Annotated in this window: 96 protein-coding genes, 1 tRNA gene, 1 other RNA gene, 1 CRISPR repeat array and 2 other annotated features (2 of these 101 only partly in view); of the genes, 18 read left to right on the forward strand and 80 right to left on the reverse strand. The window is 36.8% G+C overall.

Annotated features, from left to right (window positions below; genetic code table 11):
- From rlmN to IGL17_RS08565, 7 genes are all read right to left on the reverse strand, one after another.
- Positions 1–737: the 5' portion of a 23S rRNA (adenine(2503)-C(2))-methyltransferase RlmN gene (rlmN, locus tag IGL17_RS08535; RefSeq protein WP_438760150.1), read on the reverse strand. Its footprint begins 337 nt before the window's first position; 737 of the gene's 1,074 nt are visible here — the first part of the coding sequence; it begins with the start codon at positions 735–737; its stop codon lies off the left edge, out of view.
- A gap of 125 nt (positions 738–862) precedes the next feature.
- Complete coding sequence (locus tag IGL17_RS08540) at positions 863–2,692, reverse strand: ABC transporter permease (protein WP_016618443.1); 1,830 nt, start codon at positions 2,690–2,692, stop codon at positions 863–865.
- Positions 2,682–3,431 (reverse strand): ABC transporter ATP-binding protein, encoded by a 750-nt coding sequence (locus tag IGL17_RS08545; RefSeq protein ID WP_002381711.1) that lies wholly within the window; start codon positions 3,429–3,431, stop codon positions 2,682–2,684. The genes IGL17_RS08540 and IGL17_RS08545 overlap by 11 nt, the downstream gene beginning before the upstream one ends.
- Positions 3,432–3,548: 117 nt before the next feature.
- Positions 3,549–4,250 (reverse strand): GntR family transcriptional regulator, encoded by a 702-nt coding sequence (locus IGL17_RS08550; protein WP_002356983.1) that lies wholly within the window; start codon positions 4,248–4,250, stop codon positions 3,549–3,551.
- A gap of 130 nt (positions 4,251–4,380) precedes the next feature.
- Positions 4,381–6,804, reverse strand: a complete 2,424-nt coding sequence (locus IGL17_RS08555; RefSeq protein ID WP_016618442.1) for a DNA translocase FtsK — start codon at positions 6,802–6,804, stop codon at positions 4,381–4,383.
- Positions 6,805–6,975: 171 nt separating this feature from the next.
- Complete coding sequence (locus tag IGL17_RS08560; RefSeq protein WP_002360017.1) at positions 6,976–8,187, reverse strand: NAD(P)/FAD-dependent oxidoreductase; 1,212 nt, start codon at positions 8,185–8,187, stop codon at positions 6,976–6,978.
- A 28-nt stretch (positions 8,188–8,215) separates the two neighbouring features.
- Positions 8,216–9,121 carry a prenyltransferase gene (locus IGL17_RS08565; RefSeq protein WP_002360016.1) on the reverse strand — a complete coding sequence of 302 codons (906 nt, stop codon included), beginning with the start codon at positions 9,119–9,121 and terminating at the stop codon, positions 8,216–8,218.
- A 121-nt stretch (positions 9,122–9,242) separates the two neighbouring features.
- Here IGL17_RS08565 and IGL17_RS08570 point away from each other — a divergent pair, with 121 nt between their 5' ends.
- The gene (locus tag IGL17_RS08570; protein ID WP_002360015.1) at positions 9,243–10,223 is read left to right on the forward strand and encodes a polyprenyl synthetase family protein; all 981 of its coding nucleotides are present in this window, start codon (positions 9,243–9,245) and stop codon (positions 10,221–10,223) included.
- A gap of 79 nt (positions 10,224–10,302) precedes the next feature.
- Here the strand turns inward: IGL17_RS08570 and cydC are convergent, their stop codons facing one another.
- From cydC to IGL17_RS08610, 8 genes are all read right to left on the reverse strand, one after another.
- The gene (cydC, locus tag IGL17_RS08575) at positions 10,303–12,069 is read right to left on the reverse strand and encodes a thiol reductant ABC exporter subunit CydC (RefSeq protein ID WP_002411395.1); all 1,767 of its coding nucleotides are present in this window, start codon (positions 12,067–12,069) and stop codon (positions 10,303–10,305) included.
- The gene (gene cydD / locus IGL17_RS08580) at positions 12,066–13,799 is read right to left on the reverse strand and encodes a thiol reductant ABC exporter subunit CydD (RefSeq protein WP_016618441.1); all 1,734 of its coding nucleotides are present in this window, start codon (positions 13,797–13,799) and stop codon (positions 12,066–12,068) included. Before cydD ends, cydC begins: the two co-directional genes overlap by 4 nt.
- A gap of 4 nt (positions 13,800–13,803) precedes the next feature.
- Positions 13,804–14,817: a cytochrome d ubiquinol oxidase subunit II gene (gene cydB, locus IGL17_RS08585; RefSeq protein WP_002356976.1), complete on the reverse strand. Its 1,014-nt coding sequence runs from the start codon at positions 14,815–14,817 to the stop codon at positions 13,804–13,806.
- On the reverse strand, positions 14,814–16,232 hold the full coding sequence (locus IGL17_RS08590; protein ID WP_002356974.1) for a cytochrome ubiquinol oxidase subunit I: 1,419 nt from the start codon (positions 16,230–16,232) through the stop codon (positions 14,814–14,816). The genes cydB and IGL17_RS08590 overlap by 4 nt, the downstream gene beginning before the upstream one ends.
- Before the next feature lie 472 nt (positions 16,233–16,704).
- A CRISPR array of direct repeats spans positions 16,705–17,334; the repeat unit is 36 nt; unit sequence GTTTTGGTACCATTCTAAACAACATGACTCTAAAAC.
- Positions 17,335–17,491: 157 nt separating this feature from the next.
- On the reverse strand, positions 17,492–18,355 hold the full coding sequence (locus IGL17_RS08595; protein WP_016618438.1) for an AraC family transcriptional regulator: 864 nt from the start codon (positions 18,353–18,355) through the stop codon (positions 17,492–17,494).
- Between the two features lie 84 nt (positions 18,356–18,439).
- Positions 18,440–20,521: a DNA topoisomerase III gene (locus IGL17_RS08600; protein ID WP_002388224.1), complete on the reverse strand. Its 2,082-nt coding sequence runs from the start codon at positions 20,519–20,521 to the stop codon at positions 18,440–18,442.
- A 130-nt stretch (positions 20,522–20,651) separates the two neighbouring features.
- Complete coding sequence (locus IGL17_RS08605; protein ID WP_002356966.1) at positions 20,652–21,017, reverse strand: DUF1033 family protein; 366 nt, start codon at positions 21,015–21,017, stop codon at positions 20,652–20,654.
- A gap of 97 nt (positions 21,018–21,114) precedes the next feature.
- Positions 21,115–21,684 (reverse strand): TetR/AcrR family transcriptional regulator, encoded by a 570-nt coding sequence (locus tag IGL17_RS08610; protein WP_002411399.1) that lies wholly within the window; start codon positions 21,682–21,684, stop codon positions 21,115–21,117.
- 132 nt (positions 21,685–21,816) lie between these two features.
- Between IGL17_RS08610 and IGL17_RS08615 the strand changes: the two genes are divergently transcribed.
- Together IGL17_RS08615 and IGL17_RS08620 are read left to right on the forward strand one after the other, a co-directional pair.
- Positions 21,817–22,332: a YbhB/YbcL family Raf kinase inhibitor-like protein gene (locus IGL17_RS08615; RefSeq protein ID WP_002362073.1), complete on the forward strand. Its 516-nt coding sequence runs from the start codon at positions 21,817–21,819 to the stop codon at positions 22,330–22,332.
- Between the two features lie 16 nt (positions 22,333–22,348).
- Positions 22,349–23,587, forward strand: coding sequence for a multidrug efflux MFS transporter (locus IGL17_RS08620; RefSeq protein WP_016618437.1), 1,239 nt, complete (start codon positions 22,349–22,351; stop codon positions 23,585–23,587).
- Between the two features lie 180 nt (positions 23,588–23,767).
- Here the strand turns inward: IGL17_RS08620 and mnmA are convergent, their stop codons facing one another.
- The 4 genes from mnmA to IGL17_RS08640 form a co-directional block, all read right to left on the reverse strand.
- Complete coding sequence (mnmA, locus tag IGL17_RS08625) at positions 23,768–24,892, reverse strand: tRNA 2-thiouridine(34) synthase MnmA (RefSeq protein ID WP_002362075.1); 1,125 nt, start codon at positions 24,890–24,892, stop codon at positions 23,768–23,770.
- Between the two features lie 225 nt (positions 24,893–25,117).
- Entirely contained in the window at positions 25,118–25,462 is a 345-nt protein-coding gene (locus IGL17_RS08630) for a DUF1831 domain-containing protein (RefSeq protein WP_002356959.1), read from the reverse strand.
- Positions 25,463–25,529: 67 nt separating this feature from the next.
- Positions 25,530–26,675: a cysteine desulfurase family protein gene (locus IGL17_RS08635; protein ID WP_002360007.1), complete on the reverse strand. Its 1,146-nt coding sequence runs from the start codon at positions 26,673–26,675 to the stop codon at positions 25,530–25,532.
- 156 nt (positions 26,676–26,831) lie between these two features.
- Entirely contained in the window at positions 26,832–27,806 is a 975-nt protein-coding gene (locus IGL17_RS08640; RefSeq protein WP_002362076.1) for a ribose-phosphate diphosphokinase, read from the reverse strand.
- 212 nt (positions 27,807–28,018) lie between these two features.
- On the opposite strand from IGL17_RS08640, the gene IGL17_RS08645 reads away from it, so the two are divergent.
- The 3 genes from IGL17_RS08645 to IGL17_RS08655 are packed head-to-tail and all read left to right on the forward strand — an operon-like array spanning position 28,019 to position 30,547.
- A complete protein-coding gene (locus tag IGL17_RS08645) occupies positions 28,019–28,768 on the forward strand; it encodes a metal ABC transporter ATP-binding protein (RefSeq protein WP_002360005.1) in 750 nt (249 codons plus the stop codon).
- The gene (locus tag IGL17_RS08650; protein ID WP_016618436.1) at positions 28,765–29,634 is read left to right on the forward strand and encodes a metal ABC transporter permease; all 870 of its coding nucleotides are present in this window, start codon (positions 28,765–28,767) and stop codon (positions 29,632–29,634) included. The genes IGL17_RS08645 and IGL17_RS08650 overlap by 4 nt, the downstream gene beginning before the upstream one ends.
- A complete protein-coding gene (locus tag IGL17_RS08655) occupies positions 29,621–30,547 on the forward strand; it encodes a metal ABC transporter substrate-binding protein (RefSeq protein ID WP_002356954.1) in 927 nt (308 codons plus the stop codon). Before IGL17_RS08650 ends, IGL17_RS08655 begins: the two co-directional genes overlap by 14 nt.
- A 54-nt stretch (positions 30,548–30,601) precedes the next feature.
- Here IGL17_RS08655 and IGL17_RS08660 read toward each other — a convergent pair whose 3' ends face one another.
- The 5 genes from IGL17_RS08660 to IGL17_RS08680 form a co-directional block, all read right to left on the reverse strand.
- Complete coding sequence (locus tag IGL17_RS08660) at positions 30,602–32,140, reverse strand: ABC-F family ATP-binding cassette domain-containing protein (RefSeq protein ID WP_438839743.1); 1,539 nt, start codon at positions 32,138–32,140, stop codon at positions 30,602–30,604.
- 369 nt (positions 32,141–32,509) lie between these two features.
- The gene (locus tag IGL17_RS08665) at positions 32,510–33,703 is read right to left on the reverse strand and encodes an amidohydrolase (protein WP_002410522.1); all 1,194 of its coding nucleotides are present in this window, start codon (positions 33,701–33,703) and stop codon (positions 32,510–32,512) included.
- Positions 33,704–33,717: 14 nt separating this feature from the next.
- Positions 33,718–34,551: a MetQ/NlpA family ABC transporter substrate-binding protein gene (locus IGL17_RS08670; RefSeq protein WP_002401303.1), complete on the reverse strand. Its 834-nt coding sequence runs from the start codon at positions 34,549–34,551 to the stop codon at positions 33,718–33,720.
- Between the two features lie 18 nt (positions 34,552–34,569).
- Complete coding sequence (locus IGL17_RS08675) at positions 34,570–35,250, reverse strand: methionine ABC transporter permease (RefSeq protein WP_002366918.1); 681 nt, start codon at positions 35,248–35,250, stop codon at positions 34,570–34,572.
- Positions 35,251–35,268: 18 nt separating this feature from the next.
- Positions 35,269–36,339 carry a methionine ABC transporter ATP-binding protein gene (locus tag IGL17_RS08680; protein WP_010713268.1) on the reverse strand — a complete coding sequence of 357 codons (1,071 nt, stop codon included), beginning with the start codon at positions 36,337–36,339 and terminating at the stop codon, positions 35,269–35,271.
- A gap of 85 nt (positions 36,340–36,424) precedes the next feature.
- Positions 36,425–36,675, reverse strand: a binding site (T-box leader).
- A gap of 322 nt (positions 36,676–36,997) precedes the next feature.
- Positions 36,998–37,243 (reverse strand) — a binding site (T-box leader).
- Between the two features lie 263 nt (positions 37,244–37,506).
- On the opposite strand from IGL17_RS08680, the gene IGL17_RS08685 reads away from it, so the two are divergent.
- The 3 genes from IGL17_RS08685 to IGL17_RS08695 all read left to right on the forward strand — a co-directional run bounded on the left by IGL17_RS08685 (position 37,507) and on the right by IGL17_RS08695 (position 39,620).
- Positions 37,507–37,579, forward strand: a tRNA-Thr gene (locus IGL17_RS08685).
- Positions 37,580–37,739: 160 nt separating this feature from the next.
- Complete coding sequence (locus tag IGL17_RS08690) at positions 37,740–39,227, forward strand: glucosyltransferase domain-containing protein (RefSeq protein ID WP_002381701.1); 1,488 nt, start codon at positions 37,740–37,742, stop codon at positions 39,225–39,227.
- A gap of 213 nt (positions 39,228–39,440) precedes the next feature.
- Positions 39,441–39,620, forward strand: a complete 180-nt coding sequence (locus IGL17_RS08695; RefSeq protein ID WP_002383739.1) for a hypothetical protein — start codon at positions 39,441–39,443, stop codon at positions 39,618–39,620.
- Positions 39,621–39,707: 87 nt separating this feature from the next.
- Here the strand turns inward: IGL17_RS08695 and IGL17_RS08700 are convergent, their stop codons facing one another.
- The 34 genes from IGL17_RS08700 to IGL17_RS08865 all read right to left on the reverse strand — a co-directional run bounded on the left by IGL17_RS08700 (position 39,708) and on the right by IGL17_RS08865 (position 88,672).
- Positions 39,708–40,673 carry a hypothetical protein gene (locus IGL17_RS08700; RefSeq protein ID WP_016618434.1) on the reverse strand — a complete coding sequence of 322 codons (966 nt, stop codon included), beginning with the start codon at positions 40,671–40,673 and terminating at the stop codon, positions 39,708–39,710.
- 175 nt (positions 40,674–40,848) lie between these two features.
- Entirely contained in the window at positions 40,849–41,139 is a 291-nt protein-coding gene (locus IGL17_RS08705; protein WP_002359936.1) for a hypothetical protein, read from the reverse strand.
- 47 nt (positions 41,140–41,186) lie between these two features.
- On the reverse strand, positions 41,187–42,425 hold the full coding sequence (locus IGL17_RS08710; RefSeq protein WP_002362084.1) for an aminoacyltransferase: 1,239 nt from the start codon (positions 42,423–42,425) through the stop codon (positions 41,187–41,189).
- 395 nt (positions 42,426–42,820) lie between these two features.
- Positions 42,821–44,629: a glutamine--fructose-6-phosphate transaminase (isomerizing) gene (glmS, locus tag IGL17_RS08715; RefSeq protein ID WP_438760156.1), complete on the reverse strand. Its 1,809-nt coding sequence runs from the start codon at positions 44,627–44,629 to the stop codon at positions 42,821–42,823.
- 442 nt (positions 44,630–45,071) lie between these two features.
- Positions 45,072–45,905: an energy-coupling factor transporter transmembrane component T family protein gene (locus IGL17_RS08720; RefSeq protein ID WP_002356939.1), complete on the reverse strand. Its 834-nt coding sequence runs from the start codon at positions 45,903–45,905 to the stop codon at positions 45,072–45,074.
- Positions 45,902–47,608 carry an ABC transporter ATP-binding protein gene (locus IGL17_RS08725; RefSeq protein ID WP_002372067.1) on the reverse strand — a complete coding sequence of 569 codons (1,707 nt, stop codon included), beginning with the start codon at positions 47,606–47,608 and terminating at the stop codon, positions 45,902–45,904. Before IGL17_RS08725 ends, IGL17_RS08720 begins: the two co-directional genes overlap by 4 nt.
- Before the next feature lie 100 nt (positions 47,609–47,708).
- Positions 47,709–48,260: an ECF-type riboflavin transporter substrate-binding protein gene (locus IGL17_RS08730; protein ID WP_002356937.1), complete on the reverse strand. Its 552-nt coding sequence runs from the start codon at positions 48,258–48,260 to the stop codon at positions 47,709–47,711.
- 229 nt (positions 48,261–48,489) lie between these two features.
- A complete protein-coding gene (glmM, locus tag IGL17_RS08735; RefSeq protein WP_002356936.1) occupies positions 48,490–49,845 on the reverse strand; it encodes a phosphoglucosamine mutase in 1,356 nt (451 codons plus the stop codon).
- On the reverse strand, positions 49,838–51,001 hold the full coding sequence (locus IGL17_RS08740; RefSeq protein ID WP_002366928.1) for a CdaR family protein: 1,164 nt from the start codon (positions 50,999–51,001) through the stop codon (positions 49,838–49,840). Before IGL17_RS08740 ends, glmM begins: the two co-directional genes overlap by 8 nt.
- Complete coding sequence (cdaA, locus tag IGL17_RS08745; RefSeq protein ID WP_002389035.1) at positions 50,998–51,882, reverse strand: diadenylate cyclase CdaA; 885 nt, start codon at positions 51,880–51,882, stop codon at positions 50,998–51,000. Before cdaA ends, IGL17_RS08740 begins: the two co-directional genes overlap by 4 nt.
- Positions 51,883–52,078: 196 nt before the next feature.
- Positions 52,079–55,810, reverse strand: a complete 3,732-nt coding sequence (gene nifJ / locus IGL17_RS08750; RefSeq protein WP_016618432.1) for a pyruvate:ferredoxin (flavodoxin) oxidoreductase — start codon at positions 55,808–55,810, stop codon at positions 52,079–52,081.
- A gap of 257 nt (positions 55,811–56,067) precedes the next feature.
- Entirely contained in the window at positions 56,068–57,408 is a 1,341-nt protein-coding gene (gene glnA / locus IGL17_RS08755) for a type I glutamate--ammonia ligase (protein ID WP_025193374.1), read from the reverse strand.
- Between the two features lie 42 nt (positions 57,409–57,450).
- The gene (locus IGL17_RS08760; protein ID WP_002388239.1) at positions 57,451–57,834 is read right to left on the reverse strand and encodes a MerR family transcriptional regulator; all 384 of its coding nucleotides are present in this window, start codon (positions 57,832–57,834) and stop codon (positions 57,451–57,453) included.
- Positions 57,835–58,036: 202 nt separating this feature from the next.
- Positions 58,037–59,278: a GTPase HflX gene (gene hflX / locus IGL17_RS08765; protein WP_002356926.1), complete on the reverse strand. Its 1,242-nt coding sequence runs from the start codon at positions 59,276–59,278 to the stop codon at positions 58,037–58,039.
- A 3-nt stretch (positions 59,279–59,281) separates the two neighbouring features.
- Positions 59,282–60,211 carry a tRNA (adenosine(37)-N6)-dimethylallyltransferase MiaA gene (gene miaA / locus IGL17_RS08770; RefSeq protein WP_002362093.1) on the reverse strand — a complete coding sequence of 310 codons (930 nt, stop codon included), beginning with the start codon at positions 60,209–60,211 and terminating at the stop codon, positions 59,282–59,284.
- Positions 60,212–60,958, reverse strand: coding sequence for a glycerophosphodiester phosphodiesterase (locus IGL17_RS08775; protein ID WP_010713262.1), 747 nt, complete (start codon positions 60,956–60,958; stop codon positions 60,212–60,214). It lies immediately after the preceding gene.
- 157 nt (positions 60,959–61,115) lie between these two features.
- Positions 61,116–62,075, reverse strand: coding sequence for a GDP-mannose 4,6-dehydratase (locus tag IGL17_RS08780; protein WP_016618430.1), 960 nt, complete (start codon positions 62,073–62,075; stop codon positions 61,116–61,118).
- Positions 62,076–62,167: 92 nt separating this feature from the next.
- Positions 62,168–63,589 (reverse strand): lipopolysaccharide biosynthesis protein, encoded by a 1,422-nt coding sequence (locus tag IGL17_RS08785; protein ID WP_002401292.1) that lies wholly within the window; start codon positions 63,587–63,589, stop codon positions 62,168–62,170.
- A gap of 72 nt (positions 63,590–63,661) precedes the next feature.
- A complete protein-coding gene (locus tag IGL17_RS08790) occupies positions 63,662–64,579 on the reverse strand; it encodes a hypothetical protein (protein WP_010707341.1) in 918 nt (305 codons plus the stop codon).
- A gap of 22 nt (positions 64,580–64,601) precedes the next feature.
- Positions 64,602–65,426: a LicD family protein gene (locus tag IGL17_RS08795; protein ID WP_010707340.1), complete on the reverse strand. Its 825-nt coding sequence runs from the start codon at positions 65,424–65,426 to the stop codon at positions 64,602–64,604.
- Between the two features lie 2 nt (positions 65,427–65,428).
- Positions 65,429–66,823, reverse strand: coding sequence for an O-antigen ligase family protein (locus IGL17_RS08800; RefSeq protein ID WP_002401289.1), 1,395 nt, complete (start codon positions 66,821–66,823; stop codon positions 65,429–65,431).
- Between the two features lie 15 nt (positions 66,824–66,838).
- Positions 66,839–67,819 (reverse strand): glycosyltransferase family 2 protein, encoded by a 981-nt coding sequence (locus IGL17_RS08805; protein WP_002401288.1) that lies wholly within the window; start codon positions 67,817–67,819, stop codon positions 66,839–66,841.
- A gap of 1 nt (position 67,820) precedes the next feature.
- Entirely contained in the window at positions 67,821–68,879 is a 1,059-nt protein-coding gene (locus tag IGL17_RS08810; protein WP_002401287.1) for an NAD-dependent epimerase/dehydratase family protein, read from the reverse strand.
- A 12-nt stretch (positions 68,880–68,891) separates the two neighbouring features.
- A complete protein-coding gene (locus IGL17_RS08815) occupies positions 68,892–69,596 on the reverse strand; it encodes an IspD/TarI family cytidylyltransferase (RefSeq protein ID WP_002378508.1) in 705 nt (234 codons plus the stop codon).
- A 1,137-nt stretch (positions 69,597–70,733) separates the two neighbouring features.
- Positions 70,734–74,393 carry a GW dipeptide domain-containing protein gene (locus tag IGL17_RS08820; protein ID WP_202255359.1) on the reverse strand — a complete coding sequence of 1,220 codons (3,660 nt, stop codon included), beginning with the start codon at positions 74,391–74,393 and terminating at the stop codon, positions 70,734–70,736.
- 319 nt (positions 74,394–74,712) lie between these two features.
- Entirely contained in the window at positions 74,713–75,555 is an 843-nt protein-coding gene (locus tag IGL17_RS08825; protein WP_002400614.1) for a LicD family protein, read from the reverse strand.
- Between the two features lie 15 nt (positions 75,556–75,570).
- Complete coding sequence (locus tag IGL17_RS08830; RefSeq protein WP_438839744.1) at positions 75,571–76,404, reverse strand: glycosyltransferase; 834 nt, start codon at positions 76,402–76,404, stop codon at positions 75,571–75,573.
- Between the two features lie 120 nt (positions 76,405–76,524).
- Entirely contained in the window at positions 76,525–77,922 is a 1,398-nt protein-coding gene (locus tag IGL17_RS08835) for a sugar transferase (protein WP_002356909.1), read from the reverse strand.
- 105 nt (positions 77,923–78,027) lie between these two features.
- A complete protein-coding gene (locus IGL17_RS08840; protein ID WP_010775969.1) occupies positions 78,028–79,329 on the reverse strand; it encodes an EpaQ family protein in 1,302 nt (433 codons plus the stop codon).
- 28 nt (positions 79,330–79,357) lie between these two features.
- A complete protein-coding gene (locus tag IGL17_RS08845) occupies positions 79,358–81,361 on the reverse strand; it encodes a DUF7657 domain-containing protein (RefSeq protein WP_002383759.1) in 2,004 nt (667 codons plus the stop codon).
- Entirely contained in the window at positions 81,362–83,503 is a 2,142-nt protein-coding gene (locus IGL17_RS08850; protein ID WP_014862218.1) for a glycosyltransferase family 2 protein, read from the reverse strand.
- 11 nt (positions 83,504–83,514) lie between these two features.
- Positions 83,515–86,658 (reverse strand): glycosyltransferase, encoded by a 3,144-nt coding sequence (locus IGL17_RS08855; RefSeq protein ID WP_016618073.1) that lies wholly within the window; start codon positions 86,656–86,658, stop codon positions 83,515–83,517.
- The gene (locus tag IGL17_RS08860) at positions 86,648–87,865 is read right to left on the reverse strand and encodes an ABC transporter ATP-binding protein (RefSeq protein WP_002356901.1); all 1,218 of its coding nucleotides are present in this window, start codon (positions 87,863–87,865) and stop codon (positions 86,648–86,650) included. Before IGL17_RS08860 ends, IGL17_RS08855 begins: the two co-directional genes overlap by 11 nt.
- A gap of 12 nt (positions 87,866–87,877) precedes the next feature.
- Entirely contained in the window at positions 87,878–88,672 is a 795-nt protein-coding gene (locus tag IGL17_RS08865; RefSeq protein WP_002356900.1) for an ABC transporter permease, read from the reverse strand.
- A 169-nt stretch (positions 88,673–88,841) separates the two neighbouring features.
- Between IGL17_RS08865 and IGL17_RS08870 the strand changes: the two genes are divergently transcribed.
- A complete protein-coding gene (locus IGL17_RS08870; RefSeq protein ID WP_434102445.1) occupies positions 88,842–89,261 on the forward strand; it encodes an EamA family transporter in 420 nt (139 codons plus the stop codon).
- A gap of 73 nt (positions 89,262–89,334) precedes the next feature.
- Here the strand turns inward: IGL17_RS08870 and IGL17_RS08875 are convergent, their stop codons facing one another.
- From IGL17_RS08875 to map, 12 genes are all read right to left on the reverse strand, one after another.
- On the reverse strand, positions 89,335–89,685 hold the full coding sequence (locus tag IGL17_RS08875; RefSeq protein ID WP_002356898.1) for a DUF2304 domain-containing protein: 351 nt from the start codon (positions 89,683–89,685) through the stop codon (positions 89,335–89,337).
- A complete protein-coding gene (locus tag IGL17_RS08880; protein ID WP_014862219.1) occupies positions 89,685–90,410 on the reverse strand; it encodes a glycosyltransferase family 2 protein in 726 nt (241 codons plus the stop codon). Before IGL17_RS08880 ends, IGL17_RS08875 begins: the two co-directional genes overlap by 1 nt.
- Before the next feature lie 58 nt (positions 90,411–90,468).
- Positions 90,469–91,311, reverse strand: a complete 843-nt coding sequence (gene rfbD, locus IGL17_RS08885; RefSeq protein ID WP_002356895.1) for a dTDP-4-dehydrorhamnose reductase — start codon at positions 91,309–91,311, stop codon at positions 90,469–90,471.
- 92 nt (positions 91,312–91,403) lie between these two features.
- A complete protein-coding gene (gene rfbB / locus IGL17_RS08890; RefSeq protein WP_002359895.1) occupies positions 91,404–92,432 on the reverse strand; it encodes a dTDP-glucose 4,6-dehydratase in 1,029 nt (342 codons plus the stop codon).
- A gap of 24 nt (positions 92,433–92,456) precedes the next feature.
- A complete protein-coding gene (rfbC, locus tag IGL17_RS08895; protein ID WP_002356893.1) occupies positions 92,457–93,029 on the reverse strand; it encodes a dTDP-4-dehydrorhamnose 3,5-epimerase in 573 nt (190 codons plus the stop codon).
- 12 nt (positions 93,030–93,041) lie between these two features.
- Entirely contained in the window at positions 93,042–93,908 is an 867-nt protein-coding gene (rfbA, locus tag IGL17_RS08900; RefSeq protein WP_002364387.1) for a glucose-1-phosphate thymidylyltransferase RfbA, read from the reverse strand.
- Positions 93,909–94,029: 121 nt separating this feature from the next.
- Positions 94,030–94,743, reverse strand: a complete 714-nt coding sequence (locus IGL17_RS08905; RefSeq protein WP_002384299.1) for a glycosyltransferase family 2 protein — start codon at positions 94,741–94,743, stop codon at positions 94,030–94,032.
- Between the two features lie 3 nt (positions 94,744–94,746).
- On the reverse strand, positions 94,747–95,574 hold the full coding sequence (locus IGL17_RS08910) for a glycosyltransferase (RefSeq protein ID WP_002370382.1): 828 nt from the start codon (positions 95,572–95,574) through the stop codon (positions 94,747–94,749).
- Positions 95,574–96,362 (reverse strand): glycosyltransferase family 2 protein, encoded by a 789-nt coding sequence (locus IGL17_RS08915; RefSeq protein WP_002359892.1) that lies wholly within the window; start codon positions 96,360–96,362, stop codon positions 95,574–95,576. The genes IGL17_RS08910 and IGL17_RS08915 overlap by 1 nt, the downstream gene beginning before the upstream one ends.
- A gap of 121 nt (positions 96,363–96,483) precedes the next feature.
- Positions 96,484–97,620, reverse strand: a complete 1,137-nt coding sequence (locus IGL17_RS08920) for an MraY family glycosyltransferase (RefSeq protein WP_002366956.1) — start codon at positions 97,618–97,620, stop codon at positions 96,484–96,486.
- A gap of 110 nt (positions 97,621–97,730) precedes the next feature.
- A complete protein-coding gene (locus IGL17_RS08925; RefSeq protein WP_002383768.1) occupies positions 97,731–98,639 on the reverse strand; it encodes a YihY/virulence factor BrkB family protein in 909 nt (302 codons plus the stop codon).
- Positions 98,640–98,654: 15 nt separating this feature from the next.
- Positions 98,655–99,419 (reverse strand): type I methionyl aminopeptidase, encoded by a 765-nt coding sequence (map, locus tag IGL17_RS08930; RefSeq protein WP_002389095.1) that lies wholly within the window; start codon positions 99,417–99,419, stop codon positions 98,655–98,657.
- 174 nt (positions 99,420–99,593) lie between these two features.
- Here map and IGL17_RS08935 point away from each other — a divergent pair, with 174 nt between their 5' ends.
- On the forward strand, positions 99,594–100,037 hold the full coding sequence (locus IGL17_RS08935) for a flavodoxin (RefSeq protein ID WP_016618074.1): 444 nt from the start codon (positions 99,594–99,596) through the stop codon (positions 100,035–100,037).
- Between the two features lie 78 nt (positions 100,038–100,115).
- Here the strand turns inward: IGL17_RS08935 and IGL17_RS08940 are convergent, their stop codons facing one another.
- Positions 100,116–100,589 carry a TspO/MBR family protein gene (locus IGL17_RS08940; protein WP_002419752.1) on the reverse strand — a complete coding sequence of 158 codons (474 nt, stop codon included), beginning with the start codon at positions 100,587–100,589 and terminating at the stop codon, positions 100,116–100,118.
- Positions 100,590–100,747: 158 nt separating this feature from the next.
- Entirely contained in the window at positions 100,748–101,320 is a 573-nt protein-coding gene (locus tag IGL17_RS08945; RefSeq protein ID WP_002356883.1) for a TetR/AcrR family transcriptional regulator, read from the reverse strand.
- A 250-nt stretch (positions 101,321–101,570) separates the two neighbouring features.
- On the opposite strand from IGL17_RS08945, the gene IGL17_RS08950 reads away from it, so the two are divergent.
- Positions 101,571–102,809 carry an aminopeptidase gene (locus tag IGL17_RS08950; RefSeq protein ID WP_002362125.1) on the forward strand — a complete coding sequence of 413 codons (1,239 nt, stop codon included), beginning with the start codon at positions 101,571–101,573 and terminating at the stop codon, positions 102,807–102,809.
- 87 nt (positions 102,810–102,896) lie between these two features.
- Here the strand turns inward: IGL17_RS08950 and ffs are convergent.
- An RNA gene (gene ffs / locus IGL17_RS08955) (signal recognition particle sRNA small type) lies at positions 102,897–102,983 on the reverse strand.
- A gap of 39 nt (positions 102,984–103,022) precedes the next feature.
- Entirely contained in the window at positions 103,023–103,544 is a 522-nt protein-coding gene (gene tadA / locus IGL17_RS08960; RefSeq protein WP_002384292.1) for a tRNA adenosine(34) deaminase TadA, read from the reverse strand.
- 77 nt (positions 103,545–103,621) lie between these two features.
- On the opposite strand from tadA, the gene IGL17_RS08965 reads away from it, so the two are divergent.
- Together IGL17_RS08965 and IGL17_RS08970 are read left to right on the forward strand one after the other, a co-directional pair.
- Entirely contained in the window at positions 103,622–104,473 is an 852-nt protein-coding gene (locus tag IGL17_RS08965; RefSeq protein ID WP_002383772.1) for a PucR family transcriptional regulator, read from the forward strand.
- Positions 104,474–104,529: 56 nt separating this feature from the next.
- A complete protein-coding gene (locus tag IGL17_RS08970; RefSeq protein ID WP_016618076.1) occupies positions 104,530–105,375 on the forward strand; it encodes a PhzF family phenazine biosynthesis protein in 846 nt (281 codons plus the stop codon).
- A 27-nt stretch (positions 105,376–105,402) separates the two neighbouring features.
- On the opposite strand, the gene IGL17_RS08975 is transcribed toward IGL17_RS08970, so the two are convergent.
- Positions 105,403–105,741: a hypothetical protein gene (locus tag IGL17_RS08975; protein WP_002356871.1), complete on the reverse strand. Its 339-nt coding sequence runs from the start codon at positions 105,739–105,741 to the stop codon at positions 105,403–105,405.
- 83 nt (positions 105,742–105,824) lie between these two features.
- On the reverse strand, positions 105,825–106,529 hold the full coding sequence (locus tag IGL17_RS08980; protein WP_002384290.1) for a zinc metallopeptidase: 705 nt from the start codon (positions 106,527–106,529) through the stop codon (positions 105,825–105,827).
- A gap of 198 nt (positions 106,530–106,727) precedes the next feature.
- Between IGL17_RS08980 and IGL17_RS08985 the strand changes: the two genes are divergently transcribed.
- The gene (locus IGL17_RS08985; protein ID WP_002398569.1) at positions 106,728–107,081 is read left to right on the forward strand and encodes a YxeA family protein; all 354 of its coding nucleotides are present in this window, start codon (positions 106,728–106,730) and stop codon (positions 107,079–107,081) included.
- A 37-nt stretch (positions 107,082–107,118) separates the two neighbouring features.
- Here IGL17_RS08985 and IGL17_RS08990 read toward each other — a convergent pair whose 3' ends face one another.
- The gene (locus IGL17_RS08990; RefSeq protein WP_002356866.1) at positions 107,119–108,123 is read right to left on the reverse strand and encodes a nucleoid-associated protein; all 1,005 of its coding nucleotides are present in this window, start codon (positions 108,121–108,123) and stop codon (positions 107,119–107,121) included.
- Between the two features lie 127 nt (positions 108,124–108,250).
- Positions 108,251–109,717 carry a PTS system trehalose-specific EIIBC component gene (gene treP / locus IGL17_RS08995; RefSeq protein WP_002383776.1) on the reverse strand — a complete coding sequence of 489 codons (1,467 nt, stop codon included), beginning with the start codon at positions 109,715–109,717 and terminating at the stop codon, positions 108,251–108,253.
- Positions 109,718–109,928: 211 nt separating this feature from the next.
- Here treP and gloA2 point away from each other — a divergent pair, with 211 nt between their 5' ends.
- The gene (gloA2, locus tag IGL17_RS09000; protein ID WP_016618077.1) at positions 109,929–110,309 is read left to right on the forward strand and encodes an SMU1112c/YaeR family gloxylase I-like metalloprotein; all 381 of its coding nucleotides are present in this window, start codon (positions 109,929–109,931) and stop codon (positions 110,307–110,309) included.
- A gap of 21 nt (positions 110,310–110,330) precedes the next feature.
- The gene (locus IGL17_RS09005; protein WP_010713246.1) at positions 110,331–110,813 is read left to right on the forward strand and encodes an SRPBCC family protein; all 483 of its coding nucleotides are present in this window, start codon (positions 110,331–110,333) and stop codon (positions 110,811–110,813) included.
- A gap of 41 nt (positions 110,814–110,854) precedes the next feature.
- Here IGL17_RS09005 and IGL17_RS09010 read toward each other — a convergent pair whose 3' ends face one another.
- Positions 110,855–111,955 carry an FUSC family protein gene (locus tag IGL17_RS09010; protein WP_010775975.1) on the reverse strand — a complete coding sequence of 367 codons (1,101 nt, stop codon included), beginning with the start codon at positions 111,953–111,955 and terminating at the stop codon, positions 110,855–110,857.
- Positions 111,956–112,127: 172 nt separating this feature from the next.
- Between IGL17_RS09010 and IGL17_RS09015 the strand changes: the two genes are divergently transcribed.
- On the forward strand, positions 112,128–114,269 hold the full coding sequence (locus IGL17_RS09015) for a GH92 family glycosyl hydrolase (RefSeq protein ID WP_016618078.1): 2,142 nt from the start codon (positions 112,128–112,130) through the stop codon (positions 114,267–114,269).
- A gap of 40 nt (positions 114,270–114,309) precedes the next feature.
- Here the strand turns inward: IGL17_RS09015 and IGL17_RS09020 are convergent, their stop codons facing one another.
- Positions 114,310–115,343: the 3' portion of a response regulator transcription factor gene (locus IGL17_RS09020; protein ID WP_025193388.1), read on the reverse strand. 448 nt of this gene lie beyond the right edge of the window; the window shows 1,034 of its 1,482 coding nt (coding positions 449–1,482); its start codon lies off the right edge, out of view; its stop codon occupies positions 114,310–114,312.

Below are 115,343 nucleotides of genomic sequence, written 5' to 3' on the forward strand. Positions count from 1 at the left end.
GCTACCATTAATTTTTCAATTGGAAAACTACGATTAATCCGCATAATTGATGTACGGACTTCGTTGTTAGGAGCATGTAATGAGATTGCTAAGTTTACTTGTAGTCCACTGTCTGCAAATTCACGAATTTTTGGCACTAAACCACTTGTTGAAACTGTAATATGACGGGCACCAATAGCCAAGCCTTTATCATCATTAATCGTTCGTAAAAAGTTCATGACATTGGCATAATTATCAAATGGTTCACCAATTCCCATCACAACGACATGGCTAACACGTTCATCCAACCCACGTTCATCGAAATAATGTTGCACCCACATAATTTGGGCTACAATCTCGCCAGCAGTTAAATCTCTTTGTTTTTTTAATAGCCCACTAGCACAAAATGTACACCCAATATTGCAACCAACTTGAGTGGTCACACAAACAGATAATCCATATTCTTGACGCATCAAGACTGTTTCAATCATATTTTTATCTGGTAATTCAAATAAATATTTTACGGTACCATCTTGTGCTTCTTGCACAATGACTTGTTTTAATGGATTTAATGAAAAATTTTCTTCTAATAAAGTCATCAACGATTTAGAAATGTTCGACATTTCACTAAATGAAGCAACACGTTTTGTATACAACCATTCCCACACTTGTGTTGCGCGAAATTTCTTCTCGCCATGGGCTAAAAACCAGTCCACAAGCTGTTCTCTCGTCAGTCCATAAATGGATTCTTTCTGCATTTCTTTTCCTCATTTCTGCTATTACATTCGCTTCATAACTATAACGTATTCTCACTTTGAATGCAATATCACGAAGAGCCTCAAAAAAAAATCGTTAAGCGTGCATGCTTAACGATTTTTTATAATTAATCTTTCACTAAGTGATAAACTTTTTTGAAGTAGAACGTTCTAGCAATTAAATAGTAAACGACCTGAATCAATAAGAAAACACCTAAAACTTCCCAGCCAGCTAATTGCATTGGCTGATCTAAGACAGCATACATTGCTTTCAAAGCAACAGCTCCATGAATAAATGAAACAACAATTGGGGTAAAGAATAAAATACCTACTTGTTGGTAAATCATTTTCTTCAATTCTTTTTTCGTCAAGCCAAGTTTGTAAATCATCTTGAATTTTTCAACATCCGTATTCATATCACTGTATAAACGGAAGTATAAGAAACTACCCGCCGAAACAAAGAACACGATACCGATAAATAGTCCGACAAAAAGAACTGGCGTATAAAATTGCGTAATGGCTGCCGACATTGCAGCTGTTCCTAGTAACATCGGGTACTTGTCACCAATGATATTTTCTGCTTTTATCAATTCTTCACGATCAGTTCCTGCTTTGGGCTGCCAAATGGTATTTATTTCACTTTTAACTCCGTCTAACGGTGTTGTATCAGGAACAACTAAAATCCCTCCAGCTGTTGGCAAAACATTGGTTTTAGAGATTTTATCGACTTTTAAAGTTTGATTGTTAGCTAAACTAACTGTTTTTACGTCCACAAACATATCTGAAGGAACATTTTCTTGTTTTAAATTAACAACGCTATTCCCATCAATCGTTGGTTCGTCAATCATTTTTGCTAACTTATTATATTCTGATGCTTGAATTAAGCGGATACCTTCATTTGTTGTAAATTGTGGATACTCCACTTCATCAAACTGAATATTTTTTTCTTGGAATGTTTTTGTCGCAAATTGTTTCATTTCTTGATTTTCTGGGTTGGTCGAATCAGACAATGTCAGTTCGTACGGTACAGAACTTATTCCTTTAAAAATCATCTCGTTCACGCCGTATAACGTTCCAATGGCAGCAAAAGCAACCGTTGATATCACCGAAACCAAGAAGAACGAACGTGCATTATCTTTCATGCGGAATGCTAAATCTGATAAAACGACCATATTGGTTTTTTTCCAAAAGATTTTTGGTTTCCGTTTTAAACGTTCAATGACAGAAACACTCAATTGGTCAAATAAAAATTTTGTCCCTAAAATAACTAAGAAAATTACTGGGAACATCACCATTAAAACTAACTGTCCCTTAGCAACTAAAGCAATTCCATAACCGACAACTAAAAGCAACACGGCTAAGAAAGATTTAACTTTAGAGCTTTTGATTTTACCTTTACCCATTTCCCCTGCTTTTAATAGCTCTTGAAGTGTCGCTTTTGGCAAGCGGAATTGAATAAAGAAAGAAATTACTAAGAACAAGACCGCAAATGAAATGACAGTAATGATAAACGGCATCACTGGCAAATAAAAACCTAAACCTAGATGCATCAATAAATTGCTAATCCATAAAATAAACTGTGAAAATCCAACACCTAAAATGCTACCAAAAATTGTAGCAAAGAAACCAATCACTAAGTTTTCAATAAAAATCATTTTCTTTAACTGTTTTGGACTCATCCCTTGAATCATCAAGGTTCCAAACTCTTTTTTCCGAGATTGGATAAAGACATCCATCGAGTATAAAACGAATAAGAAAGAGAAACCATAGATTATAATTGCCGCAGCCGTCATTCCCATTTGTGCTTTAGGATTTAAACCATTAGCTAAGGCTGGGTGAAAGACAAAACCAGTGAACGTAAAAAAGATCATCACAGAAAACATTGTACTTAGGAAATAAGCCAAGTATAAATGCTTATTTCGAATCGTGTTTCTTATAACAAACTGATTAAAATTCATTATCGACACCTTCAATCTCAGCCAGTTTCACCATGATTAAATCGTAGAACTCTTTTTGATTGCCATTTTGGACAATTTCATCAATTAATTCACCATCTTTAATAAAGACAATGCGCTTGCAATAACTTGCGGCTAGCGGATCATGGGTCACCATTAAAATAGTCGCCGCTTCTTCTTCGTTTAATTGTTGTAACAAGCCCATCACATCCTTAGATGATTTCGTATCTAAGTTTCCTGTTGGTTCATCAGCCAATAATAATTGTGGATGATGAATCATTGCGCGAGCAACGGCGACCCGTTGTGCTTGTCCACCAGAAATTTCTGCAATTCGTTTTTTCAACAGATGATTGATACCTAAACGCTCACTTAATTCTGCTAATTGTCGTTTCATTACAGAGACTTTTTCTCCATCAAGCGTCAATGGCAAAATAATATTTTCTTCAACAGTTAATGTTGGCATTAAATTAAAGCTTTGAAAAACAAATCCTAATTCTGTACGACGGAATTTAGCAATTTGTTCTTGATTCAAATTGTTTGGATTTTTTCCATTTAAAAGTATTTCACCGTCTGTTGGACTATCGATTGTTGCCAACAAATTTAAAAGTGTACTTTTTCCACTTCCAGAAGGTCCCATAATACCAATAAATTCACCATCTTGGACAGTTAAATTAATCCCTTTTAAGGCTTCATATTTAATTTCGTTTCCGTAAACTTTTTTCAAATTTTGTACTTCTAACATATTTTCCACTCCTATTCTTCTCACTCATTTAGTGTATCGAAAACGAAAAAAAACAACAATAGAAAAGAATAACAATGAACTTACATTACTGTAAGTGCACTGTTATTCTTTTAAAAGTTATGCTTCATATTCAATCACATAAGGATGAATCTTCGTATTATAAATAGCTTCTGAATATTCTACGCAACGACCTGTTGGGCTTAACGAACGCCGAATTCTTTTTAAGCCCGTTGTTTCAGTTGTTTGCAACATCTTTTGCTCTGCTTCTGTCAAAGTTGCAACTTCAAAACGGTCTTCAAATTTATAAATTTCAATGGCATGGCGATCCATCAAACGATACAAGGATTCTTCTTTGTATTCAGTCAATGATACGTCTTTCATGGCAGCTGGCAAATAGTAATTAAAATAAATATAGGGTTGTTCATCGATTAGATATAACCGTGAAAGGTGAACCACTTCTTCTCCTAAAAATTGATAAGCCGGCATCTCTTTTGACAACGTCAAGTTTTCAACTTGTAAAACTTTTTTAGTTACTTTCTGACCTGATTCATTCAAAAATTCAGTGAATGTCCCTGCTTTTGATAGTTTATTATAGGGACGATTGCTTAACACAGTTGTGCCTCGGCCACTTTTTTTCTCAACAAATTCTTCTGTTGCTAACATTTCGATTGCCCGCCGAATCGTAATTTTACTAACATTAAACATCTCTTCCAATTCTGTTTCTGTTGGTAAAAACGTTCCTACTGGATACTTGCCACTCAAAATATCTTCTTTAATCTGATCTGCTACTTCTAAATAAAGCACGCTCTTTCTTCTCATGATACGCTCCCTCCCAACCGCACTATTCCTTTCTATTTTACCAGAAAATGATGATTATAACATGATGCTTTGCTGAAATTATAAAAAAAGAACAAAAATAGATAAATTTATCTATTTTTGTTCTTTTTGTTTATTGTTCTGGCGTTTCAGGTACTGCCTCTTCTGATTCCGCTTGTAGAAAGACTTTTCTTGGTTTGCTACCTTCTGATGGTCCAATAACTCCGTGTGCTTCCAATTCATCCACTAAGCGAGCCGCACGATTATAGCCAATTCTAAAACGTCTTTGTAGCAATGAAATACTAGCTGTTTGCATTTCAACTACCAAGTTTTTCGCTTCTTCAAACAACTCATCTTGAGGAGCTTCGCCACCGCCTGAAGTGGTCGGTTCATCCGTTGGCATCATGCTTTCTTGATATTCAGCTTCTTGTTGGTCCGTTACAAACGCAACCACTCGTTCGACTTCTTGATCAGAGATAAAGGCCCCTTGGATACGAATTGGTTTATTTTCTCCCATTGGTAAGAAGAGCATATCGCCTCGACCTAATAGTTTCTCGGCCCCGTTAGTATCAATAATGGTACGCGAGTCTGTCCCACTTGAGACTGCAAAAGCCATTCGAGAAGGGACATTTGCTTTGATGATTCCTGTAATGACATCCACACTTGGCCGTTGTGTCGCTAAAATCATATGAATGCCTGCTGCCCGTGCCATTTGGGCTAAGCGGATAATCGCATCTTCTACTTCGTTACTTGCCACCATCATTAAATCAGCTAACTCATCAACAATGACAACAATAAATGGCAGAATCGGACGATTTTCGCCATCTTCCGCATTTTTCTGTTGAATTAGTTGATTGTAACCAGTGATATTTCGGACGCCTGTTGCTGCAAATTTTTCATAACGAAATTCCATTTCTTGAACTACTTTTTGTAGGGCTTGTGCTGCTTTTCTCGGATTAGTAACCACTGGCGTTAATAAATGAGGAATCCCGTTATACACATTCAATTCCACCATTTTCGGGTCAATCATCATTAATTTTACTTCATGGGGTTTCGCTTGCATCAAAATACCTGTGATGATGCCATTGATAGCAACCGATTTCCCACTCCCTGTCGATCCTGCAATTAATAAATGCGGCATTTTTGATAGATCCGCAGTTTGAACCATCCCTGAAATATCTCGACCTAAAGGTACTTCTAATAGTTTATCTGGATGACTTGGTTGTGCCTCAACAATATCTCTAAAGGATACTGTACTAATTGCACTATTAGGAACTTCAATCCCGATTAGTGATTTCCCAGGAATCGGGGCCTCCATACGAACATCTTTGGCCGCAAGCGCTAAAGCAATGTCATCCGTCAAGTTAACAATTTTGCTAACTTTTACCCCAACAGCGGGTTGAACTTCAAATTTTGTGACAGATGGTCCTAAACTAGCTTTGACTACTTTAGCATCAACACCAAAGCTCTTGAAGGTTTGTTCTAAGACGCCAATATTTTTTTCGATTTTTTCATATTCACCACTTTGATCCGTTGCTTGAATTGTATCTAACAAATCAGTTGGTGGTAGTTGATAATCACGATCTTCCGCTTCTTCAGAAATTTCAAATTCGAGAACACCAGCTTCATCTGCCGCCTCTTCTTCCTGCTCTCGTTGCGGTTTTGTTGCTGCGATTGGTGGTACAGGCATCGCCTGATTTTGCTGTTGAAACGAATCAATTTGAACAGGCGTTGGTGCGACCGGTTCTTCCACCATTGGTTGGTGGGTTTCACCTGATGTTTTTGTTAAGCGCTCGGCTGCCGCTTGTTCCATACGTTCCCGCTCTTGTAATTTTTGTTGGGCAGCGGCTTCAATTTTTGCTTGGCGTTCTGCAGCTTTGGCTTCTTTCTTCGCTGCTCGCTTCGCCTCTTTTTCTTCTTGTCGCGCCTGTGATTTTGCCGAAACATGACTTAGGCGATCTTGAATACTTTGGAAATGATCAACAATTTGCTGAAAATCCCACATACTCATCAAGAAAATACCCGCTAACAGTAGCAATGTGGCAATTAAATAGCTCCCAAATTGTGCCACCAAAAAGTACGTTCCTTGATAAAGCAGCGCGCCAATCATACCGCCCCCTACGTTTTGCGTCACTTGGTTGGCTTTTAAATCGCTTTGCAAAAATTCCCAAGTGTTACCTAAAATATCAGGTTGACTGCCACTAACATTTCGAAACATAAAGGCATGCAAAAATAACAAAACACTAATATAAATCAGAACAGCCCCAAAAATAGGGCGCCCTCTTTTTAACGGAAAATCTTTCCCATAAATCATGACTAATAAGCCATACAGGATTAGTAAAATCGCTGCAAATGGAAAGGTATTACCTACAACTAAGCGTAAACAATTCGCTAATAACGTGCCTAAAAACCCTAAGCGAAAGAGTCCAAAGACACCGAATAAAATAAAAATCAGGCCAAGAAACATATAATTTAAACGTTCTTGTTGTTGCTGTTGTTTTTTGGTCTTTTTCTTTGTCGTACTTTTTTTCTTATTTGTTGCTCTTTTTTGTGCCATTTAACTTCCCTCTTTCCATCACTTCTCATTATACATAAAAATGGAATCGAACAAAAGTGCCCACCTCATTTTACTTGAAAAATCATGGAAATTTTTTTAAAACTTTCATTTAAGAAAAATGGAACAATGGTCTCTTGACCACTGTTCCATTATTTCTTATTTTGCTGATTCTTAATGGTATAAGTCGAAACGACCTTTAGCCATCATTTCTTTGGTACCACCTGTTTCAAAGAGCGCTTTGTTCATGATAATTTTTTTCATGAATGAAGCTGGGTATCCTTTAATGTCTGTTTTACCAACAATTCCTAAAGCACGTGTATTTCCGACAGAACAAACAGAACCTTGTGATTTAAAGCTGAAAGGTTTAGTTGCTTCCCCTTTCAATTGTGCTTGAATATTTTTAGCAGCATGAGCGCCCATCTTCAAGGCGATTTGTGCTGTTGTTGGGTAAGGTCGATTGGTTTCTGTATCCATAACTGCTGAGCAGTCACCAATAATATAGACGTTGCTATGGTTCGCATCTGTTAAATCTGGTTGAACCATGACACGACCACGACGAGCTTCAAAGCCAGAATCGCCTACAACGTGGCTCCCACTAACACCCGTTGTCCAAATAATTGTTTTAGCAGAAAGTTCTGCCAAGTCGCCTGCTTCGTTATCTTGATAAACAACTGCGCCTGGTTTGATTTCTTTAATCGGTTTACCTAATAATAAATGAATAGCTGAATCTTTTAATAATTGCACACCATAGTTCGCAAGTTTTTCGTTAAACATCGGCAATAGGCGAGTAACTGCTTCGACACAATAAATTTGGATTTGATCTGCTGAGACACCTGCGATTTCAGCAAATTTTGGTTTGTTTTCAACAAGAGAACCTAATAATTCAATCCCTGTAAAGCCTGCTCCGCAGACAACAATTTTTAAGAATTCTTCGTTTTGAGTTGCTTTGTATTGACGCATTTGTTCTTGGATATGTTCATACACGTTTAAAGCCGTTTTCACATCTACCATTTGTAGAGCATGTTCTTGCACACCAGGGATACCAAATGATTCTGATTCAAACCCAAGAGAAACAACTAAGTAATCATAATTGATTGTTTGACCATCTTCTAAAGCAACTGTTTGTGTTGCAGCATCAATTGTTTTAACTGTTCCTTGGATAAAGGTGGTCATTTTTTCATCGACAACATCCATAATATTGTATGTGATTTTTTCAGCTGGTTGTGTTCCAGCAGCAACTTCATGCAAGTCCGTTGCTTCGTAGTGATAGTTATTACGATCCACTAAAGTAATTTCGACGTCTTTGGCGCCTTTTTGTAATTCGCGTAATGTTTTTAAGCCTGCGTAACCAGCACCTAAAATAACAACATGTTTCTTATTCATTTTGATTCCCTTCCACTCTATAAAAAATTTACAGCCACCACAAACCTATGGCAAAAAATAGCACTTGTGCAGTTGCTCCCACAGCTAAGATCTTCACAGCACAAACAAATGTTTTACTCTTCACTTGTTCCTTCAATAAGGCTTGGGTTTGTTTCCGTACAAAAGGTAAAGTTAAAAGCATGAGTAACATTGTTGGCGGGGTTAATCCTAAACCGACAGCTAACAAAATGGCTAACATTGCTATTGTATTTAATCCGACGAATAATTTCAAAGAACTTGCTTTGCCAAGATAATGAACTAATGTATATCTCTTGTTATTTTCATCTTCCTCTAAGTCACAGATATTATTTGCTAACATTAAGTTAGCAATGTAACAAGTATTAGGTAAAGCGACTAAGAAAATCCCCCATAAATTAGCTGCTGACCAATTGAAAACTTCAAACGTATTAATGTAGACACAAATAAGGGTAATCATGAACCCCATTGTAAATCCTGAGAAAACTTCCCCTAATGGTAGACTGGACAAAGGTTTCGGTCCTGATGAATAAAAAATACCAATTAAGTAACAATAAAGACCCATAATTAATAACGGCCAGCCAACAATAAATGACAACCCAATCCCCATTAAAGCAGAAACGAGAATCATCCAAAAAATCATTTTGCGTATTAATGGCAAAGATAAATTTTCTCGACCGATAATATTCGTTTTTTCCTTATAATCATGAACTTCTGTAGCATGATGGTAATCATTATAATTATCTAAAATATCGACCGCCATATTAAAAATAAACATCGCAATGAAAAAAATTAAAACATAACCAACATGGAGCCGCCCATATTGGTACCAACTAAAACAAATTCCTAACAAAAATGGCAAAACACTCGCTGTTTTTGCTTTTAATTCTACTAATTCAAAAAATATTTCTCGATTCAAACTATCCCTCCGCTACTTTTTTACAAACTTTGTTACTTTTAAAACTTAATTACTGTATTTCTGTCGCCAATTCGTATACAATCAAATAGTATTGAACCACTGAAAGGATCGTAGTATATTTATGAACACATTTTGGAAGTCGTTTCCTGACGTTGAACGTTCTTTAACGGAAACATGTGAATTAATTGAACAAACGTTGCATACACGCAACGAAGACATTGAAGAAGCCTTAGTAACTTTGGCTCGTTCTGGCGGCAAATTATTACGCCCCGCTTTTTTCTTTCTTTTTGCTCAACTGGGTGATGAAGAAAAACAAGAGAAACAACAACTATTAAAAATAGCTGCATCTTTGGAAATCCTACATATGGCTACGTTGATTCACGATGACATTATTGACGATTCTCCATTGCGCCGAGGCGCTGTGACTATTCAATCACAATATGGTAAAGACGTGGCTGTTTACACAGGTGATTTACTATTCACTGAATTCTTTACTTTGATTGCAGATGCCATGAATGGCTCTGAATTTATGAAAATCAATGCACAAGGAATGAAACGGTTATTACTTGGTGAACTCGATCAAATGAGTCATCGATTTGACCGCCGCATGTCGATTCCTGCTTATTTAAGAAGTGTCAACGGCAAAACAGCCGAACTTTTTTCACTAAGCTGTCTTGAAGGGGCCTATTTCGGTCATAGTTCAAAAGAAGTCCAACGTTTAGCTAAACGAATTGGCCGTCATATTGGCATTGCTTTTCAAGTCTATGACGATATTTTAGATTATACTGCTGACACGGAAACCTTGAAAAAGCCCGCTTTAGAAGACTTGTCACAAGGTGTTTATACGTTACCCCTTCTCTTCGCTTACCAAGCAGCACCTGACGTATTCAGCCCTTATTTGGATAAAGGACGCGCGATTACCTTAGAAGAAGCAGCTGAAGTTGCGGCGCTAGTCAACGACTATCATGGCGTTACAGAAGCACAAGCTTTTGCTAAAAAAGTAACCAACAAAGCAATCACTGATATTCAACAATTGCCTGATGGCACAGCAAAAGAAACCTTACTTTCCTTAACTGAGCTCTTATTACATCGTTCATTTTAAACGTTTTATGGAAGAATTGCCATTAATTGAAATAGAAAAACGACTGATTGTTTGCTTTAATCAACAACCAGTCGTTTTTTTATTCCTCGAAAGAACTAATGCCACGATCAATTCGGTAAAGTTTTTGATAATGCGCATTGGTTGCAAGTAATTCTTCTGGTGTACCACTCATCTCTAATTGGCCATCTTCAATAAAGATCACTTGATCCATCAAAGTTACGCCTTGCAAATGGTGGGTAATCCAGATGACGGTTTTATCTTTTAATGCCTCAAAAAAGGTTTCCAGCAATTGCTGTTCTGTAATTGGATCTAAACCAGTAGTTGGTTCGTCTAATAACACAATTGGTGTATCTTGCAAAAGAATCCGTGCTAGCGCCAAGCGATGTCGTTCGCCACCAGAGAAACGCAAACCTGCTTCATCCACCATTGTTTGTAAACCTTCTGGTAATTGGGCAACCATTTCTTTTAAGCCAACTTTTTCTAAAACCGCCCAAACTTCTGCTTCGCTCGCTTCTTCTCTACCAATCCGAATATTATTTAAAATGGTTGTTCGAAATAGGTACGGCGCTTGGTGCATAACCCCAATATATTCAGTCATCGTCTCACCAAATGCCTCAGTTGGGATGTTTCCTAAAAGGATTTCTCCCGAAGTAGGTCGTAAATCACCACGAATGAGCGAAGCCAACGTACTCTTTCCGGAACCACTGCGCCCTAAAATCGCTAATTTTTGTTTTTCAGGAATTGTTAACGATAAGTCATTTAATACCTTTTTCTCTTGATTTTCATATGCAAAAGACAAATGTTCTATCGATAAACTGGTGCCATTTGGCTGAACAGGCGCTTCTGTTGAGTCATCTTCCCCTTCAGGAAGCTCATTAAAACGACGAATGGAATCCTTATAAATCGTTGTTTCCTGTGCTGCAGCAGGAAGCGGAGCAAAAGCATCAATTAACGGAAACACGGTTAAAACAAAGGCACCAATCCAATTGGCTGCGCCCCCATGATTACCTGGAAACCGCACACTAGTCCAAGCTAAGACAGCAATCGCAATCACACCGAACAGAAGTTGTAAAACAAAGTCTCGGCCACGGTTAAATTGCTTCATTTTTTCATCTAATGCACGAACGTTTGCTTCATCTGTTTCATAACGAGCAACGAATTCAGCACCTCGTTGGCTAAACACCCAATCAGACACACCTAGAATATTGTCGGTTAGTGTTTGATATAACTCATTTTTGGCATATTTATGTTTTTCTTGACGCGCACCATTCACTAGAACTGAAACAAGTGGTAATAGAAAAACAACCACTCCTAACATCAGTAACATGCATAAAGCAAACCACCAAGAAAAGAAACCTAACGCAATCACTAAAAAGATATACAAAATCCAAGCAATAACAGTTGGGAAAATCGTTCGTAAATACAAGTTTTGGATATGATTAATATCCTCCGAAAGCAAACCTAAGATATCCCCAGTGCGATATTTTGTCTTAAAGAAAATCGCATCTTTTTCTAGCACATTATAAAGTTTCAAGCGCAGATCAGAGGTCATTTTTAACACCCAGTTATGACTCGTTAGACGCTCCACATAACGAAAAACAGGACGGCCAATCCCAAATGCTCTTGTTAAAACAATGGGAATATAAATTAATAAAATATTCTCTGGTAAGGAAGCCGCACGACTGATTAAGTAACCAGACGTAAACATTAATGCCCCTGCGCTAAAGAACGTCAAGAAGCCTAAAAGTAAGGCAAAATACAAGGTTTTTTTATAGCGTTTTAAAAAAGGACGAACCCATTGATCGTTTTTCCAAACGTCTTTCGTTGTCGGCTGTTTTTCCATCATTGGCGTCCTCCTCTCATTTGCTTCATTAATTGAACATAGTAGCCATCTTTTTCAATCAACTCTGCTAGCGTTCCTTGTTCCACTAATTGACCTTTTTCCATCACTAAAATGTAATCCATTTCTTCCATCCAATGCAGACGATGTGTCGCAAAGAAGACAAGATGATTGTTCATTAATGGCAACATGCGCTCTTTCATTTCAACTTCTGTTTCAATATCCAAATGCGCTGTCGGCTCATCAAACAGCAAGACGTGGCGTTTTTGATCGACAAAGGCGCGGGCCAATGCTACTCGTTGCGCTTGTCCCCCACTTAACATTCGACCACTTTCCCCAATCAAGGTATGAATTCCTTCGGGAAGGTCTTTAACCAGCTCGTCTAAGCCAACTAACTGAATCGCTTGCTGAATCGCCTCATCTGTCGCTTCAGGTGTATAAAAGCGAATATTGTTTGCCAAAGTATCTTGGAAAATATATGGTGCTTGCGGAATATAAAGGATTTGTTTTTGCCAGTCTTTTTGTAAAAAATGTGGAATCGTTTGACCATTTATCGCCAATTGACTCGTTTCTTCTGTTGGTAATAAAAAGCCACTTAATAAATTAATTAACGTTGACTTACCAGAACCACTCGCCCCGATAATTCCAATCTTTTTGCGACCATCAACAGAGAATTGCAACGATTGAATCGCTTCTTGCGTTGTATCTTCATAGGAAAAATTTAACGCTGTGACTGACAACTGACTTTCTTGATGCCAATCATCTAACGTGAGCACATCGGTCTGTTCTGCTTCTGGCAATGCTAATACCGCTTGGATCGCTTGAAAAGAGTTTTTTCCATCTAAGGTTGCGTGATAATCACTTGAAAAATCACGAATCGGTAAAAAGAACTCGGGTGCTAAAATTAAAGTAACCAAGGCAGGAAATAATAAAATCGTGCCGTTTAATAAACTTAATCCAAGGAAAACTGCCACAACAGCTACCGATAATGTCGTAAAAAAGTCTAACGCAAAGGTTGATAAAATAGCAATTTTCAACGTACTCATGGTCGCTTTTCTGAATCGTTCACTTGTATGGTAAATACTCCCAGCATATTTTTTACTCAACCCAAACAGTTTCAGCGTGTCAATTCCTCGCAAGGAATCAATAAAATGATTGGAAAGCATTTGAAACGCCGCATATTGCTTGTCCGCTTTACTTTGTGCTGCATAACCTAACACAATCATAAAAATAATAATAATCGGAAAAACAATCAGCAATGTTACGCCTGAACGAATATCTTGTGTAAAAACAAAGGCCAAAATAATCCAAGGAATAATCATCATATTCATCATTTTTGTCAAAATCAATTGTAAATAATTTTCGGTTTGACTGATGCCTTCTAAAGCCATGGTAACCATATTTCCAGTTCCATTTTTTTGAACAACATTTGGCCCCAAACGGAAAATTTTGGTTAATAATTGTTCGCGTAATTCTTTCGAGCGTTCATAACTAAATGTATCGAGCATTCTCTCACGAAAATACGTAATAACATGTCGACCAAGATAAAAAATAAAAAAGAGTAAAATACTCTGTAGTTGTTGGTTAAGATGCCCGCCACTCCAAAGGCCGACAATGGCTTTTGAAAGAAAAAAAGCTTGCCCAATTATAAAGACTGCTTGCAGGAAAGAAAAACCTGCAAGCAAGACAAGAATTTTTTTGATTTTAGGCATCTGTAAGATGTCTTTATCAATCATAGATTTAATACCCCTCTGGTACGGCTGTCTGTGAAATACGTTTTCTGAAAATATAATAGGACCAAGCAGTATAAGCTAACACGAATGGTAAAATGCTTAAAGAAATCCACGTCATAATTTTTAGTGTATATGGTGTGCTTGTTGCATCTTTAATCAACAAATCAAAACCTTCACTACCAATCATAACACGTGGGAACAAGCCACTGAACAAGAGAGCAACTAGTACAACTAATGTTAAACCACTCGCTAGAAAAGCTAACATCTCTTTGCGTTTAAACACCCCAACATTAGCAATGACCGTTAAGACCACAATTGCTAACGTTAAAATTAAAGTGACCGCAAAGTTCTTTTCATAAAAGTCCGTTTTGAAGTACATCAACACTGCAAAAACAACTAAACCGACATATAAAACGCCGTATAAGATTTCTGCATAATTTCGAGCACGTTCGCGAATTGGGCCTTCTGTTTTTAAAGCAATATAGTTCATGCCGTGTAAGTAGCAAAGTAATGTTAAGGCTACTCCACCAACAATTGAAAACAGATTAAAATAATCCGTAAATTGCGCGTGCATATTGCCGTTTGCATCTAAAGGCATCCCTTGGACTAAGCTGATAAACAAAATACCAAAGAAGAACGGTACAAGGAAACTACCAATTGATAGTGTCCAGTTCCACATCCGACGACGTTTACCTTCCGGCATGTTATGGCGGAATTCAAAGGAAACTCCGCGAATAATTAAGCCAAATAAAATCGTAAATAGAATTAAATAGTAGCCACTAAATAATGAAGCATACCAATATGGGAAAGAGGCAAACATTGCGCCGCCCGCTGTTAATAGCCAAACTTCGTTTCCGTCCCAAACAGGTCCAATTGTTGCAACGACTTGATCTTTTTCGTCGTCATTGTGTGCCAACGTTTGAACGGCCATTCCAACACCAAAGTCAAATCCTTCTAAGAAGAAGAAACCTGAGAACAAGACGCCGATAAGGACAAACCATAATAATTGTAGTGTACTCATTCGCCAAATACCCCCTTATCAAATGGATCCAACGCTGGTTCATTTTCTTTCGCTAATTTTTTCGCTTCATAGTCTGGTCCTTTACGTAATTCTAAAATGACCAAGTAAACCATGACACTACCTAAACCAGCAAATAATAAGAAATAAATGACATTTGACGTAATTAATGAAGCAACCGATACATTTGGTGAAACACTTTGTTCAATCGTAAATAATCCATAGACAGTCCACGGATAACGACCTAATTCAGTGACTAACCAACCTGTTGTATTGGCAAGGAATGGTGCGAACGTACATAAAGCAACAATCCACAGCATCCATTTCTTCTCGTACAGCGATGGTTTTTTCTTCCTTGTAAAGAATAGTCCTAAGGCAGCAACCAATAACATTAAGGCACCAAAACCAGCCATGATACGGAAGCTCCAGAATAAAGTGTTAACTGGTGGATAATAATTTTTATCATCCCCATATTTTTCTACCAAACGCTTGTTGACTGTATCCATTCCATCAACCGAACCTGATAATTTGTTATACGATAAAATACTTAGCATATATGGAATATCGATACCAAAAACTTGTTTATGTTCTCGTTCATCTGCCCAAGCAATCAATGTCCAAGCAGCAGGATCATCAGAGTCTTCATAGGCCCCCTCCATCGCCGCAAATTTCATTGGTTGTCCTTCAATTAGAGCTTTCATTTGCAAGTCGCCAGCTAATAAAACGCCGATTGAACCGAACAAAGTAACCCATAAGCCAATGCGCATAGATGCTTTGTGGAATGAAATATCCCGTTTTTTCAACAATTGGAAAGCAGCCATACCAGCTACTGCCATGCCGCCCAATGTAAAGGCGCCCATGATAACGTGTGAAAATTCATACCAAACTTTTGGATTGCTGATGACAGCTACAAAGTCCACCATTTCAGCACGGCCATTATTGATGACATAACCTACTGGATGTTGCATAAAACTATTGGCAACTAAAATCCAGAAAGCAGACATCATTGAACCGAATACGACTAACCAGATAAACGTTACGTGAACTTTTGGATTCATTTTATCCCAAGTAAAGATCCACAAACCTAAGAATGTTGACTCTAAGAAGAAAGCTAAGAGCGCTTCTACCGCCAACGGTGCCCCAAAAATATCTCCGACGAATCGAGAATAATCAGACCAGTTCATCCCAAACTGAAATTCTTGAATAATCCCGGTTACAACCCCAACAGCGAAGCTTAATAGGAATATATTTCCCCAAAACTTGGCCATTTTACGATAACGTTCCTCTTTTTTCACAACGTACATTGTTTCCATAATTGCTACAACAAGTGCTAATCCTATTGAAAACGGTACGAAGAAAAAGTGGAAAACTGTTGTCATCGCAAATTGGATTCTCGCCAATGTTACAATATCAAACATATTATTTCCTCCCTGATTTGCTTCCACACAAAGAAACAAGCTTACCTGAATTGTTCATTTCCATTAGCGATGACTCTTTTTATCTACGAAACTAAAAGAAAATTCAAGTGAACTTTTCCAAAAAGTGTGAAAATGCATGTAATATAGAATAATTCCAATCTAAGTATACAACTTTCTGAGGCAGAAACCAAACAATACAGAAGCATTTCTCACAATTTTTTTAGGTGCTCCCAAGATTTCTTCCCTTTCTTCTATCAATAAAAAAAGCCCTTCCTAAAAAAAGGAAGAACTAATCTCAATCTATCAACATTTTGACTTATCACTTGATTAGTTTCCGAAAATTGAAGCAGCTCGTCTTTGATGATAAAAATTCTAATCTTGTGATGAAAATTACGGATTGCTTGTAGTGATAGTTTGCTTTTTAACAACATGACTCTAAAACATCCACCGGTTCCCGCAGTCCCCACTTTAGGTTTTGGTACCATTCTAAACAACATGACTCTAAAACACTACACGCAACAGGTTATTTATGATAGCAGTTTTGGTACCATTCTAAACAACATGACTCTAAAACAAACTTTTTCATCTTCCCAATCGTAACCCTGTTTTGGTACCATTCTAAACAACATGACTCTAAAACTTATGTCCGGTGGTGTTTACTCCTAAAAATGTTTTGGTACCATTCTAAACAACATGACTCTAAAACCGATGCGACCGCGAATATCAAACGAACCAAGTTTTGGTACCATTCTAAACAACATGACTCTAAAACTAGTCAGGCGTTGTTTCTGTTGTAACATCTGTTTTGGTACCATTCTAAACAACATGACTCTAAAACCCACTATGGTGCATATTGGGAGATAGTTGCGTTTTGGTACCATTCTAAACAACATGACTCTAAAACCGAATGTCGATATAATAATCAGTTTGACATGTTTTGGTACCATTCTAAACAACATGACTCTAAAACGATTTACCTGAACTAAACGATATTGGCATTGTTTTGGTACCATTCTAAACAACATGACTCTAAAACTTACTTTTACGGTATTAACTTATATAGATGGTTTTGGTACCATTCTAAACAACATGACTCTAAAACCTCGGAGAATTATTTTTTCTCCATGATTCCGTATTCGCATCACTTATCCATAGCTAGATTTCAGTTTAGAAGGTCTGATTTTTTTCTTCACGTTTATTATACCAAACTTTCTCCTTCTTGGCGGAAAAACCCACCATTTTTCAATGGTGGGTTTTCTTTATTTAGTAGCTGTAACAGCGAGCCAGATTTCACTGTACTTAGCTTCTGCTGGTCCTTGATATTGCGTAAACGAAATTTCTGGTGCTGCAACGACTTGGTAACCAGATGAAGGCAACCATTCAGAGAATATCCTTGCCCAGGTTTCTTGTAATGTTTGTGGGAAAGGACCTTCATTTGGAAAAACCGCCCATGTATGAGCAGGTACGCTTAGTTGCTCCAAATCTTCATAGATATTTTCTTGCAAAGTGGCAAAGCCAATCATGTGTGTCATTTCTCCACCTTCTGTTGTTCGTCCCTCTTGAAAGTCAAAAGAAGCATTTACTACTTGATGAGGATATATGTCATCAAATGTATGCATTTCCGCTCGTTGTTGTGGTGTAATGCGCTGTGCTAATTCCATGATTGCTTGATTTTCCCCTTGATACTGCAAGGGAACCTTCTGACTAACTCCGACTATTTGAAACGCTGGTTTTTCAATCAATTTAACATCCATTGATTGTCCTCCTTTAATATCAATATAGAAAGAGAATTTAGGGAACGTTTTTTGGATTTGTGTTTTCATTACTTCAGAAGGGGCTTGTCCTGACCAATCGCGAAAGGCTCTTGAGAATCCTTCAATACTTTGATAACCATATTTAAAAGCTACATCTGTCACTTTTTCACCAGCAAGTAATGCTAAATTTGCTTCCGCCAAACGTCTCTTTTTAATATATTCAGCCAGACTCATCCCCGCAATAAACGAAAAAGTTCGTTTAAAATGGTAAACAGAAATCCCTGTCTTTTTTGCCAATTCATCGAAGGATACTTCTTCCGTTAAATGTTCTTCAATATAATCCATTGCTTGATTTAAATTTGCGAGCATCCGTGTCCCTCTCTTTCTATTTGAAAGTTTACTAAAGACCAACAAGGATGACTTGATTATTTAGAGTCAACATTCGTCAAATTGCTACTCTTGGTTCATAGCGGCTTTTAAAGCCTGTGCTAAAGCACTTTCTTCTGGTTCGTCTGGTTGTGAATATTTTTTCATCAAACGACGTTCTTCATGTTTAGTCATTTTTTGTTTTCGTTCTTTTTTATCGGGAATTTTTTCAGTAATCGAACAGAATTTACATTTGAAAGAACGACCATTTTTTCCTTCTATGATAACCATTTTTTTATGGCATTGTGGGCAACGGTGATTGGATACTTTAGGATCTTTTCGCCGACGATAAGAACATTCTTGGTTTGTACAAACGTAAATCTTCCCATCTTTCGTATTTTTTTCCCGTAAGTTTGAGCCACAATCTGGACATTTTTTTTGCGTAATGGAAAAATCTTGATATTTTTTCTCGCTTTGTTTAATTTCACGGACTAATTTTTTCGTATCCTCTTCAATATCCTTTAAGAAAAGTTGACTCTTTTGTTGACCCGAAGCGATTGCTTCGAGCGACTTTTCCCATTTTTCCGTTAGTTCAGGTGTCACAAGTGATGGATTCACCAAGTCTAATAGTTGCTTTCCTTTGGCAGAGACACTTAAACCGCTATTGGTTCGTTCCATCAATTCTGATTTAATCAGTTTTTCAATGATTTCAGCTCGCGTTGCCGGTGTGCCTAAACTGTGTTTCTCCATTTTTCCTAACAACGTTCCTTCGGTTAATGGTTTTGGCGGCGACGTTAATTCTTTGTTAATGGTAAAGTTTGGCGCAACGGTCATGCCTTTTTGCCATTGGACAGTGGATAGCGGCTGTTCGGCTGTTGTTTTCCAACCAGCAACAACTACTTTATTTTGATGAAAGACAAATGTTTCTTTTCCAAAAGCGACTGTAACTTTTGTTTGTTTGGTTTGATTTGGCTCAGCAAACAAACCTAAGAATCGTTGAACAATCATTTGATAGATTTTTTGTTCATCATTGCTTAGTTTTTCATAACGAGGACGTTGTTCAGTTGGAATCAACCCATGGTGATCCGTGACTTTTGCATTTTGGAAAACTTTTTGTTGTTTAACAACGGCCCCATTTTTAAGGTAGCCTTTCACTTCTGGTGAAAAATCAGCAATAGCTTGAAGGCGCTCTTTCATCGTTCCTTTCATATCCGTCGTTAGATATTTGCTGTCAGTTCGAGGATAGGAAACAATTTTATGGGTTTCGTATAAACTTTGTACAAGAGACAACGTTTTCTTTGCAGAAAATTGGAATCGCTGGTTGGCTTCACGCTGGATTTCGGTTAAATCATACGGTAACGGCGCATTTTCTGTTTTAACTTTTTCTTGGATATCGGTAACTAAGCCCTTTTGTTTTGAGAGTTCTTTGACTAATTGTTCTGCTTCCTGCCGTTCTTTTAAAGCGTATGGATTTTTTTGGGTCATCTTTGCTTTTTCTGATTCAACAGTTAACGAGATAGTAAAATAAGTTTGAGGCTTAAATTGTTCAATCGTTTTTTCTTGTTGGCGTACCATTGCTAAAGTTGGTGTTTGAACACGACCTGCGGATAAGTTATCTTGATATTTCACTGTCAAGGCCCGTGTGACGTTTAGCCCAACTAACCAGTCAGCTTTTGCGCGCGCCAAGGCAGAGTAATACAAATTATCGTAGTCTTTCGCTGGGCGAATTTTCTTAAACCCGTCTTTAATGGCTTTGTCTGTTTGAGATGAAATCCATAAGCGTTTGACTGGTTTGTTAAAACGGACATATTCTAAAATCCAGCGGGCCACTAATTCACCTTCACGACCAGCATCAGTGGCAATCACGGCTTCAGAAACATCTTTACGATTAGCTAATTGTTTAATCGCTTTTAATTGATGTCCCGTTTTCGGTAACGGTTTAATCCCTAAATTCTTAGGAATCATCGGTAAAGTTTCCATTTGCCACGTTTGCCATTCTTTGTTTAAATCTTCTGGCATTTTTAGTCCTAAGAGATGGCCTAAAGCCCAGGTGACAATCACGTTGGGTCCTTCATAATAATTCTTATTTTTTTGATTTGCTCCTAAAACGCGGCTTAAATCTTTTGCTACGCTAGGTTTTTCAGCAATAATTAATTGTTTTGCAACCACTAGTTTCGCTCCTTTTTAAGTGCTATCTTTTCGTATTATACCAAATATTAGCTCGATTTTCTCTAAATTCCGAGAATAGAAAAAGAGTTTAAAGAAAATTCCCTGAGGTTTTTCTTTAAACTCATGCGTTTCAAATAACTTTCCGTTTGCAGAATTTTGTTTTGCCAAAATGATTCGATATTGTGGTAAACTCAGCTTTATTTTCAAAAGTAACCGCATGATGATTTTCTAGTAATGCTAAACCGAAGTATTGTTGTAAATCTTCATCGCATTCTTCACACCAGCGTTCTTCCCCATCATTCCAGAAAGCCGTTAAATAATTAGGCTTTGTGTTGACGTATGTATAATTCTGAGAAAGTTTTTGCCAAACTTCCACATAATATGTCTCTGCATCGGTCAAGTTATCGAAGGTTTTTTCTTGAACAATGTCCTCTTGCCAATCATCAAAAAACCACCAAGGTTCATTGTCGCCATACATTGTAATTACTTGATACATTGAACCGCTCCTTTTTTTGCTACTGTAGGTATCATAGTCACTTTCTGAAAAAGTTGCAAGGATTTGGTTTCGGACTGAGAAATTTTTGAAATTTATTTTATCCTGCTACTTCTAAAGAAGCAATAAAATCTTCAATCATGCGACGATAACTTTCTTCCGGCGTGGCTTCTTCGCGTTGAAAATAACCTAAAAAACGTAAGGTAATATAGCCATGGATTAAACTACGTAATTCTCGACTTTTGTGCAGTCGTTCTTCATTATTAAATGGATAAAAAGCTAAAAGTTGTAAGATAATTTGATTGGTTTCATGGATGCCTTCAATTAATTGTTGGTTTTGCGTTTTCGGCACACTGATAAGTAATTCATAGACTGCAGAATTTTCAAAAGCAAATTGTTGGTACGTTTCAGCATATATCCGAATTGCTTCTGCGCCACTCTTACCCACTAAGGCTCTTCGCAATGCATCATTTAATTCTTGAATTAACAAGTCCACTAGAGCATTTTTTACTTCAGCAATATTTTTAAAGTGATTATAGAGTGAAGGATACTTGATGCCTAAATCAACGGCTAAATTTTGAAAGGTTAATTGGTGAACGCCCAATTCTTCCGCTAGGTTGCGGGCACTTTCAAGGATTTTGGCTTTCGTTAAATTCCGTTTTTTTGCCATCTTTCTGACGCCTCCAATTCTTAAATTTTGGACAAGTATTAGTTTATCATATCTATTGACTCTTTTTAAACTATAAATTATAGTTTATAATAATAATTTGTAAACATCATTTTTGAAAGAAGGCTGTTTGGCATGCATATTACCAACCGTTCTCATTTGGCCGATCGTTATGGCAAACGAACCAGTGCAGAATTTTTATTACACGAACGTCCTATTTTATCTTTTCCTATTTCTTTAGCGGCCATTCCTAAAGAAGCCCGCTATTTATCCTGGGAATTAATTGATTATGACACGATTCCTCTAATCGGTTTCCCTTTTATTCATTGGTTAGCTGCCAATGTTCCTGTAACCAATGAGATTCCTGAAGACTTTAGTCGAACAGCACTCAAGCCTACCATTCAAGGAAAAAATAGTCTTGCTTCTCCTTTGGGGAAACAGATGATTCCAGCGCTTGCCACTGAAACGTTACCTGAGTTAACCGAACGTTATCTGGGGTTAAGTCCTCGCTCTGGTGTGCACACCTATACGTTATATGTATACGCTACAAAAAATCCACTAAATTTAAAAGAAGGCTTTTTTGCGAATGAATTGCATCAAGCATTGAATGATCAACGACTCGCCAAAGCCAAATTTGAATTTCTTTACTAGAAAGTGAGGAAATAGAATGTATGAATTAATTAAAAGTAAAATTTTCCGTCCAAGACAACCTTGGGAAAAAAATCTGCTTGTTTTATGGTTTGGCACATTTATGGCTGGTATTGGCTTTAGCTTAGTGATGCCATTCATGCCTCTTTATATCAACACATTAGGTAATTTTACCCACCAACAATTGAATTTTTGGAGCGGAATCACGTTCTCCTCCACTTTTTTAGTCACGACCATTGTTTCACCTTGGTGGGGCCGTTTAGCCGACCGAAAAGGACGCAAGTTAATGTTATTACGCGCTTCATTAGGGATGGCTATCGTCATTAGTTTAATGGGCGCAGTCACAAGTGTTTATCAATTGATTGGCTTACGCTTATTACAAGGTGTTTTTTCTGGTTATATCAGTAATGCGACTGCGTTAGTTGCTACAGGCACACCTAAGGAAAAAAGCGGTCAAGTGCTTGGTACTTTAGCCACTGGTTCTGTTACCGGCACGTTGCTTGGTCCTCTTTTGGGCGGTGTCACTGCTTCTATTTTCGGTTATCGGCCAACCTTTTTCATTACTGGTACGATTTTATTACTCGTTTTTGTTTTGAGTCTCGTCTTTGTCCATGAAGAGTTTGTGCCAATTGAAAAAAATCAAGCCGCATCTGGGAAACAAATTTTAAAAAAACTAGAACATCCCCACGTGATTCTTGGAATGTTTATTACGACATTAATCATTCAAGCTTCCAATAATTCAATTAGTCCCATCATCAGTTTATATATTCAACAATTGTTGGGTGGTCACGGAAATGTCACCTTAATTAGCGGAGTCATTGCTTCTATTCCAGGGATTGCAACGTTAATAGCCGCCCCTCGTTTCGGCCGGTTAGGCGATCGTATTGGCAGTGAACGCATCTTGACAATTGGCTTAATTTTAGCCATTTTCGTTTACCTACCAATGGCCTTTGTTCAAAATGTCTGGCAGCTTGCCATGCTTCGTTTCTTAGTTGGGATTTCCGATGCCTGTTTACTACCAGCTGTTCAAACGTTGATCACTCGTTATTCCCCAAGTGACGCTGCAGGTCGTATTTTCAGTTACAATCAATCTTTCCAAGCGACAGGAAATGTGATTGGTCCTATGATTGGTTCAAGCGTATCTGCCGCTTTCGGTTATCGTGGGGTCTTTATTTCCACTTCTTGTCTGGTTCTCATTAACCTTCTATGGGTTCGTCGAAGCACCGCCGAATTAAAAAAAGAGAAAAATGATGACTAAGTTATACACAGAAAAGTTATCCACAATTTGAATTTTTAATTTTTCTCTTTTTCTTATTTCAAAAAAAATAGGCATATAAAACAAAAAAGAAAAGCGGATATTTACTGGTTTTATGACCAGCATATCCGCTTTTCTTTTGGTTAACTATACGCTTTTTGTTTCACAACTCGTGAAACTTTTTTAGACGTATTGTAGTTCTTTTTCATCTTGGTAGGCGCGATCAATTAAGCCGCCCCCTAAGCATTCCATTCCATCATAAAAAACAACAGCTTGACCTGGAGTGACTGCGCGGGCTGGTTCCTTAAACGTAACGGTTGCTTTTGTGCCATCTTCAGATAAGGAAACATGCACTGGAATATCTGCTTGACGATAACGGAATTTAGCCGTACAGTCAAACTCTTTTGGCATTGGCGTATCAACAGTAAAATGAACCTCACTAGCTTCTAAATGTGTTGCATATAGTTTTTCATGGTGAAATCCTTGTCCCACATATAATGTATTGGTAGTTAAATCTTTCCCAATCACAAACCATGGTTCTTGTGTTTTACCGCCGCCACCAATTCCTAAGCCTTGGCGTTGACCGATAGTATAATACATCAGACCATCATGTTGTCCTTTGATTTCGCCATCTTCTGTCACCATGTTGCCTTTTTTAGCTGGTAAATAATTACTCAAAAATTCTTTGAAATTCTTTTCACCAATAAAACAAACGCCCGTTGAGTCTTTTTTCTTGGCTGTGGCTAATCCAGCACGTTCAGCAATTGCACGAACTTCTGACTTTTCCATGCCACCCAATGGAAACATTGTTTTTGCCAATTGGGCTTGTGATAATTGGCTTAAAAAATAGGTTTGGTCTTTATTATTATCAATTCCACGTAACATATGCACTACGCCATTTTCATCTGTTTCTACTTGCGCATAGTGGCCAGTTGCAACATAGTCAGCGCCTAGTTGCATAGCATAATCTAGGAATGCTTTAAATTTAATTTCTTTATTACACATGACATCTGGATTTGGTGTCCGTCCTAACCGATATTCTGCTAAAAAATATTCAAACACACGGTCCCAATATTCTTTTTCAAAATTGACCGAATAATACGGAATCCCAATTTGATCCGCTACTTTTGCGACATCTTTATAATCCTCAGTTGCGGTACAGACACCATTTTCGTCTGTATCGTCCCAATTTTTCATAAAGATCCCAATTACATCATAGCCTTGCTCTTTTAAAAGCAACGCTGTGACAGATGAATCGACACCGCCACTCATGCCTACCACGACACGCGTTTTGCTGTTATCTGCCATTTTATCACCATCATTTCAATTAGATTCTGAAATCATCCACGATTTGAAGGTCGTAACTTTTCAGTGCTTTTCATTATACTATTTTTTTGAAATAAGTAAAGCAAGCCGGGCGTATAATGAGAAAATACTTGGAACAAAGACACAGCCAACAAGCTATTGCTTTCAAATAAACAGAAAACCTGAAGGAACAAGCTACTTTCACTTGTTTCTTCAGGTTTCTCTAAATTATTCTACTTTCTCTAATACACCACGGCTAATTAAGCCATCCATTAAGAAAAAGTATTTTTCTTTACTCATTTCATGTTGTTCATTCTTGAAAATATTCATTGGTTTTAAACCATTTGCCGTTGTAATGGACATTTTCAACTCTTTTAGATCAGCAGTGATCGTAATTTTCAATTTGAAGCCTTCATTTCTCTGAGGCGTTGGATCTAAGGAACGAATCAATTGAAAGTTCCCTGATTTTGTTTCAGTAAAGCCGTTATCTTTTAATGTATAGCGTTTTGCACTAGGATGTACTTTGTAAAAAACTGTTGAGCCTTCAACAGCAGCCGTTGTTGTAAATGCCATGGGTTCCACCTCGTTATTTTCATTGTTATCTTCATTATAGCGAAAACCTGTAGCTGCCGCAATCAGATTATTTTTTCAATTGTTGAATCACTGCAACTAGTACTTCAGAAAAAGTCGCAATTTCTTCTGGTGTGTTCCCATAGCCAAAACTAATCCGGATTGATTCTTTAATAGCCGAGGAATTTTCTCCATACATCGCTGTCAACACGTGCGAAGGATCCACAGTTCCCGCTGTACAAGCCGAGCCTGTTGAAATCGCAATACCTCTTAAGTCCAAATGCATTAAGAGCAAATCACTGGGAATTCCTTTTAAATGAAGATTTAAGACATGCGCTAAACGATTGGTTGGTTCACCATTAATTGAAAAATCAATATTGGCTTCTTCTAACGCTTTTAAAATAATCGTTTGAAAACTTTGATAGGCTGTTTTTCTTGCTTGCTTTTCTGCAGAAGTTAGTAATGAAACGGCAGTACCCATGCCAATAATTCCAGCTAAGTTTTCCGTGCCCGCACGTCGTTTTTCTTCTTGTTCCCCACCATGTAAAAGAGGTGGTAATTGGATTGCATCGCTTTTAAATAAAAAACCTACGCCTTTTGGACCATTGATTTTATGAGCGGAAATACTTAATAAGTCGATCCCTAATTCATGAGGTAAAATGACTTCACTTCCATAAGCTTGGACGGCATCTGTATGAAAAATCGCCGAATGATTTTTAAGAATTGCACCAACTTCAGCAATCGGTAATCGATTTCCAATTTCATTATTGCCATACATCATTGAAACCAAGATCGTTTCTTCGCGTAAAGACTTTTTGAATTGATCCATTGAAATCTGACCATTTTCATTCACAGGCAAGTAAGTCACTTCAAAGCCTAACGTTTCTAAGTATTCCATCGTTCGTAACACAGCGGGATGTTCAATTGCCGTAGTAATAATATGTTTTCCTTCCTTTTGACGAGAAAAAGCAACTGCCAAGATGGCTGTGTTATCCCCTTCTGTGCCACCACTATTAAAAATAATTTCGTGGGGTTTGGCTTGTAAGCTCTCGGCAATCGTTTGACGCACTTCTTCCAGAAGACCGTGTGCCTTTCGTCCAAACTGATGAATACTTGATGGATTGCCAAAAGTCGTTTGCATATTTTCAGTCATCGCTTGAATGACCGTTGGATGAAGCGGTGTTGTTGCCGCATGATCTAAATAAATGGGTTCCAAATGACTCGTCCCTTTCCTTATGTTCTGGCGTTATTCTAGCATAAAAAGCTTAAAACACAAAATCAGAATACTTTCTCTTCTATTTATAAAAGAGATAAGAAAAATAGGCCCAACACTATTAAAGTTGTTAGACCTATTTCTAGTTTAAGGAATCACTTATTCTCCTTTTGGTTCTAAACGGAATAATGGACTCATTGGTTTATTTTCATGAATACGAAGTAACGCTTCCCCCATTAACTCAGCGCAAGAAATAATATTCAAGGTTGCTGGTTGGCGGTCTGCTGTCGTATAAACAGAGTCAGTAATACTAATTTCCTTAATCGGCGCATTTTCTAAGGTTGCTTTTGCGCCTTCTGATAACAAACCATGCGAGGCGCAAGCATACACTTCTTGCGCACCATTTTTCATTAAAACTTCCGCCGCTGTGGCTAACGTTTGACCAGTATTCAAAATGTCATCAACAAGAATACATTTTTTCCCAGCGACATTCCCAATAACGTAACCTTCTTGGCGCACCCCATCAATCTCTTCATGGTCGACAATTGCTAAGGTCGCATCTAAGTACTCCGATAAACTACGTGCGCGTTGAACGCCACTGTTTTTAGGCGAAACAATCACAATTTCTTCCCCTACTAATGCTTGTTGACGATAATAATGAGCAAACAAAGGCATTGTAAATAAATTATCTACTGGGATATCAAAAAATCCTTGGACTTGAACAGTATGCAAGTCTAATGTCAACAAACGTGTTGCGCCTGCCTCTACCAACATATTAGCAACTAATTTCGCAGTAATGGGTTCTCTTGGTTTCGCTGTGCGGTCTTGGCGAGCATAACCATAGTAAGGCAAAATAACATTAATTGTTTTTGCGCTAGCACGTTTTAATGCATCAATTAAAATAAGCAATTCCATCAAATGATCATTTACAGGAGCATTCGTTGCTTGGATGATGTAGACATGATCGCCACGAATACTTTCTTCAATATTAATTTGAATTTCGCCATCACTAAATTGGCGCACGGTGCTTTTTCCTAATTCTGTTCCTACTGATGCTGCGATTTTTTCAGCAAGTGGTCGATTTGCATTTAAACTGAAGATGCGTAAGGTGTCATCTTGATAGTTTTCGGTCATGATATCCTCCGTCAATATAAAATAATAGTCGTTTTCATTCATATTCTACCATTTTTTGTCATAAAAATCATGGGATCCTCCTTAATTTATTGAAAGAAACGGTTTTCTTTGTGAAAAAAGCGCTTGTATTTAGGTGCGCCTAAAAATTATTTGCATTTTCTTAAACTATCCCTTATACTGATTTTAAGGCAAACCTAAAAAGGAGGAATTTCATGAGAAAAAGCTTTAACTTAGCTGTTCAAGCGTTAACCGTTCAATATCAAGGACGGACCGCTTTAAATAATATCCACGTTACTATTCCCTCCGGTAAAATTACTGGAATTATCGGACCAAATGGTGCTGGAAAGTCAACATTTATTAAAGGGTTATTAGGCTTGATTAAAACAAAGGAACGTGATGTTTTGTTAAATAATCAAGCGATTGACCAACAAAAAACAACCATTGCCTATGTAGAACAACGTAGCGCCTTGGATCTTAGTTTCCCAATTAGCGTTTTTGAAACGGTCTTGCTAGGAACCTATCCAAACTTGGGACTATTAAAACGCCCAGGAAAGAAAGAAAAGCAAGCAGCCATGGCTGCATTAAAAATGGTGCAATTAGAAGACTATGCGCAACGCCAGATTGGCGAACTTTCTGGTGGCCAATTACAACGTGTGTTTATCGCTCGTGTTTTGGCCCAAGGTGCTGAGGTGATTTTTTTAGATGAACCTTTCGTCGGCATTGATATGTCTAGTGAAAAAGTGATTATGGATATTCTCAAATCATTAAAAAATCAAGGTAAAATGATTATCATTGTTCACCATGATTTGCACAAAGTGTCCCACTATTTTGATGAATTAATCGTTTTGAAAAACCGGCTAATTGCTGCGGGTCCTGTTGAACAAACATTTACTGCAGAAACGCTCCAAGAAGCATACGGTGATTTGTTAGGTGATTTATTAATACAGGGGGTTGCAAAATGATTGCTGCATTTATTGATGGTTTATTCCGTTATCAATTTTTACAAAATGCCCTTTTGACGTCTGTAATTGTCGGACTCATTTCAGGGGTAATTGGTTCATTCATTATTTTACGTGGGATGTCTTTGATGGGTGATGCGATTTCCCATGCCGTTTTACCAGGAGTCGCTGTTTCTTATATGTTTGGTTTCAATTATATTTTTGGCGCTTCTATTTTTGGCTTATTAGCTGCATTATCAATCGGCTTTATTACCCAAAAAAGTCCACTAAAAAATGATACTGCCATTGGTGTTGTCTTTAGTTCTTTTTTTGCTTTAGGGATTATTTTTATCTCTTTTGCAAAAAGTTCCACCGATTTATATCATATTCTGTTTGGAAATGTATTAGCGGTCGCAGATACCGATATTTTAATTACTTGTGTCGTCGGCGTGATTGTTTTGATTTTTGTGGCATTGTTTTATAAAGAGTTGCAACTCACTTCTTTTGATCCCACAATGGCTCAGGCTTATGGTTTAAATATTCAATTTCTCCACTATGCATTGATGTTTTTACTAACACTAGTCGCTGTTTCTTCTTTACAAACCGTCGGAACTATTTTAGTCATTGCCATGCTGATTACGCCAGCAGCAACAGCTTATCTATTAACAAATCACTTACCGACAATGATTGGCTTAGCCTCTACTTTTGGGATTTTAAGTTCAGTGATTGGCCTATTCTTCAGTTATTCTTATAACTTAGCTTCTGGTGCGACGATTGTTTTAACCGCCGCCTTATTCTTTTTATTGGCTTTCTTTTTCTCACCAAAGAAAGGCCTAGTATTTGTAAACCGTGAGAAAGAAATGGAGGAATCAACGAATGAAAAAATTTAGTTTATTTTTTTTAACACTTTTAGCAGGGTTAACGTTAGCTGCTTGCGGGAATCAAGCCGCTGAAAAGAAAGAAAAATTAGCAATTGTGACAACGAACTCGATCCTATCTGATTTAGTGAAAAATGTTGGGCAAGACAAAATTGAGCTGCATAGTATTGTGCCAATTGGGACAGACCCTCACGAATATGAACCGTTACCAGAAGACATTGCGAAAGCTTCTGAAGCGGACATTTTATTCTTTAACGGCTTGAACTTAGAAACAGGCGGAAATGGCTGGTTTAACAAATTAATGAAAACGGCCAAAAAAGTTGAGAATAAAGATTACTTTTCTACAAGCAAAAATGTTACGCCACAATATTTAACAAGTGCCGGTCAAGAACAAACAGAAGATCCGCATGCTTGGTTAGACATTGAAAATGGCATTAAATATGTAGAAAACATTCGTGACGTGTTAGTAGAAAAAGATCCAAAAAATAAAGATTTCTATACAGAAAACGCGAAAAATTATACCGAAAAACTTAGCAAACTACATGAGGAAGCCAAAGCTAAATTTGCTGATATTCCTGATGATAAAAAATTATTAGTTACAAGTGAAGGTGCCTTTAAATATTTCTCCAAAGCTTATGATTTAAATGCCGCTTATATTTGGGAAATTAACACAGAAAGTCAAGGAACACCTGAACAAATGACCACGATTATTGATACCATTAAGAAATCAAAAGCACCTGTGTTATTTGTTGAAACCAGTGTCGATAAACGTAGTATGGAACGGGTCTCAAAAGAAGTGAAACGACCAATTTATGATACACTTTTCACAGACTCTCTTGCCAAAGAAGGAACAGAAGGCGATACGTACTACAGCATGATGAACTGGAATTTAACAAAAATCCATGATGGCTTAATGAGTAAATAAATAATAAAGAAGAAAGAACCAAGTTGACTCCCCCTCAACTTGGTTCTTTCTTCTTTATTTAACTAATTCCTCAATATCAATTACTCGATCCACAATTTCTTCATAAAAATCTGCTTCATGGGAAACCAGAAAAACCGTTCCTGGGTAAACGTGAATTGCTTCTTGTAAACTTTTTTTGGCCGCTTCATCAATATGATTGGTTGGCTCATCTAAAAATAACAAATTACTTGTTTGCATCATTAGTTCCGCTAGTTTTACTTTTGTTTGCTCACCACCACTTAACAGGGCTAACGACTGCATTGCTAACTTATCTGGTAAACCTGCTCTAGCCAAATGACTTCTTCGCTCTTTAATCGTTGTATCTGGAAAACGATCTGATAAATAGTCTAGCGGCGTTAACTGCTCATTAGGCCACGCTAAGTCTTGGGTAAAATAAGCAATTTTTGTATTCAGCGGATAATGAAATTCTCCATCTAATGAAGGAATCACTTTCGTCAACGTTTTAATTAATGTTGATTTGCCAATCCCATTGAAACCTTTCAATGCGACTTTTTCACCGACATGAACCATTAAATCTAACGGTTCTAACAAAGGTTCCCGATAGCCGACAACTAACTTCTGGGTCGTTAGTGCTTGCGTTGCAACTAACCCTTGATAAGGAAATTCAATCGCTGGCTTAGTCAAGGAACCTGGCGGAGTCAATCGTTCCAACCGGTCCAATTGTTTTTGTCGACTTTTAGCCATCGTTGCTCGATTTCCAGCTTTGTATTTACGAATATAGGCTTCCATTTTTTCAATTTTTTCTTGTTGGGCCTGATACTGTTTCAAATAGGTTTGTTTATTCTGCTCTTTTTGTGCAAAAGATTTTTCTACATTTCCAGTATATTTGGTTAACTTGCCAAACTCAATGTCTGCGATGCAATTCGTCACTTCATTTAAAAATTGATAATCATGGGAGACTAATAGAAAGCTTCCTTCAAAATTATTCAGATAGCGAACAAGCCATTGAATATGTGTATCATCTAAATAGTTGGTGGGTTCATCTAAAAGTAACACATCAGGGGCCTCTAACAATAATTTTGCTAAAATCACTTTTGAACGTTGACCACCGCTTAGCTCCCCTAACTTTTTATCCAAACCAATTGCTTGTAGTCCTAACCCATTGGCTAAATCCTGAATAATCGTGTCGATTTGGTAAAAATTACTTTCATCTAAATCTGTTTGTAACTTGCCTGCTTGTTCTAAAAGTTTTTCCGAAGCCGTTTGACTGTATTCTTCATAAAGTTTTGTCAGTTTCGCTTCTTTATCAAAAAGTTCTTGAAAGACTTGTTTCAAAAAATCAACCATCGTTAGTGATTGTTCTACAGAAACATGCTGATCCAAGTACCCAATCTTACAATTTTTTTGCCACTGAATCGTTCCTTCGTCTGGCAATACTTCCCCCGTTAAAATTTTAATTAAGGTGGATTTGCCGACACCATTTTGGCCAGTTAAGCCTAAATGATCCCCTTTATTCACTTGCAATGAAGCCTCTTCATACAAGACCTTTTCGCCAAACCGATGCGTTAAATGTTCAATAGTTAAAATACTCATTTTCGTCACTTCTTTCTTGTTAACTGATTATTTTGGGACAACAAAAAAAGAACCACGTCTGCACGTCGTCCATCCTGACAGAAATCCCGACAACCGCTTGTACGTACACTCAAATAAGACTAGCTTTTCTAGTCAAAAAATGTCCTATCAAGCGATGAAGAAATTAATTGCTCGGCTCCACAACAGTGCTTCATCTGTTCTTAAACTATCGGGAGCTACTTTTCTTGTTAATTTATCAGTTAAAACAAAAAACATGTGAATCACCTTTCTTATGCTTGTATTCTACCATAGAATGACAAGAAAGCAAGCCACGTTGGTTTATAACGAAAGGAGCCCACAAACAATCATTTTGTCGGCTCCCTATCCCTATTATTCTGATAAATAGTTTAATGCATAGCGTACGTGGTACTCTGCTGCTAAAAGTAAGGCACGTTCATCAATATCAAATTGTTCATGATGGTGTCCAAAATGGGTAGCAGGATTTTCAGGGTTTCGTGAACCGACCCGTCCATAGATACCAGGAATTACCGCTAAGTAATCAGCAAAATCATCCGCCCCTAAACTTTTAGGATGATCGGTCACAACATTTTCAAAACCAACAATTTCACTGGCTACCTGCTGTGCACGGTTGGTTGCTTGTTCTTCATTAATTAATGGATTCGCTGCCGCATAAACAGAAAAATCAGCAATTTCTGTGCGATGAGACTGGGCAATTTCATGGGCAATTTCTTCGACTCGTTGTAAAACAAATTGGCGCGTTTCCTGACTAAATGTTCGAACAGTACCTTCAATGGTTGCCTGGTTTGCTACAATATTATAGCGTGTTCCTGCTTGTAAAACGCCAATTCCTACTACGACAGAATCTAAAGGATCAATCTCGCGAGCTACAATTTTTTGTAATTCCACAACGATACTGGCCGCTGCTAAAACAGCATCCCGGCCATTCTGTGGTTGGGCGACGTGACTACTTTGACCACTGACTTCAATTTTAAAAATATCACAAGAGGCGTTGGTGGCGCCTTTGGTAGCGACTAATTTTCCGACCGGCACACTAGAATCTAAATGAATCCCAAACACTTGGTCGATTGCTTCTAAATAATTTCCTTCCACAAATTGTCGCGCGCCTGCACCAATTTCTTCAGCGGGCTGAAAGGCCAGTTTAATCGTTCCTGAAAAGGTATCCTGATGTTTTTTGAGCACTTTAGCTGCACCTAGCAATGCTGCCGCATGACCATCGTGTCCACAAGCATGATTGAGTCCTGGATTTTTAGAAGCATAGGCAGTACCTGTTGCATCTGGCAATTCCAACGCATCAATATCTGCACGTAACAAAATCGTTTTGCCAGCACCAAGACCTCCTTCAATGGTTGCTAAAACACCCGTTTCCCCTACTTCTACAAAAGGAATAGCTAAGGCTAGTAGTTCTTCTTTAATTCGCTTAATCGTTTCATATTCTTTTAAACTTGCTTCAGGGTATTGATGAAAATGACGTCTTAAATGGATTATCCATTCCTTTTCTGTAGCAATAGCTTCTTGGATTGTTTGAATCGTTGTTGTACTCATTATAAATGCCTCCTTTATTTTTTACCAAATGTTTCCCAGGCTGGAACATTGGCGCCTTTTGATGTTTCTGCAATGACCTTTTTCGTTTCTTCTTGTTGATATTCTTCTACAACTTTTTGATAAAGTTTATTCTCTTGATCTTCTTCTCGGGCCACGACAATGTTCACATAAGGTTTCGCTTTTTCGTTTACAGGTTCTAAGAAAATAGCATCTTTATCTGGTGTATACCCAGCATCGACAGCCATGCCGCTATTAATCACTGAAGCATCGACATCTTGTAAAGCACGCGCTGTTTGCGTAGCATCTAATTCAGTTATTTTCAATTGGCGTTTATTTTCAGTAATATCACTGACAGTCGGTAGTTGCTGTTTCGCAGGATCAACTTTTATCAGTCCTGCAGTTTGTAATAAAATTAACGCCCGCCCACCATTCGTTGGGTCATTAGGAATAGCAATTTCTCCGCCGTCTTTAATTTTCGTGATATCTTTCAATTTATTAGCGTAAATTCCCAATGGTGCATTGACTGTATTGCCAATTGATACTAATTTCGTCCCATGTTCTTTATTGTAATTGTCTAAAAAGATTTGATGCTGAAAGGCATTTAAATCAATTTCTTTTTCTGCTAATGCTGCGTTTGGTTGCGTATAGTCTGTAAATTCTACCAATTGTAGATCAATATTTTTCTTTTTCAAACGCTCTTTGACCGATTCCCATTCATCGTTTTTTGTTCCTACAACGCCTAGTTTAACAGTTTCTGTCTTAGTATCCTTCGCAGTCCCCGATGCACAACCTGCAATCGTAAAAGCTAATACTCCAATAAGTCCAATTAATTTACTAAATTTTTTCATTTGTCATTTCTCCTTTTTCTAATGTGATGTTTTTTTGATTAATTGATTACTAATGGCTTGACTGATAAATACCATAATTAAAATAATTAACGTGGCCATAAATGTCACATCGGTTTGAAAGCGATTGTAGCCTCGAGTAATCGCTAAGTTGCCCAGACCACCAGCCCCAATCGCTCCTGCCATGGCTGTTAATCCAATTAAATTAATAATTGTCACCGCTGAAACACGAATAATACTTGGTAACCCTTCAATTAGATAAACCCGAAAAATAATCCCTAAGGGACTCGTCCCCATAGCTTCTGCCGCTTCGATAACGCCAGGATCCACTTCTAATAACGCATTTTCAATTTGGCGCGCGAAGAACGGGATTACGCCAATAACTAATGGGACTAACGCTGCGGTTGTACCAATTGTCGTTCCTGCCAAAATTCGTGTTAATGGTTGAATCAGTGCGAGCATAATGATGAAAGGAATAGAGCGGCAAACATTAATAATTTTTTCTAAGACACTATACAGGGGTGGATTTTTCAAAACACCACTGGGGCCAGTACTGACAAGCACGACACCCAACAAGACTCCTAACACACCAGCAATCAATGCTGTCCAAAAAACCATGTATACTGTTTCCCATGTACTTTGAAGAAATTCTTGTTTTAATTGGACAACATTCGGAAAATATTTCTCAAATAATTGATACATTCTCAGTTCACTCCTTTTTTAAATCACCTGTAAATTCTGCTTTTTCTTCGTTTGCTGATAGGTTTTCAAAACATTGGTTCGCACGCCTTGTTTCGCTAAATAAGTAAGGGCTTGTTGACGCTGGGCCTCATCACCAGAAAGCACCACAATTAAATGACCAATAGGAACGTTTTGAACAATTTCGACATTACCATAAAGGATATTCGTATACACCTGATATTGGCTATACAATTGTGCAATTAATGGCTCGTTCGTTTGATCTCCCACATAAGAAAATTCAATTAATTCTTGATTTTTATCTAAATCAGCTAATTTAGGATGTTCAAGAATCGTGGTTAATGCTTGGTCAATATGAGTTGCTGTCCGAATAAAATCTTTGGTTAAAGGTTGTTGGGGTTGACTAAAAATCGAAACAATATCGTTTGATTCGACAACGCAGCCATTTTCCATCACCGCGACTTTATTACAAATTTCTTTAACCACTTGCATTTCATGGGTGATTAAGACAATCGTCAAGTTCAGTTCTTGATTTAACTTTTTTAACAAAGCTAAAATCTGTCCTGTTGTTTTTGGATCTAACGCACTCGTCGCTTCATCACAAAGTAAAATTTCAGGATCATTTGCTAAAGCGCGGGCAATCGCAACCCGCTGTTTTTGCCCTCCTGATAGTTGACTGGGGTAAGCGTCCCGTTTTTCACTTAGTCCAACTAGCTCTAATAAATGGCTGATTTTTTGACGCCGTTCACTTTTACTTAGCCCAGAATATTTTAATGAAAAATCGATATTACTAAATATGGTCCGCTCTTTCATCAAATTAAAATGTTGAAAAATCATTCCAATCTTTTTTCGTTGTTGTCGTAATTCCTTTTTAGAAAAAGTTAAAATATTTTCTTTGTTAATAATAACGGTGCCCGCTGTTGGTCGTTGCAATAAATTAATTACCCGTACTAACGTACTTTTTCCAGCACCGGAATACCCAACGATTCCGTAGATATCCCCTTTATCAATCGTCAAAGAAACATCTTGGACAGCCTGAATTTCTTGTTTTTTTTGTTGAAATGTCACACTGATATTTTTTAGTTCAATCATTCTTTATCCCCCTTCATTCTTACCAACCTGCATTTTTTCACAAAAAAGAAAAAAGCATCCTCAACGACACAACTCGAGTTGTATCGTTGAGGACGCTTTTTTGCGTGTTACCACCTCATGTTCAGAATTTGCTCACACAAATTCCCTTTTCAAGTACGGAACAATATGTTCGATACCCTAGCTCGATAACGGGAGCACCCGTCGCCGCCTTGTGTTTAACACTCGGAGCGCTTGCTCAATAGCCATTTTCCAAAACGTCTTTGTCACCTATTCTCAGCTACCTAGGCTCTCTGTTAGACAAATCAAGTCTTGTACTTACTATATCACTGCTTTTTTATTTCTATTCATTTTAAACTGATTTTCGTTTATTTTCAAAATCAAACAGACTAGAGTTCCTACCCCTTCAAGCATCGAGTAATCGCAGATAATAGCTGCTCTCTCTCTTTGCATCAGTCGTAGTGCCCAACAGGATTTGACTGTGGCGAGAATCGTAGGAACATTTTCGTGCAAATGATACAACCTGCCCTCCGGTCACCTTGTACTGTTCATCACTTACAAAGGCCATACTGCGTCGAGTAATCGCAGACAGCATCTACTCTGTCGCTTCGCGCCAGTCGTAGTGATTCACAGCAAAAAGCCCTTCACTAGCGTTTTGCTAGTAAAGGGCGAATGATTCGCGGTACCACCTTTTTTCGAAATATAACTGATTCTTTATATCTCATCTCTTATCCAAGTCTTTATTAACTTGGTGCACATGGTAACGGGTGCTTAGCCGAAATTGCTTACTTATCAGCAATTTATTCTCAGAGGCCATCTTCAACTTTTCTGAACCTTGTCCCTTTTCACCAATCAGGACTCTCTTTTGAAGGTCATCAAAATTTACTCTTCTCTTCAACGAATGAATAGTTATCTGTGATGTTGATTTACACTTTACTAGAGAAAAAAGAGATTGTCAACAGTTTTTCTTAGAAAAAAATCATTTTTCTTTTTTTACGAAAGAGCAATTGACAAACTTTCGTCTATACGTTATTCTATTTCTTGTGCACGAGATTTGTACGATTTTTCAAAAGGAACTTTGACGATTACTCGTCGCAGTGTAGCCTTTGAAAATGAACTCTATGGGTTTCACTTCGTTGCAATCCTCGAGTTAGTTTAGCCTTTGAAAGTGCCGCCTTAGCTCAGTTGGTAGAGCACCACCATGGTAAGGTGGGGGTCGCCGGTTCAAGCCCGGCAGGTGGCTTTTTGGTAAAATCCCAACTCTTTAATAAAGAGTTGGGATTTTTTTGTTTTGCCTACCCTTAGTGTTCTGTCAAGATGAGAAAATAACAAAAGCAATTTCTTCATTCCACTCGTTATGGTATATTTTAATTGTTAAATAATTATTGGAGTGGAGTACAATCATGAAACAATTACCTACAGAATCAAAAAAATTTGATTTAAAGAATTGGTGTATTGAAAATAAAGCCTATCTTCTATTGATCATTTTAATTTATCAAGTGGCAGTTTTATCCATCGGCATTATCAATTTCCCTTACTTAGATGATAATGCTCGCCAAGTCGCTGGAATGACAGATTTTGGTACGACTTACGCACGTTGGGGCAGTGAATTTCTCTCATGGTTTGTTCAAGGAAGTCGTCATTTGACAGATCTGGGCTTGACCACACCGATTCTAACAGGTCTTATCTTATCTCTCACAAGCATACTGGCAATTTATATCATCAATGACCAAAAAATTAGCTGGGGTTCCTCTTTAGTAGCTACTTTAATTGGCCTCAATCCTTGGTTCCTCCAATGTCTTAGTTTCAGGTTTGATAGTCCCTATATGGCATTGAGTATTTTTTGTTCGTTTCTTCCTTTTTATTGGTGGCAGCGTAATTCTTTTACGTTTTTCTTGGTTTCTGTCTTTTCACTGTTTGTTATGTTTAATACTTACCAAGCCTCGTCAGGAATTTATATAGTTATCGTCTTATTCCTTACTTTCAAGCAGTTACTTGCTGGAGAAAATTTCATTGCTCTTTGTAAAAAAGTCGCACTTGCTGCTATCGCTTATCTACTTTCTATAGTCAGCTACCTTATCGAGTTAAAATTTGTACCTTCCGCAACAAACAACATTGGGGGCAGTCAGGCCTTACCAAGTTTCCACGATATTCCCAGTGTGGCTTATCAAAATAGTTACCATTATTTTTCAGAGCTATTGAACCAGAGTAATCGTTTATGGCTTTTATTACTGCTCCTACTGCTTGTTTTATTTTTTATTAGTCATCTATCAAATAGCAAAATCAACTTGGGCTTAAGTTTCCTTTATTGTATCTTGTATTTAGGACTTGCTTCTCTCTTAAGTTTTGGTATTTTTATTGTCTATTCAAGAAATATCGCAGGTGATGCGCCTCGCTATATTTACGGATTTGCTGTTTTCGTTACAATCAGCATGTTAAGTTTATTTAACAATCGACAAGTGAAAGCAATTTATCTAACTTCGTTACTTGTGGCCAGCTTGTTATCTTATTATATTTTATCGTTTGTTTTGGTGTATTCTTCCACATTAAACTATCAAAAAGAAGCATTCAATCGCCAAGCAGCTGTTTTAACAGATGATTTAAAAAATGTTGTAACAAACGAACGAAAAAAAGTTTATTTAAATACGTTTTTCAAAAATTCAACTGTTTATGCTAATACAAGTCGAAACTACCCAATTCTTTCAAAAATCGTGCCACCAAATGACGGTCTATATTTCCCTAATTACGTTTGGTTCAATACTTCATCGAATTTAGGAGTAGAGATGGCACCACTGACCGATACGGATATGTCTAAAAATCAAAAAGTAGTAAGTAATCACTTTTATGACATTTATACAAACAACAAAGAAATATTTGTATTTATGAAATAATTTGTTCCATCCAAAAACACTTCTTTTGCAATAAACGTGACTGTATGGTTTGATTAAGATGGATTAAGTATTCTTTTCGGGTACATTTATTACTTCCTGAAACTTGTTTATTTCCCATTTTTCTTATGAAGTAACAAAATTTTTGAGAAAAAACAGCTCGTTTTCTATGTTATGATAGAGAAGTGAAAATCACCAGAAAGGTTGTTGCGGACTATGAGAACTCGTCAGAAAAAATTATTTTTATTTTCAATGATTTTATGGTTAGTTGAATTTTTAATTACACGGATTTCTGATTCTTTTCCAGGAGCAACGCCATTGTTCGTTGTGATTTGCTTGATTCAAGGAATTCTTTTTACTTATTTCTGTCTTGCTTTTTTCTATTATCCGCAATAATCAGTCAAGAAAAGCAATTAGAGCAGATTCAGCAAATTTCTGAAACCGAAAAAATGGCACGTCCTCGTTTTTAGGACGTGCCATTTTTTAAAGCATTATTTGTGTAAATGCCGTTCGTATCGCCTGTTGAACATTTTGAACAGCATCGATTTGATGACCTTTTGCTTCAGTCAATTCTTTTTCAATATATTTAGGATAGTAGGTTGCCAAATAACCCAAGACCCAGATAGTTGGATCTGAAATAACCGTCTCTGCTAATGGATACAAATAGGCAAGATGCAACCGAATTTCTTCTTCCAAATGCTGCAGCATAATTGGATCATCATTTTCTAAACGATTCCTAAGTTCAGTATAAATTTCGGAATAGATCGGCGTATTTAACGGTCCAGTTTTTCCTTCTAGTAAGACTGTCTGAGGCTGATTGTCATACCAAAGAAAAGTCAGTGGTTCTGAAAATTGCAACAGTGCTAATTCTTCAATGAACCATTCCCGAGCAAAATAACTAAGTGCTTGGTTCATAACTAAATCTTTTGCGACTTCCACAAATACTGGTTTAGGCAAATATAAACTGGTTTTAATGTTCGCTAATTGTTGATAAACGGGCAATTGATCGCTTACTAACAAGTTCCTTTTAATTGCTTGAATTTGCTGCGTTTCTAATTGTTGATACGCCTCTTCCACTTGCATTAATTGCTGTTCTAACGTTTTTTGTTGTGCTAGCGTTATTTTTTTAGTTTGAAGTAATTGCTTCAATAAAATATACCCTTCAATAAAGCGACGACTTTGACTATAAATTTGCATATAAATTGCCGCTGTTTCAAGGTTCTCAAAATAAGACTCTTGGAACGCTTCTGCCAATGCTAGTGCTTCGTCAGCTTCACCCATTTCCAACAATAATTGGACAATTTTTTGGTTTACTGGCGGCGTTTGTTGTAGCTGATAGGCTTGTTGAAAATTTTCTAAAGCGGCGATCTGATTATGTTCTACAAGTGCTTCTTCTCCTTGTGCAATAAAACGTTCATAGTTTTTTGGAAATTCATGAATGGTACTCATATCTAACCTCCTTTATTTCTTATTTAAAGCAGATGAGCCTGGGACAAAAATCACTTTGGATTTTTGCTCCAGGCTCAAAACCTGATAACCGGCGGGAACAGAACCAACACTACGCGTTGCTCGGAGCTAAACGGTTCTGTCCCGACCTCGATTTTAACTATTCAAACGGACTTTTTTAGTAAAGATTACGAATAATAATTGCCGTTTCTAGGTCGCCCTCAGCGTTCATCTTCTCCGCCTTTTCTTCTAAACTATACCCAGCAAAACTTTCGTTTGTTAAAACATCTGCTACTGTAAATTTAGCAACTTTTTCAATACTGACCGCATCTGGGGCTACTTCTTGCACGCTATCCCAGCCTGTATCAATAAAGACCTTTGTATCTTCTGTAATCGCTTCGTTTGCTTCTAACGCCTGCATAATTTCTTTTAACTGTGCATACGTCATAACCTCGACTTGATTTTCCATTTAAACGCCTCACTTCGTCCATTCCTTTTAAGGATTAGGTTTTAATTTTAGACTTTTTCTTTAATCGTTTTTAATGCGTGGTATAAGGCATATTTCATCGGTTTGGCTTTCCATTGGAAATTGCCCATTAATTCTTCGACATGACCGCCAAAGGATTGTTTGAATTTAAGAACCCCATCACTTCCATCAAAGACACCGTCAACGCCATAAAAATTATATTTGGGAATGTTATTTTCTACTGTGTAAGTTAACATTTTATGTTGAATTAAATACGGTGCATAGTATTGTTTATATTTTTCATACGTACCACTAAACAAGTAAACCACTTCTTGTGGATGAACAATGAATAAGGCGCCTGCTAAAATTTCAGGTTCATCTGATGTTTTCATTTCTTTAGCCTCGTCAATCCGTTTGCGCACGGTACGAACTTCATCTTCAAATTCACGTTTCTGGTTATTTTTTTTACGGCTTTTAGGATTAGCAATTAACGCTTCATTGACTTCGTTGAGCGTCTCTTGTAATTTGCGTAATTTCTCATGAAGATTTTCTAAATAAGTAGCAAAGTTTAGTTCCGCCACCATAAATTTCGCTCGTTCGCCAAACTCTTCATAAACAGCTTGGTAATAAGCTAAATCCTTATCTTCAAAATTACGCCGTGCACTTGTTTCTTCCGTTAATTTCTTAAAGAGAGGTAGCTCTTCGTAACGAAGTTCTCGGGTTGTTACTCCGTATTCCCATGTTTTCTTGATATCATATTTAGCATCTTTTCCATAAGATTTCCAAAGCTCTTCTTCTGTTAATCCAGCCATATCTTTGACAAACAGCCAACGTGGCGCGCCATCAAAATTGTGCACATCAAATCCTTGGTGTTCAAAACCAATTGATGTGAAATAGTCAAATGTTTCTTGATTGACCTTTTCAACTTCACCGCCATTAAAATCACGTAAACAAATTTGTTTATTTGGAGTAAAGGTTAAATAAAGGCCATCATTTTTTTTCACATATTTTTTTAAGCCTGTGAAAAAGGCTTCTACACATTTTTTATCTGTATAATCCATCAAAATCCCGCCGTCAATGTCGAAAGCATAACCAATTTTGACTTTTTTCTTGCTTAGGATACACGCAGCAATTAGTTGGCCTTCTCGTTTGACGCCAACGTATTCACAATGCCAGCCACGTCGTTCCAATAAATGTTTCATTTCGGGTGTTTCTAAAAAGTTACCTGCAGGATGTGTCATTGCAAAGGTAGTAAATTCTTGTTCAGTTAATGTACTAAACTGATCCATATCAAACAACTCACAATCTTTTTTTGTTAAATAAATTAGCACTTTTCAGCTTAACCTACTTTTTGCTTTCTTTCAAACAAAGTTACCTCACTGGCTAATTCTTATTTTTCGGTTCTTATTAATTATATCTAATTTTGCTAAAATGCAAACAGTTTTCAACGGAAAAAAAGAATTTCTTTGGAATCTTTCATTTTTGACTGAATATCTTTCTTTTATAAAAAATATCTGAGCGTGGGACAAAAATCACTTTGGATTTTTGCTCCACGCTCAAAAACTTATAAACGGCGGGAACAGAAGCAACACTACGCGTTTCTCGGAGTTAAACGCTTCTGTCCCGACCTCAGATATTAAAACTTATGAAAACCCGTTGAACATCTTTCTCTCAGGTTCTTGATTTACTCAACAGTTACACTTTTGGCTAAGTTCCTTGGTTTATCAACATCGTAGCCTCTTTGTAAGGTTGCATAGTACGCTAATAATTGGCCTGGAACAATGCTAACTAAGGCAGAAAGTAACGGATGCACATCTGGAATAATCAGTTGGTCCTGTGGTTTTGCCAAGGATTCCAAGGCAATCACAATATTTCTTGCTCCACGACTTTCGACTTCCTTTAAATTGCCTCTTGTATGGGCTGCGACTTTGGCATCTGTCACAATCCCAATCACAGGTGTTCCTTCTTCAATTAAGGCAATCGTTCCATGCTTCAATTCACCTGCCGCAAAGCCTTCTGCTTGAATGTAGGAAATTTCTTTCAACTTCAAGGCCGCTTCCATCGACACATAATAGTCGACTCCTCGCCCGATATAGAAGGCATTTCGAGTATACGTCAGATAATCTTCCACCAAGGCTTTCATTTGTTGTTTTTCATCAATCAAGGTTTCCATGACAGCTGCTACCACGCTCAATTCGTGAGCCACATCAAATGAGACGGCCGCTAATGTTTGGCGTTCTTCACCAATTGCTTTTGCTAAAATAGCTAAGACAGCGATTTGAGCAGTATAAGCTTTGGTGGAAGCGACAGCAATTTCTGGTCCTGCGTGTAATAACAAGGTATCGTCCGCTTCACGTGATAATGTTGAGCCAGCAACATTTGTTAATGTAAGTGATGAATGCCCTAATTCATTAACCTGTACCAGTACTTGACGACTATCCGCCGTTTCACCACTTTGACTTAAGAAAATGAAGAACGGTTTTTCAGATAAAATAGGCATGTTGTAGCCAAATTCGCTTGATAAATGAACTTCCACAGGAATACTGGCAATCGTTTCAATTAAAGATTTTCCGACCCAACCTGCATTATAACTTGTTCCACAAGCAATAATGTAAATTCGGTCACATTGATTAATTTTTTCAAGTAACGCCTCATCTAAGGTCACTTTTTCACCTTGAGTATACGCTTGAACAATTTTGCGCATCACTGCAGGTTGTTCATCAATTTCTTTGAGCATATAAAACGGATATGTTCCTTTTTCAATGTCATTTAAATCTAATTGCGCTTCAAAAGGTTCTCGGTTGATTACTTGTCCTTCTGGCGTTTCGATTACTACTTTGTCCGCTGTAACAGTTACAATTTCACCATCAACAATCTCAACAAATTGATTGGTTTCTTTAATCATCGCCATCGCATCACTACAAATAACATTAAAGCCTTCACCTAGACCGATAAGTAACGGGCTTTTATTTTTCGCTACGTAGATAGTATTGGGGTCCATTTTATCCATTAATGCAAAAGCGTATGAACCTTTAATTTCGGCTAAAGCCGCTTTAAAAGCATCTTTTGTTGAAAAACCATTTTCAGCAAAATGAGCAATTAATTGAACGACGATTTCAGTATCTGTATCACCAATTAAGTGAGCACCACTTAAAAATTGTTCTTTTAATTCTTCAAAGTTTTCAATGACACCATTATGCACTAATGCAAAGCGTTGATCGCTTGAAACATGGGGATGTGCATTGGCGACAGTTGGTTCGCCATGAGTGGCCCAACGAGTATGACCAATACCAACTGTTCCATCGATTTCTGGCGTTAATTTTGCTGCTAAATCGGCAATGCCCCCAACTGCCTTAACTACATGGGGCTGTTGGCTTTGATCATTCACACAAATCCCAGCAGAATCATAACCTCTATATTCCAATTTTGTTAATCCTTGAATCAAACTTTCCGTGACATTTTCTTTTCCAATCATTCCGACAATTCCACACATAATGCTAATTCCTACTTTCCAATTGAAATTCTGTATTTACTAGCTCCTGTTTAACTAGCAAATCCCATTATATGTTTCTACCTGCGTGATAACCGCTTTGTTCTAACTTCACAATTAGTTTTTCTTTGTTATCTGTAGAGTGCAGTCCCTAGAGCCACCCGCCGAATCTTCGATAAGCTCTCTCCTCGTCACCTGAACGTTCAGGTCTGGCGCTATCCGATATTGGTCTATATACCTCCTTTGTAAACATATTCCGTAGAAACATAAACAATAATACAATTAAAAGTAGGTACTTGTCAACAAAAATCTAAAAAACTAAAATTGGTCTAGTTCTTTAAAGTTGTAAAAAAAGAATCTAGTACACTCATAGTAAGAGAAAGTACTAGATTCTTAATAATAAAAAAATATCCGTTCTATTTATAGAACCTTATCAATTTGTTATTTATTGGAATGGATTATAAAAACGACCACCATTCACATGGAATAACCAGAAACTGATTCCTAATAAGCATAAGGCAAGTATCATTACCGAAAAATCACGCAGATGAAAAGGTTGTTGCGCATACCACGTTCGATTTTTCTTTTGACCAAAACGCCTTAATTCCATAGCGGTACTCACAGTTTCAATTCGATCTAAACTAGATAGGATTAAGGGTAAAACGATTTGTGCTACGCCTTTGATTCGTTGGCCTAACCGTCCCTTTTTAGACATCTCATACCCTCGCGCTTGTTGTGCTAAAGAAATATTAAAAAAATCTTCTTGGATATCGGGAATATAACGAATAGCCAGCGCTACTGCATAACTAATCCGATAACTCACACCAATTCGATTCAAGCTGGAGGCAAATTCACTAGGATTTGTTGTTAATAAAAAGATTAATGCCAACGGAATCGTACAGAAATATTTTAAAACTAAATTAAATTCATAAAATAATTCTTCTTGTGTCAAAGTAAACCGTCCGATTCCTTCCCAAATCACGGTACGTGATTGATATAAATCAACCCCATATTCAGGTGCAAAAAGGTAAACCGTTAAAATATTTAACAAAGAAAAAATAGCAATAAATTTAATAACAAAAGATATTTGATGCCATTTAATATTTGATAATTTTAACAAAACAAGCGAAACCACAGACATTCCTAACAGATAACGAGTATCATACGTGGTCATACAAGCCACAGAGACAACGATTAAAAAGACTAATTTGCTTGTGCCGTTTAAGCGATGAATCCAGGTTGAATCAGGATGATAGCCTAACATTTGTCGTTCACTCATCCAAAACGCACCTCACGATCGTAAGCAACAAATTTTTCCGTAAATAGCAAGGGATTTTCCAAGCCTAACGCTTTAGCAAAGGTAAACAAGCTCGTTTCTTTTAAAGAAGCCGCTTGAATTAATTTTTCATCTGTTAAAACAGCAACTGGAGTCGCATCTGCTAGTAAACGTCCATCACAAACTACTAACGCACGTGTTGTATATTCCAACATTAAATGCATATCGTGAGTGATCATTAAAATAGTCACACCTAAGCGGTTCAATTCTTCTAAAAATGTCATCATTTCTGTATAATGTTTAAAATCTTGCCCAGCTGTTGGTTCATCTAAAATTAATAATTCAGGTTCTAAAACTAAGATCGATGCAATAGTTACCCGTTTTTTCTGCCCAAAACTCAATGCGGAAATCGGCCAGTTCCGGAAGGGATACAGCCCACAAATATGTAAAATATTCGTCACACGTTCCTCAATTTCTGCTTGTGGCACATCTCGTAAAACTAATCCTAAAGCTACTTCTTCAAAAATCATTTTTTTAGAAATCATTTGATTGGGATTTTGCATCACATAACCAATTTTATCTGCACGTTCTTTGATTGAATAATTGGAAAAATCCTGTCCTTCCCATAAAATCTTGCCCGATTGAGGCGTGATGAACCCGCAAATTATTTTAGAAAGTGTAGACTTCCCGGCACCATTTTTTCCTACAATGCTGATCATTTCTCCATGATGAATAGTTACTGAGAAGTCATCTAACACTTTTTCACCGTGACGATCATATTGATAGGACACTTGTTCCAAACGTAATAGTTCAGCTCCTTTGACTGCACTAACTGAACTAGGTTGGACAGACCACTGTGTCATTTTAGGCAAAACTGTTTCGCCTGATACTTCGGCTAATTTGTCTAAATGACTAACTTGTGTTAAATCAATCCCAGCATATTTCATGGCTGTAACGTACAAAGGTTCACGAATCCCTTGTTGGGTCAACGTATCTTGACGTAACAATTCATCTGGCGTTGTATCAGAAATAATTGTGCCCTCATTCATGACAATAATTCGATCAACTGATTCGCAAAGAACGTCCTCTAAGCGATGTTCTATTATTAAAACAGTCGCTTTTGTTTCTTGTTGAATGGTGTCAATCAAAGTCATTGTTTCTTGTCCCGCTCGTGGGTCAAGATTAGCCAAAGGTTCATCAAAAAGTAAAATTTTTGATTGGTTAATTAGAACGCCCGCCATAGATACACGTTGTTTTTGACCACCTGACAAATCTTGTGGACGGTGTTGTAATAGCTGATTCAGCTCAACAATCTCAGACCATTTGTGGACCGCTTTTTTCATTTCTGCTTGTTCAACTGCATCGTTTTCTAAAGCAAAAGCAATATCCTCAGCAACCGTTAAGCCAATAAACTGCCCATCGGTATCTTGCAAAACAGTTCCTACATCAAAAGACAAATCAAATAGACTTGTTTCTTGGATATTTTTACCAGCAACCGTAGCTGTTCCTTGAATTTCACCTTCATAAATATTGGGAATTAACCCGTTGATACATTGCGCCAATGTTGATTTACCACTACCACTAGGCCCAACGATTAAAACCTTTTCTCCTTCATAGATGGTTAATTGAATCCCCTTTAATGTCGGTTCAGATTGGCTATGATATTGAAAGGAAAAATTATTAAAAGTAATGATTGGTTTTTTCATTCGGCCTCACCCCAGTTTCTCCATAAAAGAAAGGGTCTGAGCATTAGCAAAGTAATTACTAGGGCAGACCCTTAACCATTTAAATTATTTCGACAGTTTCTTAATCTTTCGATAAACTGCCTTTCTTTGTTCTTGTTGATGCATAAGCTTTCATCAACAATGTTCCAATAATCCCCACAGCGACAATATTTGAAACAGTCGCGAATACGCCTTGTGTAAATACTTTACTTGCGGGTTCACTATAAATCAAAATATCCAAGCTAGGCGCGATTAAGCCCCAAACGACGATATTACCAAACGCTTGGAAAATATTGAAACGCACCATGTCATTTGTTGTAAATTCACCATGTTGAAGATCCATTTTACGACCAGCGAAGCCAAAAATAATACCAATAATTCCTGAACAAATAATCCAGCTCCACCAAGCGCTACCATACGTGGTAAAATCTTTTAATGTGTGACCGATCAAACCAATTAGCCCTCCAGCTACTGGTCCAAAAACAACTGACATTAAAGCAAGAAATGGATACGACGTTTCTAAGTTCGTATTAGGAATCCCAGTTGGAATCACAACGAATCGACCTAAAATAACAAAAACTGCAGAGCCAATTCCAATTGCTACAATTGTCTTGACGGACATTTTTTCTTTCATTTCGCTCCTCCATTCTATAACTCCATTGATTTACAGCCGCTCCCTTCTTGATTTTATCAAATAAAAAAAGAAGATACGCGGTGCATCTTACTTCTAAAATAGTACCCTTTTAACCGCTCTATGTCAATGATAGACGGAGCTTATTAGCTATTTTCTTTTTTTGATTTCCAACAAAGAAACCAGACACTTAACGCAAGCTAGCATTAAGTGTCTGGTTTCTAATTGGTTCTTATTCAACGCCGATTTCTGCACGTACTACTTCAGCAATTTTATCAACGTAATAATCAACTTTTTCTTGTGTTGGCGCTTCGGCCATCACACGTAACAATGGTTCTGTTCCAGAAGGACGAACTAAAATACGACCTTCGCCATTCATTTCTGCTTCTGCTTGTTCGACAACTGCTTTGATTGCCGGAACTTCCATTGCACCATTTTTATCTGTGACACGAATATTGACTAATTTTTGTGGATAAATCGTCACTTCATCCGCTAATTCAGATAATTTTTTGCCCGTTTGCTTCATAACATTCAACAATTGAATCCCTGAAAGCATGCCATCACCTGTTGTGTTGTAATCTAAAAAGATCATGTGACCAGATTGTTCGCCACCAAAATTGTAATCATTTTTACGCATTTCTTCTACAACATAGCGGTCACCCACTTGCGTTACCACATCTTTTAAGCCAATTTCTTCTACAGCTTTATGGAAACCTAGATTACTCATCACTGTTGTAACAATTGTATCTTTTTTTAAACGTTTTTTCTCAGCTAAATATTTAGCACAAATATACATAATTTTATCACCATCGATAATTCGTCCTAATTCATCGACTGCAATAATTCTATCACCGTCGCCATCGAAAGCCAAACCAGCATCTGCGCCTTTTTCAACAACCATTTCTGCCAAAGCTTCAGGATGAGTGGAACCCACACCATCATTGATATTCAATCCATTAGGACTTGTTCCCATTGTATAGAAATCTGTCTCTAAATCCGCGAAGACACGATTGACTGCTGTTGCAGTTGCTCCGTTGGCCGCATCTAAACAAACAGTCATATCTGCTAAATCGCCAGGAATACTTTGAACTAAAAATTGCGAATATTTTAGTAAGCCTTCTGGAAATTCATCTAATGAGCCTAAGCCTTCTGCAGAAGGTCTTGGTAAGGTGTCTTCTTCTGCATCTAACAATGCTTCAATTTCTGCTTCCTGATCGTCTACTAATTTGAAGCCATCTGCCCCAAAAAACTTAATCCCATTGTCTTCCGCAGGATTATGTGAAGCTGAAATCATTACGCCAGCAGATGCTTTTTGTAAACGAGTAAGATATGCTACACCAGGTGTTGAAATCACCCCTAATTGGAAAACTTCAATTCCGACTGATAATAATCCAGCAATCAATGCTTGTTCCAACATCTCACCTGAAATACGTGTATCGCGCCCTACGAGAACACGAGGTTTTCTTGAACTATCTTCATGTTGACTCAACACATAACCACCGTAACGCCCTAATTTAAAAGCTAATTCAGGTGTTAACTCCTTATTTGCAATTCCTCTTACACCATCTGTTCCAAAATATTTACCCATTTTGATTCTCCTTAGTCACTTGATTCTCTGTATTTTCAGTTGAACCAGCAGTTGTACTTTCTACTGTTGATCCCTCACTTGTTGTTTCAGAAGTATTTGATTCTACTTGACTGGATGTACTTGGTTGTACTGCTTGGCTACCTGAGCCAACCGTTGTTGAACTTGCAGGTTCCCCTGAAGTTTCATTTGTATTTGATGACTGTTGTTGATTGTACACGGGGCTCAAAGAAACGTCAACCTCATCTGGTGTAACTACGTATTCTCCATTAATGGGAATAGTCACTGATTGTTTTGTTTCTTTGCGAATATCAGAAATATCTACCGGTACCTCAATTGATTCTAGCGTATCTAAAATTGATTGCGGGCCACTGACCCTAACTTGGTACGTCGATAAACTATAATTGTAATGAGCGATCCCAGCAGGTGGCGTACCTGTCATACTAACATTCAGTGGTACATCTTTCGTTGGCGCGGTTAAGCCTACTGTTACTTTGACTTGTGGTGCTGGATTTTCGATACTTAGGACTTGACCTTTGGCATCTAGCGCTTGGACATTTACCGTTTGTTTAATCGTATCAATTGTTTGTTTGGCACTTGAGACTGGCGCAATCACTTTGTCAATTGCTTTCGCTGTTTCTTCTCCAGTTGTTACTTCTACAGTTTTTGGATCTACAGAAATATTTTTTACTTTGTAGCCTTCTTTTTCAATATTATCAGAAAGTTGTGCTTCTACATCGAATTTTTTTGTTACTCTCTTTTCAATCGTTACAGTCACTGTTTTTGGTTCAATTTCAGCTGTAACAGCTGAACTTAGTCCCCGCACTGTCAAAGGCACTTCCGAAGTCCCTAATGGCAATTTGGTTAAGTCTGCGACCACTTGGAAATTTCGTGTGTCAGCATTTGATTCCATGTTTAATTGAATGCGGTTCGCACTACGTAAATGAACATTCACACTCTCTTCAAATCCAGAGACATAATATTTGTCTTTATCGTATTGGACTTGGACCGGAATATTATTCAATGTTTCACTATACGTTTGGCTTGAACCTGAATTGGAGGGATTATTGCCTGTTGCATTGGCATTAAAAAATAACAACAATGCAAACAGCAATGAAAGCAAACCATTAAACCAGCTTTTTTGGGAGGCTTTTCTCATTTGCGTTTAACCCCCTTTGTTACATCATCGATAAAATGCTGCAAAGCACTTTTTTTATCTTCCGATGATTCCGAAATTAACTCCTTACGCAAAATTGTTAAATACTCTTCTTGCGTTAGACCAGGAATTAATTCATTGTTCAATGTCAAACTAACGTCACCAGTTTCTTCAGAAACAACAATCGTAATGGCATCACTGACTTCACTGATACCGACTGCGGCTCTATGGCGCGTTCCAAATTCTTTTGGAATTAAATTGCTCTCTGATAGCGGTAAATACGCGCTAGCAACAGCAATTTTTTCATTTTTGATAATCACTGCACCATCATGTAGTGGTGTATTTGGAATGAAAATATTAATCAGTAATTCACCAGTAATATCGGCATCCAAATCAATACCTGTCTCAATGTATTCATCTAAACCGGTATTGCGTTCAATGGTTATCAAAGCACCAATTTTCCGTTTTGACATGTACTGAATGGCTTTGTCAAAGGCCTGAATAATACGCTCATCTTCTTGTTGCGCACCTTTATTCGGGCGGAAAAACGAACTTCTCCCTAGATGTTCCAGCCCTCTTCGCACTTCTGGTTGAAAAATAACAACCGCGGCGATTACACCATACATGATGACTTGATTCATTAACCAAGATAATGTATGTAGACCAATTATCTCACTTAGAATGCGGATAATGATAAAAACAGCGACACCTTTTAATAGTTGGACTGCTTTTGTTCCACGAACAAGCATGATTAATTTGTAAACGAGGTACCATACGACTAGGATATCTATGATATTGATAACAAAATCCTTAGATAAGAAATCCGTTGAGATGACTTGCTGCCAATAATTCAAATCTAATAATTGATTCAATTGAAACGACATCATACCCCTCACTTCTCTCTCAAGATTTCCTAACAAGTATACCACATTATTTTCTTTCATCACAGAACGCAAGCGGAAACATCAAAAAAATTTAGGAACTTTTTCAAATAACTTGAAATTTTTCATCAAAAAATCGCATTTCTAACTAAAAAACGTGTCCAAGCAAAAAGCTCAGACACGTTTTTTTGATTTCTATTTAATCTTGCTCACGTTGTTTTCTCTTGGCTGCTCGTTCTGCGCGGCGGGCAGCCCTTCTTGCTTCCGCTTCCGGATCAACTACGCGTTCTTTTTTCACTCGTGGCTTCTCGTTCTCTGGCGCAGTTATTTCTGGTTCACTTTGTTTTTCAAGTTTTGCTCGAATTTTTTCTTCTTGACCAGCTAAACGAGCATAATTATAGAACCGTCTCTTAGCATCATTAATTGTTTTATTAAATAACAATTCCGCTGTATCTGGTTGACTAGATTCTAAGGACGCAAAGCGAACTTGTTGGCGCATAAACTCTTTCATTAATGAAAAATCTGGTTTTTTGAAATCCAGTGTCATTGGTTCTTTGCCTTTTTCTCGCAATAATGGATTATAGCGATATAAAGACCAGTAACCTGAATGAACTGCGTCTTTCGCTTCTTTCAACGTTTGACTCATCCCACCTGCTAAACCATGTGTAATACATGGTGTATAAGCAATAATAATCGATGGTCCAGGGAATTTTTCCGCTTCTTCAAAAGCTTTAATCGTCTGCATTTGGTTTGCACCTGAGGCAATTTGAGCGACATAGACATTTTCATAAGTCATTGCCATCATCCCTAAATCTTTTTTAGAGGCATATTTCCCACTGGCAGCAAATTTCGCAATCGCTGATGCAGGAGTTGCTTTGGAAGTTTGGCCACCTGTATTGGAATAGACTTCATTATCTAAAACTAACATATTTACATCCGCGCCACTAGCTAACACGTGGTCAATACCGCCGTAGCCAATATCGTAAGCCCAGCCGTCCCCACCAATCATCCACTGACTTGGTTTGACAAAAAGATCTTGATCGTCATAAATTGCTTCCAATAAAGGTTGATTTGTTTTTTCTTCAAGCAAAGCTGCACGTAATTTAGCTGCACGTTGTTGCGTACCTTCACTTTCGGACAGATGTGCTATCCAATCTTCCATCAATAAACGTAAAGAATCACTGGCTACAGAAAAAGCTTCGGTCATTTTACTAGCTAAACGTTCGCGACGCGCTTGCGTTGCTAACAACATGCCGTAACCAAACTCGGCATTATCCTCTAAAAGAGAATTTGACCAAGCTGGACCTTGTCCTTGTTCATTCGTAGTGTAAGGTGTCACACCCGCTGCAGCACCCCAAATCGATGAGCAACCTGTTGCATTAGCAATCAGCATTCGGTCACCAAACATTTGCGTCAATAATTTAACATAAGGCGTTTCGCCGCAACCAGAACAAGCACCAGAAAACTCTAATAAAGGTTTATTAAATTGCGAACCTAAAACAGTATTCGGTTTTGCTGGGTTTTCCTTTTGACGTAACGTCATAGCAAACGCCCAGTTCATAGCCTGCTCTTTTTCTTCTTCATAAGGTTTCATTACTAAAGCTTTCCCTTTAGCTGGACAGGCTTCAACACAAAGACCACAGCCAGTACAATCTTTGACTGAGACTTGGATACGATACTTCAAGCCGTCGGCACCACGTAGATCACGCACAATGAATCCTTCTGGCGCTTCAGTCATTTCTTCTTCATCTGCTAAGAATGGTCGTATCGCCGCATGAGGACATACAAAGGCACACTCATTACACATAGTACATCGATCGCTAATCCACTCAGGTACTTCTAATGCAACTCCACGTTTTTCAACTGCCGCAGTTCCCAAAGGCATCCGCCCATCTGTCATCCCATTTTTCGCTAGTGTCGCAACAGATAACGCATTGCCTTCTTGACGATTAATCGGTTCAACAATTTCATGAACAAAATCACTAACATTTTCTGAACGTTTTCGCGGTTGAACTTCAAGCGTTCTCCACTCTGCTGGAACAGGTACCTGATGCAACAATTCAACGGTCTTATCGATTGCTTGAATATTTTTTTCGACAACTTTCATAGACTTATGACCATAACTTTTCAGTGCTTCTTCTTTTAAAATTGGTAACACTTGCTCAAAAGGCATAATTTGCGCTAATTTGAAGAAAGCTGTTTCCATTGCGGTATTAATTCGCCCGCCTAGTCCGACTTCACTAGCTAATTTCACTGCATTGATTGTATAAAACTGAATCTCATTTTCAGCTAGATACCGTTTTAATTGATTGGGTAAAAATCGTGCTAGTTGTTCATCATTCCAAATGGTATTTAAGAGGAAAGTACCGCCTTTTTTTAACCCTTTTACTAAATCATAAGTATGCAAATAAGCGGCTGTATGACAAGCCACAAAATCAGAATGTTCAATGAGGTACGTTGAACGAATAGGCGTCTCGCCAAAACGTAAATGAGAAACGGTCAACCCGCCTGATTTTTTTGAATCATAATAGAAAAATCCTTGTGCATACTTGTCTGTATGATCACCGATAATCTTAATTGCTGACTTGTTCGCCCCTACTGTCCCATCAGAACCAAAGCCCCAAAATTTAGCTTGATAGGTTTTCGGATTCGTCAAATCAAGTGGTTTGCCAACTTCTAATGAAGTATAAGTTAAATCATCATCAATCCCAATTGTAAAACGCTTCTTCATGGCAGAACGTTCTTTCATTAATTCATCAAAAACCGCAACAATTTGATTTGGCAGCACATCTTTAGAACCTAAACCATAGCGCCCACCAATAATTGTTGGGCGAATGTCCGCTTCATACATCGCGCTTTGGACATCCAATAATAACGGTTCGCCACCAGCACCGGGCTCTTTCGTCCGATCCAAGACAGCAATTGCTTTAACTGATTGTGGTATTTTTTCAAGAAATGTTTCAACTGGAAATGGCCGATAAAGATGGACATTAAGAAAACCAACTTTTCTTCCTTGTTCTTGTAAATAATCAACCGTCTGTTCAATTGTTTGTGCAACTGAACCCATTGTGACAATCACTTCTTCTGCATCTTCTGCGCCATAATACGTCACCAAATCATAATTGGTTCCCCGTAACCGGTTAATTTCTGTCATATATTTTTGAACAATACCAGGTAATTTTTCATAATAAGGATTTATTGTTTCTCGTTGTTGAAAGTGAATATCTGGATTTTGGTTCATTCCACTAACGGAAGGGTGATTCGGATTCATGCTCCGACGACGGAATTCGGCTAATTTTTCTTGGTTTACTAAGGGTGCTAATTCTTCATAGTCAAGAACTGCCACTTTTTGAATTTCATGACTTGTTCTAAAGCCATCAAAAAAGTTCATAAATGGAACACTCGCTTCAATCGAAGCCAAGTGAGCCACTGGTGCCAAATCCATCACTTCTTGCACACTGCTTTCTGACAACATAGCAAAGCCTGTTTGGCGTGCGGCCATTACGTCTCCTTGATCACCAAAAATATTTAAAGCATTCGTGGTTAAAGCTCGGCTCGCCACATGAAAAACAGATGGTAATAGTTCTCCAGCTATTTTGTACATATTAGGAATCATTAAAAGTAACCCTTGTGAAGCCGTATAGGTCGTGGTAAGCGCGCCTGTTTTTAAAGAGCCATGGACCACGCCGGCAGCACCAGCTTCCGATTGCATTTCGACTACTTTCACAGGTTGACCAAAGATATTTTTCTTACCTTCGGCCGACCACTGATCAACAAGTTCAGCCATTGTTGAACTTGGTGTTATTGGATAAATGGCTGCTAATTCTGTAAAGGCGTAGGAAATATAAGCTGCTGCAGCATTCCCATCCATTGTTTTCATTTTCCGCATGTTTTTCTCATCCTTTATATCTAAAAAATAGAATAGTTGCACGCATATTCTTGTTTATTATAGCGGAATTTCACAAATTATGAAAGATTTTGTCAATTTTTTTGCTTAAAAATAAAAGAGAAATTGAGAAAAAACCACTTTATCCCCTATAAACAAACTATTTAACTGAATTAAAATTACTTTATTTTGTGAAATAGAAATTATCCATTCGTTCACAAACTAAAGAATGAAAGAGGGAGATAAGCGTTTCGACTTATCTCCCTCTTTCTAAACATTAAGATTATTAAAAGTAACAGCTTTTAGTACAACTCCAAATATTGTTCTCTTTCCCATTCAGAAACGGTTTGACGGAAGGCTGCCCATTCCATTCGTTTTGCTTCTACAAAATTGGCAAAAATGTGACGACCTAATGCATCAATCATTACTTGATCTTTACGTAATTCTTTGATGGCATTGTGTAAGGTTGATGGCAAATCTTCAATTTGTGCATGTTGACGTTCTTCCTCATTCATCACATAAATGTTACGATCAACTGCTGGCGGTGGCGTAAGTTCATTACGAATACCATCCAAACCTGCTTGTAATAAGACTGCCATTGTTAAATACGGATTCGCTGAAGGATCGACAGAACGTAACTCTAAACGAGTCGATAAACCACGAGATTCAGGAACTCGAATGAGTGGTGAACGATTTCTGCCGCTCCAAGCTACATAAACAGGTGCTTCATAACCTGGTACCAAGCGTTTATAAGAGTTCACTGTTGGGTTACATACCGCAGTATAGGCACGGGCATGTTTTAATAAACCACCTAAGAAATGATACGCAGTTTGGCTTAAGCCCATCTCTCCTGACTCGTCATAAAAAACATTACCTTCTTCATTAAATAATGACATATTGCAGTGCATACCAGAACCATTAATTCCAAACAAAGGTTTTGGCATAAATGTTGCATGCAAGCCATGTTTGCGCGCAATAGTTTTCACAACTAATTTGAACGTTTGAATATTGTCACAAGCATCAACTACATCAGCATATTTAAAGTCAATTTCATGTTGACCTGGTGCTACTTCATGATGCGAAGCTTCCACTTCAAAGCCTAAACTTTCTAACTCTAAAACAATATCACGGCGACAATTTTCACCTAAATCGGTTGGCGCAAAATCAAAATAGCCACCTTTATCATTCAAATCAGTGGTAATTTCACCATTCTCATCTAATTTAAATAGGAAAAATTCTGGTTCTGGTCCTAAGTTAAACGAAGTAAAGCCTAATTCTTTCATATCTGCTAAGGCGCGTTTTAAATTACCGCGGGGATCTCCGGCAAAAGGGGAACCATCAGGATTGTAAATATCACAAATTAAGCGCGCAACTTTTCCATGGTCGCTTTCCCACGGAAAAATCATCCATGTAGATAGATCAGGGTATAAATACATGTCACTTTCTTCGATACGAACGAATCCTTCGATGGATGACCCATCAAACATCATTTTATTATCTAATACTTTATCTAGCTGACTCACAGGAACTTCAACATTTTTAATTGTTCCCATAATGTCGGTAAACATTAGTCGTAAAAAACGTACGTTTTCTTCTTCTGCAATATGTTTAATCTCTTCTGCCGTTTTGGCTTTTCTTGTCATCGGTCTGATCCCCATCCTTCATTTTTATTGGCTGCTGAAACGTTAAAGCCTTGGTACATTCGATTGGAACGGATTTTGCTGAGTAAGTCCTCCTTGCGAAAGGATTTCGTCGTATAAAATCTGACGAACATCTGCATCGGTTAACGGACGAGTCGCCTCGGCGGTGTTTTTTTGTTCCTCTAATTTCATTTCATACACACGCTTAATCCCTGCCATGTTCAATCCATCAGATAAATAATCTTTAATTTCTAACAAAACATCAATATCATTTAAAGAATACATGCGTCGGTTGCCCTCACTACGTTCTGGATGAATCAATCCCTGTTCTTCATAGTAGCGAATTTGTCGAGCGGTCAAATCCGTTAGTTTCATAACTGTACCAATTGGAAAAACTGACATGGAACGGCGTAACTCTTTTTCTCTCATCTCCATCCTCCTCTCTTAGTTATTTCTTAGAATAACAATAGAATGACAAATTGTCAAGAACTTATGTTAGATTTTCTAACATAAAACAAAAAACCTGATAAATATGGACTTTCCCATCTTTTCATGGCTGATTTTCTCCTGCTAACCAAAAAAATAGAAATGATTTGTTTTTACAAATCATTTCTAATCAACTTACCATTTTTTATTCTTTTTCGGATTCAGCCAGCCATTTAGACTCTTTTTTCGCAAAACCTTTCACGATATACCGATTTTCATTTTCAGCATATTCTTCTGAAATCATTAGTGTCATCCGGCGAAGTTCACTTAATAGTTGTCCGTCAGTTGGGCTAATTTCTAATTGATAAGGCTCGAGTAATTCCATCATTTGGGCACGGATAGCTTGAACCAGTCGTTCTTTATCTTCAGAAATTTTAGTTGAGATCAATACATTGGGAAATAAGGTTGGGACAAATTCTTTGCTGTCCACTTGATCTCTTTTATTATAAACCGTCAAGCACGGAATATTTTCCAACGCTAATTCTTTAATCAATGTTTGAACTGTGCGTTCATGTTGTAACCGATCTGGCGCACTTGCATCCACCACATGGAGCAGTAAATCCATCGTCCGACTTTCTTCCAATGTCGACTGAAAGGCTTCAATCAGTTGTGTTGGTAAATCTTGAATGAAGCCAACCGTATCGGTCAGCGTAACTTCCATGCCTTGAGGCAATTGCCATTTTTTAGTTAAAGGATCTAACGTTGCAAACAATTGATCCTCTGAATAAGTTCCTGCTGTCGTCAACATGTTGAGAATGGTTGATTTGCCAGCATTGGTATAACCAATCAAGCCAATTTGAAATAGTTCTGAATTTTGTCTTTTTTGGCGGCTTCGTTCACGATGAGCAGTGACTTCTTTTAACTCACGACGGATGCCTAAGATTTTATTCCGAATGTGTCGGCGGTCCGACTCTAATTTCGTTTCACCAGGTCCACGTGTCCCAATACCTCCTCCAAGTCGGGACAACTGTTTTCCTTGACCAGCCAAGCGAGGCAATAAATAATCCAATTGTGCTAATTCAACTTGTAACTTTCCTTCTTTGGAGCGCGCACGCAAAGCAAAGATATCCAAAATTAATTGTACACGATCAATTACTCGCACAGCTAACGCTTCAGATAACAGTTGATTTTGACGCGGTGTGAGCTCATGATTAAAAATCACAAGATCCGCTTCATAGGCATCTGTTAATTGAATTAATTCTTCCAATTTCCCCTTACCGATTACGGTTTGTCGATCGACTTGTGGTCGTTTTTGCGTTAAAACAAACACCACTTCGCCATTAGCGGTTTCCGTTAAATTCGCCAGTTCTTCCATTGATGCAGAAAATGTCTGATAATTTTTTTCCGTCTCAACTCCTACTAGAATCACTTTTTCATGAGTGGTCATCGCCTACTCACTCTCCTTCTGTTGTAGCCATTCCGCTACTTCTTTTTCCAACTTGGGCAAATCTGTTGGCTGCTGAACCAAGTCCCACCAATGCGCAGCCATTCGATTTCTAAACCAAGTCAATTGACGTTTGGCATATCGCCGCGATTGCTGTTTGACTGTTTCAACCGCCATCTCTAATGATTGTTCACCGGAAAAATACGGGAAAAATTCTTTATAGCCAATACCTTGAGCTGCTTGTGCATGTGGTTGCTGAAACATCTGTTTTGCTTCTTCCAACAGCCCTTCTGTCATCATTTGATCCACCCGCTGATTAATACGTTCATATAATAAAGCGCGGTCTGTTTCCAAACCTAACAAATAATAATCATAGAGACGAGCTGGTTTTTCCTTCGGGGTCAAAATACTATAACCGGTTTTATCAAAGACCTCTAACGCACGAATCACTTTTTTGCGATTATTAAAATGAATGCTGTCAGCCGCTAGAGGATCCTTTTGTTGTAATAACTGCCATAAAGCTTGATTCCCTTTTTCTTCCGCAAATAAATTGTACGTTTCTCTAATTTCAGGCGAGTCATCTATCTCACGACTTCCTAGTTGAAAATCATAAAGGAGTGATTGAATATACAAACCTGTTCCTCCAACGATAATTGGTAGTTTCCCTTTTTCAGTAATTTCTTTGATTTTTTGACGACCCTCTTTCTGAAAATCAGCGGCAGAATATGTTTCGCTGACTTCACGGCAATCAATTAAATAGTGAGGAATTCCTTCTTTTTCTGTTTCTGTGACTTTAGCGGTGCCAATGTCTAACGAGCGATAAACTTGCATGGAGTCACCGCTAATAATTTCACCATTAAATTTTTTTGCTAAAGCAATACTTAATGCTGTTTTCCCCACCGCAGTGGGTCCTACAATAACTAATACTTTCTCCAATTATGTTTCTCCTTCTTCTTGCCAATTTTGACGAGCAAATTTTGCTTCTTCAGGAAAATCCGTATGAACACCCGCCAATTTTAGCTGAAAACAATTTTCCGTTTCTTCCATCCGATTAACAGTCCACGGCCGCAGCGGTTTGCCAATTGTGATAAGTTCTTTTTCATGAGCCAACACCCAAGACATTTTTGGATGTAAACTATCGACAAGCGCGAATGCCGGTCCCGCTTGACTTAAATCCTCTGCAGATTCATAAATAAAGGCAATTTCTGTCTTAGGATCAGCTTTTTTTAATTTAACTAAACTCGGAAAATAAAAACTAGAATATAAATAACGAAACGGCCAGTTTTTTCGCTTCATTTGTTGGACGACTTTTTTCTCAATTCCTTCATAATGGATAATGTCCGTTTTAAGTTCAATATTCAAAAAACCATTGAATTGTTCTTCTACAAGACAATTTAAAACATCTTCCAATGTTGGAACACATTGAACAGAAGGATTTTTCTGAAACCAGCTTCCAGCATCTAGTTGTTTTAATTCGTTTAATGTTAACTGTTGGATTTCACCATGACCATCTGTCGTACGATCCACCGTTTCATCATGCATAACGATTAAATAACCATCTTTAGATAAGTGAACGTCTAATTCAATTCCTTCAGCACCAACACGAACAGCCTCTCTGAAAGCAATACACGTATTTTCAGGATGGGTGCCTTTACTTCCTCGATGTGCAATAATATCTGTCATGCTCTCACTCCAATCTTGTTTATTGTACCATTGGAGTGAGGTGGGTTCAAATATAGGAAAAAGAAAAGAAAGAGCAAGACATCAATCAAAGCGACTGATGATGTCCCACTCTCTAAGTCTTATAAACAATTTAGTCTCAAATCCGTCTTTTATTCTCTTAATCTTTTAGTTCATACTTAACATATTTATCCAAACCGGATTGAATACTATATTTCGGTTCATAACCAATGGCACGTAATTTAGATATATCCGCTAAGGAATCTTTGATGTCCCCAGCTCGCGCTTCTTTGTATGCAACTGGCAAAGTGACTTTCATAATATCATTTAAAGAAGAAATTAACTCATTTAAATCGGTTGCTTTTCCAGTCCCGACATTATACACTTCCCCAAGTGATTGGTCAGAATGAGCGACAAGATTCAATGCTTGAACCACGTCCTCAACAAAGACAAAATCACGGGATTGTTTTCCATCGCCAAAGATATTGAATGTCACTTCTTGATTGGCCAATAAGCGTTTGTAAGAGTCCATCACAATCGAAATAACGCCAGAATAAGGCGAATTAGGGTTTTGGTTTGGCCCATAAACGTTAAAGAAGCGAACAGCGCTTGTTGGAACATCATATAAATGACAATAGTTTAAAACATATTTTTCAGAAGCAAATTTATCGACTGCATAAGGCGTTAATGGACGAATTACTGATTCTTCCTGTTTTGGTAAAGTTGGCTCATCACCATAAACCGCTGCAGAAGAAGCAAACACCAAACGTTTTAAATCTTTCTGGTATTTCCGAATTAATTCCAGTAATTGTAACACACTCTCAAAATTCACTTGGTGTGTTTCCACTGGACGTGCTACTGAATCTGCTACACTAGCAATCGCTGCTAAGTGAAAAATGTAATCGAACTGATACTCTTGTAGTACTTTTTCCATTAATTGTTGATCAGTCACGCTACCTTCAATGAACGTGATGTTTTCAGATGCGTTTAAATTTTCAGTTTGGCCCATTGATAAATCATCAACGACCACAACTTGATTGTCTTTACTATAATAATTTGCTAAGGTTGAGCCGATAAAGCCGGCGCCGCCTGTGATTAAAAAGTTCCTCAAGTTTCCCACTCCAATTAAAATAATACATTAATTTTACCATTTTTAGGTGTCAAAGACTACAGTTTGTTTTTTTCAATAAAAAAGGAGAGAAAATAACTTTCTCAACCTTTTACTAAATATTTTAAATTCTTTGCGTTATTCACAAAACTCTTATGAATGAATAAGAAATAGATAATGTACACAATTCCATAAGAAATGAAACTATAAATACTACCGCCAAACCAAAGATTACTAAAGATAAACAATAATGTAACCAACGTTTCCAATACAGTACTATTACCTATTTTAACGTTCATATCTTTGCATAGAAAAATTTCCGCTAAATTACAACGAAATGCTAAACTTACTAATATCAACCCAACAGTTAAATTCAAGTTCCCAACAACGAAAATCACAAACAGCGACAGGATTAACGACAAGGCAAGTGTCAATACGTTAACAAATAAAATTGTTTTTTCTTTTCTCAACGTTTTTAAATACGTATTAATTAGTAAAGACATCCGACCTTCATAAATAACTATAGGAAATAGAATTCCCATAAATTTCAAACTCTCGCTATATTCGGGTAACCACATACCTAAAACAAATTTGACGGGTACATATAACAGCAGAATTGCATACGTCAACGGAACAAAAACACCTCTTAATGTGACAAATAAAGACGGCAATCGCTCTTTATTTGTCCGTCTTAACAACGGAAACATTACAATTCCAACAGCATTAATAAAAGTTAAAAACATATTTGATAAACTTAAAGTAAAGGACAATTTACCAAAGGTTTCGATAGTCCAACGCTGTTGAACAAAAAAGCGAATGGTTCCCATTATTAGCATACTTGCTATACTACTGAGCATTAGTTTACTACCTATGTTAATATTATCAACTATTTCAGGAGTAACTTCCTTCAAACTCATCATGTTCACACGCAACATGTCTTTAACTCTAAACATTCCCCAAACCGTAATAATCAGTTTAGAAAGTATATCCATAATGATTAGCCAATAAAAATCTCGTCCTCCTAATGCAAAGTAAATTGCAATGAACAGGACATATAAATAGCGATCATTTCTGGATAATTGAGCATATTCCTTAATACGATTTGTTGACTGAAAAACATACAGAATAAACGTTTTTGCAATTGTAATTACTGAAACAATGGCCGTCAATATCAAAATAATCCCTTGATATTCTTTCGGCATGAAAAAGTAAGCCCAAAGAATGACAAAAGCAGAAATACAACATTCAAAAATCGCTAAATACCAGAATTGAGAACCGAGATTTCTTTTATCTAAATTTTCGTATTCTTCTCCCCCAATTTTTAAGTAGATACCATCAATCCAGCCTAAGTGAAAAAAACCAACATAGGAAGCATAGAAAACATATAATTGCCAATAACTATATTCTCTAACCCCCAGCAATTTTGGAACAAATAAGTTTAATAAAACGGATATCCCCAGGGTAGCAAAATTAGCAGCGACTGTATAGTATAGATTTTTTACAACTGATTTAGCTTTCTCATTCATTTATTGTACCTCTTATTCTTTTATAAGTTTAAATCAAAAAAATATTCATCAAAGATTTTCATTTTTCGTACTTTAAATAAAAAAATTATTTAACCAACCTTTGAATGAATACTTCTCTTTAACAGTTTCAGCAACTGGTTTCATAGGTACCTTTAAAAACGTTAATATCTCAGACATATTTTGTTTATTTAGTAAGAATATATTTTCTTTTTCATAGAAATCCATGTTTAAAACTGTGCGATTATTCGTAATTAACTTTTTATTAAGAAATAATGCCTCTAAAGGTCTTAATGATATTCCATGTTGATTTTCCTGTACAACATCTAGAATAGCCGATGTATTTGCTTCATACTTAATGAGTTCACTATAAGAGATAGGCTTCTTATAGTCATAGTTTGAATAAGAATTTTTCGAAGAATCTACTACATAGATAAAAGGATTCAAATTACACTCTACAAAGTACGCTTCTAACTCTAATAAATAAGAGAGACGCTGTTTATCTACACCAATAAAACAAACATCAGATTGATACTTTGGATCTTCCTGACTAGCAACAACCTTTGTCTCGTCTATAAATTGGTTATTAAAATGCATTTGGTATTTTTCACAATCACCTATATCAAAGGACCAAAGCTCACAGTTTAAATCAGCGTAATAAGAAACCGGTGTATCTTTTTCAACAGGATTACTATACCATATAGCAATCCTGATATGCGGATATTTACGATTTAAATATTTAATTACCGGTCGTGAAAAGTAATGAGAATTCAACAAAATAAAATCTATTTCAGAGAGATTATTTTTCCACTCTCCATAAAAAAATCTTGCAAATGTAGTGTCTATTCTTTTATCTAATTGATTTAATAATTTAACAATAAAAGGACGTTTAGAAAAATATTTTTCTACATGTACACCTAATTTTTGCGCATCAGTTGAAAACAGAACTGATTTTTCATCTAAAGTAATAATCATCATGCGATTATAATCCATTATTTTTCCTACCTTTTTTACTTTATTTCCAATAAAAAGTATACGGATGGTGCGTTACTTGTTCAGACATAGGTGGTAATTCCATATAATTTCCATAACGTAATGATAAAAATAGTTTTCTGTCTTTGATTGCTCGAACTTTATTGCCAGCAAATAACACATCTTCATAATGATCAAACCATTCTTTTGGAAAAACACCCCATTCTTCGTTGATAAATTCAATATAACCACATTCGATAGATGATTCAATCGGATAAGTAGTTACTTTATCCATAAATTTACGTTTCCAAAAATCATAATCTCCCTGTTTAAGTAATTTTCGGTACCTTGGATATAGAAGTACTCGTTTTAAGTATGCTTTCCATCGAGATTTAGAAATGGCATAAGAATTATTTAAGGTAGCTAACATATTTTCTCTATATGACTCGCATTGACGACCAAAATCTAAACGTTCAGAAGATGTGGTTGGAAAACCATCAATCGGAAAAATATCGACAAACACACCTAATTCTGGGTCCTCACTATTATAAAATTGCTTCGATTTAACACATGTTCTAGTATCAACTAATTTTGCAAACGTATAGCGATAGTTCTTTCTTGTTTCCAAGCTCAATAATAGATAATTTTTATCTTTAGATAATATATTAATTAGACGATCATAATTAGGTCTCGTTAAGACAATATCCAAGTCATCATCCCAAGGGATGTATCCTTGGTGCCTTTCAACACCAATTAAACTACCGTAGTAAATAGAATATTCAATATTATTTTGACGACATATATTATCAATATATACTAATATTTCTGTGCTCGTTTCTTGTATTTCTTTAATCGTTAATGGTTTCATTTTTATCTCCAAAATAAGAATTTATTATTGTTTTTTACTAATTGACTAGATACAGAACCTAAATATAGCCAAAATAAAAAGGTACCAATTTTATTAACTAAAATTAATTCTGTTAGAAACATTGCCGAAACTAAAATAGTCAGTACAATTAAGACATTTCTCAAAAAATTATCATTAAAAATATTGATTTTTTTTGAAAATAAAACTTGCAATGTTGTTAGGATTTTATTAATTAAAAACAGAATTAACGGAATAGTCCCTGCCAGCCCCGTTGTCGCTAAGGTATAAAAGAAAAAATTATGCGAAGTTTGTTGTTTAACCGCAATCAAAGTATTAGGTAAATAGTGTTGGGCATATGTTACCAAATTTCTAGGAGAGGTACCAAACCAGATATTTGACTGAAATATCTCAAACGAACTTTTCCAAAGTCCAAAACGATTATTAGAAATATCTGTCTTGTTTTCTACGTCTGGTCTATCCAAAGAAACATCTGGTCGATTTTTTGAAACGTTCGTTGTAGATTTGTATTCTACGTTATTCCACAAATCTAAAATAGCTAACATTCCTCTTTCAATTAGCTTCGTTGCTATATAGGCAAAAAAGACCATACCAATACTTGTAATAATAGAATATAAAAGTTGTAAACCTAATTTTTTTTCAGTCGTTTTTTGATACACCACAAAAAACGAACCCACAAAAATAATTACCATTAGCTCTACAAAAGCCGTCCTTGATCCAGATAAAGTTATATATATCCATTGTATCAAAGTATTCATTATCAATAACCATTTCCACTTTTTCAAAGTAGTTTGAAAAAGCAATGACACCGATAAAATTATTGAAACAACAGAAATGGTAGCTGCAAAGTTAGGGTCGGCAAATACCCCATATAAACGATTTTCAAAAAAGCCAATTCTTAAGCCATTATAAATTTTATCCAAAGGCGCTGTATATGAATACTGTATAAAAAACATACAAATAGCGATAACTACTAACAATCCCCAAACTATTAAAAGAATTTTTTCTAATACTTTAAATGTTTTTTTATCTTGTTCTTTACCAATTTGATAAATAACTAATAAAAAAATAGCCTGCCATATAACTAATTTTAGGTTAGCTATAAAATACGTTTGGTAATGAATGAGTGTTACAAAAAAAAGCATGACTATAAAAATGACTAACATCGGATCAAATTGTTTAAATCTTTTATTTTTTAGAATAAAAAACATCTGATTTAGAATATAAACCATCGCCCAAATTGATATCAACCCAAACACCAGAGTATCTACCTTACTTGGTAACAAGCTATAAAGACTAATTGTTCTTAATAAAAGCATAAATTCAAAAATTATTAAAAACGGTAATTTCGTTTTTTCCAAAAAGTTATTTACCCACATAATACTACTCCTAATTTATTCATTTTTTGTTTTCCTATGTTTTTCTTCCAATATAGCAATCATCTTATAATATGGTACTCCGATTTGAAGTGCGATTGCTCCGACTTTTCTAGGCATAGTAAAATATTGATTTTTCATTATAAATTTAAAATTTTTTCGTAAAAAAGTAACAATTTCTTTTTGAACTTTTTTTTCTTCATTATTTAACTTACTATTCATCATTTTATCTAATACTATAAAATTTGCCCAACATACACGTGTATGAACAACATTAGATAATTCAGGATACCAGTCTAAGATATATTTTTCATTTTCTTTCCAAACATTGATTGTATCTAAATCTTTCTTAGAAAAAAGATTGCTTGAAATACTATTGGCACGGTGAAAATAATAATATTTTTGTTGCGTATCAATAACAATTTTCTCTGTATGCTCTAGGATAGATAAAATAACTGCACCGTCTTCTGTAATCATGCCTACAGGGTATCGGATATCTTCAAAAATTTCTTTTTTATATAACTTATTCACAGCATGAACAGATACAACTTTAGCTTCTAAAATCATTTTCATTGCTGCTACTTTATCTAGTACTATATATTGCTGTTGTTTTTCTACAGGTTCTTTTCCCTCATAAACATCATAAATACCACAGATTGATAAATCGGCATCTTCTTTTACGATATTTGTATATAATAGTTCATACATATCATCTGCAATGTAATCATCACTGTCTACGAAACCTAAATACTCACCTGTCGCTATTTCAATTCCAGCATTACGAGCATCGCTCAGCCCTCCATTTTCTTTATGGATAACTTTTACCCGTTGATCTTGTTCAGCAAACTGATCACACATTGCTCCAGAACTGTCTGGAGAGCCATCGTCCACCAGAATTAATTCGAAGTCAGTAAACGTTTGAGCTAAAATAGAGCGTACACATTTTTCTAAATATTTTTCTACATTGTATACAGGAACAATAATACTAATTTTGGGCATATCAATTTCCGCTACCTTCTAAAATTTTAATTGTATGTTTTAATGGTTCTTCCATACTGTCGTACAGAGGCCGCCAACCTAATGCGTAGATTTTTTGATTGTCTAGTAGTGCTTTTGTTGCTTTAGAAAATCCTTGTTTTTCTTGGGCGGTGGCTTCACCATGAATCACTTTTGTTCCAGCCACATTGGCTAATGTTTCCGCAAAAGTACGTAACGTAATATCGCAATGTTCGTTTGAAACATTGTAAGCTTCCCCCTTTTGCCCTTTAACTAATAAAAATAAAAGAGCAGATACAATATCTGCAACGTATGCATAAGAGTATAGTTGGGTCCCTGCGCTTTTTAACACAATGTTTTCTTTATGAACTGCATTCATAATAAATTGAGAAGAAGCTTTACTATCCGAAAGTAACATCGTAGGCCCGAAAGTACGACTAATTCTTGGAATAACAACATCAATACCATATTTCTGAATATAGGCTTGACATAATGATTCACTTGCTCTTTTTCCTTCGGGATAACCGGCCCGTAGCGTGTTACAGTCAATATAGCCGCAATAGTCTTCCGTAAATTTATCAATATCTCCACGATTTTCTCCATAGATTTCAACAGTTGATAAAAATAACACTTTTTCACTATTCGCTTTGACCGCATAATCTAAAATATGCTGCGTACCAGCAATATTGGTCATAATCGTTCCAATTGGATCACTGGCATATGATTTAGGATGTGTATTACTAGCACAATGCAACACATAGTCACAAGCTTCTGCTATCTGAATTTCTTCTGTGACATCTCCGATAACTATATGGAATAACGGATCTTCTAGATAACTAGTAAATCGCTCTTCTAAACGCGACAATGTTCGTCCCATCGCCCAGATCGAAATATTCGCATTTCTCGTTTTATTTTGGTACATAAGCACATCAATTAAAAAGGTCCCAATCATGCCTGAAGCACCAGTTATAAAAACAGATTTATTAGTTACTTTCGTCCAATCTGGTGTCTTCTCTAGAACTCGTTCAACGTCTGATAAATAATTATCGTCTGTAAATAACATGGTATCCCTCCACTACTCTTCTTTCATTTTCAAGAAGCCTTTAAATAACTGTAAGTCATCTTGTGTGGTTAACTTAATGTTTTTATCTGAGCCTAAAGCAAAATACAATGTTTCGCCTAAATCCACCATCATAGTATTTGTGTATGACGATTCAGAAATACCAATATTCTCACGGAATGCTTTTTCGTAAGCCCAAGTTAATTTTTCAAATTTATAGGCTTGTGGTGTTGACACGCGACGTAATGTTTCACGATTAATATATTGTCGAGTTGTTTCCTCAGTTTCTTTTACAAAAATTTGTTCATTATATGGCAACGAAGTCACTGCATTTCCATATTCTTGACACTTAACAATTACATCAGATAAAACTAATTCATCAACTAATGGGCGAATCCCGTCATGGATAACAATAGTATCTTCTGGATTTGAATGTTCTTTTAAGAAATTAACCCCATTGTTAATTGATTCTTGACCAGAATTTCCTCCTGGAATAATCCATTGTAATTTGTCAATATGGTACTCTTTTGCATAGGCATCTAGTGTTTGTTCCCAACCTTTTTTACACACAACTAAGATTCGATCAATGAGTGGATGCTTTTGAAAAGATTCCAATGTGTAGATAATTATCGGTTTTTCCTCTACCATAATAAATTGTTTAGGAATCTCCTGCCCCATTCGTTTACCGACCCCACCGGCAATAATTAAAGCTGTAATCATTTGATACAAAATCCTTTCTCTAACTAGTCAACAACTAGTTTTATTTCAATTTTGTTTAACTTATATATTCATCAACACAGCCAAAACTGCATTCAATCTTTTACATTTTCTCATAACTATCAGTAAGTTTCAATAATTTATCGTAGACCTTAATCGAACTGTAAATATTTGATTAAGAAAAAACTCATTGATGAATATAAATCTGGACAGGTTTCGGAAAGTTTGACTTTTTATTAAGTGTATTTTCCACTTTATTTTTAATTGTTGTTCTTGACAAAAATTGATAGGAATTGCCAAACCAAGTGTTTCTTTACTTCGATGATCGTTATACTAATAAATGTATCTCCCAATGATCTTCTTCAATTATTGTTAACTTTCAAAAATAGTATTTTCTTTAAGAGCCTGTCCATAATACATTCTTTAACAAACCCTACCTTAGTTGAAATAAAAGATACGACGATAAGAATACTCCTTGATTCATTGACTTTATGTTTTAAACTAGTCGTATAATTCCAATTGTTATACAAGTCCACAACTAATATGAATTAAATTTTTAGATAATAACTTTCTTTGAAATATTTTCAAAATAAAGGAATTCAATAGTACCTATTATTGCTTTTTGATGAGGAACCAACGTATGAAATAGTCGCTAAATAAATTTTTTAATCTATGTTCCCATTTTCGCTCTAATAGTTTCACTTTGTTAGGGAAATCTGCCATTAAAACCTACTCTCTTGCATGAATTTCAACAGAGTAATCCTTAAATTTGCGACTACGGCGCACTTCCCTTTCCAAAATTCTTTAGAAGAATAAGAAGGACCTTCACCGAATTCTTCAATCTCTTAGTCCTTTAAGACTTAGAAATTGAAGAGATCGAAACGAAGTGTAGTGTACGATGATTTCATCTATTCATGCTTCACAGTGAAACATTGCAACTTTTAACGCTTTAGCTCTTTTGACGGTCGGACTGTGACGAGACGTATGTCGAGAAAACACCATAGAAGTTGTTGAGAACAATGCAACGCGTAGTGTTGCTACTGTTTCCGCCGTTTATCAATTTTTAAGCCTGGGACAAAAATCTGAAGTGATTTTTGTCCCAGGCTCTTTCTGTGTGTGATTCAATAAGTATTTTCACTATTATTTTTTTAATGCTCGACTATCTACCCAGCCGATTGTTTTGCCATTCAATTGAAATTGGTATGTGGTCAGACCATTAGATAATTTTGCAGACTGGATAATGGTTACGACTTGGTTGGCATATTGAGAAGCACGTCCCAAGTTCTCGCCATCTTCGGCAGTATTGTTCGCTTTACTAAAGACCCCATGTCCATTAGAAATTGACGCGTCTGCGATAATGCCTTGTTTGTTCATTTTCGTGTAAGTCGCTGTATTGAGAGTAGGGGTAAACGCCTGCTTATTCATCCAGCCAATTGTTTTGCCTCCAATCGCAAATCGCAAAAATTCTGCACGGCTAGTCTTCGCATACCCTGTAATATGGGCGGCTTGACCTGCGTATATGTCCCCTTTACCCATACTAGAAACTCCTGGACCGACATTGTAAATTCCATTGTATACATCATGTTTTTTTGCTTCACTCGCTACTTTTACTTTTGCGTTATAATCGTAGTTTTTTTGACTAATTAAATCATCAAAGATTGTTCCAAATGCCCGACTATCTACCCAGCCGATTGTTTTGCCATTCAATTGAAATTGGTATGTGGTCAGACCATTAGATAATTTTGCAGACTGGATAATGGTTACGACTTGGTTGGCATATTGAGAAGCACGTCCCAAGTTCTCGCCATCTTCGGCAGTATTGTTCGCTTTACTAAAGACCCCATGTCCATTAGAAATTGATGCATCTGCGATAATGCCTTGTTTGTTCATTTTCGTGTAAGTCGCTGTATTGAGAGTAGGGGTAAACGCCTGCTTATTCATCCAGCCAATTGTTTTGCCTCCAATCGCAAATCGCAAAAATTCTGCACGGCTAGTCTTCGCATACCCTGTAATATGGGCGGCTTGACCTGCGTATATGTCTCCTTTGCCCATACTAGAAACTCCTGGACCGACATTGTAAATTCCATTGTATACATCATGTTTTTTTGCTTCACTCGCTACTTTTACTTTTGCGTTGTAATCGTAGTTTTTTTGACTAATTAAATCATCAAAGATTGTTCCAAATGCCCGACTATCTACCCAGCCGATTGTTTTACCATTCAATTGAAATTGGTATGCGGTCAGACCATTAGATAATTTTGCAGACTGGATAATAGTTACGACTTGGTTGGCATATTGAGAAGCACGTCCCAAGTTCTCGCCATCTTCGGCAGTATTGTTCGCTTTACTAAAGACCCCATGTCCATTAGAAATTGATGCGTCTGCGATAATGCCTTGTTTGTTCATTTTCGTGTAAGTCGCTGTATTGAGAGCAGGGGTAAACGCCTGCTTATTCATCCAGCCAATCGTTTTGCCTCCAATCGCAAATCGCAAAAACTCTGCACGGCTAGTCTTCGCATACCCTGTAATATGGGCGGATTGACCTGCGTATATGTCCCCTTTACCCATACTAGAAACTCCTGGACCGACATTGTAAATTCCATTGTATACATCATGTTTTTTTGCTTCACTCGCTACTTTTACTTTTGCGTTATAATCGTAGTTTTTTTGACTAATTAAATCATCAAAGATTGTTCCAAATGCTCGACTATCTACCCAGCCGATTGTTTTGCCATTCAATTGAAATTGGTATGCGGTCAGACCATTAGATAATTTTGCAGACTGGATAATAGTTACGACTTGGTTGGCATATTGAGAAGCACGTCCCAAGTTCTCGCCATCTTCGGCAGTATTGTTCGCTTTACTAAAGACCCCATGTCCATTAGAAATTGATGCGTCTGCGATAATGCCTTGTTTGTTCATTTTCGTGTAAGTCGCTGTATTGAGAGCAGGGGTAAACGCCTGCTTATTCATCCAGCCAATCGTTTTGCCTCCAATCGCAAATCGCAAAAACTCTGCACGGCTAGTCTTCGCATACCCTGTAATATGGGCGGATTGACCTGCGTATATGTCCCCTTTACCCATACTAGAAACTCCTGGACCGACATTGTAAATTCCATTGTATACATCATGTTTTTTTGCTTCACTCGCTACTTTTACTTTTGCGTTGTAATCGTAGTTTTTTTGACTAATTAAATCATCAAAGATTGTTCCAAATGCCCGACTATCTACCCAGCCGATTGTTTTGCCATTCAATTGAAATTGGTATGTGGTCAGACCATTAGATAATTTTGCAGACTGGATAATAGTTACGAATTGGTTGGCATATTGAGAGGCACGTCCCAAGTTCTCGCCATCTTCGGCAGTATTGTTCGCTTTGCTAAAGACCCCATGTCCATTAGAAATTGACGTGTCTGCGATAATGCCTTGTTTGTTCATTTTCGTGTAAGTCGCTGTATTGAGAGCAGGGGTAAACGCCTGCTTATTCATCCAGCCAATTGTTTTGCCTCCAATCGCAAATCGCAAAAATTCTGCACGGCTAGTCTTCGCATACCCTGTAATATGGGCGGCTTGACCTGCGTATATGTCTCCTTTGCCCATACTAGAAACTCCTGGACCGACATTGTAAATTCCGTTGTATACATCATGTTTTTTTGCTTCACTCGCTACTTTTACTTTTGCGTTATAATCGTAGTTTTTTTGGCTAATTAAATCATCATACTGTTTTCCACCACTAGATGTAAATCGTCCAGTGTAATCAGCATTAATATCAAACACACCTACGCCGATATCAACACCTGGAATCGTTAATAATGAAGACCATTGCCATGCCGCATAACCTTCATTTTTGTGCCATAACTGATCTGCAGTCGGTTCAAAAGGATACTGAGCAATCCAAATATTTTCAGTCCCTAGTTGTGTAGGCGATAAAACTCCTTCTGTAAACCATGCTGCCATTGAATAATGTAATACATTCGTAAAACCTCTTGCTTTTAATTGATTAGCAAAAGCAATTGAATTAGCTGTCAATTGTCCATTATTCATGCTACCTTCTTCTGCATCATTAATCATTAAAGTGTCTTTTGGTAATCCAGTATTAATTGCTGTATCGGCAAAGTAGTTTGCTTCTTTTATTGCCTGATCTTTTGTTGTAAAGTGACTATAGTGATAGGCGGATACTTTTATTCCCACTGCATTTGCATTTTGAACTTGTGCAAATCTTTCTGGATTTTGATAAGTTGTCGCTTCGGTCATTTTAACGACCACTCCGCCTATCCCATAACTTTTCATAGTTTGATAATTTGCTACACTTAAACTACCATTCCAAGAAGATACATCGATAAAGTTTTTAGGCGGACGATTTGCCTCTGTTATGCTAATAGGATCACCATAGGCATATGCGGCTCTTTTTCTTCTCGTTCCTTTCATTCCTGATCCCATAGGTTTGTTCATATCCTCTGTTATTACGATTTCGTCTTCATCTTTATTATTAGCTTCTGAAGAACTAGTCGTTTCCGAAGTTTCTTCAGCATCTTTTGATTGCCAAGTGTCTTTAGCATCACTCGTGTCCAAACTATTTTTTGTTTCCGAAGGAACTGAAGATGAGGTGCTAGAAGAACTTTCTGTCGAAGTTTCCCCGCTAGATGACGTAGAGTTTAGTGTTTCTGCTGTATCCGTAGAAATTACTTCTTCTGCACTTTCACTACTTGATGCATCGATTGCATACACTATTGATGAACTAGGAACCAATGCTGTCAACATTAGCATTGTAATAACAGATATTTTATTTATTCTCTTCATTATTTATTTAACCCTTCTTTTTGCGTATTGTTTACAATTAATCCTCATTTAATTATAGTATGTAAATTTTACTTGAAACCAACAATTTTTTACTTTTCAAATTGAAATTTCTCAAAACTGATTAGAATGAGCACTAGTTTCAAATAATTTTCTAATAAATTTTAGCTTACGTCAAGAAAATCTTGCTAACTTTTTTTTACTATTTTATTTCTAAACTTTATCTTTTTATTACATTGATTATGTTATTTATTTTTTTACAACAAAATGCTGAACGCTATTTATAGATAACGTTCAGCTTCAGTATAAATAATTGAAGTTTTTAAAGATATTCTGTATACGATTTTTTAGTATCAACAATTAGCGCTTCATGATGAGGTTGACGATCTTCCTCTGGTGGCAATTGCATATAATCCCCAAAAACCTGTGTTAAGTAGCGCTTGTAGCCCACTGGTATTGGCATTTTTGTATCTTCAAATGGAACAAAAATAGCAGATTTAAAATCTTCTAAATGATAAATATTGCCCATGTAGCGTGGTCCGACACACAATTCTGTGACATAAGGAGTTGAACCAAAGGAATACTTGGTCATTCTTTTTTCAGCGAAGCGCCAAATATGATAGCGAATTTTGCTTGAAGAAAAAATCCCTAATAAAACCTTGCTTCCTGTAGCCATCAGACCACCATGTTTTTCTGGAACAACTTGCGAACAAAATAACGCATAAATCAGTGCCCAAAACTTTTGGATTTTTCTTCGCAATTTCCCTTCTGGCGCACCATCTAACGGAAAAATATCAATTGGTAAACCATGAGGGATATCTAAATCCTCTTGATAGGGTTTAATAAAAGTAGTGGCAGTATCCCTAATAGTTATAAATGAATTATGATCATTATATGTTTTAGAAGCAACTAATAATGGATATCTATTTATGTCTGCTTTCTGTGGCCATAGCTTTTTTAATTTTTCATAGTCTGGTCGTGGCATAAAAAAATCCAAATCATCATCCCACGGAATAAATCCTTGACTGCGTACAGCACCAATACAACCACCGCCACAGAAATAACATAATAAATTATTTTCTTGACAAAATTGCACAAAATATTTGGACATAGTTAATGTTACAGCCTGTATTTCTTTTAAATCTGTCTGAGACATCTCTTGCATAATTTTACCTCAATCTTAATCATTTTCTTTCCTTAAAAACTTCTCATAAAATTTACCTCGTAAAGTATTCGGCATCAAACTTACGACAACATGTGCACTGGAACTCACAAAAAAATCTTTAAAACTACCAAGTCCTGCTTGATAGATTGCTTTGCGTCCTTTTAGTCCTGACTTAAAATACTGCCAACCACCACGCCGTGCGTACATATCACTGCCTGTTCGAGCATAGACTAAATGTTCAGAAAGGTTCTGTGCTTCCTTTCCTTTTTTCAATAACCGCACCCACAAATAATAATCTTCAAATCCTGACATTGGCAGATAGTTACCGACCTCTAAAATGTCTGACTTCTTATACATGACAGTCATATGATTAAACGGGTTTCTTCTTTTGGAAAATTCACGAATAACCTCATTAGAACTGGGAAGGTTACGATACCCCAAAATATTTTCTATGTTCCCTTCAAATTCGATAATGTTAGAACCGGTAATGACCAAGTTAGGATTTTTTTGAAATAATTGCCACTGCTTTTCAATCCGATCCGTCTTCATAATATCATCTGCATCCATTCGTGCAATCAGTTCATTACGACAAGCTTTAACCCCTTCTGCCAACGCTTTACCTAAACCAACATTTTTTTCTAGAGGTAAAACATGAAGCACTTCTGGATACGTTTCTTTATATTTATCTACAATGACTGTCATTTCTTCAGTTACAGGACCATCTTCTACTAATACTATTTCATCGACTTTTACAGTTTGATTAAAAATACTGTCTAAACATGCAATAACATATTCAGGACGCTCCTTTATATAAATGGAAAGTAAGACACTTACTGGTACCTTTTCCATTTCTTCACCCCTATTTCTTTTTTCATCCACGCTTGTATATTTTTACATAGAATACCTGATTTTTCAAGCTTTGTTAGAAGTCTCTCTTTTTTTCAAAAAAAAGAGAAGCCATAGCTCCTCTTAACGGTAAATTCTAATAGCATTCTCTTTACAATAATCCATCGTCAATTCTTCACGTTCTTCAGACTCATCCAATCCTCTTGATGATACTTTATCAAAGAGAATTTTGATGGTTTGAAGCAGAATTTTCATATCCAACAGTAATGAATAATTCTTGATGTACAGTAAATCAAAGTTCAATTTACTATTGTAGTCAGAAGCATACTTCCCATAAACTTGGGCATAGCCAGTAATCCCCGCACGTACATTGTGACGTAAATAGTAATTCGGGTTTTCCTGATTAAATTGATCAACAAAGAATGGTCGTTCAGGACGTGGTCCGACAATGGACATATCCCCGCGAATAACATTGATTAGTTGTGGCAACTCATCAATACGTAAAGCACGCAAGTATTTACCAACTGTAGTGACGCGACTGTCGTTACTTGTAGATAAGACTGGACCTGATTTTGCTTCCGCTGTTGCCGACATCGTTCTAAATTTTAAAATCGAGAACTCACGTTGATCTAATGTAATCCGAGTTTGTTTGTAAATCACTGGTCCCGGTGAGGTTGCTTTGACTAAAATTGCTGCAATAAGCATTAAGGGGGAGGTAATCACAAATAGGCAAACAGAGACTAAAATATCGAATAAACGTTTAATAAAATTCTCTTCTGGTTGAATTTCAAAATTTGAGACTTCGATAATACTTTCATCTTCAAAGTTCATCATGTTTGGTTTTAACATAATTAGATTTTCAAAACTTGTATCTAAAAAGATTTTTTTCTTGTGTTTGACAATTAATTGATACAATTTTACTTTTTCGTTCTCATCAACATTACTTGAAATATAAACAATATCGATTTCATCGATAATTTTTTTTAAGTTTTCATAGTAATTGCTGACAACAACACTCGTTACTTTATGCTTGTTATTTTTATCAGACATAAAGTTTTGAATTGACCGCATAACTTGATTTTCTTTACCTAGTAAAACAACTTTTCGCTCATTGCTGACCTTTAAGTAAAGATAATAAACAAGAATTCGCCAAAGACTTAGAACAATAATTCCGATTATAAAGGAATATCCTAAAACAGAACGTGGGAACGTAAACCAACGTCCGGCAAATGTCACAATCATAATCGTTAAAGTCATTAAAATTTGACCAATCACCGTGACAAAAATGATGTCACTAATTTTGCGATTATAAAAAATATACGCACCTAACAACAAATTCAAAAAGATAAAAAAGATTGAAATGTAAATTGCAGATTTTTCATAAGCCACAAAGTTAAATGAAGGAATTTCTCGGCCAAATTTCACCATAAACCCTAAGATGATTGATAAATTATAGAGCAAAACGTCTGCTAAAATAATTACAATTCGTCTTGCATTACTCCATTCACTTTTTGATGTCATTAAAAACTTCCTCTCTTCACTTCCAGTAATTACATTATTTGTAATAACATGCAACCCCTATATTACCATAATGTCAGCGGACAAGAAAGTTCTATAGGATGAAAATTATCTGCGATGTCTTTGGACACGACTTAATTCTTCAGGTTGGTCCCAGCCCTCTTCGTCAACAGGTGCTATCGGGCGCTCTTCATTGCTAACAGGACTTGTTTGTTTCACTCGTTTTCTTCTTTTAGGTGTCGTTGGTCTTTCATGTCTTCCTCGTTTTTTCTCTGGCCGGAAGTAGAAGGCTAGCCCAAGGAAACTATAAACTATCGGCATCCAATGAGGCGCTAATAAAATATCTTCCATAAATGAATGAATCCAGATTAAAAGGAAGCCTAAAAGTAAACTAACTTGCAAACGATCCAATGTTTTTTTGCGGAAACCAATCAATAAAATCATACTGACTAAAAAACCAAATAAAATCAGATAGCCAATGACACCAAAATTACTTAACGTAAATAGAAAAGCATTATGTGTCCCCAGCGGTTTCCATGAGGCCACAAAAGGCTCCATACCGACTTTAATATGTTGAGGATCAGATAACCATTTAGCAAAAAACTCATGCCAAATTCGTTCTCTTCCTGTAAATAAATCAACAGTATCCGATTCCGCACATAAGTAAAACAACAATGGTCCCAATGCAACTACTCCGACAAAACCAAACAGCCAAACTTTCGAACGTTGCAAGAAACGTTTTGGTAAAAGATTATCCACCAGAATAAAACCAACTAAAATGGCAAACGAGGTTTTGGATTGACTGACCCATGTACCTAAAACACCACCAATGTATACAGGTAAAAGCAGCAGGTTAAAAACCTTGTTTCTGTATGCTTTGATCAAACTACTGGCCATCATTGTTGAAAACATCAACGTTGCACCAATCGTATTGGTATTAATCCAAATACTTTCTAGTTTATTTGATTCTTTAAAAATTTCGTCTGCTGGAATCAACTGAGGCAACTCCACGGACATCCGATACAAAGTCGCACTCAAAGCAACTAAAGAGACAATTAATAAAAGCGTTTGATCCACACGGTCAAAGACACAAACTTTAAAACAAAGGACCAACAAAATAATTAAAGGAATCATTGTATCTGTTTGCATTGTGCTATGACGGATTGATTCCGTAAAGTGAAACAAGAGCCAGGTGGCTAACGCCAACGCAACGGTTAGCCAGTCAATAAATTTTAATTTCGTACAATTTAATAGCAGTACAAGTATTACTGCTATTAATAATAAAATTGAACTATTGGCATACATATATTTTGTGACTGGCGCATCAATTCCTACGACCCACATCGTATACGAGCCGATCATTGTAACTAATAAAATAAGTCGACCGATTCTATTCAATACTTTTCCCATATTCAAACCTCATTCCATGAATGAATCACTAGTCGTTTATTCGATAAATATATGCCCCGTTCTGATCAGGTCCATATAATTTTTCAAAATGAATCGTTGGTGTGTCTAACGGTTCTAATGGTTTATAAACGACCGCATATTTAATCCCATATTCTTTTAATTTTTCTGGAGATAAACGAGCAATAATCGCATCTTTTTGCATCAACTCTAAAACAGGGGTCTGATTTCCTACTTCAACATTGATGTGCGCATAGCGATTATAAATAAATGTGTCTTTTCCTTTTGGATCTAATGGTTTCCAAGCCTCTAAGTCAGGTGTAAAAGCAACACCGTTAAATGTATGCACACCTAACATTGGCAAATAGCCATACATCAAGCGTTCGCCCACCCACAATTGGTTGGGGTCTTTTTTGTTAATTTCTTCCACTTCTACCGCTAATTTTTTTCCATAGACAGCAGAAACGCCTCGAGAAATTGGATTAACAAAGGCACCAGAAACCATAATGATTCCTAATAAGACAAGGACAAATAACGTGCGCCAACGTTTAAATAAAGCAACAATTAAAACGGTAGCGACAACTAAGACACCAATGATGTCCATTCGTGTAACGTATAACCGTAAATTGCCCGTATATAAAACAAAGAAATACAGAACAACATTTAATCCTAGCGCCCCTAACCAGGCCATCATTGGAATTTTTGCTTGGCGATTCCATAAATAATCGATGAACCATAAACTCAATAACACAGCGGCAAACCCAAAGGATAACATCGCCCGTTGTTCTGGCACATAAGACCACAATGTCAACTTAGCAAAAATTGTTGGAAATTGAACGCTCATCCAAACTAAGTTAAATAAACAATACACGAATAAGACAAAACCGTAAATGTTTTCTTTGATTTTTTTATAAAAAATAAATGGTGAGAGCGGCAAAATAACAAAAAATAATTGATAAAAACTACTGATTTCCGAATTATTTGAATATGGAACATCTTGAAACGGCATTTTCCAATTTGTTAAAAATAACAAAATATCGCGTTTAGGCATATCGCCACCTAAACTTACCCGTTTTCCTGGATAAGCGGTATCCATTACTGCTTTTAAGGAATCCAATGAGCCATATAGCGATCCGCCAACAATAATCGCCGTCATCAAGAGTGCCCCACCTATCAGGACCCCATCCCACTTATCCAACTTAATTTTTTTACGAAATTCTAAAAAGAATAAAATTAAAAATAATAAAATCAAATAACCAAGTGGTACTTGTAACGCAGGATAAATAACTAAAACAAATCCTGAGGCCATAATAACAGCCGTTATCGCACAAATGACACGACGTCGAACACTACTATGATAATAGAAATAATTATAAATTCCCACTAAAAAACCTAAGCCAAAAAATACTAAATCTCCAACTGGCGAGACAAACCACCATTGAAGGGCCGAAGAAAACGGAATCCAAACACTTGCTAACAAAGCTAAATATTTATTCCGCCGTGTGACGATCAAACCAATTTCAAAAGAAAATAAAATTAAGCCAATTAATTTAAGATTCCAATACCATGATAAGCCATATTCTTTGCCTAATAGTACATAGCCCCACGTAAAAGGTTTCGCTAACGTGGCCAGATTCCACGCTGGTGAATTATAGCCTACCACCATGTCTTGCCCATTTAACGTAATCACATCATTATGTGTTTTCAAACCTGTTTGTGTTTGTGAGAGGCTAAATGGGGTTTGAACGAGCCATTCATCCGAGCGAACACCTCTTGGTTCACCAGCAATTAATGAACTTTTTTGACCATCCGCATATTCAGAAACATACGCATCCCACATGTTTAATGAACTACCATGGACTTTAAAGGCTACCAGTAAAATAAAAATGACTGCCGCTAGCAGATAGCGCCAGCGTAACAAATGATCAACCAAGCGAGCGCTCTGCTCAGCTTGGTTGCGTAATGGTTGTTTTTCTTTTCTTGTAGTTAGTTGTTGTTCCATCTTTTCGCTCCATTTCGTCATCCGCAATTGCATCTAGTCAATTCGTAATGAAAAGTTGGGAATATCCCTTGTCAGATTAGGATTATAAAATGGATCATTTTCAATTGAAGGTCCCCATTTTTCTTCCATCATCACTTTTTCTTGTTCAAAACGTTTTTTCTTTTTGCCTTTATCATCATATCCACGAGTTTGAGATTCAAAATGATAAAGCTCTGCTTCATGAAGCCAGACATTGTCACGTCCTAAAGCTTGGACTTTCAAGCATAAATCAACATCATTGAAAGCTACGGTAAACGCTTCTTCAAAACCACCAACTGCATCAAAATCTGCTTTTTTCATAAGTAAGCATGCGGCAGTTACTGCTGAATAATTAACATTAATAGCTAACCGACCAAAATAGCCTAAGTCACCATGGGGATAACCATAATGACCATGCCCAGCGACGCCACCTAATCCTAAAATAACGCCTGCGTGTTGGACCGTATTATTTGGATACAATAATTTCGCACCTACACAGCCAATCCGTTCTTGCTGAGCAAATGAAACCATCAAGGTTAACCAATTCTCTGTAATCACTTCGGTATCATTATTTAAAAATAATAAATACTCTCCGTGCGCTTTTTTCGCTGCACGATTGTTAATAGTTGAGAAATTGAATGGAATATCGATTGATTCAACGAAAAAGCGACCAGGTAATTGTTGTTCAAATTCTGCATATAATTCGTGCATTTTTGGATCTGTACTTCCATTGTCAGCCATAATAATCTCGTAATTTTGGTAGGTTGTTTTTTCAATAATCGATGAAACACAACGTTGTACGTCTTTATAGCCATTTTTAGTTGGAATAATAATTGAGACTAACTTTTCAGATTCAATGTCATAATAAACATCGTATAAGCCATTCGCCGCCCCATGCGTTGCATGACCATTAATACCTCGACGAACGAGCGCATCTTGCACGGCTCTTAGCCCCGCTTCAAAAGCATAACCTTTTGAGCCCTGATCCACTGCTGTTGAGGTTGGCAGCATCCGCCAATAGTAAAGAACTTTTGGAATATGTGTGATGCGTTCTTTTGTCGTTTTTTCAGTAAATCTTAAAACTAAATCGTAGTCTTGAGAACCTTCGTAACCTTTTCGAAAGCCGCCAATTTCTTCTAGAATACTCCGACGATACACACCTAAATGCGAAATGTAATTGGTTCCTAAAAGTAAATCAGGTGACCAATCTGGTTTAAAGGCTGGATCAGAACGATTTCCATCCATGTCAATCTTATCTTCATCACTATAAATTAAGTCTAGTTCTGGGTTTTCATTCAGCACTTTAACCACTTCATAAAAAGCATTGATTGCTAATTCATCATCGTTGTCTAGTAAGGCGACAAATTCTCCGGTAGCAATCGCTAAAGCAGAGTTGGTTGCTTCGGAAATATGACCATTTTGTTCACGAAAGACGACCCGAATTCGCTCATCCAATTGCTGGTACTCTGTTAAAATCTTTTTGACATTAGGATCTGTTGAGGCGTCATCGGCCATACATAATTCCCAGTTAGTATAGACTTGATTCAAAATAGAATCAATGCACAACCGAAGCCATTTTTCTTCAACATTATACACTGGCATCGCAATGGAAATTTTAGGTTGGTAATGAAATGTTGCGATTTCTTGTGTCATCGCTTCTATGTCAAGTACTTCATTTCTAGCTAACCAGTTAGGATACGAAGCTTGATTTCTCAGTTTCTCAATTTTCGCTCGTTGAATGGTATGAGAAATACCATTTTTAGCCATATACTTAAATCCTTTTTTGGCTTTTATCCAGAGACGTGTCACTTTATCTTCTGTCCCTGGAATCACTGGATATTTTTTATTCAAGGGAAAATCCACCGTTACAACATGTGCTGATGATTGAAAATGAAAAGGGAGTACTTTTTTTTGTTTAATTCCTTCAAGTGTAACAACAAAGCCAGCTTCAATCGCAGGCTCTGTTTGATAAATTTGATTAACATCTTCACGTAAAACGCGCTGAATGTTATAAGCGGACACTTGGTTTTCATTATTAATTGTGAAAGTTGGGCTTTCTTTAGTGATTGTATCCAACGCCCAACCTGTAATGGTTAAATTATTTGTTGTTTTGTCGCGATAGATACTATCAAAGATCACCTTAATGTCTTCATTCATGTGCATTCTCCTTATAGATGTTTCGGATTTCGGTAGGGATCAACTAAAGCTTCCGCGGTCCATTTTTCCGCAAGTTCTTTATAAGATCCTTTTTTATCATGGTTTTGCATTTTTTCGTCTGCTTTCAAAATTGCATAAGACACATATACATTTCGTTTACCAGCGCTAGCAAATTGTAACGATAAATCGACACCCATCCATTCTTTTCCTAAGCTTTCGTTAATTCCTTCTAAATTTAGGTAAAGTTGTTTGTTGAATAGTAAGCAGTCTTCAGTTGCTGCTTGAATATTTCTTGGTAAAGCAATTCTGTAATAGTAACCTAAGCTTTTACCAGGGGTGCCTTTTTCGGGATAAAGTAATCGACCTTTGTCTGTATCAACTGATACTCCCACTGTTTCCACGCGATAGCGTGCGTCAACTACGCGGCCAGTCACTAAACCAGAGGTCTCTTGTTGACCAATGTTCATTAACTCTTTTAACCAATCATTTTTCGTTGGTACCAATCCAGCATTTAATAAAGCCACATATTCTCCCTTAGCAGCTTGAATCATGCCATGACGAGTTTCTGTTGAAACATAACGAAGACGGTCATTTTGGATATTTATTTGATTCTCGAAGCGTGCAGGCAATAGAATTTCATAATTTGTATAGGCAGTTTTTTCTAATAATTGACGTAAGTAACTACTCATATTCTCTGTATCATTCGTAATAATCAATGATACCATCGGCACATGATCATAAAGATAGTTAATTTTATAGGAACCATAAAATTCGGCAATCTCTACTTGTGCTTTTAAGCCACGGCGTTCCGTCGCCGCTTGAACCGCTTTTTGACCAGCCACATAGGCGTAACCTTTGCTTTCAGGGTTTAGAGCAGTCGATGATTCAATGGCACGCCAATGATACATCATACCAGGAATGTGCTTGATTTTCGTTGCTTGTTCCGTTGCTCGCAATACGAAATCATAGTCTTGAGCGCCGTTATATGCTGAGTTCAATCCGTCTACTTTTTCTAATAAATCACGTTTCACAACAACAAAGTGTGTAATGTAATTATGGTTTAAAATCAGTTCTGGATTCCAGTCCGATTTGTAAAACGCGTTGAAGCGACGACCATTTTCTGTAATTTTATCTTCATCAGTATAAAGAAAATCAATCGTTGGGTCTGTATTTAAAGCTTTGACCACTTCATATAATGCTTGTGGCGCTAATTCATCATCGTTATCCATGAAACCAATAAAATCGCCAGTAGCAATCGACAAAGCTGAGTTAGTTGCTTCTGAAATATGTCCGTTTTCTTCGCGATAAATAACTTTGATTCGTTGATCTAGTTCTTTATATTTTTCTAGCATTGGCTTAATATGTTCGCTTGGCGATGCATCATCTGCTAAACATAACTCCCAATTTTCATAGTACTGATTTTGTAAAGAAGAGACGCACGCTGCAAGCCATTTTTCTTCGACATTATAAACAGGCACAGCGACAGAAATTTTAGGCTGAAATTGGAACGTTTTAATTTCCGCTAAAACTGCCTCCACGTCAACAGGGGCTTCTGCTTTTTCTTGTCGTTTAAAGTACCACTTCACTGAGCCCATCAAACCACGTGTCTGAATCGAACGCCATGCTCGATCAAATTTCGTGCCTGGTTGAACCATGTTTGGACGCTCCACCACGTATTGAACCTTCTGGCCTGATTTGGTGTCAATGTTTAACGTGTAGGCTGGTAAATCTTCTGGATCTTTAATCGTAATTACAAAACCATAATCTTGATCGCCTTCTAATTCAAACATATCAATAACATCACGACGGTATTCTGTTTCCACCGTATAAGTGACTGATTCACTAGCTTCTGCAATGCTGAATCTTAGCGGATAATTTGTTTGTTTGTCATACGCCCACCCTCTGATAACAGAAACGTTATTTTCTACATCGCGAGCAATATCATCGATGGTTAAATTAATCATTTTATCAAATTTAGTTAACGTGATTCGTTTATATTTTCCAGTAGGCATAGGGGCAGTCTCCGTCTGTTTATTCATTTCTTCTAAAAATTGATTTCTTTCATCTAACAGTGCATGAATAAAGGTATTTTCACGTTCTGAATAGTTGCCTTCAAAGAAATAATCAATGTCTACTGTCAGGTCTTTGCCTGCCATTTGTGCATCGGTTACTTCGATTACAGGTACTTGCGTATCTAAGAAATAATAGATATTCTCTTGTACCAGAAAAGCATTCGTGGCTGCGACTGGGACTGTCTCGCCGTCTATCGTCATGGATAATTTAACAATTGCCCCCGTTAAACTTGGGAATAATTTTATCAGTTGGACGTCTTCTGGTATCTTCAGTTGGAACTGTTTTGTTTCAGGTTTTTGTAAATCAACTGGTTGATCCAACTCAGTCTCTTTTTCTTCGCCGCAATTAATTAAAATATGAACGTTTTTTTCATTGTATGAATTTACTGGTGTCACTCGCTCTGGCTGTTCTACTGGTTCAGCAGTCAAGGCAAAAAAGTACTGATACACTTCGCCAAAGGGACGCGCTTTAAAAGCTGCTTGCACTTCTACAGGTAACGCTTCATACGTCGTAGGAATTTCGTTGTAGCCAACTTGATTAAATGTAAAATCTTCTTTGGCAATGTATAAACCAACTTCTGCAAAAACTTTTTCAAATCCTTCTTGTAAATAGAATGATTTATGCGTAGCATCCAACAGCCCAGTTTCATTCCACGTTAAACGATTATTAAATAAATCAATTAAGACCGAATTATGCGCCAAATTAGGGAAAGTGATTAAGATTTGACCGCCTGGTTTTAAAAACGGTTTGACTTTTGCTAAGGCGCTTTGAGGATTCATTAAATGTTCCAACACATCTGCAAAAACGATATAATCAAACGTCTTACCAGCAAAGTATTCGACCCAATCATTTTCATCAATATTGCCATAAAAGGCATCTGTTGAAAATTGACTGACATGATCATAAAGTTCTTTGTCTAATTCAACAATTGAGACCTGGCACTTTTTTTCTTCCATCAAATAGCTAGTCATTCGCCCATTACCTGGACCAAATTCCAAGACATCACTATTTTCTTTGATTTGTGCTACGATTTTCCCAACACTGGTACTCTCGTCTGTTTCCATTTCAAAATCATACTTCATCTTTTGTCGTATCCTTCCATTTATGATCTAAGATGACAATTCCTTCTCCGGCATAACGACCGGTAATAAACATCGTCACGTATTTTGTTTTGTAGACTAATGGGACTGTTGCATGTTCCTCAAAGAAAGCAATATCAAAATAATATTCACCTGTTAATAATGACATTTTTTCATATTCTAAATAAAAAACATTCCGTCCTTTTTTCCAAGGAATTTGCACGCCATCTAACAACGTATTTAAGCCACAGACATAATGATTGTCCACTGTTCGAATAGCGACCCCACAAACAGGCTTCTTAATTTGGTCATTTTTGACAGTATATTCAATTTTTACAATCACTTTTTCATCTTGCGTTACCATTTCTAATGGTTCATAATCCGCATTTAAAAGTTCCGCATGATCCACTTCAATAATATCTGGTGTTGGGGTTTCATCTTTCATGGTCGCTTCGCGGTCAACCGTTTTAATTGATTTCTTTTTCAAAAAGTTTTCGTAGTTGGTCGTCACGTCCATCGTATCTCCATATTCAACGACTTTCCCGTGTTGCAACCAAAAAGTTCTGTCACAAAAACGACGAATGGAGTTTACATCGTGAGAAACAAATAAAATTGTTTTACCAGAATTTTTAATTTCCGTAAATTTTTCCATACATTTTAATTGAAACTCTAAATCCCCGACAGCCAACGCTTCATCGACAATTAAAATATCGGGATCCACGTTAATGGCTACCGCAAAAGCCAAGCGGACAAACATACCACTAGAGTACGTTTTAACTGGTTGATACAAATGATCGCCGATGTCAGCAAAATCAATGACATCTTGGACACGCTCTTCCATCTCTTCTCGGGAAAAACCCAAGACCATTCCATTTAAGAAAATATTTTCATATCCTGAATATTCAGGGTTGAAACCTGAACCTAATTCAAGCAACGCTGAAATTTTCCCATTAATCACCATGGACCCGGAGGTTGGTGTTAGTACTCCTGTAATAATTTTTAACATGGTTGATTTCCCAGAGCCATTTTCGCCGACAAAACCAATCATCTCGCCTTTTTTAATTTGCATCGTGACATCGTCTAACGCATAAAACAAATCGTGGTAGGATTTTTTGGTTGGACTAAGCGCTTCTTTAAACCGATCGGACGGCTTTTTATACATGTTGTATGTTTTGGTAATATGTTGGATATCGATTGCATATTCTGACATGTCGTTCTCTCCTTATAGTACATCTGAAAAATGTGGTTTTAAGCGTCTAAACACGGTTGAGCCAATTAATAGTAAAACAATAGTAACTCCCCAGAAATATAAGCTATATTGCCAATGTTCCCAGAACCATGCACCGCCTAAATAAGATTCGCGGTATCCTTGAACAATATAATATAATGGATTGATTTTTAAGATTGTCGCAATCATTCCAGTTGGTTGCCATAAAATTGGCAATGTCCACATAACTGTTTGCATAATGATATTGATAAATTGCATAATATCAGGTAAAAATGGTTGTGTTGAAGCAGTAATCCACGTAATTGCTGTTAAAAAGACTAATAAACAAGCTAAGTAGTAAATTAATTGCAAACTGTACAGACTTGGGTAATAACCGTTAGCTGTAGTAATTACAAAACCAATTAGAATGAAAAACAAGTGGGTGTACAAGTTCGATAAAATTTTAGATGTTGGTAAAATTTGTACATTAAACACGACTTTTTTAACTAAATAACTATATTCACGAAACACATTCGTGGCTGATAATAACGAATCTGAAAAGAAGAACCAAGGTACCATCCCTGTTACTAAATAGACAATGAATGGCATATTGTCGCCAGCTCTAGAACGAAGGCCTACAGAAAAGACAAACCAATACGTCAAAACAGTTACTAATGGCGTTAAAAACGCCCAGACAATTCCTAGTGCTGAACCAGCATACTTGGCCTTAAAATCATTAAATGAAAATTGTAGTAACAATTTTTTGTTCTGAAAAATATTCTTGAAAATTGAAAATGTTTCTTTAAACATATACTTATTCCTTCCGTAATAAACTATTTTTATCTAAAATTTTTGGATACAAAAATGCCATTTTAAACAACATTTCTATTTTATCGATAAACGCCTAGCTTTTCAATAGTAGACCCCTTTTTATAAAGAAAAATTTAACTGATTTCGCTATATTAAAAAATCTTGTCCAATTTTTAGGAGATTATGCTACAATAATGGAGGTCTTGCATTTTTTTGCACGGAAATTATTTTTGAGAGAAGGGAAATTATGGTTCTTTTTATTATTTACGTATTTCTATCTTCTGCTGGTCTGGTCTTATTTAAACTAGGTTCTAGCAGTTTGAACATCCAACTCCAACAAACAATCTTTTCAATGAATATCTCACTTATATCTTTATTAGGTTTATTTTGTTATTTAATTAGTTTTATTTTATGGATGTTAATTATTAGTCGTTCCGATGTTTCTTACATTGTTCCTTTAGGCGTTGCCTGTACAAACATCGCTATTTTAATTGCTTCAAATCTTATTCTAAAAGAGACAATCACAACGAATGCCCTTATTGGTGCTGTGGTTATTATTGTCGGCATTGTGATTATGAATCTTAAATAAAAAAGATCGCTATTCATTGAGCTGACCCTTAAAAATTAGACTTTCAGGTCCAACTTTTAAGGGTCACTACACATTAGCGATCTTTTTTATTTTCTTCAGATTTCATGATAGATAATTCCTGCAATAATGTTTTAATGCGATTTTCGTGTTTTGAAATCAACACAGAATTTTTAATTTCCATGATTAAAAGGACAATCACCGCAGCTGATAATAAAAAGTTTGATGTTGTTTCAAACCCAAAGGCCATTGCTAACCATTCTGCCACATGCGGGAAAATAGCAAAAATAATTAAGACAATTGAGATTAATAACCAAATCAAAGCATTTTTTAGGAGAAAAATATTTTTATTAATTCCTCGAATAATGTATAAGAAAAAGCCAATTGCAAATAAAAATAAAGCTAGCCATAACACGGTTGGTAGCATTAATCTCCCTCCTTCATAAAGGCAGCAATCAGAATTGCTGAGCCGACTTCCAGCATATACTTCACAGAAGCCAAGGCACGAATCGAAGAAACACCACCAAGCCGTTCCATCATATTGACAGGTCTTTCAGCAATCACAAAACGTTTTTTAATTAAGTGAACAATCGATTCTGGCTCAGGATAATTTGTCGGATAACGCTTTGCAAAAAAAGCAATCACTTTCCGATTTCCCGCTCGATAACCAGAAGTCACATCATAAATTGTTTTACCAGAAGCCATTCGAATACAAAAGGATAACAAACGAATACCAAAACGGCGCATTTTCGTACTTTGAAAAGCCGCTTCGTTTCCAGGAAGGAAACGAGAGCCAATCGAAAAATCACACTTATCCTCTGCTAATGGTTCCAGTAAAACAGGTAAACTATTGATATCATGCTGACCATCGCCATCAAACTGAACCGCCACATCATACTCATTTTCTAACGCATATTTATAGCCGGTCTGTACCGCCCCGCCAATCCCTAAATTCAATACTAAATGAATGGCATTAATTTGGTTGGCTTCTAAAATTTGTTTGGTTCCATCTGTCGAGCCATCATTAATTACCACATAATCCAATTCATGTTGAAAATGCGTAACTTCCTGTTTAAATGTTTCAATGGAAGCAATCGTCCGCAAAATGTTTTCTTCCTCATTGTAAGCAGGAATGATTAAAAGTACCTTCATAAAGAGAAACACCTTTCCACTTTTTCTCTAACAAAACCCCTCACTTACACAAAGCAATTTATTGTTGAACATTTTCTAACATTTGTGCTAAGGCTTCTTGCCAAGTAGGAATTTTAAAGCCTAACGCTTCTGTTTTACTTAAATCCATGACAGAATATTGTGGTCTTTGCGCCTTTTGTGGAAATTGAGTTGAATCCACTGGCAGTACTTCCACTTCAGTATCTTTTAAAATTTCTTTAGCAAACTGATACCAGCTACAGCTGTTTTCATTAGACAAATGATAAACACCAAATGGCGCTTTTTCTGCAATAACAAATGCCATAAATTCGGCTAACGTTCTTGTCCAAGTTGGGCGGCCAAACTGATCGTCCACTACCGTTAGTTGGTCTCTTGTTTCCGCTAATTTTTGCATGGTAAAGACAAAGTTATGACCGTATTGACCAAATACCCATGATGTTCGAATAATATAATAGTCGTCCAGGATTTCTTGGACCGCTTGTTCACCTAATAACTTCGTCCGACCATACTCATTTAAAGGATTCGGTTGATCATCAATCGCATAGACGCCTTCTTTTTTAGTTCCATCAAAAATGTAATCTGTACTTACATAAACAAGTGTCGCCCCCACTGCTTTAGCAGCTTCTGCAACATGACGTGTGCCATCTACATTCACTTTTTCATCTAATTCCTTGCCTTCGTCTTCTGCTTTATCAACAGCTGTATAAGCAGCACAATGATAAATGACGCTTGGTTGAATTTCTTTCACTTTTGCCAACGTACTATCCGCATCAGTAATATCTAATTCTGTGGAATCCGTTGAAACATACTCAATTCCTTGTTCGTCTAATAGGTGACGTAATTCTGTGCCCAATTGGCCATTTCCACCAGTAATTAAAATCATTTTTTTCGCTCCTTCTTGAAAAAAAGGCAGGGCAAAGTAGCTTTTGTACTTTGCCATCGCCTTTCGACTGTTATCTCACATGTCAGAAAAAATTACTGACCATTTTGTGCATATTTTGCTTCAACAGCTTCTTTATCTGCACGCCACCAGTCTTCATTTTCTGTATACCACTTGATTGTTTCTGCCAAGCCTTCACGGAAATTCGTGAATTCTGGTTCCCAACCTAATTCTTCGCGTAATCTGGTTGAATCAATCGCATAACGTAAGTCATGTCCTGCACGATCGTTGACATGCTCATAGGCATCAACAGGTTGTCCCATTAATTCTAAAATTAATTCCATCACTGTTTTATTGTCTTCTTCACCATCGGCTCCGATTAAATATGTTTCGCCAATTTGCCCTTTTGTTAAAATTGCCCAAACAGCCGAAGAATGGTCGTTTGTATGAATCCAGTCACGAACATTTTTACCAGCACCATAAAGTTTTGGTGTAATGCCGCTTAAGACATTGGTAATTTGACGAGGAATAAATTTTTCAATATGTTGATATGGACCATAGTTATTTGAACAGTTTGAAATTGTTGCTTGTAAGTTAAAAGAACGAACCCATGCTTTGACTAACAAGTCAGATCCTGCTTTTGTTGAAGAATAAGGACTTGAAGGATTGTAAGGCGTTTCGGCAGTGAATTTTTCCCCTTCGCCTTCTCCATGTCCTGGTAAATCTTCTCTTAAAGGTAAATCGCCATAAACTTCATCAGTCGATACATGGTGGTAACGAACATTATTTTTACGGCAAGCTTCGATCAATGTGTACGTCCCAATCAGATTGGTTTGTACAAATGGGAATGGGTCGTTTAATGAGTTGTCGTTATGCGATTCAGCAGCATAGTGAACGACCGCATCTGTTTCAGCGACTAAACGATTAACTAATTCAGCATCAGCGATATCTCCTACGACTAATTCCACGCGATCACTTGGTAGACCTTCAAGATTTTTTTCATTTCCTGCATACGTTAATTTATCTAATACAGTTACATGAACTTCTGGATGATTCTTTACAACATAATGAACAAAATTTGAGCCGATAAAACCAGCTCCACCTGTTACGATGATTTTTTTCATAATTGAAACTCTCCTACTTTTTTCTTAAATTTCGCCATAGATAAACGGATTTTCCGCTTCAAATTCTTTTAAGGTTGGATGTTTTTGATCCTTTTCTGACGTAATCGCTTTTTCTGGCGCAATTGGCCAATCAATAGCTAACGCTGGATCGTTAAAAGCAATACCGCCGTCTGCTGCCGCATTATAGTAATTGTCACACTTGTACATAAAATTCACGTTCGGTGTCAAGGTGACAAAACCATGAGCAAAACCTTTTGGTACTAAAAGCTGACGGTGATTATGTTCTGATAAAATGTAGCCTTCCCATTGACCATAGGTTGGACTCCCTTTACGAATATCAACAATCACATCTAATACCGCACCTGTTACAACGCGAATTAGTTTTGTTTGCGCAGCTTCGCCTTTTTGAAAATGCAATCCACGCAAGACACCTGCTTCTGTTGATAATGAATGATTATCTTGGACAAAATCAAAGTCTAATCCATGTTCTGCAAATTTAGCTTTGGAATAACTTTCTGTAAAAAAGCCACGATGATCACCGAAAACATCCATTTCGATAATTTTGACATCTTGTAATTTTGTATCAATAACTTTCACGTTTCTTCGCTCCTATTCTGCTGCTAAACGTAGCAAGTATTGGCCGTAGCCATTTTTCTTCAATGGTTGTGCCAATTCTACCAATTGTTCTTTTGTAATATAGCCCATTCGATAAGCAATTTCTTCCAAACAAGCGACTTTTAAATTTTGACGTTTTTCAATTGTTTCAATAAATGTTGACGCTTCTAATAAAGATTCGTGTGTGCCTGTATCTAACCAAGCAAAGCCACGGCCCATTACCTCAACAGAAAGTTTATTTTTTTCAAGGTAGACTTTATTAACGTCTGTTATTTCTAATTCCCCACGTTCTGACGGTTTGATCCCTTTCGCAATTTCAACCACTTCATTGTCGTAAAAATACAAACCTGTCACTGCATAATTTGACTTCGGTTGTGCCGGTTTTTCTTCAATAGAAAGCGCCCGCATCTCTTCATCAAATTCTACCACGCCGAAACGTTCTGGATCATTTACATGGTAGCCAAAGACTGTTGCCCCTGACTCTTTAGAAGCCGCTCGTTGCAACATTTTTGATAAGCCGCCACCATAATAAATATTGTCCCCTAAAACTAAGCAGACACTATCATCACCAATAAATTCTTCACCAATAATAAATGCTTGCGCCAAACCATCTGGGCTTTCTTGTACCGCGTATTCGATATGAATGCCTAAATCATGGCCATCGCCGAATAAGCTTTCAAAACGTGGTGTATCTTCTGGTGTAGAGATAATCAAAATTTCATTAATTCCCGCCAACATTAACGTTGACATTGGGTAATAAATCATTGGTTTGTCGTAAATTGGCATTAATTGTTTTGATGTTGCTTTTGTTAGCGGATATAAGCGTGTCCCGCTTCCGCCTGCTAAAATAATTCCTTTCATGAACAATCTCCTTAAATACTTCTATTTTTAGTTTCTATAAAACCAAATATCCTTCCCTATTATCGCATTAAGCATAGGGTTTGTCATGTTTTTTACGTAAATTTTACAAATCTGTAAAAGTTTAGCGTTGTTCCTTTAAACGCTGATGTAAAGCTTTTAATAAATTCACACGCCAATTTAATTTTTGTTGGAAACTTGTTTTGGTAATAATAGGGCTGACATTCGCTCCATGTCTTCGGTAAAGCACTAATGGTTCTTTAATGAGACCCGTTTGCTTCTTCCGTGCAGCTAATAAGCCAATCCACATATCATGCATAGGAACTTCTGGCGGAATGGGTAAAATGACATTTTTCATCTCTTGACGAAAGGCCATACCTGCCCCAATATAGCCACTTTTTATCGCATTTCGCCAAAACCCTGGTTTGACTTTTCGGAACTTAAAATAAGAGGGATTGGTAACTTGTAAATCCGCATCAACAATTTTCAAGTCACTAATAACCACTTGAATGTCAGGGTGCGCTTCAAAATATTCTGTCACCGTCGTTACTTTATTTGGCAACCAAACATCATCTTGATCTGCTAAAAATATCACTTCGCCTTTCGTATGCGTAAGCGCAAATGCAAAATTAGCAATCACTCCTTGTCCTGGACCTTGTAACAATTGAATTTGGGGATAATTCGCTGCATACGTCCTCAAAATTTCCAACGTATGATCAGTAGAACCATCATCTGAAATAATTAGTTCATCTTCTTCACTGACTTGTAAAAGAATACTATCTAATTGTTCCGCGAGATATTTTTCTCCATTATATGTCGCAATACAAACTGAGATCATAGATTATCCTTTCATTAACTTGAGAAATTCTGCCAATGTTTGCCGCCAAATTTGGCGATTTTTGACAGTTAAAAATTGCTTACTACTGCGTAAAAATAAATGGCGTCGATGATGGGAAAACTTTTCTTGATCATATCGACGATAAAATAACGTTTCTGCTTCAATAATAGAGCGATAACGTTGAGGACTCATTGTACGATAATCTAAAACAGACAATTCTTGTTTTAGGTGGATTGGTAAGACTTCAATCTTTTTATTGGCTTGATTTAATTGATAAAAGAACCAATGGTCTAAATAGTCCAAAGGAAATTCTTCCGAAAATCCTTCCAACCAGCGCAGTGTTTCTGCCGTAATGACTGTACCAGAATTGATAGCCATCAACGGTTGGTTGGCTATCCCTGCTGTTGGCTTTGCTCCTTTAAGTCCAACATATTGATCACTATAAACTGGCGAAATTTGTTGTCCATTTGCTTCTACAATTGGAACATAGACTGCCACAGTCGGATCTAACGGCATGATGATCAACGTATCAAAATAAGAGGCTGGCACTTCTGTGTCTTGGTCAAGGAGCAACAATAATTCACATTGATTCGTTTGACTAAAAGCAATCGCTTCATTATAAGCGGTCGCTAGGCCTGGATTATCAGGATTATGTCGATAAGTAACATTTTGTTGTAAAAATAATGCATCTTCTTGAGGAAGTGGGCTGTTGTCATAAATAAATAAGTGCAATTCGGGGTGATCTACCACTTCTTTTAATAACAAATAATTCGGCGTATCAGCCATTTTCATTTGATATAAGACGATGACTACCGCTAATCTTTGACTCATTAAAAGAACCTCCAGCCCCATTTGTTAAAAAATTTTCCCATTGATTGCATAAAGATTTTAAACAATTTTCGACTTTTATGGGCGCCCTTTTCATACATGTGAACAACCGTTTCAAAAGGCGTATAGAGAATCCGATAGCCTGCTTTGCCAAAACGTAAACATAAATCGTTGTCTTCAAAGTACATGAAGAAACGTTCATCGAACCCACCAATTTCAACGAATTTTTCACGATCAATCAACATAAAACAGCCTGAGCCCATTTTAATATCCGTTGTTTCTGTATCCGACAAATCGCGACATTCATAAATACTCAAACGTTTATCAAAAATTTTCTTTACAAATTGAAAGGGAATAAAACGTAACATATAATCGAAAACATCTAATTTTTGACGAACTAAATATTGCGTCGTGCCATCTTCATTTAGCACTTTAGGGCTAACGACTGCAATGTTCTTATCTATTTTGATACGGTCTAATAAACGATCAAGCACGTCTTTAGTAACCAACACATCGGGATTAAAAATAATTGCATACTTTGTCGAAGCATTGAATAACACTTGATTATGACCATGACCAAACCCTTGATTTTCTTCAGCGCGATGGATAGTAATAAATGGTTCATATGTTGTTAATTTTTCAAGATACGCTGTTTCAGAATGATTGTCATAGATATGAATATCATAGATACTATCAGTACCTAGTTCGGCTTTTAATTGGTCTAGTACATTAAAAATGTAACGACTATTATAAGTGACAATCGAGATTGTTACCATTTCTTGCATGCTCATTTCTCCTTACTACTGAAACATCGTCTTAAAAAAAAAGCATATGTTTCACACATATACTTTTTTAAGTTTAATGGAATTATATCATAGGTTTACGCTCTCGCAAAGCAACCTAAAGATTTCTTTACTTTCTCTTAGAATGCTTGCCAAGTCGCTTTTTCATTTGCTCCTGACGATATTCACGGTTCCCTAAAATCCGTAACAAATACATCAACGGTTGATGCCCTTCGCCAACTAGACCGATTAATTCAATAAATAATTCTAAGCCAATTAAACAAAAGACAATTAATAAAATTGATGCTACTGTACTTGAATAGCTGAACAATAAAGAAACAAAGGAAAAAACTAACGCTAACGCATAAATAGTCATGACCGCCCCTTTATGGGTAAAACCTAAAGATAACAAGCGGTGATGCAAATGCATTTTATCTGCTGAGGAAATGGGCTTCTTGTTCAATAGCCGTCGAATAATTGCATAAACCGTATCCGTAATTGGTACACCTAAAATCACCATTGGCGTAATTACCGTAATAAACGTAGCATTTTTCAAGCCCTGTAACGACATTACTGCAATCATAAACCCGAGGAATAACGCCCCGGTATCTCCTAGAAATATTTTAGCCGGATAAAAATTGTATGGGAAAAATCCCGCAATGCTCGCAACTAAAATAAAAATAACAATTGGAATATAGACCGTTTTAGCATGTAAGAAAAAATACCCTGTAATACCAATCGTGGTTAATCCAATAATGGATACGCCTGATGCTAAACCATCCAAACCATCAATTAAATTTACTGCATTCGTAATCGCTAAAATCCACAATAAAGTTAGTGGTAAACTAAACCAGCGTAAATCAATCATTCCAACAACTGGCAACGTCACAAAATCTATCCGAATTCCAGCAACAAAATAAATAACTAATGCTGCTAACAAAATACCGATTGTTTTTTTCATTGGAGTAATCTCTTTAATATCATCAATGAGGCCTGTCAAAACAACCATTCCACCAGCCAAAATAATCGGCCAAATATAATCTTGTGGGATAATCGAACGAAAAATCAATAAACATGAACTAGCAAAAGCAATGTAGATTGCAAGTCCTCCTGCTGTAGGCATATTTTTGGTATTGATTCGTCGCTCTCCTGGTGCATCGTAGGCGCCAATCCGAAACGCTAGAAGCTTAACAAGTGGTGTTAATAGCAAAGATAAGATAAATGTCATAAATAAACGTATTAAAACTTCATAAATAAATAGTGACATAGTCGAACCCACTTTCTTCTCGTTCAGGGTATATTATACCGTAAACTGAAGCATTTACAAGCTGAAACATGTGTTCTGGCAACGGTTTAGACTTTTTTAAAGAAATCCATTTATTTTTTCTTTTTAAACCATCTAAACAAGCGTTGTTCAAAACTTGGTTGTTTCTTTTCTTTATCTCCAGATAAGTATTCATCGACGACAGCGTTGACAATTGCTCCTAAAATAATAATCGTGGCAGCAAAATTCAGCCATAACATCAAGATGATAAAACTCCCGATGATTTGATAACTTGCGATTCTAGAACTAAAATATTTTACGTACAAACCAAAAATTTGTGATAATAGCATCCAACCGACTGTCGAAAAAATAGCCCCTGGCAAAATAGAACGTAACGATAATTTCCGATTAGGAACGACCGCATAAATCAAACACATAATCACTAATAAAACGACGGTCGTTAACGGCCATTTTAACGCTTGGAAAGTATCGATCACAGACGTTGAGTAATGGAAAATTGGTTGCAGTAATTCAATAATGTACTGACCCAGACCTAAAATTACTACTACACCAACAATCGCTACCATAAATAACAAAATAACTAAAAACGAGACCACTCTTACGAGAATAAAATTTTTCCTTTGTTCGACACCAAAAGCTTTATTCATCGCGTTTTGTAGTGCATTAATACTTTGACTGGCACTCCAAAATGCTGCTAAAGCGGAAACAGAAAGCAACCCGCCTGAACGTTGAGTCAGTAGTGAACGAATCGCTGGTTCTAAGTTCTTATAAACATCTTTCGGAATCGCCTCTGCAATATAAGGCAACACAGAATTAGGGTCGATTCTTAAATAAGGTAAGACATTACCTACCGCAATCAGTAATGGAAACAGCGAGAGTAATAAATAATAGGCAACAACCACTGAGCTGTTGCCTATTTCGGCTGTGACCATGTGACTTTGCGTTGTCTCAATAAAACGCATCAAAGATTGATTCTTTTTGATGTTGTCGAGAAACTTCATCACACACTCTCCTTATTAATAAGTCAATTCTTCGCCTTGTGACGTTAAGATTCTTGGACCTTCTTTCGTAATCGCTAATGAATGTTCATATTGACAACTTAGACCGCCATCTTCAGTATAAGCAGTCCAACCATTTGGGTCCATTTTCATGCGCCAAGTTCCTGTGTTAACCATTGGCTCAATGGTAATAACCATTCCCTCTTTTAAACGTAGTCCTTTACCTGCTTCACCATAGTGAGGAATCATTGGACTTTCATGGATAGTTGGGCCAATGCCGTGGCCTACAAAATCGCGAACTACCCCGTAGCCTTCTCCTTCTACATACGTTTGAATTGCATGACCAATGTCGCCAATTCTATTTCCTACTTGTGCTTGGTCAATCCCAAGATATAGCGCTTTTTTGGTTACTTCCATCAAGCGGTCAATTTCAGGTGTTGATTCACCCACGACATAAGACCAGCATGAATCAGAGATTGCGCCTTTTAAGTCGACACACATATCTACTTTGATTAGGTCGCCATCTTTTAATACTTTTTTACGAGGAAATCCGTGGCAGATTTCGTCGTTGATACTACAACAAGTAGCATATTTGTAACCTTCATAGCCAATTTGAGCCGCCACGCCACCATGACTTTCAATAAAGTCTCTCACAAATACTTCAATATCCCAGCTTGTAATGCCAGGTTTAATAAACGTCCGTAAATGACGGTGAACATCCGCTAATAATTCCCCTGATTCATCCATCATTTCAATTTCTCGTGGTGATTTTAATGTAATCATACTATCTCTCCTAAACTTGTTTCATTCAAATTATTTTATCACATTTTTTGCAAAAAAGATTGTTCAAACACCAATTTTCAAAAAGTCCCTTAATAAAAGCACTCGCTAGTCTTTTATAAGAAATGCGCATCTGCTATAATAAGTGACAGAATTGTATGAGGGGGAAGAAAGTTTATGACGTTAGCTAAAATTGTGTATGCAAGCATGACTGGGAATACAGAAGAAATTGCCGACATTGTTGCAGAAGCATTTGAAGATTTAGAATTAGAGGTCGAAATTGATGAGTGTACGCAAGTCGATGCCGCTGATTTTGAAGAGGCCGATATCTGTGTAGTAGCTACATATACGTATGGCGATGGCGATTTACCTGATGAAATTGTCGACTTTTATGAAGACTTACAAGAGATTGATTTATCAGGAAAAATCTTCGGCATTTGTGGTTCAGGAGACACGTTTTATGATGATTTTTGTAAATCGGTGGACGACTTCGAAGCAGTCTTTACTCAAATTGGGGCAAAAAAAGGCGCCGACAGCGTTAAAGTTGATTTAGCCGCTGAAGAAGACGACATCCAACGTTTAGAAGAATTTGCGAAAAAATTAGCAACTGCCGCAGAATAACTACGTTGAAATAAATAAATAAAAAAAACACCAGAGAAAAATGGCTAGTTCCCATTTTTCTCTGGTGTTTTGATATTCCTAATTTAAAAATAAAATACTGTAATTTAAAGCTGCCGCAAAAGTAACCCAAAGAATATAAGGAATCATCAACCAGCCACGCGTTATTAATTTATAACGCAAGTAGTCCCACTGTTGAACTATTAATAATAGCCATAACAATGAGATATCAATCACAGATACTAAATTATTTTGTAAAGAAAAAAAGAAAAATGTCCAGAAAAAATTCGCAATAAATTGTAAAATAAATAGCGTAATCATCCGTTTTTTCTGTTGTTTATTTGGATGAACTAAGATGAAATAAAAAGTAATGCCCATAAAAATATACAACACCAACCACACTGGTCCAAATAACCAGCCTGGCGGAGCAAAACTTGGTAATCTCAACGCTTGATAATATTCTCTCGCATTTACTGAAAATAAGCCCGACAAGAGCCCTAGTCCGGTAATTCCTACAATACTTAGCCATAAACGCTTATCTTTCACTCGGTTCATGTTTTTTGCCCCTTTCTATTTCTCTTCTTTACTGTAGCATGGTTGCGAATAATCTACCATTAATACACTTAACAAAAAAAGACCGTTCTTTTAAGAAACAGTCTTTTGCTGTAACCTCACAGAAGTTATCAGCATGAGGTTACACTTTTTTTTAATTTTTATAGGTCAATATCAATTGGTTCATCTCGTTCAAGAATTGCTTCAATACTATCTTTCATTAAATGAATGATTTGTTCTTCTGAAGGATGGATAATTCCAGAAGTCATCAATGCAGCCACACCAGTAGCGACCACCCATGTTCCCATGTGTAAAGAGTCAATTTGAACATCGTTTAAATTAGCATACTCAGGATCAGCTTTTACCGCTTCAGTAAAATAGTGATAAGAGAATTCTTGCATTTTTTTGCCGCCACCATATTCTTCTAAATAAAGCGCACGGTATAACTTACTTTCACTTGTCGCAAAATGAATATAGTTTAAAGCCAAATCAACAATTGTATTTCCGGTATGTTTTACTGGAAAGACTTCTTTCGCTAAGTATTTATGAATTTTTTGGAATAAAGCATCGCGTAAATCATCCATGTTTTTAAATTCCAAATAAATCGGTTGGGTGGAACATTTCATTTTATTAGCAATATTACGTGCAGTGAACTTCGAAAATCCTTCAGTGGCGACTACTTCATAGGCAGCTGTTAAAATCTGCTCTTTCGTAATGGTTTTTTTTCTTGCCATAATTCCCTATCCCCTTTATTCATTCATATACAACGCTTCCAAATAAATGCTTATGGTTATTGTAACACGATTTTTCTATTATGCAAAATTAGAACAACTCTTTGTACAAAAGTTCACTGAGCGGGAGCACGACAACTTTTACCCCAACTTAAAATAACAGTTGATAAAGGCTTTATTTCGTTGAGTTCCCTGCTCTTCCGTGTTATGATATGAGCAGTCATTACCCATCAAAATGAAGGAGGAATCACGAATGACCTTAGAGAATTTTAATGAAAATCTAAAGAAATATGCACGTTTAATTGCTGAAACGGGTGTCAATGTTCAGGACAATCATACGGTTGTTTTACAAATCAGTGTCGATCAAGCGCCCCTTGCCCGCTTAATTACGGAAGAAGCTTATCGCTTAGGTGCGGCCGAAGTAATTGTTCAATGGAGTGACGAAACCATTCAACGTGAATTTTTAGCTCATGCTGCAACTGATCGTATTGAAAATGTTCCTCAATATAAAATTGATCAAACCGATGATTGGATTGCCAAAGGCGCAAGCCGAATTAGCGTGGTTTCTTCTAATCCTGATGCATTAGCTGGCGTGGATGCACAACGTGTAGCAGCTTTCCAAGCGGCTAATGGGAAAGCATTGGTCAACCTACGAAAAGCAACACAAGCCAACAAAGTAAGTTGGACTGTTGTAGCTGCTGCTAGTGAAGGCTGGGCAGCTAAAGTCTTTCCAGAATTAGCAACAAGTGAAGAACAAGTTGATGCACTTTGGAATGAAATTTTCAAAACAACACGAATTTATGAAGAAAACCCAGTTATTGCTTGGGATATCCATGATAAAAAATTACAAGAAAAAGCGGCTGAATTAAACGAACAACAATTTACTGCTTTACACTACACAGCTCCTGGAACAGATTTAACGATTGGTTTGCCTAAAAACCATTTATGGGAAGGCGCTGGTAGTTATAACGCTCGTGGGGAAGAATTTATGGCTAATATGCCAACAGAAGAAGTTTTCACCGCCCCAGATAGTCGCCGCGTTGATGGTTATGTTTCTAGTACAAAACCACTAAGTTATGCTGGCACAATCATTTCGGGAATGAAATTTACATTTAAAGATGGAAAAGTTGTTGACTTCTCAGCTGAACAAGGCGAAGAAGCATTGAAAAATCTCTTAGCTATTGATGAAGGTGCCAAACACTTAGGAGAAGTTGCTTTAGTACCAGACCCTTCACCAATTTCACAATCCGGTTTGATTTTTTATAATACATTGTTCGATGAAAACGCCTCTAATCATTTAGCCTTTGGTTCGGCCTATGCCTTCAACTTACAAGGCGGCACGGAGATGAGCGAAGAAGAATTAGCTGAAGCTGGTTTAAATCGTAGCCAAACACATGTGGACTTTATGGTAGGATCTGACAAAATGAATATTGACGGCATTAAGGAAGACGGGACGATTGTTCCAGTTTTTAGAAATGGCGATTGGGCATAAATTTAAAAAGAAGCAAGCCGTTATTTTTTACGGCTTGCTTCTTTTTATTTCAAATAAAAAAAGGCTTCTCAGCCTTGATATGTTCCTTATTCAATCAGACACATGGCGGCACTTGCTTAGTGCTGCTTCCTTCCGGATCTGACACAATTCACTAGCCCGCCATTGTCCTAGCCTTTCGGCAAAACCTAGTATAACGTATTTTTATTCTTTTGACTAGTCTTTCTTTTGATTTTTTAAAAGTTTCTCTTCTTTTTTCTTTGCCCGTAACCTTTTAAAGAACTGAACTAGCAATAAGCGACACTCTTCTTCTAAAACGCCTGCTTCGACATAGGCCACATGATTGAAGCGTTCATCTTCTAATAAATTCATCAAAGTCCCAGCAGTGCCTGCTTTAGGATCAGTTGCGCCATAATAAACTTCTGGAATTCGTGCTAAAAGCATCGCCCCACTACACATTGGACAAGGCTCTAAAGTTACAAATAATTGGGTTTCTTCTAGACGCCAATTTTCTATCCCGCGACACGCTTCTTGGATTGCATACATTTCTGCATGCGCCGTTGCTTCTTGCCGTGCTTCTCTCAGATTATGCCCGCGGCCAATAATTTCCCCTTGCCGAACAATTACAGCTCCAATAGGTACCTCAGCCAAACCTTCTGCTTTTTTCGCTTCTGCAATGGCTTCTCGCATAAAAAATTCTTTTTCTTCTTGTGTTAACGTTGTTTCTTTTTTTCCCAATTAATTTCCACCTTTCGGCTTTTTCCCACTAAACTTCTGTCTTGCTTCATGGTACAATAAATCAGTGAGGTGTGTCTATGATTATTGAAAATTTATCTCAGCTTTATCCCAAAGGCTATTTATCAAAAACAATTGGTTCCGAAGCCACCTATTCAATTCCTGTTGACGACCAATTTTTCATTGTGAATAAAGCTTTCTTAAGTATTAAAGAACAGCATTTGTTGGAAGCGCTTTTCCCAATTTCTGAAAACCCAACAATTACTGGTAACCATCCTTGGTTCAGTTACTTATTTCAACAGGCAAAATTACCTGCCGAAGGGACCTTTCGTATGTTGCAAATTCAAACGAATGTCACAAAAGAATTACAAGCTGAATGGCAATTTAATTTAACAAAGATGTTTCCAGATACAGTTGATTGTTTCAGTCCAAGTAATAATATGTATATTTTAGTTGAAGAACAGTCAAAAAATACCTTTCAACAAGAAGAAATTCAAGGGATTTTTTTAACATTAGATACAGACTTTGATTGCACTAGTGCTGTATTTGTTGGCAATTTTTATTCCTCTGAAGACATTCTCCGGCGTTGTTTCCATGAAGAACAACGTATTTTTTCAGAAGAACTTAATTCCTCTAGTCGGACGACTGTTTTTAGTTTAACCGATGTCGCCCTCCACTATTTTACCAAGGAAGCTATGAGCCAAAATGTACTTGTTGAGTATTATCGTCGTTTATTAAATAAAGACACCGATATTCAGCCAATCATCAGCGCTTTGTGGAAAAATCAAGGCAATATCAGCTCCACTGCAAAAGATTTATTTATGCATCGAAATACTTTACACTATCGTTTGGAAAAGTTTTTTGAACAAACTGGCTTATCTTTAAAAAAAATGGATGATTTAATCTTTTGTTATTTGTTATTAAGAAAGTAGCACGTCCATTTTGTACTCGTATGTTTTTTATTCCCAATTAGAAAGTAGGCGTTCCAATGAAAATTACCGCATATGTCGCTAGTGCATTTAGTAAAAACCACGAAGGTGGCAACAAAGCAGGCGTTGTTTTTATGACACAGCCCTTAACGAGAACCCAAAAAATGGCCATCGCCAAAGAACTAGGATTTGCAGAAACTGCTTTTATTTCAGACTCAAAGATTGCTGATTTCCACCTTGAATATTTTACACCAAAAGAAGAAGTCGACTTATGTGGCCACGCGACAATTGGCGCTTTCACCATTATGAAGCACTTAAATAAATTATTGCAAACAGCATATACAATCGAAACGAACAGCGGTTTGCTCGCAATCACGGCGAACGGTGAACAACTATTTATGGAACAAACTGTCCCAACTTTTTATGATACGCTCACTTTAGAAGAATTGAGCGGCTGCTTTGATTTAAACGCAGTGGCAACAGCTTTTCCTATCCAGATTGTGTCAACGGGCCTAAAAGATATTTTGGTTCCCATTAAAAATACGCAATTATTACAGGATTTACAACCAAACTTTGAAAAAATTAAGTTACTTAGTCAAAAGTATGGAGTTATTGGGATGCATCTTTTTGCTTTGTCTGAAGAAAATATCATTTGTAGGAATTTTGCGCCCCTTTATGACATCGATGAAGAAGCCGCTACTGGTACATCAAATGGTGCGTTAGCTTGTTATCTGTACCATCACCAAATTTTACAAAAAACCAATTACACCTTTGCCCAAGGTTATACCTTAAACGCTCCTTCAGAAGTCTTAGTGCGTTTGAACACTACATCCCAAAAGACAATTGATCAAGTTCTAGTTGGTGGCAGAGGCTATTATGTTGAAACAAAAGAATTATTTTTATAAAAAAAAGATGGCCTAGGCCATCTTTTTTTACTTCATTGCATCTTCAATAAATGTGAAAAAGCGTTCTTTTAAAGAATCTGTATTGTCTTTAACTTTTTCGCCATATTCAGCTAATTTTGAACCGCCATCTTTCACACGATCAACAACATTTAAAACAGAATCTAATTCATCATCGGATAAATCATCGACAATCGATAATAATTTTTGGTTTCCATCAAATTTATCGTCTACAAACTTTTTAACTTTATAACGATTGGAAACATGAGATACCTTCTTAATAATTTTTTCAGAAGCGATGACTGCAACAGAGACACTTGCAACTGCAGCAATGCTTAAACCGATACCAATTTTTGTTGATGCTTTCATTTCCTTCAGCTCCTCTGTTATTTTCTACTTTAATCATAACATATTATTACTTTTATGCGTAATAGAAAGACCTTTACTAGCACTTAGTCTCGTCGGTTGTTACCACCAAATAAAATAACCAAACGTAAAAGTTGTAAAAAGGTCGAAAGCGCCGCTGCTACGTAGGTAAGTGCAGCTGCAAAAAGAACTTTTCTGGCCATTGGGACTTCTTCTTCTGTTAATAACCCACCTTCAGAAAGAATACTTAATGCACGTCTAGACGCATTAAACTCCACCGGTAAAGTCACCAATTGAAAAATCAAGGCTAATGAAAAAGCCAAAATTCCAATGTTGATTAATGTTTGATTCCAACTAAATAAAACACCAATCAAAATTAGTGGAAAGGAGATGGTTGAGCCAATGTTGGCAACTGGAACAATGGCTGCACGAAGACGTAAAGGCACATAGTTCGTATGATCTTGTACCGCATGTCCGCATTCATGAGCCGCCACGCCAATAGCCGCGACCGATGTCGATTGAGCAGTGGCTTCGGATAAGCTCAACATTTTGTTTCCAGAATTATAATTGTCGGTTAAATCACCCGCAATTTGCTGAACTCCAACATCATTAATTTGTTCTTTTTGTAAAATATATTGTGCTGCCTGCGTGCCTGTAACATGTTTACTGCTTCGTACTTGATCATATTTACGAAAGGTACTGTTAACATATGCGGAGGCCGCACCAGAAATCGCAATTCCAATAATTACCAATATATAGGTTGGATCGATTCCAAAATAAAAGGGCATCATTGTCCTCTACCTCCATCTTTTTTTCTTTATTGTAGCATGATAGTGAAAAAAAGGGAGCGACAAACGTTGTCTTTTGTTTAAAAAAATGATGAATTTTTCAAGAAAGTACCAAAACTAACAAAAGTGTCACTCAATTAACGGAAAAAAATATGGCAAATTTTCTAAAAAAAAGGCATACTATTCCTTGAGGTGAGGAAAATGAAAACATTACTAAAAATATTAATCCCCTTAGTCATTTTAGCCGGTGGTAGCTGGGGCGTTTATAATTACTATTACGGCGGAGAAGCCTATTATACACAAATCACAACATCTGGTGAAAAGAAAGATGAAAAATCAGATTCTGGTGAACCGACGACCATGTATTACTATCAACAACCTGCGTTTAATAAAAACGGCGAAGAAAAGACCGTGGAATTAAATGAATACCGTGATCAACCTTTACGTATGAAAGCCTATCTAAAATTGAAAGTCAATCCCCGTAAAGGCGTGATTAGTTGGAATGAAGTGACAGAAAAAGAAGTCCCTGAAAAAGCTTTAGAAAAATTAAAATAAAGAAAAAACCGTTGGCAAACGACCAACGGTTTTTTCTTTATAATTGATTACTAATTTTTTCGATATTTTTTAGCATAATGGACACTGTGCCATCTGGATTATTGACGAATTCAATTAAATCGCCATTGCGGTAAACATCTAACGGAACAATTAATTCAATACCGTTATCCATTTTTAACTTTTGTTTGCCAAATTTCTTTTCAGAAATTTCGCGAGATTCTCTGACTGGCGGTGTTTTGTCGACAAACTTCGACTCATTCACTTCTTCTTGGTAAGCTAATTTAGCTGATACATTTTCTTTAAACACTTGCTCAGCAATTTGCTCATTGTCAATCGTTCCCGTTTCCTCAATGCTATCATATACCGCTTCTTTTACCGAAGCCATTAGTTCAAACTCATCTTCGTTAAATTTCTTTCCAATGCGTTTGACTGCCTTTTTAATTTCTTTGATATTTTCTTCCATGGAAGGTGCCGCTTGCGTCTCAATCACTTTTTCAGAGAAATACCAGATTTTTTCTCCTGAAAATTCATATCTTTTCTCTAGTAATTCAAATGCTAATGTATCTAAGTCAACCGTAATCCCTTCATCTGGTTTTTGTGATTTTGAAGACAAAATTGCTCGATTGATAATCAGTTTGTTATAAACGGATTCTTCTTCATAGTCGACGTAATGCGTGTAACTTTCTTTATAGTTTAATTTAATCATTGCGACATGTAACACCGTATCTAATTCATATAAAATGAACAAAATATCAGCACTAGGCGCATCTTCGCTTCCTGAATAAACATCATACCAATGTTGGGTAACTTCTTGGCTTTTCTTCACAAAATCACTAGGAATCCCACGTAACGTGTCAACAAAGGAACTATTTTCCGCCAATGTTCCAGTCTTTGTTTGTGCAGTCGAAAGTTTTGAAATTTTTGCAGTTAAATACGTTCGAATATACTCGGTCGTTAAATCTAGTTCCTTTTCAGAGAAAACCGGCGTCCCAGTTTCTCGATCAATAATGTGTAAAATTGCTTTTTTTAAATAAATATCCATTTTTACGCTCTCCTTTTCTCAACCTTTTTAGTCTAACTGAGAGAGAGAAAAAAGCCAATAGTTTCTATAAAAAGAAGAAGAATTCGTAGACAAATGTCTACGAATTCTTCTTTACTTCAAAAAGCGATTACCCTTCTTCGCTGTATAACATCCCTGTTGCTTCATCAACTGGATCGACTTTATTAAAAATGCCTTTCTTTCTGAAAATATAAGTTAAGCCCATTGGTACGATAATGGCAATCACCATTGCGCCTAAAAACGGCAAGTAATATTGTGGCACAATAGATAAAATTCCTGGCAAGCCACCGACGCCGATACTGGTCGCACGAACGCCCATTAAAGTGGCAAACATTCCTGCCATTGCTGAACCAATCATGCCCGCAACAAATGGATAAACATATTTTAAGTTGATCCCAAACATCGCTGGTTCAGTCACACCTAGGTAACAAGAAATCATCGCTGGAATCGAAACTTGTTCTTCTTTTTTGTTTCCACGATGCATAAAGATAACCGCTAAAACAGCTGAACCTTGTGCAATATTTGATAGAGCAATCATTGGCCATAAGTTGGTTGACTGAAAGTCAGCAATCAACTGTAAATCAATCGCATTACTCATATGATGCAACCCAGTGATGACTAATGGTGCGTACATAAAGCCAAAGACGGCGCCAAATAACCAATTAAATGTTGACGTTAATCCTGCATTTACGATATCAGAAACCCAACTACCAATCGTCCAACCGATTGGTCCTAAAATGACATGTGCAGCCAATACTGTTGGTACTAAAGCAAACAATGGGACAAAAATCATTGAAATTGCTTGAGGAATCACTTTTCTAAAGAAAATTTCAAGATAGGCAAGCAAGAAGCCGGCTAACATGGCTGGGATAACTTGCGCTTGATAACCAATCATGTTAACTTGAGCAAACCCAAAATCCCAGAAAGGAATTTCTGCTGCTTTAGTCGTCGCAACTGAATAAGCATTCAGAAGTTGTGGTGAGACTAATGTAATCCCTAGGACAATCCCCAAGATTTGTGTGGTTCCCATTTTCTTCGTAATACTCCACGTAATCCCAACTGGCAAGAAGTGGAAAATTGCTTCGCCGATTAACCATAAGAATGAATTGACTCCATTCCAAAATTGAGAAACTTCCACGATTGTTTGACCATCAAGAAAGCCAAATGGAACCCCTTCCAAAATATTGCGGAATCCTAAAATCAATCCCCCGATAACAAGTGCAGGAATTAATGGTGTAAAAATCTCAGCTAAAACAGAAACAACTCGTTGAACAGGACTCAAATTACTTTTGGCAGCTGCTTTCCCTTCTTCTTTTGAAACCCCTTCTAAACCGGAAATTGCAGAAAAATCATTATAAAATTGTGGGACTTCATTCCCAATAATTACTTGAAACTGTCCAGCATTGGTAAAGGTTCCTTTTACAGAAGGAATATCTTCAATCACAGGTACATCCGCTTTTTTTGGATCTTTTAATACAAAACGCATTCGAGTTGCACAATGAGAAACAGCTGAAATATTTTCTTTGCCTCCTACTGCTTTCAACAACTGTTGTGCATCGCTTTGAAACTTACCCATTTTACATTCTCCTCTCAAACTTGTATATACAATTAAGTTGTATATACATCATACTTGATTATTCTTTTTTTGGCAAGCGCTTTCTTTCAAAAAAATAATTTTATTTTTTTACAAATCCCTTGTCTTTTCTTAAAGAGTCAAACAGAACGCTTTTTTAGCTGCTTCTTTATTGCTATACTACAGAGGGAAAAAACGAAAAGGAGTATGAAAAATGTTTTTTAAAGAAATTCATCATGTGGCAATCAATGCCTCAAATTATCAAGTAACTAAAAATTTTTATGTCGAAAAGTTGGGCTTTGAAGTTCTTCGCGAAAATCATCGTCCCGAAAAAAAAGATATTAAATTAGATTTAAAATTAGGCAGCCAAGAATTGGAAATTTTTATTTCTGATCAATTTCCCGCTCGCCCCTCTTATCCTGAAGCTTTAGGATTACGTCATTTAGCTTTTAAAGTTGAACATATTGAAGAAGTGATTGCTTTTTTAAATGAGCAAGGAATTGAAACAGAACCGCTACGAGTAGATGATTTTACGGGTGAAAAAATGACCTTCTTTTTTGATCCAGATGGACTACCTTTAGAACTTCATGAATAATAAATAAAGGAGAGAAACAAAATGAAAGATACCTTTCGCTTAGAAAACCAGACGATTTATTTTGGTACAGAACGAGCAATTTCAGCCAGCCCTCAAACGATTTGGCGCTACCTGACTGAGACAGACAAGCTAAAACAATGGTTTCCAGAATTAGAAATTGGTGAATTAGGTGTTAACGGGTTTTGGCGGTTTATTCTGCCCGATTTTGAAGAAACGATGCCTTTCACTGATTATGCAGAGGAAAAATATCTGGGCGTGACTTGGGATACTGGTATCATCTATTTTGACTTAAAAGAACAAGCACCTCATCAGACCCTGTTAGTCTTCTCAGAATCTCTCCCAGAAAATTTTACAACACCTCGCCATAAAGATATCGCTGGTTGGTCAATTGTTCTCAACCGCTTGAAGCAAGTACTTGAAACCCCTGATGCAGCACCAGAAAAAATAGATTTTCCGCAAATAGAAAATCATTACTTGGAAAAATTAACGAATTTAGAAAATTAAAAAGTGTGGCACAACGGGTAAATCACCCTGTGCCACACTTTTTAAAAACGTAAAATACGCTGATAAACAAATAAACCTAAATCAATTAAGCAAACAACAAAAATTGCCAATAATACAAAAGAGACCCGCAACTCTGCGGCGTACATCCCTCGTAAACTAATTGTTGCCAAACATAACCCAAAAATCGTTGCCATTGTCACTTGTAACACGGTTCCTGGTTTTAGGGAATAAACAAAAATGCCAATCAAACTAGAAACAACGAGGTGTGTCAGTGGCAATTGAAGCCAATTGACAACAAACAGACTAAGGAAACATCCTAAAAGAGTCCCCCAAAAACGTGTCTTAATACGCGTATTCATTTCTGCTTTCACTGGATGCAAGAGTAGAAAAACATTCATCGGAATCCAAATTATTTTAATGCCTCCTACACTCCACATTAAAATAAAACTCAGCGTAATGGTGAAGCTCATACGAACAGCTAAACGAAATCGTTGCACCCTTTCGTCAGGACTTTCTAAAAATTGTTTGAAACTTGTGATCCCAAAAAAAGTCTGTTGTAAGTCGTGCCAGAAATTAATAACCGCCAATTTTTGTTGTTTCATATTTAATTGAATGCTTTTATGGCCTCTACTCTTTAAGCTGGTTAACTGACTTAATCCTGTTTGCCACCAAGCGTTTAATGTTAAAGCCAATAAAAAAAGACCAATTAAAAAGGCCACAACTTGAGATTGCATCAAAAATGTATTTCCTTTAACCTGGATTAACTGACAAAACGTAAACATCATCAAATAACTATGATACCGCATGGGTGTCGCAGATGAATAAAACAAATAAACAATTAAAAATGTCACACTACTATTTAAAATAATAGACCAGCTAAAGGAACTACTAGCTATAAATGCTAAAAAACTGATCACAAATTGCCTGATACTCATTTTGAGCAGCGCTACAAACGAATAATCTTTTTTATAGTTAATTTTAAACATAATAGTAAATACAGGCACCATAATTAAATAGCTTGGGGAAAATAAAAAATCCAATGTATAAAAACTAACCAAAAAAAAGGCGATGACTGGGAAAATGGCCCAAACATACGCAAAAAATTGCTGACTTTTTGTACTAAAAAAATAAATAACAATCACTCCAATATCGATTCCTTATCCATTGTAACATGCTTGTCAATTCCCTCTCCAAATTGAATATACCAATTCGTTAAAAATAAATAAAAAAGCGAATAAATACGCTTTCATTTCTCGTTTTTTGTGCTATAATCAGCCTATATGGTATATCATTTAAAACAAAGGAGCTACTTTCATGAATATTCAAGCGATTGATACGCGACACGGAACTGCCAACCAACATAGTTTTTCAAATGGGAATTGTCTACCCTATACTGGCGTGCCATTTGGGATGAACTTTTACGCCCCGCAAACAACTGACCAAAAAGGCAGCTGGTGGTTTCATCCAGAAGATCGAACATTTCAAGGCTATCGAGTAACGCATCAACCAAGTCCTTGGATGGGTGATTTTAGCCATTTATTAATGACCCCTGTCAGTGGTTCATTGTCGGAACTTTCTTTATTCCATGCCCAAAGTTCTTATCGTCCAGAAGAAAGCCTTTTTTCTCCTGTCGAAATTAACTTAACTCAATTACGCTATCAAATAACTTCTCAATTAATCCCAAGCATGTACGGTGGTATCTTAACCATTGATTATCAACAAAAAGATAATCACTTACTACTAACTCTGCCTGGACGTTATCAAGTAAAACAATTAGATGACCATCAAGTGGCTGTAAAAGTCATCAACTATTCTGGTTGTGAAGATCCAGATTTTAGTTTTTATTTCGTGCTTCATTTTGAACAGCCTTTAACCAAATGGTTTGCCCCTTCTTCAGGTGAAGATGGCAAAATCCTTCTTTCTTTTGGAAATATTGCTCAACAAGTTGTTCATTTTAGTAGTTCATTTATTTCTGAAAAACAAGTGCAGTTAAATTTAGCGCGAGAAATCTCTTTGCATTCTACTGAGATGCTGCAACAAGGAATCGCAGATTGGCATAATTATTTCGATCGCCTTAAAGTAACGCATGAAACCCCTGAACATACTAAAACGTTTTATCATACACTGTATCGAACATTCCTATTTCCGCAAACCTTTTATGAATTGGACGAAAATCAGCAGCCGATTCATTATGATACGTTCTCACAAACGGTTCGTCCTGGTGTACTATATACCAATAATGGCTTTTGGGATACTTATAAAACGGTTTACCCATTGTTCTCACTAATTGCTCAAGAAAAATACGAAGAGATGCTAGAAGGCTTTTTAAATAGTTACAACGAAACAGGTTTCTTGCCAAAATGGTTATCGCCAGATGAGCGTGGTTTAATGCCCGGCACCTTGATTGACGCTGTCATTGCTGATGCCGCCGTGAAAAAGATTCGTCCTGACTTGATGCCTCAGTTCCTAGAAGCGATGAAAAAAGGTGCCACACAACAAAGCGAACGAGAAAATTATGGACGTCAAGGAACTCTGGATTATCTAAAATATGGCTATGTTCCTTCAACCTATCATGAATCTGTCAATCATACCTTAGACTATGCGTACAGCGATTTCTGTATTTCGCAAGTTGCAAAAACACTGAATGATTCAGAGACCGCAACATTTTATCGTCAACAAGCCTTGAATTATCAACAACTTTTTAATCCTGAAACTGGCTTTATGCAAGCCAAGGATACTGAAGGCAATTTCCGTCCTGACTTTTTAGATATTCGTTGGGGCAAAGATTACGCCGAAGGAAGTGCTTGGCAATCAAGTTTTGCGGTTTATCAAGATTTTGCAGGTTTGATTAAGCTATATGGTAGCGAGTTAGCTTTCGAAAAAAAATTAATTCAGCTATGCAATCAAGCGCCTAACTTTAACGTTGAAGGCTATGGTTTTGAAATTCATGAAATGAGTGAAATGGCGGCAATTGATTTTGGTCAATTAGCCATCTCAAATCAACCAAGTTTCCATTATCCGTTTCTATTCAGCTACATCGGTAAACCAGAGATGGCTCAACCACTTTTAAAACAACTAATGCAAACATTTGATGCTTCACCAACTGGCTATCCAGGTGATGAAGACAATGGTAGCATGTCTGCTTGGTATATTTTTAATAGCTTAGGCTTTTATCCCGTCACACCAGGAACTGGTGAATATGTAATCGGGATGCCTTTAGTCCAGACGGCGGAAGTAAAACTATCAAATGGTAAACAATTAACCATTCAAACATCACCAAACAAAGTCCAACAACAATTTATTCATGAAATTCAGTTAAACCAAGAAAAACATACTGCGCCTTATTTTACTCATCAAGAACTATTAAACGGCGGGACTTTAGATTATCAATTAGGGATTGTCCCGAATCCACAAAACACAGCAGAACGACCGTTTTCATTAAGTACAGAAAAATAATAAAAAGAAAGATGTTCATAAAAATTGAACATCTTTCTTTTTATTCTTCGACACCTGCGTAATTTGATTGGTATTGCTCTCGAAATTCTTTTGGCGTAATTCCATTTAATTTTTTAAACATTTTTGAAAAGTAGTTGGTATTGTTAAATCCTACTTTTTCTGAAATTTCGTTGATTGTATCATCCGTGTACAATAATAATTTTTGGGCATGCTTGGTACGCACTTGATTCAAATATTGAGAAAAACTCCGCTTGGTTTCTTTTTTGAAAATTTGGCCTAAATAACTAGGGTTCAAATGGAGCTCATCCGCCACCGTTTTTAAGTTTAATTCTTCTAAATAGCCTTGTTCAATTCTTTCTACAGCTTGGCTAACACTTTCTGAATATTTTTTTATTTTAGGTTTATTTTTCACTTCTGCCAAGACTTGCTGCATTAACGCATACAGTGTATTAAGATTGTTGCTGGCTCGAATTTCTTCCACGATTTTTTCATAGTTTTCTTCTAACACAGTTGGATACTGACGCGAAATATCTGAAAAAAGTAAAAAGACTACATAGCGTACATATTCTGGTGTAGCGTGTTGTTGACTTAACTGATTGAAAATAGCATCTAATTCCCGTTGAATGGTCTGCATATCCCCAATCATCAAGGCTTGGTTAAACGCTAGAAAAGTAAAATCTTCTGCCGAACGATTCATTTGTTCTTTTTGATTATTTGGCAGAAATTCTTGATAGAACGTTTCAATTGCTTGCAACTGTTTTACTTTCTCATAACTTTCATAAACCGTTTCCCATTCATTGACAGATTCCCCTACAAAAATCTGACCTTGACCAGCTAGAATCGCTTCAATTTCACGAATAAATAAGAACGCTTCTTGTCTGGCCCCTTTATAGATAAGTAACAATTGGTGGTACGTACTCATCCAACTTTCAATGAATAACAGTTGGCCTTTTTTCATAAATAGTTCCTTGATTGTTTCTAAAAATGACATCTCAGCTTCAACCAATAAAACGGTAAAATCACCTGGTTTTATAGTCGCAAATTGCTGCATTAACTCTTCGTATTCCCCTTCGC

Source organism: Enterococcus sp. AZ088 (assembly GCF_051714845.1).
GTDB lineage: Bacteria > Bacillota > Bacilli > Lactobacillales > Enterococcaceae > Enterococcus > Enterococcus faecalis.

What these genes read in the sequence shown, in the direction of transcription:
- IGL17_RS08815 (WP_002378508.1), bottom strand. Translation starts at nt 69,596, where the DNA reads ATGATTACAGCTTTAATTATTGCCGGTGGGGTCGGTAAACGAATGGGG.
- IGL17_RS08875 (WP_002356898.1), bottom strand. Translation starts at nt 89,685, where the DNA reads ATGCTACCAACCGTGTTATGGCTAGCTTTATTTTTATTTGCAATTGGC.
- IGL17_RS08545 (WP_002381711.1), bottom strand. Translation starts at nt 3,431, where the DNA reads ATGTTAGAAGTACAAAATTTGAAAAAAGTTTACGGAAACGAAATTAAA.
- IGL17_RS08590 (WP_002356974.1), bottom strand. Translation starts at nt 16,232, where the DNA reads ATGTTTGATATTGTAACATTGGCGAGAATCCAATTTGCGATGACAACA.
- IGL17_RS08835 (WP_002356909.1), bottom strand. Translation starts at nt 77,922, where the DNA reads ATGACATCAAAAAGTGAATGGAGTAATGCAAGACGAATTGTAATTATT.
- IGL17_RS08655 (WP_002356954.1), top strand. Translation starts at nt 29,621, where the DNA reads ATGAAAAAATTTAGTTTATTTTTTTTAACACTTTTAGCAGGGTTAACG.
- IGL17_RS08860 (WP_002356901.1), bottom strand. Translation starts at nt 87,865, where the DNA reads ATGTCAGAATATGCAATCGATATCCAACATATTACCAAAACATACAAC.
- IGL17_RS08595 (WP_016618438.1), bottom strand. Translation starts at nt 18,355, where the DNA reads ATGCTCGCAAATTTAAATCAAGCAATGGATTATATTGAAGAACATTTA.
- IGL17_RS08820 (WP_202255359.1), bottom strand. Translation starts at nt 74,393, where the DNA reads ATGAAGAGAATAAATAAAATATCTGTTATTACAATGCTAATGTTGACA.
- IGL17_RS08880 (WP_014862219.1), bottom strand. Translation starts at nt 90,410, where the DNA reads ATGAAGGTACTTTTAATCATTCCTGCTTACAATGAGGAAGAAAACATT.
- IGL17_RS08980 (WP_002384290.1), bottom strand. Translation starts at nt 106,529, where the DNA reads ATGATGCCCTTTTATTTTGGAATCGATCCAACCTATATATTGGTAATT.
- IGL17_RS08645 (WP_002360005.1), top strand. Translation starts at nt 28,019, where the DNA reads ATGAGAAAAAGCTTTAACTTAGCTGTTCAAGCGTTAACCGTTCAATAT.
- IGL17_RS08630 (WP_002356959.1), bottom strand. Translation starts at nt 25,462, where the DNA reads ATGGCATTTACAACAACGGCTGCTGTTGAAGGCTCAACAGTTTTTTAC.
- IGL17_RS08615 (WP_002362073.1), top strand. Translation starts at nt 21,817, where the DNA reads ATGCATATTACCAACCGTTCTCATTTGGCCGATCGTTATGGCAAACGA.
- glnA (WP_025193374.1), bottom strand. Translation starts at nt 57,408, where the DNA reads ATGACAAGAAAAGCCAAAACGGCAGAAGAGATTAAACATATTGCAGAA.
- IGL17_RS08560 (WP_002360017.1), bottom strand. Translation starts at nt 8,187, where the DNA reads ATGAATAAGAAACATGTTGTTATTTTAGGTGCTGGTTACGCAGGCTTA.
- IGL17_RS08925 (WP_002383768.1), bottom strand. Translation starts at nt 98,639, where the DNA reads ATGAAGTTTCTCGACAACATCAAAAAGAATCAATCTTTGATGCGTTTT.
- map (WP_002389095.1), bottom strand. Translation starts at nt 99,419, where the DNA reads ATGATTACATTAAAATCACCACGAGAAATTGAAATGATGGATGAATCA.
- IGL17_RS08690 (WP_002381701.1), top strand. Translation starts at nt 37,740, where the DNA reads ATGAAACAATTACCTACAGAATCAAAAAAATTTGATTTAAAGAATTGG.
- IGL17_RS08865 (WP_002356900.1), bottom strand. Translation starts at nt 88,672, where the DNA reads ATGTTTAAAGAAACATTTTCAATTTTCAAGAATATTTTTCAGAACAAA.
- IGL17_RS09015 (WP_016618078.1), top strand. Translation starts at nt 112,128, where the DNA reads ATGAATATTCAAGCGATTGATACGCGACACGGAACTGCCAACCAACAT.
- IGL17_RS08555 (WP_016618442.1), bottom strand. Translation starts at nt 6,804, where the DNA reads ATGGCACAAAAAAGAGCAACAAATAAGAAAAAAAGTACGACAAAGAAA.
- glmS (WP_438760156.1), bottom strand. Translation starts at nt 44,629, where the DNA reads ATGTGTGGAATTGTCGGAATGATTGGAAAAGAAAATGTCACGGAAAGT.
- IGL17_RS08825 (WP_002400614.1), bottom strand. Translation starts at nt 75,555, where the DNA reads ATGCAAGAGATGTCTCAGACAGATTTAAAAGAAATACAGGCTGTAACA.
- IGL17_RS08675 (WP_002366918.1), bottom strand. Translation starts at nt 35,250, where the DNA reads ATGTATCAATTATTTGAGAAATATTTTCCGAATGTTGTCCAATTAAAA.
- IGL17_RS08670 (WP_002401303.1), bottom strand. Translation starts at nt 34,551, where the DNA reads ATGAAAAAATTTAGTAAATTAATTGGACTTATTGGAGTATTAGCTTTT.
- cydD (WP_016618441.1), bottom strand. Translation starts at nt 13,799, where the DNA reads ATGATTGATAAAGACATCTTACAGATGCCTAAAATCAAAAAAATTCTT.
- IGL17_RS08695 (WP_002383739.1), top strand. Translation starts at nt 39,441, where the DNA reads ATGAGAACTCGTCAGAAAAAATTATTTTTATTTTCAATGATTTTATGG.
- mnmA (WP_002362075.1), bottom strand. Translation starts at nt 24,892, where the DNA reads ATGGCAGATAACAGCAAAACGCGTGTCGTGGTAGGCATGAGTGGCGGT.
- IGL17_RS08680 (WP_010713268.1), bottom strand. Translation starts at nt 36,339, where the DNA reads ATGATTGAACTAAAAAATATCAGTGTGACATTTCAACAAAAAAAACAA.
- IGL17_RS08610 (WP_002411399.1), bottom strand. Translation starts at nt 21,684, where the DNA reads ATGGCAAAAAAACGGAATTTAACGAAAGCCAAAATCCTTGAAAGTGCC.
- IGL17_RS08725 (WP_002372067.1), bottom strand. Translation starts at nt 47,608, where the DNA reads ATGAAAAAACCAATCATTACTTTTAATAATTTTTCCTTTCAATATCAT.
- IGL17_RS08970 (WP_016618076.1), top strand. Translation starts at nt 104,530, where the DNA reads ATGAAAATTACCGCATATGTCGCTAGTGCATTTAGTAAAAACCACGAA.
- IGL17_RS08905 (WP_002384299.1), bottom strand. Translation starts at nt 94,743, where the DNA reads ATGATCTCAGTTTGTATTGCGACATATAATGGAGAAAAATATCTCGCG.
- IGL17_RS08550 (WP_002356983.1), bottom strand. Translation starts at nt 4,250, where the DNA reads ATGAGAAGAAAGAGCGTGCTTTATTTAGAAGTAGCAGATCAGATTAAA.
- rfbD (WP_002356895.1), bottom strand. Translation starts at nt 91,311, where the DNA reads ATGATTTTAATTACTGGTGGAAATGGCCAATTGGGCACAGAATTACGT.
- IGL17_RS08910 (WP_002370382.1), bottom strand. Translation starts at nt 95,574, where the DNA reads ATGAGTCAAAGATTAGCGGTAGTCATCGTCTTATATCAAATGAAAATG.
- IGL17_RS08855 (WP_016618073.1), bottom strand. Translation starts at nt 86,658, where the DNA reads ATGAAGTATGATTTTGAAATGGAAACAGACGAGAGTACCAGTGTTGGG.
- rfbA (WP_002364387.1), bottom strand. Translation starts at nt 93,908, where the DNA reads ATGAAAGGAATTATTTTAGCAGGCGGAAGCGGGACACGCTTATATCCG.
- IGL17_RS08950 (WP_002362125.1), top strand. Translation starts at nt 101,571, where the DNA reads ATGACCTTAGAGAATTTTAATGAAAATCTAAAGAAATATGCACGTTTA.
- rfbB (WP_002359895.1), bottom strand. Translation starts at nt 92,432, where the DNA reads ATGAAAAAAATCATCGTAACAGGTGGAGCTGGTTTTATCGGCTCAAAT.
- IGL17_RS08795 (WP_010707340.1), bottom strand. Translation starts at nt 65,426, where the DNA reads ATGAAACCATTAACGATTAAAGAAATACAAGAAACGAGCACAGAAATA.
- IGL17_RS08760 (WP_002388239.1), bottom strand. Translation starts at nt 57,834, where the DNA reads ATGAGAGAAAAAGAGTTACGCCGTTCCATGTCAGTTTTTCCAATTGGT.
- IGL17_RS09005 (WP_010713246.1), top strand. Translation starts at nt 110,331, where the DNA reads ATGAAAGATACCTTTCGCTTAGAAAACCAGACGATTTATTTTGGTACA.
- IGL17_RS08790 (WP_010707341.1), bottom strand. Translation starts at nt 64,579, where the DNA reads ATGGATTATAATCGCATGATGATTATTACTTTAGATGAAAAATCAGTT.
- IGL17_RS08935 (WP_016618074.1), top strand. Translation starts at nt 99,594, where the DNA reads ATGACGTTAGCTAAAATTGTGTATGCAAGCATGACTGGGAATACAGAA.
- IGL17_RS08540 (WP_016618443.1), bottom strand. Translation starts at nt 2,692, where the DNA reads ATGAATTTTAATCAGTTTGTTATAAGAAACACGATTCGAAATAAGCAT.
- IGL17_RS08850 (WP_014862218.1), bottom strand. Translation starts at nt 83,503, where the DNA reads ATGAATGAAGACATTAAGGTGATCTTTGATAGTATCTATCGCGACAAA.
- treP (WP_002383776.1), bottom strand. Translation starts at nt 109,717, where the DNA reads ATGGGTAAGTTTCAAAGCGATGCACAACAGTTGTTGAAAGCAGTAGGA.
- cydC (WP_002411395.1), bottom strand. Translation starts at nt 12,069, where the DNA reads ATGATGGAAAAACAGCCGACAACGAAAGACGTTTGGAAAAACGATCAA.
- IGL17_RS08975 (WP_002356871.1), bottom strand. Translation starts at nt 105,741, where the DNA reads ATGAAAGCATCAACAAAAATTGGTATCGGTTTAAGCATTGCTGCAGTT.
- IGL17_RS08740 (WP_002366928.1), bottom strand. Translation starts at nt 51,001, where the DNA reads ATGAGAAAAGCCTCCCAAAAAAGCTGGTTTAATGGTTTGCTTTCATTG.
- IGL17_RS08730 (WP_002356937.1), bottom strand. Translation starts at nt 48,260, where the DNA reads ATGAAAGAAAAAATGTCCGTCAAGACAATTGTAGCAATTGGAATTGGC.
- IGL17_RS08915 (WP_002359892.1), bottom strand. Translation starts at nt 96,362, where the DNA reads ATGAGCATGCAAGAAATGGTAACAATCTCGATTGTCACTTATAATAGT.
- IGL17_RS08945 (WP_002356883.1), bottom strand. Translation starts at nt 101,320, where the DNA reads ATGGCAAGAAAAAAAACCATTACGAAAGAGCAGATTTTAACAGCTGCC.
- IGL17_RS08710 (WP_002362084.1), bottom strand. Translation starts at nt 42,425, where the DNA reads ATGGATCAGTTTAGTACATTAACTGAACAAGAATTTACTACCTTTGCA.
- glmM (WP_002356936.1), bottom strand. Translation starts at nt 49,845, where the DNA reads ATGGGTAAATATTTTGGAACAGATGGTGTAAGAGGAATTGCAAATAAG.
- hflX (WP_002356926.1), bottom strand. Translation starts at nt 59,278, where the DNA reads ATGACCACTCATGAAAAAGTGATTCTAGTAGGAGTTGAGACGGAAAAA.
- IGL17_RS08620 (WP_016618437.1), top strand. Translation starts at nt 22,349, where the DNA reads ATGTATGAATTAATTAAAAGTAAAATTTTCCGTCCAAGACAACCTTGG.
- IGL17_RS08965 (WP_002383772.1), top strand. Translation starts at nt 103,622, where the DNA reads ATGATTATTGAAAATTTATCTCAGCTTTATCCCAAAGGCTATTTATCA.
- IGL17_RS08985 (WP_002398569.1), top strand. Translation starts at nt 106,728, where the DNA reads ATGAAAACATTACTAAAAATATTAATCCCCTTAGTCATTTTAGCCGGT.
- gloA2 (WP_016618077.1), top strand. Translation starts at nt 109,929, where the DNA reads ATGTTTTTTAAAGAAATTCATCATGTGGCAATCAATGCCTCAAATTAT.
- IGL17_RS08775 (WP_010713262.1), bottom strand. Translation starts at nt 60,958, where the DNA reads ATGACAGATATTATTGCACATCGAGGAAGTAAAGGCACCCATCCTGAA.
- IGL17_RS08830 (WP_438839744.1), bottom strand. Translation starts at nt 76,404, where the DNA reads ATGGAAAAGGTACCAGTAAGTGTCTTACTTTCCATTTATATAAAGGAG.
- IGL17_RS08840 (WP_010775969.1), bottom strand. Translation starts at nt 79,329, where the DNA reads ATGGGAAAAGTATTGAATAGAATCGGTCGACTTATTTTATTAGTTACA.
- IGL17_RS08665 (WP_002410522.1), bottom strand. Translation starts at nt 33,703, where the DNA reads ATGAGTACAACAACGATTCAAACAATCCAAGAAGCTATTGCTACAGAA.
- IGL17_RS08605 (WP_002356966.1), bottom strand. Translation starts at nt 21,017, where the DNA reads ATGTATCAAGTAATTACAATGTATGGCGACAATGAACCTTGGTGGTTT.
- IGL17_RS08660 (WP_438839743.1), bottom strand. Translation starts at nt 32,140, where the DNA reads ATGAGTATTTTAACTATTGAACATTTAACGCATCGGTTTGGCGAAAAG.
- IGL17_RS08705 (WP_002359936.1), bottom strand. Translation starts at nt 41,139, where the DNA reads ATGGAAAATCAAGTCGAGGTTATGACGTATGCACAGTTAAAAGAAATT.
- IGL17_RS08990 (WP_002356866.1), bottom strand. Translation starts at nt 108,123, where the DNA reads ATGGATATTTATTTAAAAAAAGCAATTTTACACATTATTGATCGAGAA.
- IGL17_RS08920 (WP_002366956.1), bottom strand. Translation starts at nt 97,620, where the DNA reads ATGTCACTATTTATTTATGAAGTTTTAATACGTTTATTTATGACATTT.
- IGL17_RS08700 (WP_016618434.1), bottom strand. Translation starts at nt 40,673, where the DNA reads ATGAGTACCATTCATGAATTTCCAAAAAACTATGAACGTTTTATTGCA.
- cydB (WP_002356976.1), bottom strand. Translation starts at nt 14,817, where the DNA reads ATGAGTACACTACAATTATTATGGTTTGTCCTTATCGGCGTCTTGTTC.
- IGL17_RS08720 (WP_002356939.1), bottom strand. Translation starts at nt 45,905, where the DNA reads ATGAGTGAACGACAAATGTTAGGCTATCATCCTGATTCAACCTGGATT.
- IGL17_RS08785 (WP_002401292.1), bottom strand. Translation starts at nt 63,589, where the DNA reads ATGAATGAGAAAGCTAAATCAGTTGTAAAAAATCTATACTATACAGTC.
- IGL17_RS08845 (WP_002383759.1), bottom strand. Translation starts at nt 81,361, where the DNA reads ATGCAATTGCGGATGACGAAATGGAGCGAAAAGATGGAACAACAACTA.
- IGL17_RS08650 (WP_016618436.1), top strand. Translation starts at nt 28,765, where the DNA reads ATGATTGCTGCATTTATTGATGGTTTATTCCGTTATCAATTTTTACAA.
- IGL17_RS08940 (WP_002419752.1), bottom strand. Translation starts at nt 100,589, where the DNA reads ATGAACCGAGTGAAAGATAAGCGTTTATGGCTAAGTATTGTAGGAATT.
- IGL17_RS08640 (WP_002362076.1), bottom strand. Translation starts at nt 27,806, where the DNA reads ATGACCGAAAACTATCAAGATGACACCTTACGCATCTTCAGTTTAAAT.
- IGL17_RS08810 (WP_002401287.1), bottom strand. Translation starts at nt 68,879, where the DNA reads ATGTTATTTACAGACGATAATTATTTATCAGACGTTGAACGAGTTCTA.
- cdaA (WP_002389035.1), bottom strand. Translation starts at nt 51,882, where the DNA reads ATGTCGTTTCAATTGAATCAATTATTAGATTTGAATTATTGGCAGCAA.
- IGL17_RS08570 (WP_002360015.1), top strand. Translation starts at nt 9,243, where the DNA reads ATGAACACATTTTGGAAGTCGTTTCCTGACGTTGAACGTTCTTTAACG.
- IGL17_RS08800 (WP_002401289.1), bottom strand. Translation starts at nt 66,823, where the DNA reads ATGTGGGTAAATAACTTTTTGGAAAAAACGAAATTACCGTTTTTAATA.
- IGL17_RS08805 (WP_002401288.1), bottom strand. Translation starts at nt 67,819, where the DNA reads ATGCCCAAAATTAGTATTATTGTTCCTGTATACAATGTAGAAAAATAT.